102 protein-coding genes, 2 tRNA genes and 6 pseudogenes (2 of these 110 running past the window's edge) are annotated in these 114,131 nt (G+C 57.1%); 46 read left to right on the forward strand and 64 right to left on the reverse strand.

Going from position 1 to position 114,131, the window contains the following annotated elements:
* The 5 genes from arcA to ACZ6J2_RS11880 all read left to right on the forward strand — a co-directional run.
* Window positions 1-315: the 3' portion of an arginine deiminase gene (arcA, locus tag ACZ6J2_RS11860; protein ID WP_023334320.1), read on the forward strand. 906 nt of this gene lie to the left of the window's left edge; only the last 315 of its 1,221 coding nucleotides appear in the window; the start codon falls outside the window, past its left edge; its stop codon occupies window positions 313-315.
* A 10-nt stretch (window positions 316-325) separates the two neighbouring features.
* On the forward strand, window positions 326-1,237 hold the full coding sequence (gene arcC, locus ACZ6J2_RS11865) for a carbamate kinase (RefSeq protein ID WP_471725804.1): 912 nt from the start codon (window positions 326-328) through the stop codon (window positions 1,235-1,237).
* 129 nt (window positions 1,238-1,366) lie between these two features.
* Window positions 1,367-2,371 (forward strand): ornithine carbamoyltransferase, encoded by a 1,005-nt coding sequence (argF, locus tag ACZ6J2_RS11870; RefSeq protein WP_032647051.1) that lies wholly within the window; start codon window positions 1,367-1,369, stop codon window positions 2,369-2,371.
* A gap of 47 nt (window positions 2,372-2,418) precedes the next feature.
* Window positions 2,419-3,822: a YfcC family protein gene (locus tag ACZ6J2_RS11875; RefSeq protein ID WP_033144505.1), complete on the forward strand. Its 1,404-nt coding sequence runs from the start codon at window positions 2,419-2,421 to the stop codon at window positions 3,820-3,822.
* Between the two features lie 80 nt (window positions 3,823-3,902).
* Window positions 3,903-4,382: an arginine repressor gene (locus ACZ6J2_RS11880; RefSeq protein WP_029739272.1), complete on the forward strand. Its 480-nt coding sequence runs from the start codon at window positions 3,903-3,905 to the stop codon at window positions 4,380-4,382.
* A 3-nt stretch (window positions 4,383-4,385) separates the two neighbouring features.
* On the opposite strand, the pseudogene ACZ6J2_RS11885 reads toward ACZ6J2_RS11880, so the two are convergent.
* A pseudogene (locus tag ACZ6J2_RS11885) lies at window positions 4,386-4,503 on the reverse strand (hypothetical protein).
* Between ACZ6J2_RS11885 and ACZ6J2_RS11890 the strand changes: the two are divergent.
* The 4 genes from ACZ6J2_RS11890 to ridA all read left to right on the forward strand — a co-directional run bounded on the left by ACZ6J2_RS11890 (window position 4,483) and on the right by ridA (window position 6,488).
* Complete coding sequence (locus ACZ6J2_RS11890; RefSeq protein WP_022646880.1) at window positions 4,483-4,587, forward strand: pyrBI operon leader peptide; 105 nt, start codon at window positions 4,483-4,485, stop codon at window positions 4,585-4,587. The pseudogene ACZ6J2_RS11885 and the gene ACZ6J2_RS11890 overlap by 21 nt on opposite strands.
* Before the next feature lie 34 nt (window positions 4,588-4,621).
* On the forward strand, window positions 4,622-5,554 hold the full coding sequence (gene pyrB / locus ACZ6J2_RS11895; RefSeq protein WP_023310198.1) for an aspartate carbamoyltransferase: 933 nt from the start codon (window positions 4,622-4,624) through the stop codon (window positions 5,552-5,554).
* A 12-nt stretch (window positions 5,555-5,566) separates the two neighbouring features.
* Window positions 5,567-6,028, forward strand: coding sequence for an aspartate carbamoyltransferase regulatory subunit (pyrI, locus tag ACZ6J2_RS11900; RefSeq protein WP_023310197.1), 462 nt, complete (start codon window positions 5,567-5,569; stop codon window positions 6,026-6,028).
* 73 nt (window positions 6,029-6,101) lie between these two features.
* The gene (gene ridA, locus ACZ6J2_RS11905; RefSeq protein ID WP_008501391.1) at window positions 6,102-6,488 is read left to right on the forward strand and encodes a 2-iminobutanoate/2-iminopropanoate deaminase; all 387 of its coding nucleotides are present in this window, start codon (window positions 6,102-6,104) and stop codon (window positions 6,486-6,488) included.
* A 50-nt stretch (window positions 6,489-6,538) separates the two neighbouring features.
* On the opposite strand, the gene ACZ6J2_RS11910 is transcribed toward ridA, so the two are convergent.
* Window positions 6,539-8,923, reverse strand: coding sequence for a beta-N-acetylhexosaminidase (locus tag ACZ6J2_RS11910; protein ID WP_471725805.1), 2,385 nt, complete (start codon window positions 8,921-8,923; stop codon window positions 6,539-6,541).
* Window positions 8,924-9,123: 200 nt separating this feature from the next.
* Window positions 9,124-11,832: a magnesium-translocating P-type ATPase gene (gene mgtA / locus ACZ6J2_RS11915; protein WP_471725806.1), complete on the reverse strand. Its 2,709-nt coding sequence runs from the start codon at window positions 11,830-11,832 to the stop codon at window positions 9,124-9,126.
* A gap of 388 nt (window positions 11,833-12,220) precedes the next feature.
* On the opposite strand from mgtA, the gene treR reads away from it, so the two are divergent.
* The 5 genes from treR (at window position 12,221) to nrdG (ending at window position 19,531) form a co-directional block, all read left to right on the forward strand.
* Window positions 12,221-13,168, forward strand: a complete 948-nt coding sequence (treR, locus tag ACZ6J2_RS11920) for a trehalose operon repressor TreR (RefSeq protein WP_047174646.1) — start codon at window positions 12,221-12,223, stop codon at window positions 13,166-13,168.
* Window positions 13,169-13,296: 128 nt separating this feature from the next.
* Window positions 13,297-14,715 (forward strand): PTS trehalose transporter subunit IIBC, encoded by a 1,419-nt coding sequence (gene treB / locus ACZ6J2_RS11925; protein WP_471725847.1) that lies wholly within the window; start codon window positions 13,297-13,299, stop codon window positions 14,713-14,715.
* A gap of 51 nt (window positions 14,716-14,766) precedes the next feature.
* The gene (gene treC / locus ACZ6J2_RS11930) at window positions 14,767-16,410 is read left to right on the forward strand and encodes an alpha,alpha-phosphotrehalase (RefSeq protein ID WP_471725807.1); all 1,644 of its coding nucleotides are present in this window, start codon (window positions 14,767-14,769) and stop codon (window positions 16,408-16,410) included.
* A 376-nt stretch (window positions 16,411-16,786) separates the two neighbouring features.
* Complete coding sequence (gene nrdD, locus ACZ6J2_RS11935) at window positions 16,787-18,925, forward strand: anaerobic ribonucleoside-triphosphate reductase (protein ID WP_023310191.1); 2,139 nt, start codon at window positions 16,787-16,789, stop codon at window positions 18,923-18,925.
* Between the two features lie 141 nt (window positions 18,926-19,066).
* Window positions 19,067-19,531, forward strand: coding sequence for an anaerobic ribonucleoside-triphosphate reductase-activating protein (nrdG, locus tag ACZ6J2_RS11940; RefSeq protein WP_471725808.1), 465 nt, complete (start codon window positions 19,067-19,069; stop codon window positions 19,529-19,531).
* Window positions 19,532-19,563: 32 nt separating this feature from the next.
* Here the strand turns inward: nrdG and ACZ6J2_RS11945 are convergent, their stop codons facing one another.
* The 12 genes from ACZ6J2_RS11945 to pmbA form a co-directional block, all read right to left on the reverse strand.
* Window positions 19,564-21,474, reverse strand: a complete 1,911-nt coding sequence (locus ACZ6J2_RS11945) for a BglG family transcription antiterminator (RefSeq protein WP_471725809.1) — start codon at window positions 21,472-21,474, stop codon at window positions 19,564-19,566.
* Window positions 21,475-21,493: 19 nt separating this feature from the next.
* Complete coding sequence (locus tag ACZ6J2_RS11950; RefSeq protein ID WP_471725810.1) at window positions 21,494-22,630, reverse strand: lactonase family protein; 1,137 nt, start codon at window positions 22,628-22,630, stop codon at window positions 21,494-21,496.
* A 114-nt stretch (window positions 22,631-22,744) separates the two neighbouring features.
* Window positions 22,745-23,485, reverse strand: a complete 741-nt coding sequence (gene dagF / locus ACZ6J2_RS11955; protein ID WP_471725811.1) for a 2-dehydro-3-deoxy-phosphogluconate aldolase — start codon at window positions 23,483-23,485, stop codon at window positions 22,745-22,747.
* Window positions 23,482-24,600 carry a DgaE family pyridoxal phosphate-dependent ammonia lyase gene (locus tag ACZ6J2_RS11960; RefSeq protein WP_047059507.1) on the reverse strand — a complete coding sequence of 373 codons (1,119 nt, stop codon included), beginning with the start codon at window positions 24,598-24,600 and terminating at the stop codon, window positions 23,482-23,484. The genes dagF and ACZ6J2_RS11960 overlap by 4 nt, the downstream gene beginning before the upstream one ends.
* Complete coding sequence (locus tag ACZ6J2_RS11965; RefSeq protein WP_033144494.1) at window positions 24,584-25,717, reverse strand: amidohydrolase/deacetylase family metallohydrolase; 1,134 nt, start codon at window positions 25,715-25,717, stop codon at window positions 24,584-24,586. The genes ACZ6J2_RS11960 and ACZ6J2_RS11965 overlap by 17 nt, the downstream gene beginning before the upstream one ends.
* A gap of 42 nt (window positions 25,718-25,759) precedes the next feature.
* Complete coding sequence (locus ACZ6J2_RS11970; RefSeq protein WP_023310183.1) at window positions 25,760-26,401, reverse strand: DUF4310 family protein; 642 nt, start codon at window positions 26,399-26,401, stop codon at window positions 25,760-25,762.
* A gap of 13 nt (window positions 26,402-26,414) precedes the next feature.
* A complete protein-coding gene (locus ACZ6J2_RS11975; protein WP_023310182.1) occupies window positions 26,415-27,191 on the reverse strand; it encodes a DUF4311 domain-containing protein in 777 nt (258 codons plus the stop codon).
* Window positions 27,192-27,213: 22 nt separating this feature from the next.
* Entirely contained in the window at window positions 27,214-27,513 is a 300-nt protein-coding gene (locus ACZ6J2_RS11980) for a DUF4312 family protein (RefSeq protein ID WP_006810338.1), read from the reverse strand.
* A 2-nt stretch (window positions 27,514-27,515) separates the two neighbouring features.
* Complete coding sequence (locus ACZ6J2_RS11985) at window positions 27,516-27,878, reverse strand: SFCGS family glycine-rich protein (protein ID WP_023293430.1); 363 nt, start codon at window positions 27,876-27,878, stop codon at window positions 27,516-27,518.
* Between the two features lie 10 nt (window positions 27,879-27,888).
* Entirely contained in the window at window positions 27,889-28,227 is a 339-nt protein-coding gene (locus tag ACZ6J2_RS11990) for a glycine dehydrogenase (RefSeq protein WP_121424885.1), read from the reverse strand.
* Between the two features lie 315 nt (window positions 28,228-28,542).
* Window positions 28,543-28,929, reverse strand: a complete 387-nt coding sequence (cybC, locus tag ACZ6J2_RS11995; protein ID WP_023334302.1) for a cytochrome b562 — start codon at window positions 28,927-28,929, stop codon at window positions 28,543-28,545.
* A gap of 41 nt (window positions 28,930-28,970) precedes the next feature.
* The gene (pmbA, locus tag ACZ6J2_RS12000) at window positions 28,971-30,323 is read right to left on the reverse strand and encodes a metalloprotease PmbA (protein WP_023310180.1); all 1,353 of its coding nucleotides are present in this window, start codon (window positions 30,321-30,323) and stop codon (window positions 28,971-28,973) included.
* Between the two features lie 95 nt (window positions 30,324-30,418).
* On the opposite strand from pmbA, the gene yjgA reads away from it, so the two are divergent.
* Window positions 30,419-30,970, forward strand: coding sequence for a ribosome biogenesis factor YjgA (gene yjgA / locus ACZ6J2_RS12005; protein WP_029739257.1), 552 nt, complete (start codon window positions 30,419-30,421; stop codon window positions 30,968-30,970).
* Between the two features lie 89 nt (window positions 30,971-31,059).
* On the opposite strand, the gene mpl is transcribed toward yjgA, so the two are convergent.
* The gene (gene mpl / locus ACZ6J2_RS12010; RefSeq protein ID WP_029739256.1) at window positions 31,060-32,439 is read right to left on the reverse strand and encodes a UDP-N-acetylmuramate:L-alanyl-gamma-D-glutamyl-meso-diaminopimelate ligase; all 1,380 of its coding nucleotides are present in this window, start codon (window positions 32,437-32,439) and stop codon (window positions 31,060-31,062) included.
* 197 nt (window positions 32,440-32,636) lie between these two features.
* Here mpl and fbp point away from each other — a divergent pair, with 197 nt between their 5' ends.
* Together fbp and ACZ6J2_RS12020 are read left to right on the forward strand one after the other, a co-directional pair.
* Window positions 32,637-33,635: a class 1 fructose-bisphosphatase gene (gene fbp, locus ACZ6J2_RS12015; RefSeq protein ID WP_023310178.1), complete on the forward strand. Its 999-nt coding sequence runs from the start codon at window positions 32,637-32,639 to the stop codon at window positions 33,633-33,635.
* 150 nt (window positions 33,636-33,785) lie between these two features.
* Window positions 33,786-34,142: a helix-turn-helix domain-containing protein gene (locus tag ACZ6J2_RS12020; RefSeq protein WP_033144492.1), complete on the forward strand. Its 357-nt coding sequence runs from the start codon at window positions 33,786-33,788 to the stop codon at window positions 34,140-34,142.
* Here the strand turns inward: ACZ6J2_RS12020 and ACZ6J2_RS12025 are convergent.
* From ACZ6J2_RS12025 to ytfQ, 5 genes are all read right to left on the reverse strand, one after another.
* On the reverse strand, window positions 34,114-35,685 hold the full coding sequence (locus tag ACZ6J2_RS12025) for a methyl-accepting chemotaxis protein (RefSeq protein ID WP_471725813.1): 1,572 nt from the start codon (window positions 35,683-35,685) through the stop codon (window positions 34,114-34,116). The two genes, ACZ6J2_RS12020 and ACZ6J2_RS12025, sit on opposite strands and share 29 nt — an antisense overlap.
* A 203-nt stretch (window positions 35,686-35,888) precedes the next feature.
* Window positions 35,889-36,890, reverse strand: coding sequence for a galactofuranose ABC transporter, permease protein YjfF (gene yjfF, locus ACZ6J2_RS12030; protein WP_023293434.1), 1,002 nt, complete (start codon window positions 36,888-36,890; stop codon window positions 35,889-35,891).
* A complete protein-coding gene (gene ytfT / locus ACZ6J2_RS12035) occupies window positions 36,877-37,902 on the reverse strand; it encodes a galactofuranose ABC transporter, ATP-binding protein YtfT (protein ID WP_029741734.1) in 1,026 nt (341 codons plus the stop codon). Before ytfT ends, yjfF begins: the two co-directional genes overlap by 14 nt.
* A 10-nt stretch (window positions 37,903-37,912) precedes the next feature.
* Window positions 37,913-39,415, reverse strand: a complete 1,503-nt coding sequence (ytfR, locus tag ACZ6J2_RS12040; protein ID WP_008501421.1) for a galactofuranose ABC transporter, ATP-binding protein YtfR — start codon at window positions 39,413-39,415, stop codon at window positions 37,913-37,915.
* Between the two features lie 130 nt (window positions 39,416-39,545).
* Window positions 39,546-40,502, reverse strand: a complete 957-nt coding sequence (ytfQ, locus tag ACZ6J2_RS12045; RefSeq protein WP_014882271.1) for a galactofuranose ABC transporter substrate-binding protein YtfQ — start codon at window positions 40,500-40,502, stop codon at window positions 39,546-39,548.
* Window positions 40,503-40,811: 309 nt separating this feature from the next.
* Between ytfQ and ppa the strand changes: the two genes are divergently transcribed.
* Window positions 40,812-41,342: an inorganic diphosphatase gene (ppa, locus tag ACZ6J2_RS12050; RefSeq protein ID WP_010427397.1), complete on the forward strand. Its 531-nt coding sequence runs from the start codon at window positions 40,812-40,814 to the stop codon at window positions 41,340-41,342.
* Between the two features lie 466 nt (window positions 41,343-41,808).
* Here the strand turns inward: ppa and ACZ6J2_RS12055 are convergent, their stop codons facing one another.
* The 3 genes from ACZ6J2_RS12055 to tamA are packed head-to-tail and all read right to left on the reverse strand — an operon-like array spanning window position 41,809 to window position 47,662.
* Entirely contained in the window at window positions 41,809-42,153 is a 345-nt protein-coding gene (locus ACZ6J2_RS12055) for a gamma-glutamylcyclotransferase family protein (RefSeq protein WP_014830431.1), read from the reverse strand.
* Between the two features lie 2 nt (window positions 42,154-42,155).
* Window positions 42,156-45,932 carry an autotransporter assembly complex protein TamB gene (gene tamB, locus ACZ6J2_RS12060; protein WP_471725815.1) on the reverse strand — a complete coding sequence of 1,259 codons (3,777 nt, stop codon included), beginning with the start codon at window positions 45,930-45,932 and terminating at the stop codon, window positions 42,156-42,158.
* Window positions 45,929-47,662 (reverse strand): autotransporter assembly complex protein TamA, encoded by a 1,734-nt coding sequence (tamA, locus tag ACZ6J2_RS12065; RefSeq protein WP_214538788.1) that lies wholly within the window; start codon window positions 47,660-47,662, stop codon window positions 45,929-45,931. Before tamA ends, tamB begins: the two co-directional genes overlap by 4 nt.
* Window positions 47,663-47,886: 224 nt before the next feature.
* Here tamA and msrA point away from each other — a divergent pair, with 224 nt between their 5' ends.
* A complete protein-coding gene (gene msrA, locus ACZ6J2_RS12070) occupies window positions 47,887-48,528 on the forward strand; it encodes a peptide-methionine (S)-S-oxide reductase MsrA (RefSeq protein WP_029741954.1) in 642 nt (213 codons plus the stop codon).
* 254 nt (window positions 48,529-48,782) lie between these two features.
* Complete coding sequence (gene paeA, locus ACZ6J2_RS12075; RefSeq protein ID WP_032662457.1) at window positions 48,783-50,120, forward strand: polyamine export protein PaeA; 1,338 nt, start codon at window positions 48,783-48,785, stop codon at window positions 50,118-50,120.
* Between the two features lie 73 nt (window positions 50,121-50,193).
* Here paeA and ACZ6J2_RS12080 read toward each other — a convergent pair whose 3' ends face one another.
* Window positions 50,194-50,400, reverse strand: a complete 207-nt coding sequence (locus ACZ6J2_RS12080; RefSeq protein WP_008501430.1) for a DUF1107 domain-containing protein — start codon at window positions 50,398-50,400, stop codon at window positions 50,194-50,196.
* A gap of 324 nt (window positions 50,401-50,724) precedes the next feature.
* On the opposite strand from ACZ6J2_RS12080, the gene ACZ6J2_RS12085 reads away from it, so the two are divergent.
* Window positions 50,725-51,282, forward strand: a complete 558-nt coding sequence (locus ACZ6J2_RS12085) for a YtfJ family protein (RefSeq protein ID WP_047059492.1) — start codon at window positions 50,725-50,727, stop codon at window positions 51,280-51,282.
* Here the strand turns inward: ACZ6J2_RS12085 and cysQ are convergent.
* Window positions 51,276-52,016: a 3'(2'),5'-bisphosphate nucleotidase CysQ gene (gene cysQ / locus ACZ6J2_RS12090; RefSeq protein WP_023334280.1), complete on the reverse strand. Its 741-nt coding sequence runs from the start codon at window positions 52,014-52,016 to the stop codon at window positions 51,276-51,278. The genes ACZ6J2_RS12085 and cysQ overlap by 7 nt on opposite strands.
* A 190-nt stretch (window positions 52,017-52,206) precedes the next feature.
* Between cysQ and ACZ6J2_RS12095 the strand changes: the two genes are divergently transcribed.
* Entirely contained in the window at window positions 52,207-54,150 is a 1,944-nt protein-coding gene (locus ACZ6J2_RS12095; protein WP_471725816.1) for a bifunctional 2',3'-cyclic-nucleotide 2'-phosphodiesterase/3'-nucleotidase, read from the forward strand.
* Between the two features lie 86 nt (window positions 54,151-54,236).
* Here the strand turns inward: ACZ6J2_RS12095 and ACZ6J2_RS12100 are convergent, their stop codons facing one another.
* Window positions 54,237-54,623, reverse strand: coding sequence for a winged helix-turn-helix transcriptional regulator (locus ACZ6J2_RS12100; protein WP_471725817.1), 387 nt, complete (start codon window positions 54,621-54,623; stop codon window positions 54,237-54,239).
* A gap of 84 nt (window positions 54,624-54,707) precedes the next feature.
* On the opposite strand from ACZ6J2_RS12100, the gene ACZ6J2_RS12105 reads away from it, so the two are divergent.
* Window positions 54,708-55,556: an SDR family oxidoreductase gene (locus ACZ6J2_RS12105; protein ID WP_471725818.1), complete on the forward strand. Its 849-nt coding sequence runs from the start codon at window positions 54,708-54,710 to the stop codon at window positions 55,554-55,556.
* Window positions 55,557-55,641: 85 nt separating this feature from the next.
* On the opposite strand, the gene ACZ6J2_RS12110 is transcribed toward ACZ6J2_RS12105, so the two are convergent.
* Entirely contained in the window at window positions 55,642-57,096 is a 1,455-nt protein-coding gene (locus ACZ6J2_RS12110; protein ID WP_471725819.1) for a beta-ketoacyl synthase, read from the reverse strand.
* 620 nt (window positions 57,097-57,716) lie between these two features.
* Between ACZ6J2_RS12110 and ACZ6J2_RS12115 the strand changes: the two genes are divergently transcribed.
* From ACZ6J2_RS12115 to ACZ6J2_RS12125, 3 genes are all read left to right on the forward strand, one after another.
* Window positions 57,717-58,760, forward strand: coding sequence for a GlxA family transcriptional regulator (locus ACZ6J2_RS12115; protein ID WP_471725820.1), 1,044 nt, complete (start codon window positions 57,717-57,719; stop codon window positions 58,758-58,760).
* 48 nt (window positions 58,761-58,808) lie between these two features.
* Complete coding sequence (locus ACZ6J2_RS12120; RefSeq protein WP_471725821.1) at window positions 58,809-59,633, forward strand: AraC family transcriptional regulator; 825 nt, start codon at window positions 58,809-58,811, stop codon at window positions 59,631-59,633.
* Window positions 59,634-59,708: 75 nt separating this feature from the next.
* Window positions 59,709-60,674: a DMT family transporter gene (locus ACZ6J2_RS12125; protein WP_471725822.1), complete on the forward strand. Its 966-nt coding sequence runs from the start codon at window positions 59,709-59,711 to the stop codon at window positions 60,672-60,674.
* A gap of 31 nt (window positions 60,675-60,705) precedes the next feature.
* Here the strand turns inward: ACZ6J2_RS12125 and ACZ6J2_RS12130 are convergent, their stop codons facing one another.
* Window positions 60,706-62,355 (reverse strand): methyl-accepting chemotaxis protein, encoded by a 1,650-nt coding sequence (locus ACZ6J2_RS12130; protein WP_063440651.1) that lies wholly within the window; start codon window positions 62,353-62,355, stop codon window positions 60,706-60,708.
* 244 nt (window positions 62,356-62,599) lie between these two features.
* Between ACZ6J2_RS12130 and ytfE the strand changes: the two genes are divergently transcribed.
* Window positions 62,600-63,262, forward strand: coding sequence for an iron-sulfur cluster repair protein YtfE (gene ytfE / locus ACZ6J2_RS12135; RefSeq protein WP_033144474.1), 663 nt, complete (start codon window positions 62,600-62,602; stop codon window positions 63,260-63,262).
* A 38-nt stretch (window positions 63,263-63,300) separates the two neighbouring features.
* On the opposite strand, the gene cycA is transcribed toward ytfE, so the two are convergent.
* Together cycA and fklB are read right to left on the reverse strand one after the other, a co-directional pair.
* Window positions 63,301-64,710: a D-serine/D-alanine/glycine transporter gene (gene cycA, locus ACZ6J2_RS12140; protein WP_471725823.1), complete on the reverse strand. Its 1,410-nt coding sequence runs from the start codon at window positions 64,708-64,710 to the stop codon at window positions 63,301-63,303.
* 311 nt (window positions 64,711-65,021) lie between these two features.
* Complete coding sequence (gene fklB / locus ACZ6J2_RS12145; RefSeq protein ID WP_008502892.1) at window positions 65,022-65,642, reverse strand: FKBP-type peptidyl-prolyl cis-trans isomerase; 621 nt, start codon at window positions 65,640-65,642, stop codon at window positions 65,022-65,024.
* A gap of 233 nt (window positions 65,643-65,875) precedes the next feature.
* Here fklB and ACZ6J2_RS12150 point away from each other — a divergent pair, with 233 nt between their 5' ends.
* On the forward strand, window positions 65,876-66,520 hold the full coding sequence (locus ACZ6J2_RS12150) for a LysM-like peptidoglycan-binding domain-containing protein (RefSeq protein WP_471725824.1): 645 nt from the start codon (window positions 65,876-65,878) through the stop codon (window positions 66,518-66,520).
* Window positions 66,521-66,587: 67 nt separating this feature from the next.
* On the opposite strand, the gene rplI is transcribed toward ACZ6J2_RS12150, so the two are convergent.
* The 4 genes from rplI to rpsF are packed head-to-tail and all read right to left on the reverse strand — an operon-like array spanning window position 66,588 to window position 68,027.
* Complete coding sequence (rplI, locus tag ACZ6J2_RS12155; RefSeq protein WP_023310148.1) at window positions 66,588-67,037, reverse strand: 50S ribosomal protein L9; 450 nt, start codon at window positions 67,035-67,037, stop codon at window positions 66,588-66,590.
* Window positions 67,038-67,078: 41 nt separating this feature from the next.
* Entirely contained in the window at window positions 67,079-67,306 is a 228-nt protein-coding gene (rpsR, locus tag ACZ6J2_RS12160) for a 30S ribosomal protein S18 (RefSeq protein ID WP_000135199.1), read from the reverse strand.
* Window positions 67,307-67,310: 4 nt separating this feature from the next.
* Complete coding sequence (priB, locus tag ACZ6J2_RS12165) at window positions 67,311-67,625, reverse strand: primosomal replication protein N (protein WP_008502895.1); 315 nt, start codon at window positions 67,623-67,625, stop codon at window positions 67,311-67,313.
* 6 nt (window positions 67,626-67,631) lie between these two features.
* Window positions 67,632-68,027 (reverse strand): 30S ribosomal protein S6, encoded by a 396-nt coding sequence (gene rpsF / locus ACZ6J2_RS12170; RefSeq protein WP_014068637.1) that lies wholly within the window; start codon window positions 68,025-68,027, stop codon window positions 67,632-67,634.
* Between the two features lie 341 nt (window positions 68,028-68,368).
* On the opposite strand from rpsF, the gene yjfY reads away from it, so the two are divergent.
* Window positions 68,369-68,644, forward strand: coding sequence for a DUF1471 family protein YjfY (gene yjfY, locus ACZ6J2_RS12175; protein ID WP_029740378.1), 276 nt, complete (start codon window positions 68,369-68,371; stop codon window positions 68,642-68,644).
* A gap of 168 nt (window positions 68,645-68,812) precedes the next feature.
* Here yjfY and yjfP read toward each other — a convergent pair whose 3' ends face one another.
* The gene (gene yjfP, locus ACZ6J2_RS12180) at window positions 68,813-69,535 is read right to left on the reverse strand and encodes an esterase (protein ID WP_471725825.1); all 723 of its coding nucleotides are present in this window, start codon (window positions 69,533-69,535) and stop codon (window positions 68,813-68,815) included.
* A gap of 137 nt (window positions 69,536-69,672) precedes the next feature.
* On the opposite strand from yjfP, the gene bsmA reads away from it, so the two are divergent.
* The 3 genes from bsmA (at window position 69,673) to ACZ6J2_RS12195 (ending at window position 72,530) form a co-directional block, all read left to right on the forward strand.
* A complete protein-coding gene (bsmA, locus tag ACZ6J2_RS12185) occupies window positions 69,673-70,002 on the forward strand; it encodes a biofilm peroxide resistance protein BsmA (RefSeq protein ID WP_029740376.1) in 330 nt (109 codons plus the stop codon).
* Between the two features lie 136 nt (window positions 70,003-70,138).
* The gene (gene yjfN, locus ACZ6J2_RS12190) at window positions 70,139-70,426 is read left to right on the forward strand and encodes a DUF1471 family protease activator YjfN (RefSeq protein WP_032665074.1); all 288 of its coding nucleotides are present in this window, start codon (window positions 70,139-70,141) and stop codon (window positions 70,424-70,426) included.
* Between the two features lie 172 nt (window positions 70,427-70,598).
* Window positions 70,599-72,530: a methyl-accepting chemotaxis protein gene (locus ACZ6J2_RS12195; protein WP_471725826.1), complete on the forward strand. Its 1,932-nt coding sequence runs from the start codon at window positions 70,599-70,601 to the stop codon at window positions 72,528-72,530.
* On the opposite strand, the gene ACZ6J2_RS12200 is transcribed toward ACZ6J2_RS12195, so the two are convergent.
* A complete protein-coding gene (locus ACZ6J2_RS12200; protein ID WP_471725827.1) occupies window positions 72,527-74,149 on the reverse strand; it encodes an isovaleryl-CoA dehydrogenase in 1,623 nt (540 codons plus the stop codon). The two genes, ACZ6J2_RS12195 and ACZ6J2_RS12200, sit on opposite strands and share 4 nt — an antisense overlap.
* Before the next feature lie 193 nt (window positions 74,150-74,342).
* Between ACZ6J2_RS12200 and ACZ6J2_RS12205 the strand changes: the two are divergent.
* Window positions 74,343-75,616: pseudogene (locus ACZ6J2_RS12205) on the forward strand (MFS transporter).
* An 83-nt stretch (window positions 75,617-75,699) separates the two neighbouring features.
* Here the strand turns inward: ACZ6J2_RS12205 and rlmB are convergent.
* The 14 genes and pseudogenes from rlmB to nnr all read right to left on the reverse strand — a co-directional run bounded on the left by rlmB (window position 75,700) and on the right by nnr (window position 91,476).
* Window positions 75,700-76,431: a 23S rRNA (guanosine(2251)-2'-O)-methyltransferase RlmB gene (gene rlmB / locus ACZ6J2_RS12210; RefSeq protein WP_058840431.1), complete on the reverse strand. Its 732-nt coding sequence runs from the start codon at window positions 76,429-76,431 to the stop codon at window positions 75,700-75,702.
* A gap of 66 nt (window positions 76,432-76,497) precedes the next feature.
* A complete protein-coding gene (rnr, locus tag ACZ6J2_RS12215; protein WP_471725828.1) occupies window positions 76,498-78,942 on the reverse strand; it encodes a ribonuclease R in 2,445 nt (814 codons plus the stop codon).
* A 38-nt stretch (window positions 78,943-78,980) separates the two neighbouring features.
* A complete protein-coding gene (nsrR, locus tag ACZ6J2_RS12220; protein WP_023334253.1) occupies window positions 78,981-79,406 on the reverse strand; it encodes a nitric oxide-sensing transcriptional repressor NsrR in 426 nt (141 codons plus the stop codon).
* A 192-nt stretch (window positions 79,407-79,598) separates the two neighbouring features.
* A complete protein-coding gene (locus tag ACZ6J2_RS12225; protein WP_024907332.1) occupies window positions 79,599-80,897 on the reverse strand; it encodes an adenylosuccinate synthase in 1,299 nt (432 codons plus the stop codon).
* Window positions 80,898-81,001: 104 nt separating this feature from the next.
* Window positions 81,002-81,199 (reverse strand): DUF2065 domain-containing protein, encoded by a 198-nt coding sequence (locus ACZ6J2_RS12230; RefSeq protein WP_003855996.1) that lies wholly within the window; start codon window positions 81,197-81,199, stop codon window positions 81,002-81,004.
* Window positions 81,200-81,270: 71 nt separating this feature from the next.
* Window positions 81,271-82,275, reverse strand: coding sequence for a protease modulator HflC (gene hflC, locus ACZ6J2_RS12235; protein ID WP_471725829.1), 1,005 nt, complete (start codon window positions 82,273-82,275; stop codon window positions 81,271-81,273).
* A gap of 2 nt (window positions 82,276-82,277) precedes the next feature.
* The gene (gene hflK, locus ACZ6J2_RS12240) at window positions 82,278-83,537 is read right to left on the reverse strand and encodes an FtsH protease activity modulator HflK (RefSeq protein WP_045402256.1); all 1,260 of its coding nucleotides are present in this window, start codon (window positions 83,535-83,537) and stop codon (window positions 82,278-82,280) included.
* 56 nt (window positions 83,538-83,593) lie between these two features.
* Window positions 83,594-84,874, reverse strand: a complete 1,281-nt coding sequence (gene hflX / locus ACZ6J2_RS12245) for a ribosome rescue GTPase HflX (protein WP_023310136.1) — start codon at window positions 84,872-84,874, stop codon at window positions 83,594-83,596.
* A 74-nt stretch (window positions 84,875-84,948) separates the two neighbouring features.
* Window positions 84,949-85,260: an RNA chaperone Hfq gene (gene hfq / locus ACZ6J2_RS12250; RefSeq protein ID WP_023334248.1), complete on the reverse strand. Its 312-nt coding sequence runs from the start codon at window positions 85,258-85,260 to the stop codon at window positions 84,949-84,951.
* Between the two features lie 85 nt (window positions 85,261-85,345).
* Window positions 85,346-86,296 carry a tRNA (adenosine(37)-N6)-dimethylallyltransferase MiaA gene (gene miaA / locus ACZ6J2_RS12255; RefSeq protein ID WP_023310135.1) on the reverse strand — a complete coding sequence of 317 codons (951 nt, stop codon included), beginning with the start codon at window positions 86,294-86,296 and terminating at the stop codon, window positions 85,346-85,348.
* A complete protein-coding gene (mutL, locus tag ACZ6J2_RS12260) occupies window positions 86,289-88,133 on the reverse strand; it encodes a DNA mismatch repair endonuclease MutL (protein ID WP_471725830.1) in 1,845 nt (614 codons plus the stop codon). The genes miaA and mutL overlap by 8 nt, the downstream gene beginning before the upstream one ends.
* A gap of 9 nt (window positions 88,134-88,142) precedes the next feature.
* Window positions 88,143-89,482, reverse strand: a pseudogene (gene amiB, locus ACZ6J2_RS12265) (N-acetylmuramoyl-L-alanine amidase AmiB).
* Window positions 89,483-89,498: 16 nt separating this feature from the next.
* Window positions 89,499-89,960 carry a tRNA (adenosine(37)-N6)-threonylcarbamoyltransferase complex ATPase subunit type 1 TsaE gene (tsaE, locus tag ACZ6J2_RS12270; protein WP_013095283.1) on the reverse strand — a complete coding sequence of 154 codons (462 nt, stop codon included), beginning with the start codon at window positions 89,958-89,960 and terminating at the stop codon, window positions 89,499-89,501.
* Window positions 89,953-91,476 carry a bifunctional ADP-dependent NAD(P)H-hydrate dehydratase/NAD(P)H-hydrate epimerase gene (gene nnr / locus ACZ6J2_RS12275; protein ID WP_471725832.1) on the reverse strand — a complete coding sequence of 508 codons (1,524 nt, stop codon included), beginning with the start codon at window positions 91,474-91,476 and terminating at the stop codon, window positions 89,953-89,955. Before nnr ends, tsaE begins: the two co-directional genes overlap by 8 nt.
* Here nnr and queG point away from each other — a divergent pair.
* Window positions 91,475-92,614, forward strand: coding sequence for a tRNA epoxyqueuosine(34) reductase QueG (gene queG, locus ACZ6J2_RS12280; protein WP_047646475.1), 1,140 nt, complete (start codon window positions 91,475-91,477; stop codon window positions 92,612-92,614). The two genes, nnr and queG, sit on opposite strands and share 2 nt — an antisense overlap.
* Before the next feature lie 270 nt (window positions 92,615-92,884).
* Here the strand turns inward: queG and ACZ6J2_RS12285 are convergent.
* The 3 genes from ACZ6J2_RS12285 to orn all read right to left on the reverse strand — a co-directional run bounded on the left by ACZ6J2_RS12285 (window position 92,885) and on the right by orn (window position 93,814).
* A tRNA-Gly gene (locus ACZ6J2_RS12285) sits at window positions 92,885-92,960 on the reverse strand.
* A 36-nt stretch (window positions 92,961-92,996) separates the two neighbouring features.
* Window positions 92,997-93,072 (reverse strand) — tRNA-Gly (locus tag ACZ6J2_RS12290).
* A gap of 196 nt (window positions 93,073-93,268) precedes the next feature.
* Complete coding sequence (gene orn, locus ACZ6J2_RS12295; protein WP_023310130.1) at window positions 93,269-93,814, reverse strand: oligoribonuclease; 546 nt, start codon at window positions 93,812-93,814, stop codon at window positions 93,269-93,271.
* Window positions 93,815-93,921: 107 nt separating this feature from the next.
* On the opposite strand from orn, the gene rsgA reads away from it, so the two are divergent.
* The 3 genes from rsgA (at window position 93,922) to mscM (ending at window position 99,383) form a co-directional block, all read left to right on the forward strand.
* Window positions 93,922-94,974, forward strand: a complete 1,053-nt coding sequence (gene rsgA / locus ACZ6J2_RS12300) for a small ribosomal subunit biogenesis GTPase RsgA (protein WP_023334242.1) — start codon at window positions 93,922-93,924, stop codon at window positions 94,972-94,974.
* A gap of 97 nt (window positions 94,975-95,071) precedes the next feature.
* Window positions 95,072-96,040 (forward strand): archaetidylserine decarboxylase, encoded by a 969-nt coding sequence (gene asd / locus ACZ6J2_RS12305; RefSeq protein WP_471725833.1) that lies wholly within the window; start codon window positions 95,072-95,074, stop codon window positions 96,038-96,040.
* 19 nt (window positions 96,041-96,059) lie between these two features.
* The gene (gene mscM / locus ACZ6J2_RS12310) at window positions 96,060-99,383 is read left to right on the forward strand and encodes a miniconductance mechanosensitive channel MscM (RefSeq protein WP_039261016.1); all 3,324 of its coding nucleotides are present in this window, start codon (window positions 96,060-96,062) and stop codon (window positions 99,381-99,383) included.
* 43 nt (window positions 99,384-99,426) lie between these two features.
* Here the strand turns inward: mscM and epmA are convergent, their stop codons facing one another.
* On the reverse strand, window positions 99,427-100,404 hold the full coding sequence (gene epmA / locus ACZ6J2_RS12315; protein ID WP_024907345.1) for an elongation factor P--(R)-beta-lysine ligase: 978 nt from the start codon (window positions 100,402-100,404) through the stop codon (window positions 99,427-99,429).
* 310 nt (window positions 100,405-100,714) lie between these two features.
* Here epmA and frdA point away from each other — a divergent pair.
* From frdA to frdD, 4 genes and pseudogenes are all read left to right on the forward strand, one after another.
* Window positions 100,715-102,504: pseudogene (gene frdA, locus ACZ6J2_RS12320) on the forward strand (fumarate reductase (quinol) flavoprotein subunit).
* The gene (locus ACZ6J2_RS12325) at window positions 102,497-103,231 is read left to right on the forward strand and encodes a succinate dehydrogenase/fumarate reductase iron-sulfur subunit (RefSeq protein WP_023310124.1); all 735 of its coding nucleotides are present in this window, start codon (window positions 102,497-102,499) and stop codon (window positions 103,229-103,231) included. The pseudogene frdA and the gene ACZ6J2_RS12325 overlap by 8 nt, the downstream one beginning before the upstream one ends.
* A 10-nt stretch (window positions 103,232-103,241) precedes the next feature.
* Window positions 103,242-103,637: a fumarate reductase subunit FrdC gene (frdC, locus tag ACZ6J2_RS12330; RefSeq protein WP_032662400.1), complete on the forward strand. Its 396-nt coding sequence runs from the start codon at window positions 103,242-103,244 to the stop codon at window positions 103,635-103,637.
* Window positions 103,638-103,647: 10 nt separating this feature from the next.
* A complete protein-coding gene (gene frdD / locus ACZ6J2_RS12335) occupies window positions 103,648-104,007 on the forward strand; it encodes a fumarate reductase subunit FrdD (RefSeq protein WP_032662398.1) in 360 nt (119 codons plus the stop codon).
* Window positions 104,008-104,036: 29 nt separating this feature from the next.
* On the opposite strand, the gene ampR is transcribed toward frdD, so the two are convergent.
* Window positions 104,037-104,912 carry a LysR family transcriptional regulator AmpR gene (gene ampR / locus ACZ6J2_RS12340; RefSeq protein ID WP_471725834.1) on the reverse strand — a complete coding sequence of 292 codons (876 nt, stop codon included), beginning with the start codon at window positions 104,910-104,912 and terminating at the stop codon, window positions 104,037-104,039.
* 132 nt (window positions 104,913-105,044) lie between these two features.
* On the opposite strand from ampR, the gene blaACT reads away from it, so the two are divergent.
* Together blaACT and ACZ6J2_RS12350 are read left to right on the forward strand one after the other, a co-directional pair.
* Window positions 105,045-106,190: an ACT family cephalosporin-hydrolyzing class C beta-lactamase gene (gene blaACT, locus ACZ6J2_RS12345; RefSeq protein ID WP_471725849.1), complete on the forward strand. Its 1,146-nt coding sequence runs from the start codon at window positions 105,045-105,047 to the stop codon at window positions 106,188-106,190.
* Between the two features lie 135 nt (window positions 106,191-106,325).
* Window positions 106,326-106,855 (forward strand): annotated as a pseudogene (locus ACZ6J2_RS12350) (lipocalin family protein).
* On the opposite strand, the gene sugE reads toward ACZ6J2_RS12350, so the two are convergent.
* A complete protein-coding gene (gene sugE, locus ACZ6J2_RS12355; protein ID WP_006178944.1) occupies window positions 106,852-107,169 on the reverse strand; it encodes a quaternary ammonium compound efflux SMR transporter SugE in 318 nt (105 codons plus the stop codon). The pseudogene ACZ6J2_RS12350 and the gene sugE sit on opposite strands and share 4 nt — an antisense overlap.
* A gap of 261 nt (window positions 107,170-107,430) precedes the next feature.
* On the opposite strand from sugE, the gene ACZ6J2_RS12360 reads away from it, so the two are divergent.
* A complete protein-coding gene (locus ACZ6J2_RS12360) occupies window positions 107,431-108,030 on the forward strand; it encodes a helix-turn-helix transcriptional regulator (RefSeq protein WP_126797376.1) in 600 nt (199 codons plus the stop codon).
* A gap of 36 nt (window positions 108,031-108,066) precedes the next feature.
* Here the strand turns inward: ACZ6J2_RS12360 and ecnB are convergent, their stop codons facing one another.
* The 3 genes from ecnB to efp form a co-directional block, all read right to left on the reverse strand.
* Complete coding sequence (ecnB, locus tag ACZ6J2_RS12365) at window positions 108,067-108,213, reverse strand: lipoprotein toxin entericidin B (protein ID WP_003025482.1); 147 nt, start codon at window positions 108,211-108,213, stop codon at window positions 108,067-108,069.
* 108 nt (window positions 108,214-108,321) lie between these two features.
* The gene (locus ACZ6J2_RS12370) at window positions 108,322-108,453 is read right to left on the reverse strand and encodes an entericidin A/B family lipoprotein (protein ID WP_024907352.1); all 132 of its coding nucleotides are present in this window, start codon (window positions 108,451-108,453) and stop codon (window positions 108,322-108,324) included.
* 58 nt (window positions 108,454-108,511) lie between these two features.
* Window positions 108,512-109,078: an elongation factor P gene (gene efp / locus ACZ6J2_RS12375; RefSeq protein ID WP_010427766.1), complete on the reverse strand. Its 567-nt coding sequence runs from the start codon at window positions 109,076-109,078 to the stop codon at window positions 108,512-108,514.
* A 40-nt stretch (window positions 109,079-109,118) separates the two neighbouring features.
* On the opposite strand from efp, the pseudogene epmB reads away from it, so the two are divergent.
* Window positions 109,119-110,146, forward strand: a pseudogene (gene epmB / locus ACZ6J2_RS12380) (EF-P beta-lysylation protein EpmB).
* Between the two features lie 47 nt (window positions 110,147-110,193).
* On the opposite strand, the gene ACZ6J2_RS12385 reads toward epmB, so the two are convergent.
* The 3 genes from ACZ6J2_RS12385 to ACZ6J2_RS12395 all read right to left on the reverse strand — a co-directional run bounded on the left by ACZ6J2_RS12385 (window position 110,194) and on the right by ACZ6J2_RS12395 (window position 112,650).
* Window positions 110,194-110,547: a DUF4156 domain-containing protein gene (locus ACZ6J2_RS12385; RefSeq protein ID WP_023310115.1), complete on the reverse strand. Its 354-nt coding sequence runs from the start codon at window positions 110,545-110,547 to the stop codon at window positions 110,194-110,196.
* Window positions 110,548-110,681: 134 nt separating this feature from the next.
* Window positions 110,682-112,325: a chaperonin GroEL gene (gene groL / locus ACZ6J2_RS12390; protein WP_014882201.1), complete on the reverse strand. Its 1,644-nt coding sequence runs from the start codon at window positions 112,323-112,325 to the stop codon at window positions 110,682-110,684.
* A gap of 31 nt (window positions 112,326-112,356) precedes the next feature.
* Window positions 112,357-112,650, reverse strand: coding sequence for a co-chaperone GroES (locus ACZ6J2_RS12395; protein WP_003855929.1), 294 nt, complete (start codon window positions 112,648-112,650; stop codon window positions 112,357-112,359).
* 178 nt (window positions 112,651-112,828) lie between these two features.
* Here ACZ6J2_RS12395 and yjeH point away from each other — a divergent pair, with 178 nt between their 5' ends.
* Window positions 112,829-114,079 carry an L-methionine/branched-chain amino acid transporter gene (gene yjeH, locus ACZ6J2_RS12400; protein ID WP_471725835.1) on the forward strand — a complete coding sequence of 417 codons (1,251 nt, stop codon included), beginning with the start codon at window positions 112,829-112,831 and terminating at the stop codon, window positions 114,077-114,079.
* A gap of 24 nt (window positions 114,080-114,103) precedes the next feature.
* Here the strand turns inward: yjeH and ACZ6J2_RS12405 are convergent, their stop codons facing one another.
* A protein-coding gene (locus ACZ6J2_RS12405) for an FxsA family protein (RefSeq protein ID WP_023616652.1) crosses the window boundary here: on the reverse strand, window positions 114,104-114,131 show its final stretch. It continues 437 nt past the right edge of the window; the window shows 28 of its 465 coding nt (coding positions 438-465); its start codon lies off the right edge, out of view — the gene reads right to left on this strand; the stop codon is at window positions 114,104-114,106.

The following is a 114,131-nucleotide window of genomic DNA, read 5'->3' on the forward strand; positions in this document are numbered from 1 at the left end:
GGACGCGGCGGCCTGCAGCGCACGCAGGAAACCGACCTGCTGCACGCCATCGAGAAAGCGCTCGGCATTAACCAGGTGCGCCTGATCACCACCGGCGGCGACGCCTTTGAAGCCGAACGCGAGCAGTGGAACGACGCCAACAACGTCCTGACCATCCGCCCCGGCGTGGTGATCGGCTACGAGCGCAACGTCTGGACCAACGAGAAGTACGACAAAGCGGGCATCACCGTGCTGCCCATCCCTGGCGACGAGCTGGGACGCGGCCGCGGCGGCGCGCGCTGCATGAGCTGCCCGCTGGAACGCGACGGAATTTAAAGGAGCCATCATGGAACGAAAACCCACTCTGGTTGTGGCCCTTGGCGGCAACGCGCTGCTCAAGCGCGGCGAGCCGCTGGAAGCGGAGATCCAGCGCCAGAACATCGAGCAGGCCGCCCGCACCATCGCCGGACTGACGGCGCAGTGGCGCGTGGTGCTGGTTCACGGCAACGGGCCGCAGGTCGGGCTGCTGGCGCTGCAGAACAGCGCCTACGACAAAGTCACACCCTACCCGCTGGACGTTCTCGGCGCCGAAAGCCAGGGAATGATCGGCTACATGCTCCAGCAGGCGCTGAAAAACAATCTGCCGCAGCGCGAGGTGAGCGTCCTGCTCACCCAGGTGGAAGTGGACGCCGCCGACCCGGCCTTCAGCAACCCCACCAAATACATCGGCCCGGTGTACAGCGAAGCACAGGCAAAAACGCTGGCCGCAGAAAAAGGCTGGGTGTTTAAGGCCGACGGCAGCTACGTCCGCCGCGTGGTGCCATCACCGCAGCCGAAGCGCATCGTCGAGAGCGACGCCATCACGGCGCTGATCCAGCGCGATCACCTGGTGATCTGCAACGGCGGCGGCGGGGTGCCGGTGGTGGAACAGGCCAACGGCTATCGCGGGATCGAGGCGGTAATCGATAAAGACCTCTCCGCCGCCCTGCTGGCGCGCCAGATCGAAGCCGATGCCCTGCTGATCCTGACCGATGCCGACGCGGTGTACCTCGACTGGGGCAAACCAACCCAGCGTCCGCTGGCGCAGGTGACGCCGGAGCTGCTCAGGGGCATGCAGTTCGACGCCGGATCGATGGGGCCGAAGGTGGCCGCCTGCCGCGAGTTCGTTGAAGCCTGCAACGGCATTGCCGGGATCGGCGCGCTGGCCGACGGCGCGGAGATCCTCGCGGGCGAGAAAGGCACGTTGATTCGTAACTGAGCACACTCTCCCCTCACCCTAACCCTCTCCCCAAAGGGGAGAGGGGACTTGAAACACCCTCTCCCCTTTGGGGAGAGGGCTGGGGTGAGGGGTAAGGTTTTAGACACTAATTTTAAAAAGGATTTACCCATGACCATCAACCTGAAAAACCGCAACTTCCTCAAACTGCTGGACTACACCCCGGCGGAGATCCAGTACCTGATCGACCTCGCCATCGAGCTCAAGGCCGCCAAAAAAGCCGGACGTGAAAAGCAAACCCTGGTCGGGAAAAACATCGCCCTGATTTTTGAAAAAACCTCCACCCGCACCCGCTGCGCCTTTGAAGTGGGTGCGTTCGACCAGGGCGCGCAGGTCACCTATCTCGGCCCAAGCGGCTCGCAGATCGGCCATAAAGAGTCGATGAAGGACACCGCCCGCGTGCTGGGCCGCATGTATGACGGTATCGAATACCGCGGCTACGGCCAGGCCATCGTTGAGGAGCTGGGCGAGTACGCGGGCGTGCCGGTGTGGAACGGCCTGACCGACGAGTTCCACCCAACGCAGATCCTCGCCGACCTGATGACCATGCTGGAGCACGCGCCGGGCAAAACCCTGCCGGAGCTGAGCTTTGCCTATCTCGGCGACGCGCGCAACAACATGGGCAACTCGCTGATGGTCGGCGCGGCCAAGATGGGGATGGATATCCGCCTCGTCGCACCGAAATCCTTCTGGCCGGAAGCCGGGCTGGTTGAGCAGTGCCGCGCCATCGCCAAAGAGACGGGCGCGCGCATCACCCTCACCGACGACGTGGAAGAAGGCGTGCAGGGGACCGATTTCCTCTACACCGACGTGTGGGTCTCCATGGGCGAGCCGAAGGAGGCCTGGGCCGAGCGCGTCAGCCTGATGAAGCCGTATCAGATTAATGCGGACGTGATGAAAGCCACCGGCAACCCGAACGTCAAGTTTATGCACTGCCTGCCGGCGTTCCACAACGAACACACCAAAGTGGGCCGCGAGATCGAGATGGCCTACGGCCTGAAGGGGCTGGAGGTGACGGAAGAGGTCTTCGAATCACCGAACTCCATCGTCTTCGACGAAGCAGAGAACCGCATGCACACCATTAAAGCGGTCATGGTGGCGACACTCGGCGACTAATCACCGCCCGGCGCGCCGCGGGGTGCGCCGGGTTTAAGGAGAACATCATGGGCAAGTTTAAGTTTCCCTCCGCTTACACCATTCTCTTTTTCCTGATTGCCGTTGTGGCGGCGCTGAGCTGGGTCGTCCCCGCCGGTCAGTACCAGATGGCGATGAACGAAACCCTCGGTAAAGAAGTCCCGATTGCCGGAACTTACGCGCACGTGGCGGCGCATCCGCAGGGGCTGGTTTCCGTCCTGATGGCGCCCATCGCCGGGCTGTACGATCCGGTCTCCGGCCAGGCCGGAGCGATCGACGTCGCGCTGTTTATCCTGATCATCGGCGGTTTTCTCGGGATCGTCACCAAAACCGGGGCGATTGACGCCGGGATCGAACGCGTAACCACCCGGCTGCGCGGACGCGAAGAGTGGATGATCCCGATCCTGATGGCGCTGTTTGCCGCAGGCGGCACGATTTACGGCATGGCCGAAGAGTCGCTGCCGTTCTACACCCTGCTGGTACCGGTGATGCTGGCCGCCCGGTTCGATCCGGTTGTCGCCGCGTCCACCGTGCTGCTCGGGGCGGGGATCGGCACGCTCGGCTCTACCATTAACCCATTTGCCACGGTGATCGCCGCCAACGCCGCCGGGATCCCCTTCACCAACGGTATCGCCCTGCGCGTGGCGCTGCTGGTCATCGGCTGGGTCATCTGCGTGGCGTGGGTGATGCGTTACGCCCGTAAGGTGCGCCAGGATCCGTCGCTGTCGATCGTCGCAGACAAACAGGAAGAGAACCGCGCCCATTTCCTCGGCGACAAGGGCGAACAGTCGCTGGAATTCACCCCGGTGCGCAAAATCATCCTGGTGATTTTCGCCCTCGCCTTCGCGGTGATGATCTACGGCGTGGCGGTGCTGGGCTGGTGGATGGCAGAGATCTCAGCGGTGTTTCTCGCCAGCGCGATCATCGTCGGCCTGATTGCCCGCATGAGCGAAGAGGAGCTGACGTCGACGTTTATCAACGGCGCGCGAGATTTGCTGGGCGTCGCGCTGATTATCGGCATCGCGCGCGGTATCGTAGTCATCATGGATAAGGGCATGATTACCCACACCATTTTGCACAGCGCGGAAGGGCTGGTCAGCGGGTTGTCCACGGTAGCGTTTATCAACGTGATGTACTGGCTGGAGGTCGTGCTGTCGTTTCTTGTGCCTTCTTCGTCCGGCCTGGCCGTTCTGACGATGCCGATCATGGCGCCGCTTGCCGATTTCGCTAACGTCAACCGCGACCTGGTGGTGACGGCTTACCAGTCGGCCTCCGGCATCGTTAACCTCGTCACGCCCACTTCTGCCGTCGTGATGGGCGGGCTGGCTATCGCCCGCGTGCCCTACGTGCGTTATTTGAAATGGGTGGCGCCGCTGCTGGGCATTTTAACGGTGGTGATTATGGTGGCGTTAAGTCTGGGTGCCTTGTTGTGATTTGCCGGATGGCGCTGCGCTTATCCGGCCTACGGATCGGTGCGGTGCCACCGGTTATTTCAGGAACTGATATGGGAACTATGATGGATTACGAAGAGTACTCTCCCAAAGAGCAACTACAGCTGACGGTCTGCCAGCGCCTGATCGCAGAAAAGAGCTATCTCTCTCAGGAAGAGATCCGCCGGGATTTGCAGGAGCGTGGTTTTGAGACCATCAGCCAGTCCACCGTTTCACGTCTGCTTAAATTGCTCGGCGTCATAAAAATTCGAAATGCCAAAGGGCTAAAGATTTATTCGCTGAATCCCCAGCTGCGCCCTGCCCCCGACGCCGCGCGTACCGTGTCCGAAATGGTGGTCAGCGTCGAGCACAATAGCGAGTTTATCCTTGTTCATACCGTCGCCGGATATGGCCGCGCGGTGGCGCGTATTCTGGATTATCACCAGCTGCCGGAAATTTTAGGCGTGGTGGCCGGCAGCAGTATCGTCTGGGTCGCTCCCCGGGTCGTGAAGCGCACCGCACTGGTGCATAAGCAAATTAATTATTTACTCAGAACGCATTAATATTCATAAAGAACCGTTTGCATTGAGTAAAGCGTGCATTAAATCGCTTGATCCGAAAAGCGAGCTGCGTATAATGCCCGACAATTTGCCGGGAGGAAGCATGGTCAAGCGTGTACGACATAACGTCTTACCGCGTCTGAAATCAGACGCTGGCCTGCCGTTTTTCTTCCCGTTGCTAAACCTATTCCCAGAGCCCCTCATTTGAGGGGCTTTTTTTTGCCCGGCGTCAGGAGATAAACATGAATCCGCTTTATCAAAAACACATCATTTCCATAAACGACCTCAGCCGCGAAGAGCTGGAACTGGTTCTGGAAACCGCGGCAAAACTGAAGGCCAATCCGCAACCGGAGCTGCTGAAGCACAAGGTGATTGCGAGCTGCTTCTTCGAAGCCTCGACCCGCACCCGCCTCTCCTTTGAAACCTCCATGCACCGCCTGGGCGCGAGCGTGGTGGGCTTCTCGGACAGCAGCAACACGTCGCTGGGTAAAAAAGGCGAAACCCTGGCGGACACCATTTCAGTGATCAGCACCTACGTCGACGCGATTGTGATGCGTCACCCGCAGGAGGGCGCGGCGCGCCTGGCGACCGAATTTTCCGGCGGCATTCCGGTACTGAACGCCGGTGACGGTGCCAACCAGCACCCAACGCAGACCCTGCTGGATCTGTTCACCATTCAGGAGACGCAGGGCAAGCTCGAGAACCTGAATATCGCCATGGTCGGCGACCTGAAATATGGCCGCACCGTCCACTCCCTGACCCAGGCGCTGGCGAAATTTAACGGCAACCGCTTCTTCTTCATCGCCCCGGACGCGCTGGCGATGCCGCAGTACATTCTCGACATGCTGGACGAAAAAGGCATTCAGTGGAGCCTGCACGCCAGCATCGAAGAGGTGATGAGCCACGTGGATATTCTGTACATGACCCGCGTGCAGAAAGAGCGTCTGGATCCGTCCGAATACGCCAACGTGAAGGCGCAGTTCGTGCTGCGCGCCAGCGACCTCGAGGGCGCGCGCGACAACATGAAGGTGCTGCATCCGCTGCCGCGCATCGATGAGATCACCACAGACGTGGATAAGACGCCGCACGCCTGGTACTTCCAGCAGGCCGGAAACGGCATCTTCGCCCGCCAGGCGTTACTGGCACTGGTTCTGAATCGCGAATTGGCACTGTAAGGGGAAACGACCATGACACACGATAACAAACTCCAGGTTGAAGCCATCAAGCGCGGCACCGTGATTGACCACATCCCTGCGCAGGTGGGCTTTAAGCTGCTGACGCTGTTCAAACTGACCGAAACCGACCAGCGCATCACCATCGGCCTGAACCTGCCGTCGGGCGAGATGGGCCGCAAAGACCTGATTAAAATCGAGAACACCTTCCTGACCGACGAGCAGGTCAACCAGCTGTCGCTGTACGCGCCGGACGCCACCGTCAACCGCATCGACGAGTATGAAGTGGTCGGCAAATCCCGCCCGAGCCTGCCGGATCGTATCGAAAGCGTGCTGGTCTGCCCGAACAGCAACTGCATCAGTCATGCTGAGCCGGTTTCTTCGAGCTTTGCAGTGAAAAAACGCGCCGATGACATCGCGCTCAAATGCAAATACTGCGAAAAAGAGTTTTCTCATTATGTGGTGCTGGCCAACTAATTGAGGTTGGTAATGAAATCCCGGCTGTTATAATGGCCGGGAACATTCTTAACGCTGTAATTCTGGAGAAAACATGAGCAAAGTACTCGCGACGGAAAATGCACCAGCGGCTATCGGCCCTTACGTTCAGGGCGTTGATCTGGGTAGCATGATCATCACTTCCGGTCAGATCCCGGTGAACCCAAAAACCGGCGCGGTGCCGGAAGACGTCGCGGCACAGGCGCGTCAGTCGCTGGAAAACGTGCAGGCTATCGTTGAATCTGCCGGTCTGAAAGTGGGCGATATCGTGAAAACCACCGTTTTCGTGAAGGATCTGAACGATTTCGCGACCGTTAACGCCACTTACGAAGCGTTCTTCACAGAGCACAACGCCACCTTCCCGGCGCGCTCCTGCGTGGAAGTGGCCCGTCTGCCAAAAGACGTGAAAATTGAAATCGAAGCGATCGCCGTACGTCGCTAATTCGCTTTGGCGATAAAAAAGGCAGCCCGGGCTGCCTTTTTTGTTGCTTGCTACTGATTCCTCGTCGCCCTGAGCAGCGTCTCCAGCGGATAGACCGCCGCAATCACCACCTCGTCCTGAACCTTCGCCGCGTTATCCAGCTCGCTCTGAATCGAGGCTATCTCTTTATCATCCAGCGTGCCCTGGCGCGCCACCAGATCCGTAAGCCGCAGGCCAATGGAGGCCAGCTTATCCACCTCCTGGATCACCGGCTTCATCGCCTTCAGCTGATAGCTGTTTTCGCTTAACGCAAGCGCATCGCTGGTGTTGCTCTGCCAGCGGTTAAAGACGTGGCGCAGCGCGTCCGCGCTTTCCGCGTCTTCCGCATCGCTCACCAGGCGGTCCGCCCATTTGTTCATCTGGCGCACGGTGGCGCTTTCGGCGTTCAGCGCATCGGCGAAGCGGTTGAGCGGTTCGAACTGATGATAATTTCCCGCCTGGAACTTCAGGTGCTGGCGGGTGTAATACTGCGCGGGCTCTACCGCCTGAGCGAGGATCTGCAGCGGCAGCGTGTCGGCATTACCGGCAAGGCGCGTGAACTGCACCTGCTGCTGGGTATGCTGCTGCAGCCCGACCGACACCGTCGACCAGCTGTCCATCGCCTGCAGGCGGGTGTACATGTTATCGACGTCGTTGACGTCCTGCGCGGACCAAAGGCGCTCCGCCACCGCGAAGGCGCGCGGCCACAGGCGGATATCCAGAACCGGCGCCACCACGTTTTCCGCCCACAGCGCGGCTTCCCCGCCGAGCAGGTTGGCCTGATTCGCCACGTCCGGCACGACGGGCGGAATGCCTTTCGGCACCGCGTCCAGACGCGCGCCGCTGATTGGGTAACGCGTATTCCCCACCAGGAAATAGCCGGTAAGCTTGTCGTTATCAACGGAGACCACCGGGCGCGTCTCGCCCATCCACGTATCGACGGTGAAGGTCACCTGGCTGTCATCGCGCCATTCAATATCCTGCACCGCGCGGCGGGATTTCCCGGCAAAATCAATAAACCCGCGCCAGCCTGCCTCCCCTTTCACCAGCGTGAAGCTCCCCTCCACCGGCTTGCCCTTCAGGCGCGGCATGGAAAAGGCCCAGCTCTGGACGCTGTCGGTGTCAGCAATCACATCCACGCCGTTCAGCCCCTGCGGGACAATTTCGTTGCGGTAGTGATAGGCGGTGGACTGGGGCTGGTCGAGATAGAAACCGGTCGAGAGAATGCCCTTGTAGCCGTTTTGCGCCACCTGCCCCAGCGCGTCCTGCCCCTGCCAGGACTGGATTAGAATGCTTTTCGGCAGGTCGGGATGATAGATCTCATCCCAGCCGACCATCTGCCGGTGGTGCTTCTCAAGGATCGTTTCCAGCCTGCGGTTGAAATACGCCTGCAGCGCGTGGCTGTCCGCCAGCCTGTTGTCGCGCATGAAGTTCTGGATCGCGGCATTCGCTTTCCACTGGCTGTCGTCGACCTCGTCACCGCCGATATGCAGGTACGGATCGGGGAAGATCGCCGCCAGTTCGCTGACCATCGCGTCAGCAAAGGTGTAGGTTGCCTCTTTGGTGGGATCTAACACCGGCTTCAGCACGCCCCAGTGGCGCTCCATGGCGTACGGCCCCGGGGCGCTCATCAGCTCTGGATAGGCTACGGCAATCGCCGAGGCGTGGCCCGGCATGTCGATCTCCGGCACCACGCGAATACCGCGCTCGGCGGCGTAACGCACCACCTCGCGCATCTGCTCTGGCGTGTAGAACAGCCCGTCGCTGGCAAGCTGCGTCAGCTTAGGGTAGCGCTTCGAACTGAAGCGCCAGCCCTGATCGTCGGTTAAGTGCCAGTGCAGGACGTTGAGCTTCGCCGCGGCCATGCCGTCGATCTGGCGCTTGATATCCGGCAGCGGAATAAAGTGGCGCGCCGAGTCGAGCAGCAGCCCGCGCCACGGGAAGCGCGGCGAATCTTCAATAGTGACCCACGGCAGCGAGGTGTTTTCCGCCCCGTTCTGCATCAGCTGGAGCAGGGTTTCCATGGCGCGCAGCGCGCCGAAGCGGGTGTTGGCGGAGATATCGACGCCGCTGGCGTCCACCGTGAGCCTATAGCTTTCATCGCTGTCCGGCAGCGGCTGCGGCTTGACCTTTTTGGCAATCGCGATACGGATGGTCGGCTTTTCAGGCTTGTCGGCCTGCGGCTGCAGCGTCCAGCCGGTTTGCAGGGCCATGCGCTGGCGCAGGCGGTTGACGGCGTCGCCCAGATCGTCCCCGCTGACGCTAATGGATACGTTGTTGCTGAGCACCAGCGCGCCCTGGGTCGTCGGGCGTTCGACCTTGGCAGGCCAGGGCATCAAAGGGAGATCGCCTGCCGGAGCGGCAAAGGCAGAGGCGCCGAGCATCAGCCCGGCGGTTAAGAGACTGTACCGTAACATGAATGTTCCTTATCTGACGGGCCAAATAAAGGCAAAACATTCTGTTAACATGCGCTCAATTTGTCGTCAAGCGAATGCGCCGACGGAGATCACAGGTTGTTGAATTTGGGAGGAAAGCCAGCTGCCGGGTGGCGGCTTCGCCTTACCCGGCCTACGTTGGGATCGTAGGCCCGGTAAGCGCAGCGCCACCGGGCTTGCCGTTACTGCCACCCGTACCGACGCGCATAGATCCCTTTCACCATCTGCGTCAGTACCATATAGCCCGCGAGGATCGCCACCAGCCACGGGAAGTAGCTCAGCGGCAGCGCCTGAAGCTGCAGGTAACCTGCCAGCGGCGAGAACGGCAGCGCGATGCCGAGCGCCATCACAATCCCCGTCATCACAATCAGCGGCCATGCGGCACGGCTCTGGATAAACGGAATGCGGCGGGTGCGGATCATGTGCACAATCAGCGTCTGCGACAGCAGACCTACCACGAACCAGCCGGACTGGAACAGCGTCTGGTGTTCCGGGGTGTTGGCGTGGAATACAAACCACATCAGGCAGAAGGTCAGGATGTCGAAGATGGAGCTGATCGGCCCAAAGAACAGCATAAAGCGCCCGAGATCCGCCGGGTTCCAGCGCTGCGGCTTCTGGATCTGCTCGTCGTCCACGTTATCAAACGGGATCGCCACCTGAGACACGTCGTACATCAGGTTCTGGATCAGCAGATGCAGCGGCAGCATCGGCAGGAACGGCAGAAACGCGCTCGCCACCAGCACGCTGAAGACGTTACCGAAGTTGGAGCTGGCGGTCATCTTGATGTACTTGAGCATATTGGCGAAGGTGCGGCGTCCTTCGATCACGCCTTCCTCCAGCACCATCAGGCTCTTTTCCAGCAGAATGATATCCGCCGCCTCGCGGGCAATATCCACCGCACCGTCGACGGAGATACCGATGTCCGCCGCACGCAGCGCGGGCGCGTCGTTGATGCCGTCGCCCATAAAGCCCACAACGTGCCCTTCACGCTTAAGCAGGGTGACGATGCGCTCTTTGTGCATCGGCGTCAGGCGGGCAAACAGCGTGGTACGCCGGGCAAGCTTCGCCAGCTCGTCGTCGGACAGGTGCTCAATATCGCTCCCCACCACCACGTCGCCCGCGTCCAGCCCCACTTCATGGCACACTTTAGCCGCCACCAGCTCGCTGTCGCCGGTGAGAATTTTGACGGTAATACCGCTCGCCTTAAGCGCTTTCAGCGCCGGCGCGGTGGTCTCTTTCGGCGGATCGAGGAAGGCGATGTAGCCCTCGAGGATCAGATCGGATTCGTCGATACGCTGATAGTCACCCTCGCGCGCGGGCAGGAACTTGCTCGCGACCGCCACCACGCGCAGCCCCTGACGGTTCAGGTTGTCGGTGACGCGCCTGATGCGGCGCAGCATGGTGTCGTCCAGCGGCACGATGTCGCCGTTATAGCGAACCTGCGTCGACACGTTGAGGATCTCCTGCAGCGCCCCTTTGCAGATCAGCTGGTGCACGTCCGTCTGCTCGCTCACCACCACCGACATGCGGCGGCGCTCGAAGTCGAACGGGATCTCATCCACCTTCTGCCAGCGCCCGGAGAGCGTGCGGGCGGATTCCTCATCCACCCCTTCCAGCACCGCGACGTCGAGCAGGTTTTTCAGCCCGGTCTGGTAATGGCTGTTCAGCCACGCGCTGTGCAGGACGCGCTCGCTGGTTTTGCCGGAGATATCGGTGTGGTTCTCCAGCACGATTTTGTCCTGCGTCAGGGTGCCGGTTTTATCGGTGCAGAGGATGTCCATCGCGCCAAAGTTTTGAATGGCGTCGAGGTGTTTAACGATCACTTTCTGTTTAGAGAGCTTCACCGCCCCGCGCGCCAGCGTGGAGGTGACGATCATCGGCAGCATTTCCGGCGTCAGGCCAACGGCCACGGAGAGCGCAAACAGGGCCGCCTCCCACCAGTCGCCTTTGGTGTAGCCGTTGATCAGCAGCACGATCGGCGTCATCACCATCATAAAGCGGATCAGCAGCATGCTGACGCGGCCAATCCCTTTCTGGAAGGCGTTCGGCTCGCTCTCCTGCTCGCTGACGCGCCCGGCAAGCTGACCAAACCAGGTGTCGCCGCCAGTGGCGGTGACAATCGCCTGCGCGGTGCCGCTGACCACCGTGGTGCCCATAAAGCACAAGGTGTCGCATTCAAGCGGGTTCATCTGCTGCGGGTCGCGGCTGCGCGCTACCTTTTCTACGGGCAGGGATTCCCCGGTCAGGGAGGCCTGAGCGACGAACAGATCGCGCGCCTGGATGATGCGTAAATCCGCCGGGATCATGTCCCCCGCGGCCAGCTTCACCAGATCGCCCGGCACCAGCTGGTCGATCGGCAGCTCCACCCAGGCGTTTTCGCCGAGATCGTTAATCACGCGCGAGACGGTCGCGGTGTTGCTGACCATCGCCTTCAGGGCGTCCGCCGCTTTGGTGGAGCGCGCCTCCTGAATAAAGTTCAGCAGCGTGGAGATACCCACCATCAGGGCAATGACGCCTGCGGCAAACAGATCTTCCGTCGCGTAGGAGATGAGGCCGAGCACGGTCAGCAGCAGGTTGAACGGGTTGCGGTAGCAGAGCCACAGGTGCACCCACCACGGAGACGGCTTTTGCGCCGGGATCTGGTTATCGCCGTGCACGGCGCGGATTTTTTCCACTTCGGCCGCGTTTAGCCCTTCCGGGTGTCCGCCGAACGCGCGCCAGACTTCGTTTTCATCCATCGCCGCCACGTTCAGGCAGCGTTCGGTCAGGGACGCGGGGATCGCGGTGCCCGCCATGTTTTTGGCATTGGGCAGCGGGTCGCGTTGAACAAGACGGTGTGGCAGGTGGCGGCTCAGCAGCGCCTGCAGCTGCCGGGTGATATTTTTAAACATAGTCATTCCTCCGCATCCGCCTGGGCGGACGCAGCAATTCCTTCAGGCGTGGCAAAGCCGTACCTGAGAGGCACTCAATTTTTCAAGCAGGAACGTTTAAGACGTTGCTGCCTCACGCCGGTGAGACAGCAAAAGCTGGCTTACCGGAAAGAACGCATTCTCCCGTTCAGGAGAGGTGTGGGATCGGGATCCATGAAGCCTCCGGTAAGCAAAAAAACAGGGTGTCGCCGCGCAGTATAAGGATTTAAGCGTACCCTTTATGACGATTCGGGCGGTATTATACCCCCCTGCAAATAAACCGAACGTAAACCAGACTTTGCCCATAGCGAAATCGCGCTATAGCATTAGGCTCAATTCACTACATCGTCGTTGTTACAGGGAATACAGCATGCAGAACCGCCTTACGATTAAAGACATCGCGCGTTTAAGCGGCGTGGGGAAATCGACCGTCTCACGCGTGCTGAACAACGAAAGCGGCGTCAGCGAACGCACCCGCGAGCGCGTTGAGGCGGTCATGAATCAGCACGGTTTTTCCCCTTCCCGCTCCGCGCGCGCCATGCGCGGGCAGAGTGACAAAGTCGTCGCCATCATTGTCTCGCGTCTGGACTCTCTGTCTGAAAACCTCGCCGTGCAGACCATGCTCCCCGCCTTCTACGAGCAGGGGTATGATCCGATCATGATGGAGAGCCAGTTCTCTGTGCAGCTGGTTGAAGAGCATCTGGGGATGCTCCAGCGGCGCAACATTGATGGCGTGGTGCTTTTCGGTTTTACCGGCATTAAGGACGAGATGCTAAAACCCTGGCAGCCTTCGCTGGTGCTGCTGGCGCGCGATGCCCACGGGTTTGCCTCCGTCTGCTACGACGACGAGGGCGCGATTATCACCCTGATGCAGCGCCTGTTTGACGAGGGCCATCGTCACATCAGCTTCCTCGGCGTCCCGCACGCGGACGTCACCACCGGCAAGCGTCGCCATGAGGCCTATCTGGCCTTTTGCAAAAAGCACAACCTCTCCGCCGTGGCCTCCCTGCCGGGGCTGGGCATGAAGCAGGGCTACGAGCAGGCCGCCAGCGTTCTGACGCCGCAGACCACGGCGCTGGTGTGCGCCACGGATACCCTGGCGCTGGGTGCGAGCAAATATCTGCAGGAGCAGCGTATCGATAACCTGCAGGTGGCGAGCGTCGGCAGCACGCCGCTGATGAAATTCCTGCACCCGGAGATCATCACCGTCGATCCGGGCTACGCCGAGTCCGGCAGACAGGCCGCCGCGCAGCTGATCGAGCAGATAAACGGGCGTTCAGAGCCCCGTCAGATCGTCATTCCCGCTCACCTTTCGTAACCCCTCTAAAACAGATTATTGTGATCTTCGCCCGATTTCGGGAACGTTCCCATTTTCGCCGTCACGCTGAAGGAGTAGGCTTGCGCTCAGGTCATTACACCCCTCACCTTCTGTCATGAGGTTTCATGATGAGTAAAGTCAAACAAGCAGATATCGATCAGTTGATCGTCCTGGTCGGCGGCCGCGAAAACATCGCCACCGTCAGCCATTGCATTACCCGCCTGCGCTTCGTGCTGAACGATCCGGCCAAAGCCAACCCGAAGGCCATTGAAGAACTTTCCATGGTCAAAGGCTGCTTCACCAACGCCGGGCAGTTCCAGGTCGTTATTGGTACCGAAGTGGGCGATTACTATCAGGCTCTGCTGGCGACAACCGGGCACTCCTCCGCCGATAAAGAGCAGGCGAAGAAGGCCGCGCGCCAGAATATGAAGTGGCACGAGCAGCTGATTTCCCACTTCGCGGAGATCTTCTTCCCGCTGCTGCCGGCGCTGATCAGCGGGGGCTTAATTTTAGGCTTCCGTAACGTCATCGGCGATGTGCCGATGAGCGACGGCAAAACCCTGGCACAGATGTACCCGGCGCTGAAAACCGTTTACGATTTTCTGTGGCTGATTGGCGAAGCGATCTTCTTCTATCTGCCGGTCGGGATTTGCTGGTCCGCGGTGCGCAAGATGGGCGGCACGCCGATTCTGGGTATCGTGCTGGGCGTCACGCTGGTCTCTCCACAGTTAATGAACGCTTACTTACTTGGGCAGCAGGTGCCGGAGGTGTGGAACTTCGGCCTGTTTACTATCGCTAAGGTGGGCTACCAGGCGCAGGTGATCCCGGCACTGCTGGCCGGTCTGGCGCTGGGCTTTATTGAAACGCGCCTCAAGCGCATCGTGCCGGATTACCTCTATCTGGTGGTGGTGCCGGTCTGCTCGCTGATTATTGCGGTGTTCCTGGCGCACGCCTTTATCGGTCCGTTTGGCCGCATGATTGGTGACGGCGTGGCCTTCGCGGTCCGTCACCTGATGACCGGCAGCTTCGCGCCGATTGGAGCCGCGCTGTTTGGCTTCCTGTACGCCCCGCTGGTGATCACCGGCGTGCACCAGACCACGCTGGCCATTGATATGCAGATGATCCAGAGCCTCGGCGGCACGCCGGTCTGGCCGATTATCGCCCTGTCTAACATTGCGCAGGCGTCGGCGGTTACTGGCATCATCATCGTCAGCCGCAAGCACAACGAGCGTGAGATCTCCGTTCCGGCGGCCATCTCTGCTTACCTCGGCGTCACCGAACCGGCGATGTACGGTATCAACCTAAAGTACCGCTTCCCGATGCTCTGCGCGATGATCGGTTCCGGTCTGGCTGGCCTGGTGTGTGGTCTGAACGGCGTGATGGCGAACGGGATTGGCGTCGGCGGTCTGCCCGGCATTCTCTCCATCCAGCCGGCTTACTGGCAGGTGTTTGCCCTGGCGATGGCCATCGCGATCATCGTCCCTATGGCGCTCACCACCGTGGTTTACCAGCGCAAGTTCCGTCAGGGCTCGCTGCAGATTGTTTAACTTCTTCTTTCGGGGCGCAGTTGCGCCCCTTCGCATTTGCAGGAACGCATTATGAATACCCTTCCCCACTGGTGGCAGAACGGCGTCATCTATCAGATTTACCCAAAGAGTTTCCAGGATACCACCGGCAGCGGCACCGGCGATCTGCGCGGCGTGACGCAGCGTCTGGACTACCTGAAAACCCTCGGCATCGACGCCATCTGGCTGACGCCGTTTTATATCTCCCCGCAGGTGGATAACGGCTACGACGTGGCGAATTACACCGCCATCGACCCGGCTTACGGCACGCTGGATGATTTCGACGAGCTGGTTGCCCGGGCGCACGAGCGCGGCATTCGCATTGTCCTGGACATGGTGTTTAACCACACCTCCACGCAGCACGCCTGGTTCCGCGAGTCGCTGAACAAAGCGAGCCCGTACCGACAGTTCTACATCTGGCGCGACGGCGCGCCGGAGCAGCTTCCCAACAACTGGCGCTCCAAGTTTGGCGGCAACGCCTGGCGCTGGCACGCCGAGAGCGAGCAGTACTATTTGCACCTGTTCGCCCCGGAGCAGGCGGACCTCAACTGGGAAAACCCTGAAGTGCGCGCCGAGCTAAAAAAGGTGTGCGAGTTCTGGGCCGATCGCGGCGTGGACGGCCTGCGTCTCGACGTGATTAACCTGATTTCAAAAGATCAGGATTTCCCGGACGACACTATTGGCGACGGTCGCCGCTTCTACACCGACGGGCCGCGCGTTCACGAATATCTGCAGGAGATGAGCCGGGACGTCTTCACCCCGCGCAACCTGATGACGGTGGGCGAGATGTCCTCGACCTCGCTGGAGAACTGCCAGCAGTACGCCTCGCTCGACGGACGCGAGCTGTCGATGACCTTTAACTTCCATCACCTGAAGGTGGACTACCCCGGCGGCGAAAAGTGGACGAAGGCGAAGCCGGACTTCGTGGCGCTGAAAACCCTCTTCCGCCACTGGCAGCAGGGGATGCACAACAGGGCCTGGAACGCGCTGTTCTGGTGTAACCACGATCAGCCGCGCATCGTGTCGCGCTTTGGTGACGAAGGAGAATACCGCGTACAGGCCGCGAAGATGCTCGGCATGGTGCTGCACGGCATGCAGGGCACACCGTATATCTACCAGGGCGAAGAGCTGGGGATGACCAACCCGCACTTCAGCCGCATCACCGATTACCGCGACGTGGAGAGCCTGAACATGTTCGCCGAACTGCGCGCCAACGGCCGCGAGCCGGAGGAATTGCTGGCGATTCTGGCGAGTAAGTCCCGCGATAACGGGCGAACCCCAATGCAGTGGGACGCTTCGCACAATGCGGGCTTTACCGAGGGCGAGCCGTGGATTGGGGTCTGCGATAACTACGAGACGGTGAACGCCCGCGCCGCGCTCGACGACCCGGATTCGGTGTTCTACACCTACCAGTCGCTGATCGGCCTGCGTAAAACCCTGCCGGTGCTGACGTGGGGAGATTATGAGGATCTTCTGCCGGAACATCCTTCTCTTTGGTGCTACCGTCGTCAGTGGCAGGGGCAGACGCTGATGGTGGCGGCGAACCTGAACCCTACGCCTCAGGAATGGCAGACAGGCGCTCTCAGCGATAGGTCGCAGGTGGTGATGAGTAACTACCCGGCACCACAAACGACGTCGCTGCGTCCGTTTGAAGCCGTCTGGTGGTTGCAGCAGTAATTCTCTCTACCGGGTGCGGCTCAGCACCCGGCTTACTTTACTGTTTTTGTTGAGTAAATAATCAGATTTTTCTCTCGCGCCTTTACAATCGCTGAAGCGCCCGTCGTTTGTACTCTCGTCTTTTTACTTTGTTCTGCATCAAATAAATCGCAAACATGTTTGATGCAAATCACTATATGTAGCACTTAAAATGCACGCCGACCCAACATCTTGTATTTATCGTCTACTATTCCAACAACAAGACGGCGCTTACGCTGGCCGGAATTGTGGATAACACGAGCTGGGAACGCGGGAAGTCTTTGGCCCGGCGGGGAATACGCCCGGTTATTACTTCTCCACCTCTGTGGATAACCTGTTTTCAAAAAATGGAGTGATCATGACACCGCATGTGATGAAACGTGATGGCTGTAAAGTGCCGTTTAAATCAGAGCGCATCCAGGAAGCCATTCTGCGTGCAGCTAAAGCAGCGGGAGTCGATGACGCAGATTACTGCGCCACCGTCGCAGAAGTCGTTAGCAGCCAGATGAACGAACGCAGCCAGGTCGATATCAACGAGATCCAGACCGCGGTTGAGAACCAGCTGATGGCGGGGCCCTACAAGCAGCTGGCGCGCGCCTACATTGAGTACCGTCACGATCGTGACGTGCAGCGTGAGAAGCGCGGTCGTCTGAACCAGGAGATCCGTGGCCTGGTGGAGCAGACCAACTCCGCCCTGCTCAATGAAAACGCCAACAAAGACAGTAAAGTGATCCCGACCCAGCGCGACCTGCTGGCCGGTATCGTCGCCAAACACTATGCCCGTCAGCATCTGCTGCCGCGCGACGTGGTGTCGGCGCACGAGCGCGGTGAAATTCACTACCACGATCTCGACTATTCGCCGTTCTTCCCGATGTTCAACTGCATGCTGATCGACCTGAAAGGCATGCTGACCCACGGTTTTAAAATGGGTAACGCCGAGATTGAACCGCCTAAATCAATCTCCACGGCCACCGCCGTCACCGCGCAGATAATCGCCCAGGTCGCAAGCCACATTTATGGCGGCACCACGATTAACCGCATTGATGAAGTGCTGGCCCCGTTCGTGACGGCAAGCTTCAACAAGCATCGTAAAACGGCCGAAGAGTGGCAGATCCCGGACGCCGACGGCTACGCGCACTCCCGCACCGAGAAAGAGTGTTACGACGCCTTCCAGTCGCTGGAGTATGAAGTGAACACGCTGCATACCGCCAACGGCCAGACGCCGTTTGTGACCTTCGGGTTTGGTCTGGGCACCAGTTGGGAATCGCGCCTGATCCAGCAGTCTATCCTGCGCAACCGCATTTCCGGCCTCGGTAAAAACCGCAAAACGGCGGTGTTTCCGAAACTGGTGTTCGCCATTCGCGACGGCCTGAACCACAAGTTTGGCGACCCGAACTACGACATCAAACAGCTGGCGCTGGAGTGCGCGAGCAAGCGCATGTACCCGGACATCCTGAACTACGATCAGGTCGTTAAAGTGACCGGCTCGTTTAAAACGCCAATGGGCTGCCGCAGCTTCCTGGGCGTGTACGAAGATGAAAACGGCGAGCAGATCCACGACGGGCGTAACAACCTGGGCGTGATCAGCCTGAACCTGCCGCGCATCGCGCTGGAGGCCAAAGGCAATGAAGCTGAATTCTGGACGCTGCTGGATGAACGCCTGCAGCTGGCGCGTAAGGCGCTGATGACCCGTATTGCTCGCCTTGAAGGGGTCAAAGCCCGCGTCGCGCCGATCCTCTATATGGAAGGGGCCTGCGGCGTGCGCCTGAAGGCGGACGATGACGTGTCCGAGATCTTCAAAAACGGCCGCGCGTCGATTTCGCTGGGCTATATCGGCATTCACGAGACCATCAACGCCCTGGCGGGCGATACGCATATGTACGACAGCGAGGCCCTGCGCGAAAAAGGCATCGCCATCGTTCAGCGCCTGCGCGACGCGGTTGACCAGTGGAAAGAGGAAACCGGCTACGGATTTAGCCTCTACAGCACGCCGAGCGAGAACCTGTGCGACCGCTTCTGCCGTCTGGACACCGCCGAGTTCGGGATTGTGGAAGGCGTGACCGACAAAGGGTATTACACCAACAGCTTCCACCTCGACGTGGAGAAAAAGGTAAACCCGTACGACAAGATCGATTTCGAAGCGGCCTATCCGCCGATCGCCAGCGGCGGCTTCATCTGCTACGGCGAGTACCCGAACATTCAGCACAACCTGAAGGCGCTGGAAGACGTGTGGGATTACAGCTATCAGCATGTGCCGTATTACGGGACCAACACGCCAATCGACGAGTGCTACGAGTGCGGCTTTACCGGTGAGTTCGAGTGTACGAGCAAAGGCTTTACCTGCCCGAAATGCGGCAACCACGATGCGGCTCGCGTCTCCGTGACCCGTCGCGTGTGCGGCTATCTCGGCAGCCCGGACGCGCGTCCGTTTAACGCCGGCAAGCAGGAAGAGGTGAAGCGTCGCGTGAAGCATTTGGGGAATGGGCAGATCGGGTAAGTTCTGCGCAGGGTTCTCCCCCTCACCCTACCCCTCTCCCTAAAGGGAGAGGGAACCGATCGAGCACATTATTATGCCGGCCGCCGGTTTTCTCCCTCTCCCTGTGGGAGAGGGGCGGGGTGAGGGCATCAGGTTAACGCTATGAATTATCATCAATACTACCCCGTCGACATCGTCAACGGCCCCGGCACCCGCTGCACCCTGTTCGTTTCAGGCTGCGTCCACGAATGCCCCGGCTGCTATAACAAAAGCACCTGGCGCTTAAACTCCGGCATGCCGTTTACCGCTGAGATGGAAGACAAGATCGTCAACGACCTGAACGACACGCGCATCAAACGTCAGGGGATTTCCCTCTCCGGCGGCGATCCGCTGCACCCGCAAAACGTGCCGGATATCCTGAAGCTGGTGAAGCGCATTCGGGCAGAGTGTACGGGAAAAGATATCTGGGTCTGGACGGGATACAGGCTGGATGAGCTGAACGCGCAGCAAATGGAAGTCGTGGATCTGATTAACGTCCTGGTCGACGGTAAGTTCGTGCAGGATTTAAAAGACCCGGCGCTGATTTGGCGCGGCAGCAGCAACCAGGTTGTGCATCATCTGCGTTGAACAAAGGCGGATGTTGTCCGTCCGCCCTTACCTCAAAACCGACTCAAACTCTCCATTGCCACCGCCTTAAACCCGGCAAAGTCACTGCAGCCACAGAGCCGCGACATCGCCCGTTCACGCAGGAAGGTGACGAAAATATCGTAAATCGCCATCGCCTCTTCGTATTCACTTTTGCTGATGGCGAGCAGGAAGATGACGTGCGCGGTTTCGTCGCCCCACTGGACGCCATGCGGGGCAAGCACGGTATAGACCACCGTTTTCTGCGCTAAAAGGCCGAGAGAGTGCGGGAGCGCAATACCGTCGCCGAGCATGGTGCTGACGATGGCTTCACGCTCGACGACCGAATCCAGGAACTCCGCGCCGACAAACCCCTCGCCTTCAAGCTGCGCGCACAGTTCGCGAAACAGCGTTTGCTGGTCAACGGGCTTGTCGATAATGCGGAAATGGGCCGCGTCGAAGTACTTATCCAGCATCCACGGGCGGGTGCGGTCCACCAGCACCAGCTTGCCGATCTGCTCTAGCTGATAATCGGTCGGGAACGGGGCGATCATCACCACCGGTTTGGATTTTTCGCTCACGCGGGCGGTGGAAATGACAAAGTCCTCGCCGATGGAATCCGCCAGCTCGTACTCGCGCAGGGTGAGCGTGCGGGCCACCTCAATCTGCGGGTACTTGCGCTGGAGCACCGCCTCGATCATGCGGACCATGGCATTCCCGGCGTCGCATACCAGCAGCACCCGCGGCTGGCGCTGGTAGCCGATGTTGTAGTGGCGCTCCAGCCCGACGCCGATGTGCAGCACCAGGAAGCCGATTTCGTTTTCGCTGATCACATACGGCGTGTATTTTCCCCAGCTCGACACCGCCGCGAGGGTCATATCCCACGCCATCGGGTAGTGCTGCTTGATGTTATCCAGCAGCGGATTGGGGATCATGATTTGATACCGCACGCGGGTGATCATGGTTTTAATGTGCGTGAGCAGGTCAGCGTGCAGCTGCGCGTCGCTGAGCAGATTGTAGTTATAGTGGGTGTTGATATAGCGCAGGATATAGTTGACCAGCGCTTCATCGTCATCCGCGTTAATTGCGCTCGGGGCAATCTCCTGGATCTGCCGCGCCGCAATGTGCACGCACAGCCAGCTCTCCTCTGAAGGTGAAAGCGCTTTGCCCGCCAGCTGCTGGATAGTGACGGCGATATCCTTCGCCGCCTCGCGCACGTTCTCTTCCACGTCTTCGGCATGGAATTCCGGCAGCGGATAGCCCTCGCTGATGCGCCGCACCGACACCGCGCAGTACAGGCGCAGGAACAGCTCGCCTTCGTCGGTCAGACGGATGTGATGACGCGTCAGCGCCTCGTGCAGCACGGGCACCATCTGCTCCGCCACGCCTGCATTCAGCGCCACGTCGGTCACCAGCGGGTTCAGGCTGTCCTGCTGCGCAAGCTCCCAGAGCAGATCGGTCAGGCAGGCGCGGGTCGACATCTCGCTGCCAAACAGCTTCATGCCGTGGCGCGGACGCGTTTCCAGCGTCAGGTTATAGCGGTGGAACCACTCGCGCACTTCGGCCATATCGCTTTGCAACGTGGCGCGACTGACAAACCACTCATCCGCCAGATCCTCGAGCTTAAGAGAAAATGCCGAGGTGAGAAAACGCACCACCAGATAGTGCACGCGCTCCGGCCCGGTCCGGGGAATACGCAGCGCGCGCGGGTGGGATGCCTGCAGCTGCTGGTAGCGCTGGGCATCATCAATTTTGAGCTGATAGCCGTTGCCCCGGCTCAATATAAACTGCGCGCCGTGGCCTGCCAGCAGCGCGTTCAGGGCGGTGATATCGGCACGGACGGTTCGCGTGGAGACCGACAGCCGCTGCGCCAGCTCGTCCTGCGGCAGCGTCTCGTTTTGCAACAGATCGAACAGTTGCGCTAAACGTTGGTTCGGAAATCGCACGGGTTTGTCCTCTTACGGCTTAAGGTGAAATGACCATCTGAGATGGGCTGCCGACCGGGGTATAGTCCGGCTCGAAGCTTAATTTCCCGTCCTGCGCCACGCGGAAACGGGTAATGTTGTCGCTGCGCTGGTTCATGACGTACAGCCAGCGTCCCTGCTTATCGAGCGTCAGGGTGCGCGGGTAGTCGCCGCGCGTCCACACGTCGTCCTGATGCGTCAGCGTGCCCTCTGCTGTTACGGTAAAGTGCCCGATGCTGTTATGCAAACGGTTAGCCACATACAGCTGTTTACCATCGGCGCTTAATGCGAGCCCGGCAGCAAAGCTGGTGCCTTTGTAACCTTCCGGCAGGGCTGAAAGCGTTTTGCCCTCTTTCAGGGTGCCGTTGGCGTTCACGGTATAATGGGTGAGCGTAGACGCCTCTTCGTTAATCAGCCACAGGGCGTCGCCTTTTGGCGTAAAGACAAAGTGGCGCGGCCCGGCGCCTTTTGAGGAGGCGCTGATAAACGGCGGATCGTTCGGCGTCAGCTTCCCTGTTCGATCGTCAAAACGGTACTGGTAGAGGCGATCCAGCCCAAGATCGGTGGAAAACACGTATTTCCCGCTGGGATCGGCGGCGATCATGTGCGCGTGGGGGCCGTTGTGATCGCTGATAGCAAAGCTTCCTTCGACAGCCGCTTCCGGCTTCGCCGCGCCCGGTTCGCCCTGATCCTGACGTTTATCCGTAGCCTCACCCAGGCTGCCGTCTGCGTTGACTGGCAAAACGGCGATCGATCCGCTGACATAGTTAGCCACCAGCAGATGTCGACCGTTAGGCGTCAGCGACAGGTAAACCGGCCCCGCGCCGCCGGAGGCCACCTGATTCAGCTCGCTCAGCTCGCCGTTATCCCCCACCCGCAGCGCCTGCACCACGCCCTGCTCCACTTCGCTTGCCAGGTAGAGCGTTTTGCCATCGCGTGAGACGGCCAGCTGCGCGGCGTTCGGCAGCCTGCTCACCAGCGTTTTATTCGCCAGCGCGCCGCTTTGCGGGTCAACGGTAAAGCGGTACAACCCTTCGCCGTTGGGATTATAGGTGCCCACCCAGGCGTACTGCGGCTGGGCGATAGCGGCGGTGGCGAACATTGAGAGTGAAGCAACAAGCAGGGTACGGGTGTGCATGGTGGCTCCTTCAGGTTTGTGCGGTTTGTTTTCCCTCACCCCGGCCCTCTCCCAAAGGGAGAGGGGGTAAAAGTTCCCTCTCCCTTTGGGAGAGGGTTAGGGTGAGGGCAGATACTACTTCACCAGCTTCTTCGTCATCGCAAGCAGCGTACGCACGTCTTCCGGGCTCGTATCGCCGCTGGCTTTGTCGATAATCGAGCTGTAGATATGTGGGATGATTTTGCTCACGCCCGCGTCGAGGGCGATCTGCAGGATCTCCTCATAGTTTTCGAGATCGATACCTCCGGTCGGCTCCAGCCAGAAGTCGTGACGGGCGCAGGCTTCCGCCACCGCTTTGTACTCGTCACGGCACTTCAGGCCGCCCATCGGGAAGTATTTGATGGAGCTGCCGCCGAAATCCTTCAGCAGGGCAATCGCGGTTTCAACCGGCACAATGCCGTCCGGAGCGTTGCTGCTCAGCGGTCCGGTGGAGATTTTGACCATCCCGACGGTGCCGGTTGGAGAGACCAGACCGTTGACCACCGACTCATTCTGCCCCAGCAGCGCGCGGCTGGTGGCCACGCCGGTAAAGACCTGGTTAACGTGCTGCGGCTGCACCTGACGGGAGATTTCACTCACCATAGCAGACTGGTTCGGATCCCCCGCGCCGAGGCCGACGGAGAGCGCGTTATCAATCAGCGCGGCGTATTCACGCATATCGGCAACGGCGCTCGCCACGTCCGGGTAATTTTTGGAGAGCACGCCCACCAGCACGTGACCTTCCGCCGCCTCGTAAATGGCGCTGGCGTTGGCTTTCGATCCTGCCAGCACGTTCAGGCAGACGCGGTCACGGTAAAAGTTGGGGGTCAGTTTCATGCTTTTTTCTCCTGTCCTAATACTTCGCTAATGCGGCGGTAGACGATGTTCAGCTGGTCAGCGTTCACGCTGCGCACGTCCGCCTCGATAATCCCTTCGTTGGCCTTGTAGCCACGGAAGTAAATGGCGTATTCGCCCTGCTTCAGCTTCGCCACCAGATCGCCCGTGCCGACGCCGGTCGTGGCTTCGTCGAACTTAATCTCGGTACGGGCGATATCGCGACCGGCGCTGTCCCAGACCACGCGCGCGGTCACGCCGTTGAGGGTGTTGAGCGCCTCGATAAACGGCGTCATCTTCGCCACCATCTCGGCCCCGCTCTCTTTGGTCGCCGTCAGGTAGTGTTCGATGGCGCAGGTCAGGCCAAGAATGCCCTCTTTGCCCACCTTCATCGCGCGGCCAATGCCCGCGGTCTGGCGCTTCACCCACTCAACGTACTGGGTTTTGCCGATCACCAGCCCGCTGGTTGGGCCTTCAATCGCCTTCGCGCCGCTGTAGATCACCAGATCGGCACCGGATCGGTAGTACGCGTGCAGATCTTCTTCCGCCGCCGCATCGACGATCAGCGGGAGATCGTGCTTGCGCGCCACCACCGCCGCCTGCTCGACGCTGAGCATGCTTTTCTGCACGCAGTGGTGCGATTTGATGTAGAGGATCGCCGCCGTGCGCGGGGTGATCGCCGCCGCCAGCTGATCGGCGGAGCATTCGTTGGCGTAGCCCGCCTCCACCAGCTTGCCGCCGCCCAGCGCCACCATGGTGCCCACCGGCGCGCCAAAGTTTACGTTGTGGCCTTTCGGCAGGACGATTTCGTTGTTCTCAATCGGGGTCACGTGCAGGTTTTCCAGCAGCCAGTCGCTGTCTTTGACCAGCACCGCCGCCACGGACTGGGCTATGCCCGCCGACGCGCAGGAAACCACCGTCGCGCCTTCCACATCCAGCAGCTTCGCGATGTACTCCCCGGTTTTATTGACCAGATCCTTCATCTCGAAATAGTGATTCATGCCGTCCATCGCCGCCTGCACCACTTCCGGGCGCGGCGTGGAGACGCCCAGCGCCGTCATGCGGCCAGAGGTGTTGATAACCTGCTTTAAATGGTACTTCTCATAAATCGAAGGCATGTTCCGTGCTCCCTTGTTCGGTCATGTAGCCCTTGCCCGCGCGGATCGCGGCAAGCGGCACCAGAATGTGTTCAGCCTGCAGGCTGTCGTTTTCGGCGTCCGTCAGCACCGTCGGCTGGCGTTTAATCGTGAACAGCGTCAGGTCGGCGTCGAGACCCGGCTGGATGCGGCCCTTGCGCGCCAGGCGCAGGCCGTCGGCGGCGTTCGCGGTGACGCAGTCAATCACCTGCGGCAAGGACATGCCGATAGCGAGAAACTTCGACATCACGCTTGCCAGCGAGCCGACCGGACCGTTGATGCGGTTGCGGCAGTAGATATCCGAGCTGATGGTGTGCGGCAGAATACCCATCGCGATGGCGCGTTTCGCCACCTCAAAGCTAAAGCTCGCCGTGCCGTGACCGACGTCCAGACGCACGCCGCGCTTCAGGGCGGAGGTGATGGAGGCGCGCAGCTCGCCGGAGGGCGTCAGAATGCGGTTGGGTTTGCCGTTATAGCAGTGGGTGATGATGTCGCCGGAGCTCAGCAGCTCGGCAATTTCGTCGAGGTTCGGCGGGTTGTTGCCGATGTGCACCATCAGCGGCAGGTCGCCGTTCTCTTTCTGAATGGCTTTAGCGCGCTCCAGCGGCGTAATGCCGTTTTCACCGACCACGCTGCTGCTCATGCGCGCCTTCAGGCCGACGATAAAATCAGGGTGGCGCTTCACCGCCTGCTTCACCGCGTCGGCGTCAATATTCGCCATGTTGGCCAGTTCGTTCTGGGCAATCAGCCCCACGCGGGAGATGTTCAGCAGGGCAAACACCTCGGTGGAGGCCCTGCGGGTGATGTCATAGAAATCGTCCACGTCGTCGGCGCCGGTACTGCCCGCGTCCACCACGGAGGTGACGCCGGTGGCAATGCCCACGCTGTCGGGCTCGTCGTGGTAAATCGGAGAGTTCGGGTAGCAATGAACGTGAGAGTCAATCCAGCCTGCGCTGACGAATACGTCGCCGTTCAGCTCAACCGTTTTATGCGCGGGGGCGTCAATCTCGCCCAGCGCCGCGATCTTCCCGTCCTGAATGGCGATATCGGTCAGGGTATCGTCGGCAAGGCGCGCACGGCGCAGGAGTAAATCAAACATGAGGATCTCCTGATAAGGCGGGCGCCTGAGCGCCCGCGGGTATTAAAGGGCGACCGGGAACAGCCAGCCCAACAGCATTGCACCGAGAATGGCGCCACCGGTGATCGGCTTCTGCCAGATGTAGAACACCAGCGCACCCAGCAGGGAACCGACGCCGATAGGAATGGAGGCGGTCATGGCGCTGAGGATAATCAACGGCCCGAGGAAGCGGCCGGAGGCGTTACCCGCGCCCATCATCACGTCTGCACCGTAGGTGGAGTTGCTCTGGTTGATGGTGAATTTACGCGCCAGGATGATGACGTAGCCAATCGCCAGACCAATCACCAGGCCGGTAATCAGCGCGGCAATGAAGTTGGTCACCGGGAACATGATGCCCGCGCCCAGCAGCAGCGCCGGAACGCCAAGACCGACGCCGGTCTGGATCGCACCGCCGATATCGAGAATCCCCACCAGCGAGCCTTCGATAATACGGGCGAACAGGAAGCTCGCGCCAAATGCCGCCACCGCGCCGTAAACCCCGGTATCGATCCCCGCTTTCAGCATCGCCACGAAGGCCACTTCGTTAAACGCGCCGATGCCGTAGAGGTAGTACATGTGCGTCCCGGCGAAAACGCCGGAGGAGAGCAGGCCAACGAAGATCGGGAACGACCAGTCGGCATACCAAAAACCTTTATTCTGTTCCATTTAGAGGCTCCTGTTATTTACCGCTGAGCGAGTTGTGGATCATGTCGAGCCAGTTCGGCACGGTCAGATGGAAGGATTCGATCATCTTCATGTCGAAGCCGCGGAAGAAGCCGCTCAGCACGAAGAGCAGGACGATCGCCGCCATCATCACTTTAGTAACGTGATTCCAGCCGCTCTCTTCCACGCCTTTACCGATCAGGATCCCCAGCACCAGGCCCGGTACGGCGTTCCCCATAATCAGCTGCGCCGCGCCGCCAAAAATGGTGGCCCAGAAGCCCGATTTTTTACCCGCGTCGATGGCCGCCAGCCAGAAGATCACCGGCATGACGGTGTTGACCAGCAGGTTTGCCGCCGGTACAAGCACCTTCACGGCGGTGACCTGAAGCGCTGCCGGCACGGAGGAGGCGGTCAGGTTCAGGAAGGTGACGACGAGCATGCCAATCACGCCGCAGGCAATCGCCATTTTGCGCGGGTCGTGCAGCGTTTCGCCAACGTTACGGTTTTTGATCATCAGTGCAGCAGCACCCCAGTTCGGGATGATGCGGTGGTCAACGTCCTGTGTGAAGGCACCTGCGGCCACGGAAGAGGCCCAGGCGTTAAAGAAGAAACCTAACCCAAAGGAGAAGTGGGACGCCGGATCCCCTTCACAGGAATTCAGTTCCCCCAACGTACGAAACGCGCCCATACCCTGAGTGGTAGGCGCATGAAACATGCGTGCAGCCCCGGCTCCGACACCGACGCCAACCAGGCCGCCAATGATGAGCGATTTTATTAATATAATTAAGAACATCAGTCTGCCCTTTTATGAATAATCAGCGTTGCGTGACGAAATCCACCTGGTCGAGATTGATAGCGGTCACGTTGACGGTCACATCCAGCTCCACGCTGTAGGTGCGTCTTTCCCGGCGCAGAAAGAAGAACAGAAAGGCTTCTTTACGCACCGCTTCTTGCGCCTGAACGACCTGCACATCCTGTGGCTCAATACGCAGTAAGATATGCGGTGAGGCTTTCATCACCGCGGCCTGAACGTGGTTGAGCGCGTCGGCAAAGGCGCGCGCTTTGGCGTCGCCTTTCCCCTTCACTCTCACCGTGGTTGTGAACTGTTCTTTCATGCTTATGCGCCGTATTTCTTCTGCCACGCCTGTACCAGACGCTCGCCCAGCTCTTCTTTATCCATAAAGCCAAAGCCCAGCACGTTGCAGCCTTCGTTGATGGCGGTCACGCCCTCTTCCACGGAACGCATGCCGTATTTGGCCTTGTAGCCATATTTGGTTTGGGCCGTGATGGCACCCGCGCCGCCGCTGCCGCAGAAGGAGATGCCGAAGGTGGCGTTTTCCGCTTTCATCACGTCGCCGAGCTTCATGTCAGCCGCCATGCCCGGCACGACAACCGCGCGTCCGCCTGCTTTTTCCACACCGGCAGCCACTTTCTGACCTTTGCCCAGGCGATCGCCAATCACGACTGTAATCTGTTCCATGTGTTGCTCCTTAAAGGTTGTCTTTCGCGACTTCAAAGTGAACGGAGAGCAGCCAGGCCTCTTCATCAGGAAGGTTGCCAAACTGCGCGACCACTTCACGGGCAAGTTGCATTGAATCTGGTGAAATTTCGTCAAACAGCTCTGCTTCTACCTCCGGCAGCGGCTCGCCGGTCACGGACCGGTGCGCCATTGCGCGCACGTGGGAGGTGAGCATCTGCTCCTGTACCGCATTGGGGATGATGTTGTTTCGGGCCAGCAGGGCATAAACCTGCTGCAGCATGGTGTTCGCGAGCTGTTCTGTTTGCTCCGCCTGTTCCCCAACGTCGTTCATTACCGCTCCGTTAATCACTGGTCTTACCCCGTTAATGGCTCTGGAATAAAACTAACGTTGGGGGGGAATTGTTTGTAGCGAGTTGTTTTCCACTTCGAAGTGGAAAGGCGAGCCGCAGCAGTGATCTGTGCCACATAAATGCGGTGAATCTGAATTAATCCCGGCATTTGCGTGATGAATATCACGTATTCCAGCGGCAAAACGCGCGCCGGGGAAACGAAACGTTCAGGCGCGGTGACGCTAAAATGTGATGGCGATAGGGTTTACTTATTACCGCGTAAAAAAAACGGGGGCCGCTGGCCCCCGCTGGTTGTTTGTCAGATGCGCGATCGGTTAACGGTATTTCTGATGATACGTGTTACGGGTCGTCACAAACTGCTCGGCCGCCGCCTGGGCTTCCTTCACTTTGCCTTCGTTAGCCAGCTTCAGCGCGCCGTCGATCTGGCCGACCAGCACGTCAAAGCCGTGGCGGTAGTCTTTCATCTCTGCGCTGTCTGCCGCTTTGCTTTCCAGCTTCGGAGGCGTCGCTTTTTGTGCGTCCAGCGCCGCTTCACGCATTTTGGTCAGCGCGTCTTTCATTTCAGCCGCATTGTCGGTTTTCTGCACCACCTTCAGGTTTTGACCGAGGATGCCCATGTCGTCTTCAAGATCGGCAGCAAACGCAGAAGAGCCAAGAACCAGCGTTGAAGCCGCGACGATCGCTAACAGGTGTTTACGCATTGCTCACTTCCTTTTTTATTATTAAAACGCCTTTACGGATATTACTGACCGGCGATTTTCATTTCCGGCAGAAGTACAGAACCACACTGTATATTGCTACGTGTTTCAATATCGTTACCGACCGTAACGATGTTGCGCCACATGTCCTTCAGGTTGCCGGCAATCGTAATTTCGCTCACCGGATACTGGATTTCGCCGTTTTCCACCCAGAAGCCCGCCGCGCCGCGCGAGTAGTCTCCGGTGATGCCGCTTACGCCCTGGCCCATCAGCTCGGTGACCACCAGACCGGTGCCCATCTCTTTCAGCATCTGCTCAAAGTTCAGGCCCTGTCCGGCAATGCGCCAGTTGTGGATGCCGCCAGCGTGTCCGGTGCTTTTCAGCCCCAGCTTGCGCGCGGAGTAGTTGGTCAGCAGCCACTGGGTCAGAATACCGTCTTTGATGATATCGCGACGTTCGGTACGCACGCCTTCGCTGTCGAACGGCGTGGAGGCCAGCCCTTTCAGCAGGTGCGGATGTTCTTCAATGGTGAGCCATTCCGGCAGGATCTGCTTGCCCAGCGAGTCGAGCAGGAAGGTCGATTTACGGTAAACCGAGCCGCCTGCGATAGCGCCCACCAGATGGCCAAACAGACCGGTAGCCACTTCATTCGCAAAAATGACCGGGGCCTTCATGGTGGAGAGTTTACGCGGCGACAGGCGTGACAGCGTGCGTTCGGCACATTCTTTACCCACCCACTCAGGAGACTGCAAATCCCCCAGCGCGCGGCCAATGGTATAGGCGTAGTCACGCTCCATGTCACCGTTCTCTTCGGCGATCACGCAGCTGGAGAGCGAATGGCGGGTGGAGCAGTAGCCCTGCAGCATGCCGTGGCTGTTGCCGAAGACTTTGATGCCGTAATGGCTGTTGAAGCTGCCGCCTTCGGTATTGGTGATGCGCTTATCGGCCTGCAGGGAAGCCTGCTCGGCGCGCGCGGCCAGTTCGATCGCTTCGTCCGGGGTCACTTCCGCCGGGTGGAAAAGATCGAGATCCGGCGCGTCAAACGCCAGCAGGTCTTTATCCGCCACGCCTGCGTAAGGATCCGGGGAGGTATAACGGGCGATATCCAGCGCCGCCTGCACCGTGCGGGCAATGGCATCCGGGCTGAGATCGGTGGATGACGCGCTGCCTTTGCGATTCTGGTGATACACCGTGATCCCAAGCGCGCCATCGCTGTTGAATTCGACGTTCTCCACTTCACCATAGCGGGTACTTACGCTGATGCCGGTGGTTTTGCTGACCGCCACTTCGGCGCCATCTGATTTTTCTGAAGCAAGCATCAGCGCGGTGGAGACGGCTTCTTCAAGAATCTTACGCTGCGCTTCAACTTGTGAGGTTACTTTCATCGCAAATGCCATACTGTAAGAGAGAGTTATCTGAAGTCTAACAGAGAACCGTTTTTCAGTGCGCGTCTTAACTGGTAACATTAGCCTCTTTTTTTAAGGAGCCTGACATGACTAAGCAGCCCGAAGACTGGCTCGACGACGTTCCCGGTGATGACATCGAAGACGAAGATGATGAGATCATCTGGGTCAGTAAAAGTGAAATTAAACGTGACGCCGAAGAGTTAAAACAGCTTGGCGCAGAAATGGTAGAACTGGGTAAAAACGCGCTGGACAAGATCCCGCTCGACCAGGATCTGCGTGATGCCATTGAACTGGCACAGAAAATCAAGAAAGAAGGCCGTCGTCGCCAGCTTCAGCTTATCGGGAAAATGCTGCGTCAGCGCGACGTCGATCCGATCCGCCAGGCGCTGGACAAGCTGAAAAACCGCCACAACCAGCAGGTTGCGTTTTTCCATAAGCTTGAGCAGATCCGCGATCGCCTGATTGAACAGGGTGATGATGCCGTACCGGAAGTGCTGAACCTGTGGCCGGATGCCGACCGCCAGCAGCTGCGTTCCTTGATCCGCAACGCGCAGAAAGAGAAAGAAGGGAATAAGCCGCCGAAGTCTGCGCGCCTGATTTTCCAGTATCTGCGCGAGCTGTCTGAGAACGAAGAGTAATCTGTTCCCCTCACCCCGACCCTCTCCCCGGAGGGGCGAGGGAGGAAAGAATGTAGGCCCGGTAAGCGCAAGCGCCACCGGGCTTTTTTTTACTCTGCGGCTGCCGCTTCCGCTTTCTTCGCCAGACCGTCCAGCAGCTTCTGATGGATCCCCCCAAAACCGCCGTTGCTCATCACCAGAATGTGATCGCCAGGCTGAGCGGCTTTCACCACCATATCCGCGAGCGCATCCACATCCGCGCTCCAGTGTGCAGGCTGAATGCAGGCGTCGGCCACTTCGGCCACCTGCCACGGAATATGCTGCGGCTGCAGCAGGAAGACCTCATCGGCACGTCCTAACGACGGCGCGAGATCATCTTTGCAGATGCCCATCTTCATGGTGTTCGAGCGCGGTTCCAGCACCGCCAGAATGCGGGCTGTCCCGCCGACCTTGCCGCGCAGGGCGGCAAGCGTTGCCAGAATGGCCGTTGGGTGGTGCGCGAAATCGTCATACACCGTCACGCCGTGGGCTTCACCGCGCAGTTCCAGACGGCGACGGGCGTTAATGAACGAGCCCAGCGCATTGGCCGCATCCGCAGGCAAAACGCCCACGTGACGCGCCGCAGCAATAGCCATCAGGCCGTTGTGCATGTTGTGCTCGCCCACCAGGCCCCACTTCACCTCACCCACTTTTTCACCGTCGAGCAGCACTTCCCACTCGGAGGCATCGGCGTTGAGCTTTTTCGCCTGCCAGTGGCCCTGCTCGCCCACCAGCTCCTGCTCGCTCCAGCAGCCCATCGCCATCGTCTGCTTCAGGTTGATGTCGTTCTCAGGCAGGATGATGCGCCCCTGGCCCGGAACAATACGCACCAGGTGGTGGAACTGTTTCTGGATCGCTTTCAGGTCGTCAAAAATATCCGCGTGGTCGAACTCAAGGTTGTTGAGGATCAGCGTGCGCGGGCAGTAATGCACGAACTTAGAACGCTTGTCGAAGAACGCGCAGTCGTATTCGTCGGCTTCGATCACGAAGAACGGGCTGTCACCCAGACGCGCAGAAACGTCGAAATTGCCCGGTACGCCGCCAATCACGAAGCCCGGCTTGTAGCCGCAGGCTTCAAGGATCCAGGTCGCCATGCCCGCGGTCGTGGTTTTGCCATGGGTACCGGCAACGGCAACCACCCAGCGGTCGCGCAGGACGAAGTCATGCAGCCACTGCGGGCCGGACATGAACGGAATATTGCGTTCCAGAACCGCCTCGACGCACGGATTGCCGCGGGTCATGGCGTTGCCGATGATCACCAGATCCGGCTCGGGATCCAGCTGGCTGGCATCGTAGCCCTGAATTAACGAGATGCCCTGTTTCTCCAGAAGTGTGCTCATTGGCGGATACACATTGGCGTCCGAACCTGTCACTTCATGGCCCAGCGAGCGCGCCAGCATTGCCAGTCCGCCCATGAAAGTGCCACAAATCCCCAATATATGAATGCGCATACGTCACTATCCTTCTTCAATGTGGCGCACATTTTACTCACATGTTAGCGGCTGTGAAACGCATTTCAGGTAAATCCGTATGTTGCTGGCGCGATTCACCTCTGCGCTAATATTTGAATGTTTGTTAAGATTGTTGGGCTTTAGTCGTTTTAGTGAACATACAATCGCTCTACTCACAAAGATGCAGGGAAAGTGTTATGAAAACGTTAGGTGAATTTATTGTCGAAAAGCAGCACGAGTTCTCTCATGCTACCGGTGAACTCACTGCTTTGCTGTCGGCAATAAAGCTGGGCGCTAAGATCATCCACCGCGATATCAACAAGGCCGGTCTGGTCGATATCCTGGGTGCCAGCGGTGCCGAGAACGTTCAGGGCGAGGTTCAACAGAAGCTCGATCTGTTCGCAAATGAAAAACTGAAAGCTGCACTGCGCGCGCGCGACATCGTTGCGGGTATCGCCTCTGAAGAAGAAGATGAAATTGTTGTTTTCGAAGGGTGTGAACACGCTAAATACGTTGTTCTGATGGATCCGCTCGACGGCTCCTCAAACATCGACGTTAACGTTTCTGTCGGTACCATTTTCTCCATCTACCGCCGCGTCACGCCTGTTGGCACGCCGGTGACCGAAGAAGATTTCCTGCAGCCGGGCATTAACCAGGTTGCTGCCGGTTACGTCGTTTATGGCTCCTCCACCATGCTGGTGTACACCACCGGCTGCGGGGTTCACGCCTTTACGTACGATCCTTCACTGGGCGTTTTCTGCCTGAGCCAGGAACGCATGCGCTTCCCGGAGAAGGGCAACACTTACTCCATCAACGAAGGCAACTACATCCGCTTCCCGAACGGCGTGAAGAAGTACATTAAATTCTGCCAGGAAGAAGATAAAGCGACCCAGCGCCCGTACACGTCCCGCTATATTGGCTCTCTGGTCGCGGATTTCCACCGTAACCTGCTGAAAGGCGGTATCTACCTCTACCCAAGCACCGCCAGCCACCCGGACGGGAAGCTGCGCCTGCTGTACGAGTGCAACCCGATGGCGTTCCTCGCCGAACAGGCGGGCGGCAAGGCGAGCGACGGTAAAGAGCGTATTCTGGATATCGTGCCGGAAAGCCTTCACCAGCGCCGTTCATTCTTCGTCGGCAACAACCACATGGTTGAAGACGTTGAACGTTTTATCCGTGAGTATCCGGACGCGTAATGCCTCTCTACAGGGGAGCCGTTCTGGCTCCCCTGTTCATTTATATATTTTACCGTATAAGTGTTTATAAAAAACATGCTTTAATATTCACCACTGCTCCTGCATTATTTCCATAACAGTTTGACAGATATTTCGTGGAGCAGAATCGCAATGAATAATTATTCCCGTGCTAATACCGGCATTGATTTAAATCTTATCCCTGTATTTATTGAAATCGTCCGCTGCGGCAGCATGGCTAAAGCCTCTTTGCGTCTGGAGATGTCACGTCCGGCGGTGAGTCTGGCCCTAAAGCGTTTTAATCAACTCTTTGATGAACCGTTATTTTTCCGCAAAGGTTTATATCTTGAACCGACGGAAAAAGCGTTAGCTTTAACCAGTTCGCTGGAAATATTAATGGGTGAAATTCACGATAATATTGCGGCAGTTAATTCCGGAAAAAATAAAACCCCGGCACAGAACGTACCGGGGCTGGGTAATATTATGCAGCGGTCTGAGTCGTCACTTTGAATGATGACATGGCTTCCATCAGCTGACGCGACTGCTCCTCAAGAGAGCGGGTCGCGGCGGAGGATTGCTGCACCAGCGCGGCATTCTGCTGCGCGGTTTCGTCCATCTGATTCACCGCAATATTCACCTGCTCAATACCGCGGCTCTGCTCCTGAGACGCGGTCGCAATCTCACGCATCAGTTTGGTCATGCGCAGCACTTCTGTTGCGATCTCGTCCATCGTCTCGCCAGCCTGCTGGGCCAGCTCGCTGCCCTCGTTAACGTGGGTCTGCGAATCACTGATAAGCGTTCGGATCTCTTTCGCCGCGTCGGCGCTGCGGCTGGCAAGGTTTCGCACTTCGCCCGCGACGACGGCAAACCCGCGCCCCTGCTCGCCCGCGCGCGCCGCTTCCACGGAGGCGTTAAGCGCCAGGATATTGGTCTGGAAGGCAATACCGTCGATCACGCTCAGGATGTCGGCGATACGCGCCGAGCTGCCCGAGATATCGCGCATTTTTTCAATTACGTAGCAGACCATTTCGCTGCCGTGATCGGCCGTGTCGGACACCGACTTCGCCAGCTGGTGCGCCTGTTCGGCGTTATCGGCGTTGAGCTTCACCGTCGCGGTGATCTGTTCCATGCTGGCCGCCGTCTGCTCCAGCGACGTGGCGGTGGATTCCGTACGCTCGGCAAGATCGCGGTTTCCCAGCGTCAGCTCGCGGCTTCCGGTGTCAATTTGCGAGCTGGCGTCGCGTACCCGCATAACCGAGTTCATCAGCGACTGTCGCATCTCCTCTATCACCGCGTTGAGGCGGTTAAACTCCTGGCTCGCGGGCGCGGCAAGCGTATGGGTTAAATCCCCCGCCGCCACGTTCTCCAGCTGAGCAATGGAGGCCGAGAGCGGCTGGAGCAGCATATGGCGCAGCACCAGCCACGCGAGCACGATAATGCCCGCCGTCAGCAGCGCTGCGACGATAATCAGGATCAGCACGCGGGTTTTACTCGACTGTACGGCGCTCACTTCCGCCTGACCACGCGCTTCGCTCCATTTCTGAAACGCCTGCATATCGTTATCAAACTGTTTTGCCACCGGGATCAGCGTCTTCTCCAGCAGATCGTAATACCCGTCCGCGCTCTGGTCGTTCAGGGTTTTCAACATCGGGTTGATCCCCTGCTGGTTATACGTCGCCAGGCTGGCTGACACTTTGTCGAGCAGCTGTTGCCCCTGCTCGTCAGCCACGCCGCCGTCGATCACGCCTTTCAGCGTTTTCTGGGCCAGGGCAACTTCCTGATTGATGTTTTTTACCGCTTTGGCCGCATCGTCCAGCATGCCGATTTCCATCATGCGGACGGCCTGGCCCGCCTCATTGCGCGCGCGCAGGATCAGCGTGTAGCCTGAATTAAGCTGCACCATCTGCTCACCCTGAAGGTGATTAATACGCTGCAGTGAAGAAGAACTCTGTGTGAGGGCATAAATGCCGATGCCGCTGACAATCAGCAGCAGCAGGGTCATAACGGCCAGTAAAGAGAGCAAGCCGGTACGAATCGATAGCGTTTTAAGCATGATATTATTTCCGGTAGCGAGATATTTCTGGGCATAAAAGAAGAGTATCGGCCGCTACCGGTAAATGTTTATACACGTCATCCTTCAAGCTGCGTCTGCTCACCCCAGTCACTTACCTTAGTAAGCTCCTGGGGATTCTCAGACTTGCCGCCTTGATGCAGCTTGAATGATTTAGTGTATAGACTTTAAGCAAATTCAGCGTGTTATCGCTCTGTTACCGATGTGTTTACGCGGGTAACAGGCGAGCTTTGGCGGTTCTCCCAGAGCACCGTCAGGCCACGCTGCAGGGCAATAAAAATAAACAGCAGAATGCCGATGGCGATCTTCGTCCACCACGAGCTGAGCGTGCCGTCAAAGTTGATATAGGTTTGTATCAGCCCCTGGATAGCCACGCCGAACAGCGTTCCCAGCACCGTGCCCACCCCGCCGCTGAGCAGCGTGCCGCCGATAACCACAGAAGCAATCGCATCCAGCTCAACGCCCACGCCTGCAAGGGCATAGCCCGCCTGGGTATACACCGAGAAGACGATACCCGCCAGCGTCGCCAGGCCGGTCGAGAGCATATAGATGCGTATGGTGGTGCTGCGGGTGGAGATCCCCATCAGGTTTGCCGACGTGGCGTTACCGCCGATGGCGTAAACCTGATTGCCAAACCGGGTACGATGGGCGAGGAAGATGCCAATCACCACCACGCCCAGCATCAGCAGCCCCATCGCGCTCAGGCGGCCGCCGCCGGGAATTTTCCACGCCAGGCTGGAGAGCGTGTCGTACACCGGATGGTTAATCGGAATCGACTCTTCCGACACCAGGTAGCTCACCCCGCGCAGGAAGAACATTCCCGCGAGGGTAATGATAAACGCCGGGATTTTTAACGCGTCGATCAGCAGCCCCATAAAGGCGCCAAACGCGCAGCCCATCGCCAGCACCAGCGGAAACGCCACCAGCGGAGAGATCCCCCAGAAGCCTATCGCCTTCGCGAGGAACACGCCCGTAAACGCGATCACCGACCCGACGGAGAGATCGATCCCGCCGGAGAGGATCACAAAGGTCATGCCGACGGCGATAATGCCTAAAAAGGCGTTATCGGTCAGGATATTGCAGATCACGCGCGTCGAGGCAAAACCGGGGAACTGCGTCAGACAGTAGAGATACCCCAGCACAAACACGCCCAGCGTGATCATCAACGGTAAATTACGTTTTATCATGGCCACGGATCCCCTTAATGATGCTGACAAAGCGCGGCGACTGGACGATCAGCACGCAGAGCACGACCACCGCTTTCACCACCTGGTTGAGTTCCGGCTGGAATCCCGAAAGCAGGATCCCGGTGTTCATGCCCTGAATGATCAGCGCGCCAATCACCGAGAGCAACAGGTTAAAGCGCCCGCCCATCAGCGATCCACCGCCGATCACTACCGCGAGGATCGCGTCCAGCTCCAGCCAGAGCCCCGCGTTGTTGGCATCGGCCCCGCGAATGTCCGCCGCGACGATGACCCCGGCGATGGCGGCGCAGACGCCGCTCAGCACGTAGGTCAGCATCACCATCAGCCGGGTGTTGACCCCGGCGTTGCGCGCGGCGCGGATGTTGATCCCGACGGCTTCAATGAACATGCCCAGCGCCGTTTTGCGGGTGAAAAGCCAGAAGACAATGAGCGTGACCAGGGCAACGATCACCGGTGTCGGGAAGAACAGAAGGTTGCCGCTCCCGATCCACGCCAGGCTCGGCGAGTTAAAGGTGACAATCTGCCCGGAGGTAATCAGCTGCGCCACGCCGCGCCCGGCCACCATTAAGATAAGGGTGGCGACAAAGGGCTGAATTTTCAGCACCGCCACCAGAATGCCGTTCCATAATCCGGCCAGCACGCCGGTGCCTAAGGCCGCCAGCAGTACCACCGGCAGGCTGTGTCCGGACACGGTCATGGAGGCTGCCGTGGCCCCGGCGATGGCCATCACCGCGCCGACGGAGAGGTCAATTCCGCCGGTGGCGATGACCAGCGTCATCCCGATGGCCAGCAGCGCCACCGGCGCGGCACGGTTTAGAATGTCTATTGGGCTGCCAAACAGGCGGCCATCCTGCACGATAATCTGGAAGAAATGCGGCGCGACCAGGCTATCAACCAGCAGAACCACCAGCAGCGCTGCGATTTGCGGCGTGCCGGTTGGCCAGCTGAAGCGGCGCTTTGACTCACCGGTTTGCGAAAGCGAACGGGGCATCACGATTTACTCCTTATGCCGCGATGGCATTCATGATCGCCGGAACGGACAGCTTATCCAGCGGGATCTCTGCCACCTGTTTGCGATCGCGCATGATGATGACGCGATCGGCATATCCCACCAGCTCCTCCAGCTCGGACGAAATAACCAGCAGCGCCAGACCGTCCGCGCACAGGGTTTCGATAAGCCGGATAATTTCGGCGTGCGCACCCACGTCAATGCCGCGGGTTGGTTCGTCGAGGATCAGGAACTGGGGTTTGGTCAGCAGCCAGCGAGAGAGCAGCACCTTCTGCTGGTTACCGCCGGAGAGGAACTCGATGGGCTGTTCCGCGCTCGGCGTGCGGATGCCGAGCTGGCGAATAAAGCGCTCGGCAATGGCGTTTTGCTCTTTACGGGGGATCGGGCGCAGCCAGCCGCGCTGGGCCTGCAGCGCCAGAATGATATTTTCCCGCACCGAGGCCGCGGCAATAATGCCGTCCGTTTTCCGATCTTCCGGGCAGAAGCCCACTCCGAGGCAGGAGGCCTGATGCGGCGATCGTAAGGTTTGCGGTTTGCCCTTGATCAGCGCGCTGCCGCTGTCCGCCGGCTTGATCCCGAAGATCACCTCGGCGGTTTCGGTTCGTCCGGATCCTAACAGGCCCGCCAGCCCGACAATTTCGCCCGGGCGGACTTCCAGATTAAACGGCGATATCACGCCTTTCTTGCCGTAATCGCTGAACGCGGCGACCGGTTTTTCGCTCAGCAGCGTGCGCCCGGCGCGCTGAAGGGCGTTGGTTTCCAGCTCGCGGCCCAGCATCATTTTCACCAGCTCGATCTGCGGCAGCTCGCGGGTTTCGCGGCAGCCGACAAAGCTGCCGTTGCGCAGCACCGTGATGCGATCGCTTACCTCATACACCTGATCGAGGAAGTGGGTAACGAAGATCAGGCTGACGCCCTGATCGCGCAGCTGGCGCATCAGGGTAAAGAGCATCTCTACTTCCTGGGTGTCTAGACTGGCGGTGGGTTCGTCGAGGATCAGCACCTTTGCCGAGAGGTCTATCGCGCGACAAATGGCGACAATCTGCTGCATCGCCACGGAAAAGCGGTTCAGCGGCTCGCGGACGTCGAGGGAGAAGCCGTACGATTCCATCAGCTTTGTCGCCCGCGCCTCCATCTCTTTTCGGCGCAGCAGGCCAAAACGTCGCGGCTCACGTCCAATAAACAGGTTATCCGCCACCGACATATTCGGCAGCAGGTTCACTTCCTGGTACACCGTCCCGATCCCCAGCTGTTGGGCATGGGCGGTATTTTTCGGCGAAATGGCGTTGCCTTCCAGCCAGATGGTGCCGCGATCGGCATGATAAACGCCGGTGAGGGATTTAATCAGCGTCGATTTTCCCGCGCCGTTCTCGCCCAGCAGCGCCATAATCTCACCGCGCCGCAGGCTGAAATCAACGTTATCCAGCGCCTTTACGCCGGGGAAGAATTTGCTTAAGCCCTCTGTGCGGAGGATTTCCTGGTGTTGTTCAGTGGTCATGGTTTCCCCCTCACCCTGACCCTCTCCCCGGAGGGGAGAGGGGACTATTCGTGCCAGTCTATAAATTTCTGCCCAAACTGCCCTTTTCCCTCTCCCCTCCGGGAGAGGGCTGGGGTGAGGGGCGAAGGCATCAGTAGCCCATATTTTTCTTCTTCTCTAACTCTTCTTTCGCCGTGTCAGGCAGGTATAGCGTGGACTTGGTGACCGTCACCTTCTCAGGCATCGTGCCGTCTTTCTTGAATTTCTCCAGCGCGTCGAATGCCGGACCCGCCATGTTTGGCGTCAGCTCCACGCTGGCGTTGGCTTCGCCGTCGATCATTGCTTTGTAGATGTCCGGCACGCCGTCGATAGAGCCGGTGAGGATATCTTTGCCCGGCTTCAGGCCCGCTTCTTTAATCGCCTGAATCGCACCGATCACCATGTCATCGTTGTGGGCGTAAACCATGCAGATGTTCTTGCCGTTGTTTTCAGCCTTGATGAAGCTCTCCATGACCTCTTTACCTTTACTGCGCGTAAAGTCGCCGGACTGAGAGCGGATAATCTTGATGTTTGGCGCTTTAGCGATGGCCTCAGCAAAGCCTTTTTTACGGTCGATGGCCACGCTCGCGCCGACGGTGCCCTGCAGCTCAACGACGTTACACGGCTTACCGTCGACCTGTTTCACCAGCCAGTCGCCAATCAATTGCCCTTCAAGCACGTTGTTGGCGGTCACGGTGGTCATATAGAGGGATTTGTCTTTGACGTCGATGGAACGGTCGAGCAGGAAGACCGGGATCTCAGCGTCTTTCGCTTCCTTCAGGACGGGTTCCCAACCGGTCGCCACGACGGGTGCAATAAAGATGGCATCCACGCCCTGGGCGATAAAGGAGCGCACGGCTTTGATCTGATTCTCTTGTTTTTGCTGACCATCGGCGATTTTCAGGGTAATGCCGCGTTTCTGAGCCTCGCTTTTCGCAACGTTGGTTTCTGCCGCTCGCCAGCCAGATTCAGAGCCGACCTGCGAAAAACCTACGGTTAAGGGAGCGGCCATCGCCATAGACGACATGGCTGCCGAAACTGCTGTGACAAGAAGTAAGCGCTTCCACATATGAGCGTCCTCGTAGGGGTGTTTATTGTTGGTTAAAAGATGTTCTGCGAAATGACTATAGCCCATGAAATATGTAACGAATTGCGTTACATCACACTTCAGAAAAGTGAATAAAACGTTAATCACAAGTTTGTAATCGCTTTCATTTCACCATGAAAAATGCGGCTGAGTTTATGGATTTTTCTGTCATGGAAAGGGTCTGAAAAGTGGAGAAAGCGGGGAGAGAAAGCGAAAACAGGCGGAGACATTCAGCGCGAGTTGGCTATAATACCTGCCACTTGTTTACCATCCATTTTAAAGGACACCGACATGAGCTTACTCAACGTCCCAGCGGGTAAAGAACTGCCAGAAGACATCTACGTAGTTATCGAAATCCCGGCTAACGCAGATCCGATCAAATACGAAGTGGACAAAGAGAGCGGCGCCCTGTTCGTAGACCGTTTCATGTCTACCGCGATGTTCTATCCGTGCAACTACGGTTACATCAACCACACCCTGTCTCTGGACGGTGACCCGGTTGACGTGCTGGTCCCAACGCCATACCCACTGGAGCCAGGCTCCGTCATTCGCTGCCGTCCAGTTGGCGTGCTGAAAATGACCGACGAATCCGGTGAAGATGCGAAGCTGGTTGCGGTACCGCACACCAAACTGAGCAAAGAATACGATCACATCAAAGATGTGAACGACCTGCCAGAGCTGCTGAAAGCGCAGATCACTCACTTCTTCGAGCACTACAAAGACCTCGAAAAAGGCAAGTGGGTTAAAGTTGACGGCTGGGACAACGCAGAAGCGGCGAAAGCAGAAATCATCGCCTCTTTCGAACGCGCTGCTAAGAAGTAATTCTTACTGCTGTTAATGAAGGCCCCGCGAGTCGGGGCTTTTTTATGCCTTTAAAAAACACATGAACTCCTGACCGTCGCGATCGTGAGCGTTATACATGCTAAGTTTCTTTCTTCAAAGCATAAAGATGGGCTACATAAAGGCGTTTGACTGTTACGGTAAAGACAGTAAATGGCAGTATCTCTGCATCATGACATTCCAGCTTGCCTGGTTTTTGTTTTACTTATGGATCCCTTATCGAAGCGATTATGTGATTCTGCTGTTTTTACTGTGTTTCCTGCCCGTCATTTCAAGCAATACGCGGTGCATAAACTACTATGGCCATTCACGCGCCTTGTGTTTTTTATGGCTTATTGCCCCGTACATCATGCTGTTCGTTCCTCTGTTTTTAACCCGACGCCGGGATAAAGAAGAGAGTTGAAGGAATAAAAAAAACAACGCCACCTCACGGTGGCGTTGTTTTTTTTCAGTACTGGTCTCTGTCTAACCAGTTACCGCTTACAATCCGCGTTAACCCTTCGACCGGACGCTGGTAGACGTACATCCACGCACTTCCGTACGGCGTCTGGATCAACTGGCGTGCGTATTCACCGCCCCTGGTGCGCAAGGCATCAAGTTCGGCAAGCGTCGCGTTATCAATACGATAGACTTCACCCTGTACTGTTCCTTCGCCCGGAACCGCGCCTGGATAGTGGCCCAGGCTGTACAACTGGTAGTTCTCGATATTGTAATTCCCCAGCAGCAGGGCATTGGTCATCCAGTGACTGTTGCCTTGCTTGGTTCGTAAACTGCCGTAGACAAATATTCGCATTGCTAAAACTCAAACTGATAGAGCAGATCAAGTGCCTGGTCTACGCCGGACACTGCTTCCAGATATAGCTTGGGCATCAGGCGATAGCGTAACGTGAGAGTTGCCAGTGAGTCAAAGATCCCCACACCATATTTTACCTGCAGACCCGGCAGTACATAGCCGCTGACCACCACCTGCGAGGAGTCACCCACGCCCTGGGTGTCCAGCGCCAGATTGCTTACGCCGAACGTCTCGCCGATTTTACCCACAACCTGCCCACTTTGTGCAACCCCCAGACCCACTAACATCGAGGTCATCGCCGCACTGTCGCTTTGTCCGCTGTTCAGACCTTGTCCACGCAGCAGATAAGAGAGAGCTTCCTGCTGGGACATCGCCGGGTCAGAGAAGATCTCCGCCTTCGGTTCGTCGGCGGAACCGGTGACGCGAACGCCAGCAATGACGTCGTCTTCCGTCGCTTCCGGGTTACGAATCGCTTCGATGTTCAACAGGGGCTGATCCGGTGGACCGGAGAACAGCAGCTCGCCTTTGCGCACAATCAGATCCTGACCATAGGCGTGGAAACGCCCTTCAGGAATAGTGATCTGCCCGTTCAGGCCAAGCCCTTGTTTATCCTGCGCCACTTTCAGGTCGCCCGTGAGCCTCGCCTTCAGCCCAAACGCATTCAACCGCACGTTATTCCCCACGTGCACGATAAGGTTACTATTAATCGGTATGCCAGTGCTCTTCTGTTCGATAGGTTTCAGATTTTCATTGAGCATAACTTCATCACTTGAGACGCCGACCGCGCTTTCCGGCACGTCGTGAACCACGATGCGCGCCCACGGCACGTCGACGCGCCCGTCAAGCGTGAAGAGGCTTGGCGTGGCTTCAAAGACCACATCAGGCGAGACGTCCAGGCGCACCATCGGCGGTACGGTGATGCGTACCCGGCTCCCCTTCGCCGCGATGCGGGCGCGCCAGTTATCGATCTGGCTCCAGTCCGCGTCGCCGCTCAGGTTGATTTGCCCCTGCTGCGTCAATACCGAGCCGCTCAGCGTCGAGCTCATGCCGTTGAAGTTCATCGCGATCTGGCTGGGCTGCATGTCAAACGGCATGAAGTTACCGTCGATATCCACGCCGCTGAGCCGCAGCTGGCCGAACAGCTGCGGGCTTTGCACGTTACCGGCCAGGCGCAGGTTAGCATTCAGCATGCCCTCCGCTTTTTCCCCGCGCGCGAAAATCGGGTTCACCATCGCCAGGTTGAAGTTACGGATGTTGACGTTGCCGCCCAGATTACGCCGTCCCTGCGGATCGGTAATCTGGACCTGCCCGTCCAGCTGACCGTTGTTGGTCAGGCGGATCGTCCACCCCAGCTGTGCGCGATTGTTATGCAGATCGGCACTCAGGTTCAGGGTATCGAACGCCACCGGCAGCGGCGCGTCGTTGACCTCCTGCGTCACCTTCACGTTACGCCCGGACAGCGTGACGCTGCCCTGCGGCAGCCCCTCTTTGGTGGTGTCCCAGGCGACATCGGCTTTCCCGCTGAAGACGCCGCTGGCCTGGGTCGTGTCCGGCATAAACGGCTTCAGCATCGCCAGATCGAAGCGGTTGAGGTTGATCTGCGCGCGCCCTTCCGCACCCGCATCGATGGTCTGCGGCACGCACAGCTCCGCATTCGGGTTGGTCCAGCAGTGGGGCCCAATGCTGATCTTCTGCTCGGCGTTGCGGTAGTCGAGGGCAATGGCGCGCGAGAGCGCCAGCGGCCCGACCGGCGTATTGAAGCGCGTGTTATCCAGCGTCCCTTTCCAGCGTTCTTCTTTGCGGTCGAAGCTGCCGGTAAGGTGAAGCTGGCCGGAGACCGGCTCGCCCTGCACGCGCAGCTCGAGGTCGTGCTGCTTCTCGTTCCCTTTGGCGTCCAGGGTGACCAGGTTAATGTTCACGTCCGGCTGAGAAATGCGCTCCACGCGCAGGTTCAGGCTACCGCCGATCTGATCGGTGGATTTCACATCCCCTTCCACGCGGACGCGGGCAACGCTCAGCTCCTGCCAGCGCAGGTTATTGGCGGTAATGTCCGCCAGCAGCTGCGGTGCCTCCACCGTACCGCGCACTTTCACGAGGCCTTTCGCCGTGCCGCCCAGACCCGGCAGGGCGTTATCCAGATTCGGCGCGTCGATGGTGGCGTCCAGATTGAGATCTTTCACCCCCAGCTCGCCTTTGATATCCGCCGTGTTGCGGCCCAGCGCCACGTGCAGCCCCGGGATAACCCACTGCAGATAGCTGTTGCCTTTCACCGAGCCTTCAACGTTAACCTTGTTCTGCTTCACGTTCCCGGTGAGCTTGATTTCCGGCACGTCCATCTGCCACGTACCGCCGTACAGGCTGCCGCGGGTTTTAATCAGGCCATCCAGCTTCGACGGCCAGTCCGGCACCTCTTTGGCGGTGTTAATACCCGTCAGCTTCAGCTCGCCGCGCCAGCTGATCGCCTGCTGCCAGTCGAGCAGCGCGGTCAGCTCGGTTTTGCCTTCCAGCGCCGCGACGGTCAGCTTGTCGAGGTTGACCTGCTGTTCGTTGCCCTTCGCATCCAGCGTGATGTTCGCGGGCGGTACGCCCTGCCCCTTCACGGCGGTGCGGAACGAGAGCGTGTAGTCGGTCATCTTGCCGCTCAGCTTCAGCTTAAGGTCATCGGCCTGGAACTGTTTTTCGCCGGTGAACGGCCAGTAAAGCTGCTTGCTGACGACCTCAAGATTGAGCGGCAGCCCGGCTTCCGCCAGCTGCGTTTGCGCGCGCAGGACCATGTCCACCGGGCCGGAGAGATTGACCCCGACATCCAGCTTATCGCGCAGCGCCCCGCCCACTTTGACCTTCACCTTTTCGCCTTTCAGCGGATCGATGTTGAGGGCACTGTTAAGCGTGATGTCCACCGGCCAGTTATCGCGCAGCAGGGCATTCCCTGACGCATTCACCGAGCCCTGGTTGGTGTCGATATCCAGCGCGTCGAGCTTCATGTTGCCGTCAATGCTGCTGACTTTCAGCAGCATGGTGTAGACCGTCAGATCGGTATCGCCGGTCAGGCGCAGCTGCTCGCCTTTGAACTCCTCGATGTTGAGATTCAGCGGCAGATGAACGTCGGTCATTTCCGGCAGGACAGGCTTCGAGAAGAGATCTTTCAGCGTTTCACCCAGCGGCTTTTCTTCCGGCTGCGGGTTCTGGATCTTCGGCTCGACGATCTCTTCCTGCGCCACGTCGGCCACCTTCGGCAGCGCGATCAGCAAGCCCTGCAGGGACGTCGGCGTCAGGGTCAGGTTTTTCTCCTGCCAGCGCAGGCCGGAGGTGAAATCCATCACGGACACGGTAGTGTCGTCGATTTTGATATTGACGTTATCGAGCGCGACCCGGTAGAGCGCGATCGGGTACGGCGTGGAGAGATTCAGCGGGCCGCTGTCCTCTTCCTCGACCGGCGCAGACTTTGGCATTTTTTTCGAATCTATCGCCACGTTGACGTCTTTAAGCGACAGATCGTTGACGCAGAGTTTGCTGTCACGCAGGCAGCCCAGCTTGACCGCCAGATGGAACTCCCCGGCGTTCACCGCCACGCCCGGCTGCTCGTAGCGGATGTTCTTCAGACGCAGATCGCGCCAGCCGCCCGTTACCTGGCCAATCTCCAGCCCCGGCACCCAGCGGTTCGCAGCGTTAAACAGCAGATGCAGCCCGGTCGTCGTTCCCACCAGAAACGCCACCGTACCGAGCAGCAGCACGATAAAAATCAGCACCCCGAGGCTTATTTTCTTCCATAAACTCATAATTCAGGCCCCAGACCGATGTAAAACTGTAATCCGTGTTCTTCTTTGTCGCCGACAGGCACGGCGAAGTCGAGCTTGATGGGACCGACGGGTGACTGCCAGCGTACGCCCACACCCGCGCCGGTTTTGAAGTCGCTGCGGCGGATATCGTTCACCGCCTCACCACCGTCAACAAACATGGCGCCCCACCACTTTCCGCTGACGTTGTACTGATACTCCAGCGATCCGGTCGCCAGTTTTGACGCACCGGTCAGCTGGCCCTTTTCGTTCTCAGGTGAGATCGATTTGTACTTATACCCACGAATGCTGCGGTCGCCCCCGGCGAAGAAGCGCAGATCCGGCGGCACGCGCTCGAAGTCTCCCGTTTCAATCCAGCCGAGATTGCCGCGCATCACAAAGCGGTGTTTGTCGTACAGCGTGCGGATCCAGACGTTTTGTGCCTGAATCACCGAGAAGTCCACGTCGGAGCCCCAGGCGGAGTTGGAATAATCGATGGAGTAGCGCTGTGAGTCGCCCCAGGTCGGCATCAGGCCCCCGCGCGAGCGGGTACGGCTGATCATCACGCCAGGATAAAGCAGCATGGTGGTATTGGTGACGTTGGCCTGGGTAAAGTGGTCCAGGCTCCAGCGCAGGTTAATGGCGCGCTGCCAGCCGCTGGAGAGATCCCAGAAGCGTGAGACCGCAAGGGTCGTAGAGTCCTGCTTGGTGTCGTTCAAGTCGGTGCGCTTAAAACCGCCCTGCACAAGGTAATATTGCTCAAGCGGGTTTTTCAGCAGCGGCATTTTGTAGCTGAAATCCAGCTGCTGCTCGGGCGCAGAGAGGCTCAGGCTGGTGGTCAGGCTGTGACCGTACGAGTTCATCCACGGTTTTTTCCACGAGGTTCTCACGCGTGGTCCAACATCCGTCGAGTAGCCAACACCGGTCTCAATGGTGTTCTCGGTGCGCGGCGAGACAACGCCATGCAGCGGCAACACCTTCGTTTTGCGAGACTTATCAAATTCCGGTGCGACAACCACGGAGTTAAACCAGCCGGTAGCGGAAAGACGACGGTTCAGTTCCGCCAGGTCCCTCGACTGGTAGTAATCCCCTTTTTTGAACGGCACGAGGTTTTGCAGATACTCTTCACGAATTTGCGAACCTTCAAACGTCACATCGCCAAAACGGTAGCGTTCTCCGCTGTCGTAGTCGATATCCCAGAAGGCCTGACGCCGATCCAGCGCAATCCCCAGCTGGCTTTTATTGAACTGGCTGTCGAAGTAGCCCTTACGCAGGGAAACGTTCGTCAGCTCTTTTTTGAAATGGTCGTAGTCACCGTGGTTAAGCACGGTACCGATTTTCGGCCGCGTGCTGAGCAGGTCCAGATAATCCCGGTCGGTACGCGCCCCGCCGCGCAGGATGACGTTCGTACCACCAATCAGTACCGGCTCGCCCGGCGAAACGCGGGCAATAAGGACCTGGCGCCCCTTCTTTGGCGGCGGACGGAGGTCAAAATCAATGGTGGGTTCGTAATACCCCAGCGCTTTCAGCCCTTCACGGATCGCATCATCCACGCGCGCGCGAAAACGCCGGTCCGGCGTCACCTCATCACTCTGGATGGTCGACAACTGCGCACGCACGTTTTTTTGTAGCGCCCCGGATAGCCCCTCAACCTGCAAACGGACATTCGCCGCGCTGGCAATCCCGCTTGTCAGCAACACACTGACTAAACATAACTGGCGGATTTTTGTCACGTTTTCTCCTGAATATCCCTGTTTCCACCCTGGAAGCAAATGAAGTGCCGCTCCGCGGCAAAATACGGCCTGTTGGCCAAAAACCCAAATCACGGGTTGAAAACGGGTGTAACACCCAAATATTTCTTATGATTAAATCTAGACTCATTCAGCGCATTTATTGTGTTCAATTAAACGCTTCGTGACAACCTTAACCGAAACATCGCACCCCGGGAGGCCCCATCGTGAGTTTATTCGACAAAAAGCATCTGGTTTCACAAACTGATGCATTACCGGGACGCAACACCCCTATGCCTGTGGCGACCTTACACGCCGTCAATAACCATTCCATGACCAACGTGCCGGAGGGAATGGAAATCGCCCTGTTCGCCATGGGCTGTTTCTGGGGCGTTGAGCGCCTCTTCTGGCAGCTGCCCGGCGTTTACAGCACGGCGGCTGGCTACACGGGCGGCTACACGCCGAATCCGACCTATCGAGAAGTCTGCTCCGGCGAAACCGGGCATGCGGAAGCGGTACGGGTGGTCTATGACCCTGCGGTAATCAGCTACGAACAGCTGCTGCAGGTCTTCTGGGAGAACCACGACCCGGCGCAGGGCATGCGTCAGGGCAACGACCACGGCACACAGTACCGTTCGGCCATTTATCCGCTCACGCCCGAACAGGATGCCGCCGCGCGCGCCAGCCTTGAGCGTTTCCAGCAGGCCATGCGTGAAGCGGGCGATACGCGCGAGGTGACGACGGAAATCACCACCGCGAAACCGTTCTACTATGCCGAGGACGATCACCAGCAGTATCTGCATAAAAACCCGTACGGCTACTGCGGTATCGGGGGCATTGGCGTCTGCCTGCCGCCACAGCTGGCCTGATTATCGACCCAGCGCCACGCGAGCCGCGTGGCGCTCAAAGAAGCGACAGCGTTGTCTCATAGCTTAACATCCATCCACCAGTCGCCCCCGCCGGCCATCTTCGCCAAATTGTGACCTCTGGCAGATTTACATCTCTTTACGCTATACTACCCGCTGAAATAATCGGCTCAACGCTACGAGCTGATTTTCAATGTGTTTTCACACAAATGGTATCAACTCCCCTTCTGAGGATCTGGCGAAAAGCCGGATAAACTATGTTAAACAGTATTTTAGTAATACTTTGTCTGATTGCCGTCAGCGCGTTTTTCTCGATATCTGAGATCTCGCTGGCCGCGTCCCGTAAAATCAAACTGAAGCTGCTTGCCGATGAAGGCAACATCAATGCCACCCGCATCCTGAAAATGCAGGAAAACCCCGGGATGTTCTTCACCGTGGTGCAGATTGGCCTCAACGCGGTCGCCATTCTCGGCGGTATCGTGGGTGATGCGGCGTTTTCCCCGGCGTTTTATAGTCTGTTTGTTAAGTACATGTCCGTTGAACTGGCCGAACAGCTCAGCTTTATCCTCTCCTTCTCGCTGGTAACCGGCCTGTTCATCCTCTTTGCAGACCTGACCCCGAAACGCATCGGTATGATTGCGCCAGAAGCTGTGGCTTTGCGTATCATCAACCCGATGCGCTTCTGTCTGTACGTGTTTCGTCCGCTGGTGTGGTTCTTCAACGGCCTGGCGAACGTGATTTTCCGCATCTTTAAGCTGCCTATGGTGCGTAAAGACGACATCACCTCTGACGACATCTATGCGGTGGTTGAAGCCGGCGCGCTGGCCGGGGTGCTGCGCAAGCAAGAGCACGAGCTGATTGAGAACGTATTCGAACTGGAATCCCGTACCGTACCGTCTTCCATGACGGGCCGTGAAAACATTATCTGGTTCGATTTACATGAAGATGAGCAGAGCCTGAAGAACAAAGTGGCGCAGCATCCGCACTCCAAGTTCCTGGTCTGTAATGAAGATATCGACCACATTATCGGTTACGTCGACTCCAAAGACCTGCTGAACCGCGTGCTGGCAAACCAGAGCCTGGCGCTCAACAGCGGCGTGCAGATCCGCAACACCCTGATTGTGCCGGACACCCTGACGCTCTCAGAAGCGCTGGAAAGTTTCAAAACCGCCGGGGAAGACTTCGCGGTTATCATGAACGAATACGCGCTGGTGGTGGGTATTATCACCCTGAACGACGTGATGACCACGCTGATGGGCGACCTGGTTGGCCAGGGGCTGGAAGAGCAGATTGTTCAGCGTGACGATAATTCATGGCTGATTGATGGCGGCACACCGATTGAAGACGTGATGCGCGTGCTGGATATCGACGAGTTCCCGCAGTCCGGTAACTACGAGACCATCGGCGGCTTTATGATGTTTATGCTGCGTAAGATCCCGAAACGTACCGACTCGGTGAAGTTCTCCGGCTACAAGTTTGAAGTAGTGGATATTGATAACTACCGCATCGACCAGCTGCTGGTGACGCGCATCGACAACAAACCGACCGTACTGGTACCGAAGCTGCCGGACGCGGAAGAGAAGGTGTCGGCGTAAAGCACCAGCCGCTACAAACATCAACGGCTCCCATTGGGAGCCGTTTTTTTTTAACTACTGCATAGCACGTTGGTTAAGCCATCTCAGTCTGCAGACGCATAACCTGACGGTTGACTTCGGACATCACAGACAGGTGCTGTTTGTCCTTCACTTTTGGGACAAGGATCTTGCCCTTATCAAACTCAAAAGCGCCAACATCCTTGATGTACAACCGTCCACGGAACAGGATCTTCACGTACTTCGCCACCTGAAGCGGGTTGTAGCGTTGGAAAATTTTCATTCTTGTATCTCCTGCGAATCATACGCTCTTGCGGTGCCACAATCGGCCCGACTGTCCTGAGCGCAAATTTTAATGCCCAATGACTATAGACCAGAACTACGGTGTTACCCAGTGTGCATAAGTTTATTTACCGTTTGATTACAATTATTCAGAATAATCTTTGCAAAGCGTGACCGGGCGCAGTATAAGCCGTCGTTTTTTCATGGATATGTGCGTTCGCCCGCAAACTGGCATTGGGATTGCGGGAAAACCCCATTGATCGCACTTATGATTAAAAGCGCAAGACCAAGTGGTCGGATCACCTGCAAACAATAAGGAAACGCTATGACCCTACGTAATATCCTTGCAGCAGCCTGCCTGCTGCTGCCCCTATGGGCTTCCGCTCACAACATTGAAAAAGGACAACGTGTACCGCCAGTCGGCATTGCTGACCGGGGAGAATTGATTCTCGACAATGATAAGTTTAGCTACAAAGCCTGGAATAGCGCGCAGCTCGCGGGCAAAGTGAGAGTTGTACAACATATTGCCGGTCGTACATCCGCAAAAGAGAAAAATGCTACCCTGGTGGAAGCGATCAAGGCCGCAAAGTTCCCTCACGACCGCTACCAGACGACCACCATTGTTAACACCGACGACGCCATTCCGGGCTCCGGGATGTTTGTGCGCTCAAGCCTTGAGAGCAATAAAAAGCTCTACCCGTGGTCGCAGTTTATCGTCGACAGCAACGGCGTAACCCGTAAGGCCTGGCAGCTGGAGGAAGAGAGCTCCGCGATTATCGTGCTGGATAAAGAGGGCCGCGTACAATGGGCGAAAGACGGCGCGTTAACCCAGGAAGAGGTGCAGCAGGTTGTCGACCTGCTGCATAAGCTGCTGGCTCAGTAGATAGAGACGCGGAAGCCGGGGTTGAGGAAGGATTCGCGCGGGGTATAGTCCAGCGGCTTGCCCTGCCAGTCGTGAACATGCGCCCCGGCGGCCGCGGCAACGGCATGACCTGCCGCGGTATCCCAGACGTTGGTTGGCCCAAAGCGAGGGTAGAGCTGCGCATGGCCTTCCGCCACCAGGCAGAATTTCAGCGATGAGCCAATCGAGGTGGTCTGGTGTTCACCCAGCTGCTGCAGGTACTCCTGCAGCTCGCTGTCGCCGTGCGATCGGCTAATGACCACCAACGGTGGACGCGCATCGCGCACCTGGATCTGCTTGCGCACGCCGCACTCTTCCTTCCACGCCTTCCCTTCTGCGGCGCTGTACATCACCTTCATTACCGGCGCGTAGACCACGCCCAGCACCGCTTTGCCCTTCTCAATAAGGGCGATATTGACGGTGAATTCACCGTTGCGCTTGATGAACTCTTTTGTCCCGTCCAGCGGATCGACCAGCCAGTAGCGCTGCCAGTGCTGGCGCTCGTCCCAGCTTTGCGGCGCTTCTTCTGACAGAACGGGGATGTCCGGCGTTAAGGCCTGTAATCCTTTCAGGATCACCTTATGCGCCGCGATATCCGCCGCCGTGACCGGAGAGTCGTCGGCTTTGCTGACCACCTCCATAGGTTTACTGCCGTCATACACCTGCATGATGGCATCTCCCGCATCCCGTGCGAGCTGACAAATTTTATCTAGCATTTTCCACCTCTTTGTTAACGCAGTGAGGTTAACTCTTTGTTTTAGTTATATCGTAATGTGAACAATTCCGCTATCTGTGAAGCAATTCCGGTTTCAGGTTACTTTTTTCTGTCAGGATTCACATTTCTGTAAGCAACAAGCTATAGATACATACTCTTTTGTGCTCTGCATCGAAAAAAGGACTCCTCTGATGATTAAGTTTAGTGCAACGCTTCTGGCGACGCTGATTGCAGCAAGCGTACAGGCGGCGACGGTAGATCTGCGTATTCTGGAAACGACCGATCTGCACAGCAACATGATGGACTTCGATTACTACAAAGATACCCCGACGGAAAAATTCGGCCTGGTACGCACGGCAAGCCTGATCGATGCGGCGCGTGGCGAAGTGAAAAACAGCGTGCTGGTCGACAATGGCGATCTCATCCAGGGCAGTCCGCTCGGGGATTACATGGCGACCAGGGGGCTGAAAAAAGGCGAGATCCATCCTGTTTATAAAGCGATGAATACCCTGGACTATACCGTCGGCAACCTCGGCAACCACGAATTCAACTACGGTCTAAAATACCTGCATGACGCCCTTGCCGGTGCGAAATTCCCGTACGTTAACGCCAATATCATCGACGTTAAGACGCAAAAGCCGCTCTTTACCCCTTACCTGATTAAAGAGACCAACGTCGTCGACCAGGACGGTAAAAAACAGACGCTGAAAATCGGCTATATCGGCTTTGTGCCGCCGCAGATCATGACGTGGGATAAAGCCAACCTCGACGGTAAAGTGACCGTTAACGACATCACCGAAACCGCGCGGAAATACGTGCCGGAAATGCGCGAAAAAGGCGCCGATCTGGTGGTCGTTGTCGCCCACTCGGGTCTCTCCGCCGATCCGTATCAGGCCATGGCAGAAAACTCCGTTTACTATTTGAGTGAAGTCCCGGGCGTCGACGCGATCCTGTTCGGCCACGCCCACGCGGTCTTCCCGGGCAAAGATTTCGCCAGCATCAAAGGGGCGGACATTGAGAAAGGGACGCTCAACGGCGTGCCGTCGGTGATGCCGGGCATGTGGGGCGACCATCTTGGCGTGGTGGATCTGGTGCTGAATAACGACGGCGGCAGCTGGAAGGTGACGCAGTCAAAAGCCGAAGCGCGCCCGATTTACGACGCTGCGGCTAAAAAATCTCTGGCGGCGGAAGATAAAAAACTGGTCGACGTGCTGAAGCACGATCACGACGCCACGCGCGAATTCGTCAGCAAGCCGATCGGCAAATCCGCCGACAACATGTACAGCTTCCTGGCGCTGGTGCAGGACGACCCGACCGTTCAGGTCGTCAACATGGCGCAGAAAGCCTATGCGGAACACTATGTGCAGGGCGATCCGGATCTGGCAAAACTGCCGGTCCTGTCAGCGGCTGCGCCATTCAAGGTAGGCGGGCGTAAGAACGACCCGGCAAGCTATGTTGAAGTCGAAAAAGGCCAGCTGACCTTCCGTAACGCCGCCGATCTCTACCTCTACCCGAACACGCTGGTGGTGGTAAAAGCGACGGGCCAGGAGGTGAAAGAGTGGCTGGAGTGCTCTGCCGGACAGTTTAACCAGATTGACCCGCACAGCAGTAAGCCGCAGTCGCTGATTAACTGGGACGGCTTCCGTACCTATAACTTCGACGTGATCGACGGCGTGAACTACCAGATTGACGTCACCCAGCCGGCGAAATATGACGGCGAGTGTCAGGCGCTTAACCCGCAGGCGGAGCGCATCAAAAACCTGACCTTCAACGGCAAGGCGATCGACCCGAATGCCACCTTCCTGGTGGTGACCAATAACTACCGCGCCTACGGCGGTAAGTTTGCCGGTACGGGAGATAGCCACATCGCCTTTGCCTCGCCGGACGAGAACCGCTCGGTGCTGGCGGCGTGGATCAGCGCGGAGTCGAAGAAGGCGGGCGAAATTCATCCGGCGGTGGACAACAACTGGCGTCTCGCGCCGATCCACAGCGATACGAAACTGGATATCCGCATAGAAACGTCGCCGTCCGATAAGGCAGCCGCGTTTATCAAGGATAAAGCCCAGTATCCGATGAAGCAGGTCGCAACGGATGATATCGGGTTCGCGATTTATCAGGTGGATTTGAGTAAGTAAAAACAAAACGGCAACATACGTTGCCGTTTTTCGTGTTCGTTCCCTCTCCCTGTGGGAGAGGGCATCAGGCCGCACATATCCGGCTTTTACGCCGCGCGATCGTCCCGATTCGCCATCACCTTCGGCGTATTCACCTCAATCCAGTCCGCCAGCGCAGCGACTTTCTCGCTGACCTCAATCCCCATCGCCGTCAGGCTATACTCTACGTGCGGCGGCACCACCGGATACGACACGCGATCGACAAACCCGTCCTGCTCCAGCGCCTGGAGTGACTGGGACAGCATCTTTTCACTCACCCCGCCCATTTTACGACGCAGATCGCTAAAGCGATGCGTTCCCTGGCGCAGGGCCAGCAGAATCAGGACACCCCAGCGGCTGGTCACGTGTTTGAGCACCTCGCGTGAAGGGCACTGTTCCGCGAAAAGATTGCCATCGCGCATTTGTTCGCTGAGCGTCGGTATCGTTGTTTTCATACTTACCTTTTTGTACGTACTTACTAAAAGTTAGTAATGGTGCTAGTGTGCCACAACACCAGACAAACACGAAGGAGATTCATCATGATCGCGATTACCGGCGCTACCGGCCAGCTTGGCCATCTCGTTATCGAACAACTGCTGAAAACCGTACCGGCCAGCCAGATTGTGGCCATCGTACGTAACCCGGCGAAAGCGCAGGCCTTAAGCCAGCAGGGAATTGTGGTTCGTCAGGCGGACTACACGGATGAAGCCGCATTCACCGCCGCGCTGAGCGGCGTGGATAAGCTGCTGCTGATCTCTTCCAGCGAAGTCGGCCAGCGCGCGACCCAGCACCAGAACGTGATTAACGCCGCCAAAACGGCAGGCGTGAAATTTATCGCCTACACCAGCCTGCTGCATGCGGATACATCGCCGCTGGGTCTGCACGTTGAACACGTTGCCACTGAAAAAGCGCTGGCGGCGTCCGGCATCCCTTATACCCTGCTGCGCAATGGCTGGTATACCGAAAACTACCTGGCGAGCGCGCCGCCTGCGCTGGAACACGGCGTGTTTATTGGTGCGGCAGGCGAAGGCAAAATTGCCTCTGCCACCCGTGCAGACTATGCCGCGGCGGCAGCCAAAGTGATTGCTGAAGAGGGCCACGCGGGCAAGATCTACGAACTGGCGGGCGACCACGGCTGGACGCTGAGCGAACTGGCGGCTGAACTCAGCAAACAGAGCGGGAAGCCGGTAACCTACCAGAATCTCAGTGAAGCGGATTTTGCCGCCGCGCTGAAAAGCGTCGGTCTGCCTGCCGGACTGGCAGATATGCTGGCGGACTCCGATGTGGGTGCGTCCAAAGGGGGACTCTTTGACGATAGCCATACGCTGAGCAAACTGATCGGGCGCGCAACGACGCCGCTGGCGCAGAGTATTAAAGCCATTCTTTAACGGTGTCACCGTTCTTTCCTGCGGCCGGGTGATTTCCCTTACCCGGCCCGCTCATATTTATTAATAATAAAAACAGATATAACGATTAAAAGTCCGGGTATTCTTTATCCGTCGCGTACGTTATCGGTTTTTCAAATCCGGGAATGGTGATGCCATTCATATCAATCTTAATATCTTCCTCATTTATCCCCTGCTGGCCGAAAAAATAAATGACATTGAGTTCACCCTGCGACGCCGCCTCGTCGTAGGCGTTAGCCTGACGTCGCACCTGGCGATTACGCTGCTGATAATCCGCAAACACCGCGTCCCCATAGCGTTTGTGCAACCATTGATGGGTAAGCTTCGGCGAGTAAACCACCCCCGTGGCATTATTACCGCCAAAGCCTTTTGAATTAATAAAGGCGATTTGTCCCTGGTCTTCCTCTAATTTGCAGTCCTGAAGAGGAATGGTTAAGCGCGCGTTGTTCACCTGCGGCGCGATGTCGGACAAGCTTTTAATTCCCGGCAAAATACCATAGCGGAAGACGCCGAGGCAGCTGATTAGCTGGTCGCCGCTGGCGGGACCCAGGGAGTGGCCGAGATACGATTTCACCGCCGTCACCGGCCAGTCGCGAATCGAAAAGGCTTGCGCAACGCGGTCAAAAATATCCGCCTCTGAGACGCAATTCTTCGGCGTGCTTGAGCCGTGCGCCTGAATAAACGATCCCTTCTGCACCGTCTCCATCCCGGCCATCGATACCGCAGAGGCGACGGCTTTCGCCATGGTGATGTAGTTCCCCGGCCCCGGCGACGCAATAGAACGTTTAAAGCCGTCAGCGTTGATGAAGACATTCCCCACCGAACCGTGGATCTCTGCGCCAAGCTGCAGCGCCAGCTCGTCGTCCATTAACACGACATACTGGCTGGATTCCGCGATAACAAAACCGCAGCTGTGGCCAAACGGGCGGCTGCTGTTGCGCCAGTCGGCCGTTTCCGTTTCATCAATGTGCTTAAGCTTGCTCTCCGTTGCCAGGGCGCCCATGGCATCGAATCCTTCAATCACTTCTGAGGTCACCGGCGCTTCGGCGCTACCAACAACGGCTACGCGAATGCGCCCCGCTTTGATATCTTCGACTGCCGCATTCAGGTTATACAGAAACGTGGCGCATGCCCCCAGCGTGGCGCTGGTATGACCGACGCTACCCAGCACATACGCATTGAGGAAATCGGCGCACATGCTGTTCAGGCCCAGCGGGCACTGTTTGGCGCTGACGCGATGGCCTTTCAGGCGCGACTGCAGCATCCCGCCAAAGCCATAATCGTCGAGCTGCCCCATGATATTGCCCGAATAGACGCCGAGCTGATCCGGCGTGATTTTGGCCTGTATCTCTCGCCACGGGATCCCCAGGGCGTTGATGGCGTCTGACGCCCCGACAATCGCCATCTGTAACGCCCGCGGATGGAACTGCGAATTGTAATGGTCGCCCGGACGGAATCCCTGCGGCAACAGCCCTGCAGCCTGAACCTCCGTGCGCAGCAACGCCTCAATTTTGCAATCCATCTCTCCCTGAACGGTAATACGGACACGCCGATCCGCTAATTCTTCAACATGCCATCCCGCCGGTAAGGGTTGAGGTAATTGCCTGGCAGATATATTAAAACTGAATCCCTCTTCGCCTGAAACCATATTCAATTTTGCATGGCTGGCAATAGCATCGACATCAAAATAGTCGCGCGTAATTTTTCTGATAAGGGTTCCCTCAAGCACCTCGTCTTTTATCCTCGCGGCGGCCTGAGCAGGTGTGAATCTTTTACCGGAAATGTCGCAATACCCACCTTCATCATATTTAAGCACGCCCATCAGAATGGCTAACGATAATAACGTCTCCTGCCTTTCCTCTTCCGATAATGACTCAATAATCATTCGACGAAATGCATGATGTGAAGAACTACGACCAGCTGGACCATAGCCGCCAAAAGCCGTTATTACGGGTAATTTCACCATAATTTATTCTCTCGTGGTCGTGGATTTATTTTATTAAGCAAGTGCGATAATTTCAGATATTAGTTTACAAATTGCCAACAAAAGCTAATATGAAAATCCAGCCAAAACGCTGACTTTTTTGGCCAGGACAACGATGAGCCACCAAAAATAATAGTCAAAACAGGTATTAATCAAAAATGACAAATACACAAATAGGATTTGTGTTATGTGAACGCATGCTAAGTTCCGGTCTCAGTCTTCCGATTGAAATGTGGAAAGCGGCAGCCAGTAGCTATTTAGCTGAGCAAAAAACAACATCCCACGCAGGCACGCACAAACCGGAGAAGTCACCCTTCAGGCTCTGTCGCCCGGAGAATATTCTGAAGGTGAATACCATTGGCATAAACAGCGAGCCCATCCTGACGCACAGCGGCTTTAGCATTACCGCCGATACCACCCTTGCCGCAGACAGGCACTATGACGTTATCTATCTTCCTGCCCTGTGGCGCAATCCTCGCGCGGTGGTCAGACAAGAGCCTGAACTTCTGGAATGGCTGACCGAGCAGGCCGCGCGAGGAACCCGCATCGCCGCCGTCGGAACGGGCTGCTGTTTTCTGGCAGAGTCGGGATTGCTCAACGGAAAGCCCGCCACCACCCACTGGCACTACTTCAAACAATTCTCGCGTGACTACCCCAGCGTAAAATTACAGACAAAGCATTTTCTCACTCAGGCCGATAATATTTTCTGCGCTGCAAGCGTTAAGGCCCTGTCAGATCTGACGATCCATTTTATAGAAACGATATACGGGAAACGTGTAGCCACACATACTCAACGGACATTTTTCCATGAAATTCGTAGCCAGTTTGAACGTCAGTGTTACAGTGAAGAAAACAAGCCCCATCCGGATGAAGATATTATTCAAATTCAAATCTGGATAAAAGCCAACTGCGCCTCGGATATATCCATGCAGAATCTTGCAGATATGGCTGGCATGAGTTTGCGCAACTTTAATCGCCGCTTTAAAAATGCCACCGACATGTCCCCACTGCAGTATTTATTAACCGCCAGAATTGAATCCGCCATGACAATGCTGCAATCCACCAATCTGTGTATTCAGGAGATTGCGAATGCGGTTGGATATCAGGATATTGCGCACTTTAATCGCCAGTTTAAGCATAAAACAACGGTTTCACCGGGGGATTACCGTAAGACCGTCCGGGCAAAGATGTTTAGTGCATAAACTGCGGTCATCTCTGATAATGAAAAGATGACCACGAGGAGGCTCAACGTGCAAGGCGTACCTGAACAGTTTAATGATGAAAGAGACAGCGCGCGCTTTCGCCATCTGGCGCAGCTGCCGGGACTGGAGCTTTATCACGCGCATATTTCTGACTACGCCTTTGAGCCTCACACCCATGAAGCCTTCGGGATCGGCACGATTGAAACCGGTGCCGAACGTTTTCGCTATCGCGGTACCCAGCATCTCGCGGCGGAAAAATCCGTCGTTACCATGAACCCGGACGAGATCCATACCGGCGAATCCGCCACCGAAGGCGGCTGGCGCTACCGGATGGTCTATATCGAACCCGATCTTCTGGAAGAGGTGACCGGCCTCCGGCACTGGTGGTTTAGCGATGTCACGCGTCATGACCCGCTGCGCTCGCAGCAAATCGGCAGGCTGATTTACGGATTGTGGCATACGGACGATCCGCTTGCGCAAAAAGGATTACTGCTGGATCTGATTGCGACCTTCCAGCCGCTGGCCCATCACGCGCCGGTGATTCAGGAAGGCGCGCACCGCTTCGAACGCGTGCGCGAGTACCTGCACGACAACTACATGCACTCCCTGACGCTGGACGAGCTGGCCAGCGTCGTTTCGCTCAGCCCGTACCACTTCCAGCGCCAGTTCAAAGCCCATTTTCACGTTACGCCGCACCAGATGCTGATGGCCATTCGCCTCTGGCGCGCCAAAGCGTTCCTCACCCACGGCATGCCCGCCGCCGAAGTGGCAGCCGCGACCGGGCTGACCGACCAGTCCCATTTAACCCGCGCGTTTACCCGCCGCTATGGCATTACGCCCGTGCGCTACCAGAAGCAGGTCACCCGGCGCTAATGCGCAACCTCATACAATACGCGCGCATTTTCCCCTCCTACACTGCCTACAGCGTAAATACCTGTGGATGGAAAAATGATTAGTGGAGTGTTGTATGCCCTGCTGGCCGGGATGATGTGGGGGCTTATTTTTGTCGGCCCGCTGATCGTGCCCGAGTATCCGGCAATACTGCAGTCGACCGGACGCTATCTGGCGCTCGGGCTGATTGCCCTGCCCCTGGCGTGGCTGGGACGCGCGCGCTTGCGTCAGCTCAGCCGTCAGGACTGGGGCACCGCGCTGGCGCTGACCATGATGGGCAATCTTATCTACTACGTTTGCCTTGCGAGTGCCATTCAGCGTACCGGTGCGCCGGTATCTACCATGATTATCGGCACGCTGCCGGTCGTCATCCCCGTCTTTGCTAACCTGCTCTACAGCCACCGCGATGGCAAACTGGCGTGGTCAAAAATGATACCGGCGCTGGTATGCACCGCCGTGGGGCTGGTATGCGTCAATATTGCCGAGCTGCGTCACGGGCAGACGGATGTTGACCTGTGGCGTTACGGCTCTGGCATTGTGCTGGCGTTCATTTCCGTGGCGTGCTGGGCATGGTATGCCCTGCACAACGCGCGCTGGCTGCGGGAGAACCCGGACAAGCACCCGATGATGTGGGCGACGGCGCAGGCGCTGGTCACGCTGCCCGTCTCGCTGGTGGGCTATGCCGGGGCGTGCATCTGGTTAGGCCATCAACAGCCAGACTTCGCCCAGCCCTTCGGGCCAAGACCCTGGGTGTTTATTGGCCTGATGGTTGCGATTGCGGTGCTGTGCTCATGGGTGGGCGCGCTGTGCTGGAACATTGCCAGCCAGAAGCTGCCGACGGTGATTTTAGGGCCGCTGATTGTCTTCGAAACCCTGGCCGGACTGCTTTATACCTTCCTGATGCGCCAGAGCGTGCCGCCGCTATTCACGGCCTGCGGCATCGCGCTGCTGGTGGTGGGAGTGGTGATGGCGGTAAGAGCGAAGCCGGAAAAACCGAGGGTCGTTCCGGCTTCGGAGATGTGAGCATTGCCCAGCAGCGCTGCTGGGCAAGTCCTTAAAACGTTTCCCAGTTCCCTTCAGACGCCGCCGCTACGGGCTGCGCTTTAGGTACATAGGTTTTCACCGGCGCCGCTTTGACCGCCTGGTTGCGGGTGATTTTGAACACCGCCACCGCTTCGTTCAGGCGGGCAGCCTGATCTTCCAGCGCCGCCGCCGCGGCCGCAGATTCCTCTACCAGCGAGGCGTTCTGCTGGGTCACGCGGTCCATCTCGGCTACCGCCTGGCCCACCTGGTCGATACCGCGGCTCTGCTCGTCAGAGGCCGAGGCAATTTCACCCATGATGTCCGTCACGCGGGTGACCGCATTGACGATCTCTGCCATCGTCTCCCCGGCTTCGTTAACCAGCTGGGAGCCCGCGTTCACGCGCTCGCCGGAATCATCGATAAGCGCTTTGATCTCTTTCGCCGCCTGGGCGCTGCGCTGGGCGAGAGTACGCACTTCTCCTGCCACCACCGCAAAACCACGGCCCTGCTCGCCTGCACGCGCCGCTTCCACCGCAGCGTTCAGCGCCAGGATGTTAGTCTGGAAGGCAATACCGTCGATTACGTTAGTAATTTGCGCGATTTTACTGGAGCTGGTGGCGATTTCGTCCATCGTACGCACCACGCCTTCAACCACGTTACCGCCCTTCTTCGCCGTAGAGGAGGCGTCCAGCGCCAGACGGGAAGCCTGACGCGCGTTATCGGCGTTCTGCTTCACGGTTGCCGTCAGCTGCTCCATGCTGGCTGCCGTCTCTTCCAGAGACGCGGCCTGCTGCTCGGTACGGGAAGAGAGGTCATTACTGCCCGCAGAGATTTCGCCTGCACCGGTGTAAATCGTATCTGCGCCTTCACGCACCACGCCCACGGTGTTCGCCAGCGAGGTCTGCATCTCCTGAACGTTACGCGCCAGGATAGCCATTTCGTTCTTACCTTCAGCCTGAATCGGCTGGGTTAAATCCCCTGCCGCAATGGCGCGAATATGGTTAATCACCTCTTCCAGAGGCAGCAGCAGCACGCGGCGCATGGCTACCCAGCTGGAAATAATCACCACAATCACCAGCAGCATGACCGCAGAGAGGATCCACAGGATGCGCTTGTAGTCGCTTTCATTGTCCTGGATGCCTTTATCGGTAAGCGTTGCCTGCGCTTCGCGCCACTCGCGGTAAACCGCCTGCATCGCGGTCTGCTTTTGCTCCGCGTTCTGCTTGAACATGTCTTCCAGATTGCCCTGGCTCAGCAGAACGTTCATTTGCGTCAGCGTTGCAGAGTAAATGCGGTACTGCTCTTCGAGCCGGTTAGCCAGGTTCTCGTCCAGGCCCGGCGTATTTGGCAGGGCATAGTATTTATCGTAATGGACCTGCGCATCGGCGAGCAGATTTTTCGCCGTGTTGACCAGCTCATTAAGCTGCCCACCGTTAATCTGAGAGGCCATGCTGCTTTGCAGACGCAGCATCCCGCGGTTCAGCGTCACGCGCGCCTGGTTCAGGCTGATCCACGCATCGGTAAACTCCGCCACGTTCTTGCTGGAGAGCTGCGACACGGTGAAATTGTCTTTATCGTTATTCAGCGCGTTGATAAAGATACCCGCGGAAATCACTTGCATGATGCCGAGCACAAGCAGCACCGAAATCAGAAGGGTAATGACTTTTATACGTTTAAACATGCGTTGCCTTTGTTATATGCAGGTTTGTCTGACGTGGATATATCGGCAGGCGCGGCGGGTTGTTTACTGTTTCTACACCTTTAAAAAGTTTCTAAACCACTTTCCTAAGTCCATTCAGAGAGTTAAATGGGGTATTTTTTTGTGATCTGCATCTCACTTTTCCCCTTCCCTCTAAAGGGTTATAGCGCTGGCTTAAAGATGCATTTAATATACATCTTATATTATTGATGACGAGGTAACTGCTATGGCCTTTCGCGACCAACCCCTTGGCGAGCTGGCGCTCTCCATTCCTCGCGCTTCTGCGCTGTTTCGTAAATACGATATGGATTACTGCTGCGGCGGTAAGCAAACCCTGGCGCGTGCGGCCTCACGCAAGGAACTGGACGTTGAGGTGATTGAAGCAGAGCTGGCGCAGCTGGCCGGGCAGCCCGTCGACAAAGACTGGCGAACCGCCCCGCTCGCTGAAATCATCGACCATATCATCGTGCGATACCATGACCGTCACCGTGAACAGCTGCCGGAACTGATCCTGCAGGCGACCAAAGTTGAGCGCGTTCATGCCGACAAACCTTCCGTACCGCGCGGTCTGGCGAAATACCTGACCCTGCTGCATGAAGAGCTTTCCAGCCACATGATGAAAGAAGAGCAGATCCTCTTCCCGATGATTAAACAGGGAATGGGAAGCCAGGCTATGGGGCCTATCAGCGTGATGGAAAGCGAGCACGATGATGCGGGTGAGCTGCTGGAAGTGATCAAACACACCACCCACAACGTCACGCCGCCGCCAGAAGCGTGCACAACGTGGAAAGCGATGTACAACGGCATTAACGAGATGATTGACGACCTGATGGAACACATCAGTCTTGAGAACAACGTTCTGTTCCCGCGGGCATTAGCTGGGGAATAGAAAAACTAAAAACGGCAACCGAAGTTGCCGTTTTGCTTTTACCTTACGCCTGCCATACGTTTCTTACCGATAAACACCCAGCCCAGCCCCAGTGCGATAAACCACAGCGGCGTGACGATGAGTGCCTGACGGGTATCATCTTCCAGCGTCAGCAGAACCAGCACAAAGACGAAGAACGCCATGCACACCCAGCACATCAGCTTGCCCAGCGGCATCTTGTAGATCGATTTTTCATGCAGGTGCGGGCGTTGCTTGCGGTACACCAGGTATGAACAGAGGATAATGGTCCAGACGAACATAAACAGGATCGCAGAGACCGTGGTGATCATGGTGAACGCGCCAATCACGCTTGGGTTCACGTAGAGCATCACCACGCCGCCCAGCAGGCACATGCAGGAGAAGGTCAACCCTTTTGCCGGTACCGCGCGCTTGGACAGCTTGGCGAACGCGCTCGGCGCCACGCCTTCCTGCGCCAGACCAAACAGCATACGGCTGGTGGAGAACACGCCGCTGTTCGCGGAAGACGCCGCAGAGGTCAACACCACGAAGTTAATCAGGCTCGCGGCAGCAGGCAGGCCTACCAGCACGAACAGCTCAACGAACGGGCTCTTGGTTGGCACCACGGAGCTCCACGGCGTCACGGACATAATGACGATCAGCGCGAAGACGTAGAACATGATGATACGCAGCGGAATAGAGTTAATCGCACGCGGGAGAGACTTCTCGGGATCTTTGGTCTCCGCTGCCGTCGTGCCCACCAGCTCAATGCCCACGAACGCAAATACCGCGATCTGGAAGCCGGCAAAGAAGCCGCTAATGCCTTTCGGGAACCAGCCGCCGTCATTCCACAGATGGGTAAACGACGCCTGAATGCCCGTTGGCGACTGGAAGTGGGTGAGCACCATCACCAGACCCACGACGATAAGCCCGACAATCGCCACGATTTTGATCATCGCGAACCAGAACTCCATCTCACCGAACATTTTAACGGTGGCGAGGTTGAGGCTCAGCAGCAGAACAATGACCGCCAGCGAGGCGACCCAGTCCGACAGCCCCGGGAACCAGAACTGCGCGTAGGCGGTAATCGCCACGACGTCCGCCATACCGGTGACGACCCAGCAGAACCAGTAGGTCCAGCCGGTGAAATAGCCCGCCCACGGCCCGAGCAGGTCAGAAGCGAAGTCGCTAAAGGATTTGTATTCGAGGTTCGAGAGCAGCAATTCACCCATTGCACGCATCACGAAGAAGAGCATAAAACCGATGATCATATAAACGAAGATGATCGACGGTCCGGCGAGACTGATGGTTTTGCCTGACCCCATAAACAGCCCGGTACCGATGGCACCCCCAATCGCAATGAGCTGAATATGACGGTTTGTGAGATTGCGCCGTAGCGACTGTTCAGACGACGCCTCTTCGTCGGCGACGACTTTGACCTGATCTACCATGTGATATTTTCCTGTTTATGCCTGTCTGTGTTGTTAAGGCTCTTCTGGCCTTTAAATACGTCAAAAGATGACGTTCCCTTGTAAGGGCTAATCGATATTAGGTAAGAATCGGCGGGATGAATACTATGATTTAGATATTATGTTAATAATATGTTGAAAGTGAGTGTCATATCACTCATACAGCGCGAAACAGCTCACAAAAATACACGCAACAGTTTCGTTTGCAAGATAAAATGTTGATAGCACCGTAACTATAGGTTTTTACACTATTTTCCTCTCCCCAACCGGGAAGAGGAAATAAGAAAAGTCGATTACAGAATTTCCAGCAGCTCGACTTCAAAGACCAGGGTGCTGAATGGCGGAATGGACGCGCCAGCGCCGCGCTCGCCGTAGGCCAGGTTATGCGGGATAGTCAGTTCCCATTTGGAACCGACCGGCATCAGGGTCAGAGCTTCGATCCAGCCTGCGATCACGCCGTTGACCGGGAATTCAGCCGGTTCGCCGCGCGCCACGGAGCTGTCGAACACGGTACCGTCGATCAGTTTACCGGTGTAATGCACGCGAACGTGGTCGGTACGCGCCGGGATTGCGCCGTCGCCCTGATTGATCACGCGGAACTGCAGACCGGATTCAGTGCTGTTCACGCCTTCACGCTCGCGGTTCTCTTCCAGATATTTCACACCTTCGGCAGCCATCTCTTCGAAGCGCGCGCGACGCACGGCGTCAGCACGTTCGTGGATTTCACGCAGCGCACGGTGCACAACGTCTACCGGAACGGCAGGCTGTTTGCCTTCCAGCGCGTCAGCGATACCCGCCACCAGCGCTTCAGGTAACAGACCTTCCAGGCCGGATTCGCTCAGCTGCTGTCCTACCTGCAAGCCGATACCGTAACTTGCCTGCGCTTCGATAGTGTCAAAAGTCGGGGTGGTCATGGGTTTTCCTTCCATCACATTTAAAGTAGCGGGCAGCATATCAGCCATGCCCTTATGGGTAAAACTTTGTCTGAAGTTAAGGTGACAAACCGCGACGAAACAGAAACAATAGAGATAACCAGGATTAATCCCGAACTGATGTCACGGATGTCGGGTTTACTACGCCGTTCAGGCAGTTAGCAAACTATACTTCGGAGCACAGGATAAAAAATACGCGGAGCAGGAGGAGTGCCATGCCCGGGCGATTTGAACTGAAACCTACCCTGGCGAAAATCTGGCAGGCGCCGGACAATTTTCGCATCATGGACCCGCTGCCTCCTCTGCATCGCAGAGGGATCATCATTGGCGCGCTGATGGTGATCGTGGGCTTCCTGCTTCCTTCCGGGGGCGATGATGTCGATACCGCACCCGTCACCCGCAATGCTCAGCTGGATATTCAGTCGCAGACGCGGCCACAGCCTGACGCACAGCCGATGCAGACGCAGCTTGTGACCCCGTCTAACGATCCGGGTCAGGTCGCGCCGGTTGAGCCAGAACCCATTCAGGATGAACAGCCGCAGGATCAAGCCGCCGCCCCGTCTCAGCCTCAGACGCAACAGCCTACCGGCATTGAGCAACAGTGGCGTTCCTATCGCGTAGAGCCGGGCAAAACGCTGGCACAGCTGTTCCGCGACCACAACCTGCCGCCAACCGACGTGTATGCCATGGCGAAGGTGGAAGGTGCGGGTAAGCCGCTCAGTAGCCTGCAGAATGGTCAGATGGTACAGATTCGCCAGAATGCCAGCGGGGTGGTGACAGGGTTAACGATTGATACAGGAAGTGGGCAACAGGTACTGTTTACCCGCCAGCCAGACGGCAGTTTCATCAGGGCGCGTTAAGACCCGGATCTGTAAAAAGCAAAACGCCGGCACAAGGCCGGCGTTTCAACGTGAGCTGAGTAAAAAATTACTCAGCTACAACGTTAACAACCAGTTTAGCGAACACTTCGCTGTGAACCTGGAAGTCAACTTCGTGCTCACCAGTGGTACGCAGAACGCCGTTCGGCAGACGAACTTCGCTCTTAGCCACTTTAACGCCTGCTGCAGAAACTGCATCAGCGATATCGCGGGTACCGATGGAACCGAACAGTTTACCTTCGTCGCCTGATTTAGACGCGATGGTAACGGTGCCCAGTGCGTTGATTGCTTCAGCGCGAGCGTTAGCAGCCGCCAGAACGTCAGCCAGTTTGGCTTCCAGTTCAGCGCGACGTGCTTCGAAAAACTCTACGTTTTTCTTGGTAGCTGGAACAGCTTTACCCTGTGGAACCAGGAAGTTACGTGCGTAACCCGCTTTAACGTTAACCTGATCACCCAGGCTGCCCAGGTTTGCTACTTTATCAAGCAGAATAACTTGCATTACCTTATCCTCTTAAAGTCGTATTAATGGACCGTGCCCGATTACTGATGACGATCAGTGTACGGCAGCAGGGACAGGTAGCGAGCGCGTTTGATAGCGCGAGCCAGCTGACGCTGGTATTTTGCACGAGTACCGGTGATACGGCTTGGGACAATCTTACCGCTTTCGGTGATGTAGTTTTTCAGCGTTGCGATATCTTTATAGTCGATCTCTTGAACGCCTTCCGCGGTGAAACGGCAGAACTTGCGACGACGGAAATAACGTGCCATATGGCTAGTCTCCAGAATCTATCAAATCAATCTGCTCGGCATGCAGAACCATTTTGCTCAGGCCGTTCTTTGCCTTGTGGCAAGAGATGAACCCCTGAACGATTACTGCGCTACCGACCGTTAAACTGTGAGTAATGGCCTGGTTTTCGTGTCCGCTAATAATAACGGGCATTTGGCACCACGCCTGCCGGTGAAACCCGGCTTCCTCTTGCACAGAACGATGCTCAAGCACGAACTGGCAATGCGGAATTCCTGATGGACTGACCTTTCGAAGGGGAGCCCTGCATACGATGCCGGACAACGCCAGACGGTTGGTCATCAGAAATTACTCTTCAGAATCCCCAGCATCAGAATCATCTGCGGTTTCGTTTGCGAAATCATCGCGACGCTCACGGCGCTCGTCTTTCGCTTTAACCATCGGAGATGCTTCGGTAACTGCGTTTTTGGTACGCATAACCATGCTGCGGATAACGGCATCGTTGAAGCGGAAGGTAGTTTCCAGCTCATCGATCACTTCCTGCGGCGCTTCAACGTTCATCAGAACGTAGTGTGCTTTGTGCAGTTTGTTGATCGGGTAAGCCAGCTGACGGCGGCCCCAGTCTTCCAGACGGTGGATCGTACCTTCTGCACCAGTGATGGCAGCAGAGTAACGCTCGATCATACCCGGAACCTGTTCGCTCTGGTCAGGATGGACCATAAAAACGATTTCGTAATGACGCATCGAATTGCTCCTTACGGATTATTCAGCCTCCTGTCTGGGTCAGCCGAGGCCCGGGGAGGCAAGGAACGTGTTAAAGGTCGGCTGAAAAATTGACGCGTCATAATACTTGCGCGCCCCTGGAAACTCAAGCTGATTGCACAAATAATTCGCACAAAGCGCGAAGCGGGTCTAAGTGGGTGATTTAAAATTGGCCACACCCGGAAGCGTTGTTTTTTTGAACAACTGCATCAGAAATGGTCACGCATCCCCGCCGGATGAGTGATTACACTTTAATCAGAGATCGCCTGAATTAAAGAAGGAGCATCCCCCCTCTCGCAGCACGTAGTCGTGGAGCGCATATCATGAAAAAAATCGCATTAGCCATAATGGCGGCGCTTTTGCTCAGTGCAAACGCGATGGCAGCCATCAAGATAGACAGCCGACAGGCCAGAAACATGGATGATGTGCAAAGCTTGGGCGTAATTTACATCAATCATAATTTCGCCACGGAAAGTGAAGCAGATCAGGCATTAAACGCAGAAACCGATGCGCAGGGCGCAACCTATTACCACGTGATGTTAACCCGTGAGCCCGGCAGCAACGGCAACATGCACGCCAGTGCAGATATTTACCGATAACGCTTTAACGCTAGCACCAGGAAAGCCAATAACGAGAACATAGCCATAGATGACGTTGCCCCCTGCCCGGGGGCTTTTTTTTGTGAATGGCTCCGGAATACTCCCGGTAAAAGAGCCCCCTGAGATCATCCACAAGCGGGAAGATATGGACATCAAAGTCCTGCGCGTTTAAAGGTGCTGGCGGAAAAACGCCACCGTAGCGTCGAGCGCCGTTGGCGTAATACGGTGGCGGACGCCCGGTTCCCACAGACAGGTCAGATTACCGTCCAGCCCTTCATTCATTAACGCCTGCTGCAGACGGAAGGTTCCCTCAGGCGGGACCACATCATCCGCGTCACCGTGCCACAGCAGCAGCGGGCGATCGGCCACGCGCGGCAATGCCCGGGTCACTTCCCACTCTGCCAGCGTCGCGGTTATTTCCGTTAAATCCTGAGGGGGAAAGAGGGTCTTCGCCAGCGAAGTAAAGTAGCCCGAGCCCATCAGACAGGCGACAGACTTCACTTCAGGATGATGCGTCATAATCCCCAGCGCCGTCATACCGCCCATCGATGCCCCGGCTACCGCCAGACGATTGTCGGCCACCAGCCCTGCCTCATAAAGCGCATCGCGCAGCCCGGAAAACTCGGTCAGACTCCCGTGCAGAATCTGCCAGAACTGCCCCAGCCGCGCCTGTTCATTACCCGTAAAGCGTGCGCCGTGGTCGGGTGCATCTGGCATCACCACGCGAAAACCCGCCTGCGCCAGCGCTACCGCAAAATAACTGTAAACCAGCTTCGATGAGGTAAACCCGTGATAAAAAACCACAACAGGCAGCGGTTTATCACGTTTACCCGCCGGCATCGCGTGTAAAATTTCATGGTCGCCGAGGTGGCGTATTTCAATTTCAATCATTGTCGACCCTGTGCGAATCTATGATTCATAATGTTGAGAACTGGGTTACGCTTTCGCGTCATTTTCATTCGAAATATACGTCCCAGATAACACTTCGGGAACATTCCCCCAAAACTAAATTCACAGACAACTACACTATGGCTATCAGGAAACGAGATATGGTTATGCGCAGGTTTGCTGCTTTATTGCTGGTGTTTCTGCTGAGTGGCTGTAGCGCGCTGCAGGGAACACCGCAACCCGCTCCACCGGTCGCCGATCATCCACAGGAGATTCGTCGTAATCAGACGGAAGGATTACAACGAATGGGCACCATCTCCGCGCTGGTTCGCGGTTCTCCGGATGACGCAGAATCGGCAATAAAAGCGCAGGCCGTCGCCGCCAAAGCAGATTATTACGTCATCATTATGATCGACGAAACCATCATAACGGGACAGTGGTACTCACAGGCCATTTTGTACCGTAAATAATGGTTTTCCTTTGAACGAGATTTACACTGCTTTGCGTCCATAGACATTTTCCTGTCCACAATAAACTCCACGCCCGCATCAATGGAAGGGAGTTTATTAGCGAAGGATTGCCCGGCGGATACCGGATATATGTGAAATGGAGCTGACAATGAAACGAACTCTTGCTTTGACCTCACTGTTGCTCTCAGCAGGCCTGCTGAGCACCACCGCGCAGTCAGCAGAATTCGCCAGTGCTGATTGTGTAACTGGCCTGAATGAAATTGGCCAGATCTCCGTGAATAATATCTCGGGGAGCCCGCAAGACGTTGAACGTGTCGTGGCATTAAAGGCCGATGAGCAGGGTGCTTCATGGTATCGCATCATCCAGATGCAGGAAGATAACCATATCGATCGCTGGCGGGTACAGGCCATTCTCTACGTGTAATATCCTTCCTGATAAAAGCCACTTATTTTTAGTGGCTTTTCGTTTTTGCAAATTTTTTATCTTATATAAAACCAATAAAGAACAATTAAATAACATTTTGTTACATTAAAACAGTAAACGTAATCTCCGCTCTGCCGTTGAAGAACCATAACTTTTCAATGATGAGCAATTTATGATCAACTTTTTCCGCCGTGCGGGCCTGGGATCGAAACTCTCGCTGCTGACTGGCGTCAGTGTCGCCACGCTGTTTCTGCTATTCACTTTTCTGCTCAGCCAAAAAGCCAGCCAGCAGCTTGAAGCCCTTGCGGTCGAAGATCTGCATAATCAGTCCACCGGCATGGTCGACATGGTGCAGATGTTTAATACCAGCCTGAGTGAAGAGGTTGAGAGCTATACACGTCTGTTTACCACCTTTTTACCGCAGCCTCTGAACATTGATAATTCCCAACCCCAGACGATTAACGGACTTAGCGTTCCGCTTCTGAAAGGCGGAGACACCGGGCTGCATGAAAATAACACCCTTTCGGACGAGTTCCTGAACCGTACGGGCGCCATTTCGACGCTGTTTGTACGCAGCGGTAACGACTTTGTTCGCGTAGCCACTTCCCTGCGCAAAGAGAATGGCGATCGGGCAATGGGTACCGTTCTGGATAACGCCAGCCCGGCCTTTGCTGCCGTCAACAAAGGTGAAGTCTACCGCGGCCTGGCGCTGCTGTTCGGCAAACGCTACATCACCCAGTACCAGCCCGTTAAAAACGTCGAAGGGCAGGTCATTGCGATCGTCTTTGTCGGGGTGGACATCACCCACTCCTGGAACGTCATGCGCGAGAAAATCCTCAACCGCCGCCTGGGCGAGAGCGGTCACTTCTTCGTGCTGGATCGCAGCAACGGCAAAACGCGCGGGCAATACCTGTTCCATGCCGGCGAAGAGGGAAAACTGCCGAAGTGGGACGGCGCGACGCTGCAACAGCTTCTGAGTGACAAACCCGGCACGCTGGAGCGTACAAGCGACGACGGTCGCACGCTGAAAATGGCTTATACCCCGCTGCCGGGCTGGAACTGGACTATCGTGGGCGAAGTGGATAAATCGGTGCTGCTCTCAAGCGTTACCGCCATGCGCGATCGCTTCCTGCTGGCCGGCGTGGTCTTATCCATCCTTTTTGCTGGCCTGTTCGTGGTCATTATTCGCCGCGTACTGACCCGACCGCTGCGCAACGTGATCCATCTTGCCCGGCAATATGCCGCAGGGGATCTCCGTTCCAGCCTGCCCGTGACGCGTCAGGACGAAGTCGGCCAGCTGATCGATGCTATCAACGGCATCGGCGGCGGCCTGCAAAAAATTGTCCTGCAGGTTCGTGAGGCAGCAGGCGAGATCCATTTGGGCACCAACGCGCTGGCCGCCGACACTGGCGAGATTTCAGAGCAGATCAACAAGCAGGCCAGCAGCGTGGAGGAGACGTCCGCCAGCATGGAGCAGCTGGCCGCCACCGTGCAGCAAAATGCCGCCAACATGGAGCAAACGCAGCAGCTGGTGGGTGAAACCTCGTTCGCGGTCCATCAGGGCGGTGAGACGGTCACCCACGCGGTGTCGACCATGGACGACATTCGCGAAGCGTCAAAACGCATCGAAGACATCACGCGCGTGATCGAATCCATCGCTTTCCAGACCAACATTCTGGCGCTGAATGCGGCAGTGGAAGCGGCCCGCGCAGGCGAGCACGGAAAAGGGTTTGCGGTAGTCGCGCAGGAAGTTCGCGCGCTGGCGGGACGCAGCGCTAACGCGGTGAAGGAGATTGAACAGCTGATTGGCGATACGCTCAGAAAAGTGAGTGAGGGTCATGCGCTGTCTGAACGGACGCGCCTGGCGATGGATGACATCATCATTCATATCGATAACATCAGCCAGCTGGTCACCGAGATTAACCATGCCTCACGCGAGCAGTCCGCCGGGATCGGCCAGGTGAACCTCGCCATGACCCATATTGGCGAAGCGTCGCATATCAATGCCGACCGCATCTCACGCAGCGAGCAAACCGCTCAAACGCTGCGCGAGAAGGGTTCACACCTGACTCAGCTGGTGAGCCTGTTCCAGCTAAAAGGCTAACCGACTCTGCCCGTCGCACGCAGCAGCAGGTCGCTTTGCACCTGCTCGCTCATCAGCGTGCCGCCACGGGTGTCAAGCATCATGCGGCACCACGCCTGCGCCACCGGGGGCGATGCGTGCCGTAGTATCTGGCTTCCGGTACCCAGCAAGAAAAGCTGCTGCGCGATCTCCCGCGCCTGCGCCTCCTGCGGTTTACGCAGTTTTTGCTGAAGCTGTCGCCAGCTGCGATCGAAGTGTCTGTCCTGCCCTTTCACCTGCGCAAACTCGTCGGCAAGCAGGTCGTGAATACCCGGCTGCTTCGCCAGCACGCGCAGCACGTCCAGACACATGATATTACCTGACCCTTCCCAGATGCTGTTCACCGGCATCTCGCGGTACAGGCGGGGCAGTTCGCTCTCTTCGCAATATCCGATCCCGCCCAGCACCTCCATCGCCTCAGCGACAAACGGGATGCCCGCTTTACAGACGCTAAATTTCGCCGCCGGGGTAAACAGCCGCGCCCAGGCGGCCTCTTGCGGATCTGCGCGTTTATCCCACGCGCGGGCCAGGCGGAACAGCAGCGCCGTGTGCCCCTCCAGCACCAGCGCCATCCGGCTTAGCACTTCGCGCATTAGCGGCTGATCGATGAGATTTTTGCCGAAGGTTTGACGCTGATGGGCATGGTACAGCGCCACCGAGAGCGCCCGACGCATCAGTCCGTGGCTACCCAGCGCGCAGTCAAAGCGCGTCAGACCGCCCATTTTGAGGATCTGCCGTACCCCTTCGCCCTCTTCCCCCAGCAGCCAGCCGGAGGCATCGAGGAACTCCACCTCGCTGCTGGCGTTGGAGCGGTTCCCGAGCTTGTCCTTGAGGCGCTCCAGCCGGACGGCGTTGCGCTGTCCGTCAGGCAAAAAGCGCGGCACAAAAAAGCAGGATAGCCCGCCCTTCGCCTGGGCCAGCACCAGATGCGCATCGCTTTGCGGGACGGAGAAAAACCATTTATGCCCCACCAGCCTGTAGCTGCCGTCACTGCATTTTTCCGCTTTGGTGGTGTTGCTAAGCACGTCCGAGCCGCCCTGCTTTTCCGTCATCCCCATGCCAATCAGCAGGCCGCGCTTTTGCGCGCCAGGGGCAAGGTGCGGATCGTAGCGATCGCTGAGCAGCGGCGTCAGCCAGTCGTGAAATAGTTTGGGGAGCGCCTGCTGCAGCAGCGGCGTGGCGGCGAACGTCATGGTGACCGGGCAAAGCGTGCCCGCCTCCACCTGAGCATGAAGCACAAAGCGTGCGGCCCGAGCGACAAACGCCCCTTTACGCGCCTCCTCTTCCCACGCCAGGTTATGCACGCGGTTGGCGCAAAGCCCCTGCATCAGCAAGTGCCATGCCGGATGAAAACGCACGTCGTCCAGCCGCTCCCCGGTGGCGTCATAGCGTAGTAACTCCGGAGGATTAACGTTTGCCAGCCGGCCCAGCTCCAGCGACTCCGCGGTGCCTAACTGCTGTCCGATGCTGGCGAGCAGCTCAATATCCCACTCGGCCCCTTCACGCGCGACCGCATCGCGCAGGGCGCAGTCCGAGAGGAAAAGGTTGCTGTTGGAAAGCGGTGCAGGTTGATTGAAAACGGTATGGGTCTGCCAGTGCATGCTGTCTCCCTCCTTCAGTGGCAATGACGATAAGTATGGACAGACCGCGCGCACGCTGCATGGGAGGGGAGTCACACGTTCACGATCCCGCTGATATCATTCGTGAAATAGCTCACAGAACATAAGAATAAACTATTTCATGACTCCGCTTTTGTTGAATAATTTATTCTTACAACCTTAAGTGAGGATCGTTATGCAACCGGACGCGCACAAGCGTGCATTAATTGCAGGCTCCATTGGTAACTTTATCGAGTGGTATGAGTTTGCGGTCTACGGTTTTCTGGCGACCGTCATTGCGAAAAACTTCTTCCAGCTTGAAGGAGAGGCGGGGCTGACCAGCCTGATCCTCACCTACGCCTCGTTTGCCATCGCCTTCTTCTTCCGCCCGCTGGGTGCGGTGGTGTTTGGCCGCATCGGCGACCGGATTGGCCGTAAACCGACGCTAATCATCGTGCTGGTGCTGATGACGCTCGCTACCGCCGCTATCGGCATTGTGCCGGTCTACGCCAGCATCGGCATTGCCGCGCCGCTCATTATTACGCTGCTGCGCATACTGCAGGGGCTGTTCGCGGGCGGCGAGTACGGCGGTGCGGTCTCGCTGATGACGGAGTTCGCCCCGCGCGGCAAGCGTGGGCTCTATGGCGCGTGGCAGTCCTTTACGGTGGCGCTGGGGCTGCTGGCAGGCGCAGGCATCGTGGCGCTGCTCTCCGCCCTTCTCACGCCAGAGGCATTGCACGACTGGGGCTGGCGCATTCCGTTCTTCCTGGCGCTGCCTATGGGCGTTGTGGCGCTGTGGCTTCGCGTCAGTATGGAAGAGACACCGAGCTTTGTGCAGCAGCAGGATAAACCGGCTGTCGCTCAGGCGGATACTGCCGCCACGCTCCGGGCCATCGGGATGGGGATTGGGCGCGTCATGGTCTGGTCTGCGGCGGGATATACCTACCTGGTGATTATGCCGACCTATCTGCAGTCGGCGCTGCACACCGGGTTTAACCAGGCGCTCTTGATAGCGGTGATTTCGAATATTGGGTTTGCGCTGACCATCATTCCGTCGGGGATCCTGAGCGACCGGATCGGGCGCCGCACGGTGATGATTCTCGCCACCGCGCTGCTGCTGATCCTCGCCCTGCCGCTGCTGAAAATCCTGCAGGCGGAGTCCAGCACGCTAGCGGTGAAGGCTGTTGTGGTGCTGATTGCGGGCGGTCTGGTGGGCATGCTGGCGGGTCCGGGCCGGCGATGCTGTCTGAGATGTTCCCGACGCGCGTGCGCTATACGGGGCTGGGGCTGGCCTACTCGTTGTCGAACGCGATCTTCTCGGGATGCGCGGGGTTAATCATTACCGGGCTGATTAAGCAGACGGGCAACCTGGATATTCCGGCGTATTACGTGATGGTAACGGCGGTAGTGAGTATTTTCGCGCTGATGACGCTGAGGAAGGACGACCATTTGCGGTCGCTAGAGGAGTGAGGTTGTTTTGCCGGGTGGCGGCTTCGCCTTACCCGGCCTACAAAACCCGTAGGCCCGGTAAGCGAAGCGCCACCGGGCGAAAATCAGCTACGCTGACGCACCGCTTCAAACAGGCAGATGCCCGTCGCAACGGAAACGTTCAGGGACGACACGCTGCCCGCCATCGGGATACTAATCAGCTCGTCGCAGTGCTCGCGGGTCAGACGACGCATGCCTTCGCCTTCCGCACCCATCACCAGCGCCAGACGGCCGGTCATTTTGCTCTGGTACAGAGTATGATCCGCTTCACCGGCGGTACCGACGATCCAGATATTCTCTTCCTGCAGCAGACGCATGGTGCGCGCCAGGTTAGTCACGCGGATCAGCGGAACGTTTTCCGCCGCGCCGCAGGCCACCTTCTTCGCCGTCGCGTTCAGCTGCGCGGAGCGATCTTTCGGCACGATCACCGCATGCACGCCCGCCGCATCGGCGCTGCGCAGGCACGCGCCGAGGTTGTGCGGATCGGTAACGCCGTCGAGGATCAGGAAGAACGGGTTATCCAGCTCGGCAATCAGATCCGGCAGATCGTTTTCCTGATACTGACGACCCGGCTTCACGCGGGCAATGATCCCCTGGTGGACCGCGCCTTCGCTTTTCTCATCCAGGAACTGGCGATTCGCCAGCTGGATCACCACGCCCTGTGCTTCCAGCGCGTGGATCAGCGGCATCAGACGCTTATCTTCACGCCCTTTCAGAATAAACACTTCCTGAAAACGCTCCGGTGCGCGCTCGAGAAGGGCCTGCACCGCGTGGATGCCGTAAATCATTTCACTCATTGATGGTTCTCGTAATAAGTATTTCCCCTCCCCCCGCTGGGGAGAGGGTCAGGTTGAGGGGAGAATTTACTCCGCCTGCTTTTTCTTGGCCGCGCGCTTCGCTTTGGTGGCGGCAGCGATTTTCTGCGTTTTCGCGGAAGGTTTTTTCGCTGAACGGGCTTCTTTCTTCGCCGCCTTCGGCTTCTGTTTCTTCTCGCCGCGGAACGCGCTGTCCGGCTCGAAGTTTACCTTCTTGCCCGCCTGACGACGTTTACCGCCGCCCGGTTTACCGTTACCGGTTTTTTTCGCCCTTTCACGCTCGGTTTTACCGACGTTACGCGGCGCGCGCTCGCTGGAGATCAGGCTGAAGTCGATCTTACGGTCGTCCATATTCACGGCTTCGACCTTCACTTCCACACGGTCGCCCAGACGGTAGGTCTGGCCGCCAGATTCGCCAATCAGGCGCTGGCCGACCTGGTCGAAGCGGTAGTAGTCGTTATCCAGGCTGGAGACGTGCACCAGACCGTCGATGAACAGCTCGTCCAGACGAACGAAGAAACCAAAGCCGGTCACGCTGGCAATCACGCCTTTGAAGACGTTACCGACCTGATCGAGCATAAAGTCACACTTCAGCCAGTCCGCCACGTCGCGTGTTGCTTCATCGGCACGACGTTCGGCCATGGAGCAGTGCTGACCCAGCTGCAGCATCTCTTCCATCGAATAGTGGTAGCCACCGGTTTCGGTGGTGTTCCCTTTATGGCCCTGCTCCTGCGCCAGCAGATACTTGATCGCACGGTGCAGAGAGAGGTCAGGATAACGACGGATCGGCGACGTAAAGTGGGCGTAAGACTGCAGCGCCAGGCCGAAGTGCCCGCGGTTTTCCGGATCGTAAATCGCCTGCTTCATAGAGCGCAACAGCATCGTCTGCAGCATTTCTGCGTCAGGACGGTCGCCAATGGACTCCAGCAGCTCGGCGTAATCGCGCGGCTCTGGCTTGTTGCCTCCGGGCAGTTCCAGACCCAGTTCAGCCAGCACGGAGCGGAACGACGTAATGGCTTCCGTGGTCGGCTTATCGTGAATACGGAACAGCGCTGGCTCTTTGGCTTTCTCAACGAAACGTGCCGCCGAGATGTTCGCCAGGATCATACACTCTTCGATCAGCTTGTGCGCGTCGTTACGCTGGGTCTGCTCAATACGCTCAATGCGGCGTTCGGCGTTGAAGATGAATTTCGCTTCTTCGCTCTCAAACGAGATCCCGCCGCGCTCTTCGCGCGCCTGTTCCAGCGTTTTGTAGAGGTTATGCAGCTCTTCGATATGTTTGACCAGCGGCGCGTACTGCTCGCGCAGATCCTGGTCGCCCTGCAGCATATGCCAGACCTTGGTATAGGTCAGACGCGCGTGCGAGCTCATCACCGCTTCGTAGAACTTGTAGCCGGTTAAGCGCCCTTTGGTGGAGATGGTCATCTCGCAAACCATACAGAGACGGTCAACCTGCGGGTTCAGGGAACACAGGCCGTTAGACAGCACTTCCGGCAGCATCGGCACGACCTGGGACGGGAAGTAGACCGAGGTACCGCGGCTGCGGGCTTCGTTATCCAGCGGGGTGTGCGGACGGACGTAATAGCTTACGTCAGCGATAGCAACCCACAGACGCCAGCCACCGCCGCGTTTTTTCTCACAGTATACGGCGTCATCGAAGTCGCGGGCGTCTTCGCCATCAATAGTGACCAGCGGCAGGGAGCGCAGATCCACGCGGCCCACTTTGGATTCTTCCGGCACTTCTTCGCGCAGGCTTTCGATCTGCTCTTCAACCGCTTTCGGCCAGATGTACGGAATTTCATGGGTACGCAATGCCATATCAACGGCCATCGTGGTGCCCATGTTGTCGCCAAGCACTTCGACGATTTTACCTACCGCTTTGGTGCGACGGGTTGGGCGCTGGGTGAGTTCAACCACCACCACAAAGCCCATGCGGGCGCCCATCACCTCTTCAGGTGGGATCAGAATGTCGAAGCTCAGACGGCTGTCGTCCGGCACCACGAAGCCTACGCCCGCGTCGGTAAAGTAGCGGCCGACGATCTGGCTGGTTTTTGGCACCAGAACGCGTACCACGCGCGCTTCGCGGCGGCCTTTACGGTCAGCGCCCAGCGGCTGCGCCAGGATCTGGTCGCCGTGGATGCACATTTTCATCTGTTCAGATGAGAGGTACAGATCGTCTTTACGGCCTTCCACGCGCAGGAAGCCGAAGCCATCGCGGTGACCAATGACGGTCCCTTTCAGCAGATCGAGGCGTTCTGGCAGCGCGTAGCACTGGCGGCGGGTAAAGACCAGCTGCCCGTCACGCTCCATCGCGCGCAGGCGGCGGCGAAGGGCTTCAATTTGCTCTTCACCTTCAATGTTTAATTCAACGGCAAGTTCTTCACGATTGGCGGGTTTTTCGCGTTTTGTTAAGTGTTCAATGATGAACTCGCGGCTGGGAATAGGATTCGCGTATTTTTCGGCTTCGCGTTCCTGGAAAGGATCATGTGACATGTCGGTTCCTCCGTTGTCAGCTCCGGTGGAAATTTTCTTCATTCCACCAGCAATAATTTATAAAGCGGTTGATTCTCTTCAACCAAATCGGCCAGCGTGTAGTTATCCAGTTCCATGAGAAAACTTTGCACGGCCTTTGAAAGCGCCTTTTTCAGGCGGCAAGCGGGCGTGATGTGGCAGAACTCGCTGCTGCAGTTCACCAGAGAAAGCGGCTCCAGTTCACGTACCACATCGCCAACACGAATACTCTGTGCCGGTTTACCGAGACGGATCCCACCATTCTTCCCGCGGACGGCAGCAACGTATCCGGCACGACTAAGTTGATTGATTATTTTGACCATATGATTACGGGATACGCCGTAGACCTCTGTCACTTCAGAGATACTGGTCATCTTCCCCTCGGGTAACGACGCCATGTAAATCAGCGCACGTAAGCCGTAATCGGTGAAACTTGTTAACTGCACATCAACCTCAGGAAAAAGGGAAAACGCGGTCAAACCGCAGAGATATTCATTAATGATGATAAACCAGCCAGATAGTTAGCGGCTAATTTATTTGACAGACGGGGCGAAAAAGCGGAGATCCAGGAGCGGTCGCCGGATGGCGCTACGCTTATCCGGCCTACGGGTCTCCCCGCAGGCCAGCAGTCACGAAGATTATGCGTCGAACGGGTCGCGCAGGATCATCGTTTCAGTACGATCCGGGCCGGTAGAAATAATATCGATCGGCACTTCGGTCAGTTCTTCAATACGCTTGATGTAATCCAGCGCCGCCTGCGGCAGGCCGCTACGCTCTTTCACACCGAAAGTGGTCTCAGACCAGCCCGGCATAGTTTCGTAGATTGGCTCAATGCCTTCCCAGTCGTCAGCAGCCAGCGGAGTGGTGGTCACTTCGCGGCCATCTGGCATACGGTAGCCTACGCAGATTTTCACTTCTTTCAGGCCGTCCAGTACGTCCAGCTTGGTCAGGCAGAAGCCAGACAGGGAGTTGATCTGCACTGCGCGACGCACTGCAACCGCATCCAGCCAGCCGGTACGACGACGACGACCGGTGGTCGCGCCAAACTCGTTACCCTGCTTGCACAGGAACTCGCCGGTTTCATCAAACAGCTCGGTCGGGAATGGACCCGCACCCACGCGAGTGGAGTACGCTTTGATGATGCCCAGTACGTAATCCACATAGCGTGGACCCAGGCCAGAGCCGGTCGCCACGCCACCTGCTGTGGTGTTAGAGGACGTTACGTACGGATAGGTACCGTGGTCGATGTCCAGCAGCGTACCCTGCGCACCTTCGAACATGACGAAATCGCCACGCTTGCGCGCCTGGTCCAGCAGATCGGACACATCAACAACCATACCGGTCAGAATGTCAGCGATCGCCATGACGTCATCCAGCACTTTCTGGTAGTCAACAGCGTCAGCTTTGTAGAAGTTCACCAGCTGGAAGTTGTGATATTCCATCACTTCTTTCAGTTTTTCAGCGAAGGTTGCTTTGTCGAAGAGGTCGCCCACGCGCAGACCGCGACGTGCAACTTTATCTTCGTAAGCCGGACCGATACCACGACCGGTGGTGCCGATCGCTTTCGCGCCGCGCGCTTTCTCACGCGCTACGTCCAGCGCCACGTGATAATCCAGGATCAGCGGGCAGGCTTCGGAGAGCAGCAGACGCTCACGAACAGGGATACCACGGTCTTCCAGACCTTTCATCTCTTTCATCAGCGCAGCAGGAGACAGCACAACGCCGTTACCGATGATGCTGGTGACGTTATCACGAAGAATGCCTGATGGAATAAGATGGAGGACGGTTTTTTCACCGTTGATTACGAGAGTATGGCCTGCGTTGTGACCGCCCTGGTAGCGTACAACATATTTAGCCCGTTCAGTCAGAAGATCAACAATCTTCCCTTTACCTTCGTCACCCCATTGGGTGCCCAGTACGACGACGTTGTTACCCATTTTTTTCAAAATCACCGTTTGCTTAAAAATGGATTCTACCATCGCTTTTTCAGATATACAGCACTTTTTGACCTCAAAATACGCCGATTGCGTCTACTTTTTGATCAGCCAATCGTTTTCCTCAACATGTAGTAGATCACGATGCCCGCAACCACAAGACCGCCGCCAAAACGACGCAAAATATTATCCGGCAGCTGACTCATCGTGGCGATCATTCGGCGCCAGGCACGCGGATAAAGCATCGGTCCAAGACCTTCCAGCACAAGGACCAAAGCCAGTGCGAGCCAGATCGTTGAATTCATTTTTATTCCTTATAAAAGAAAACCACCGCTCCGTTGGGAGCGGTGGTTTGAATACTCAAACGGGCCTGAGTTTATCGCGTTGCGTTAGTCGGCGTCTTCATATAACGGAAGAAATCGCTGTCCGGGCTGAGCACCATCACATCCTGGTTGCTCTGGAAGCTATTCTCGTAAGCGCGCAGGCTACGGATAAAGGCGTAGAAGTCAGGATCCTGGCTGAAGGCATCCGCGAACAGCTTCGCCGCTTCGGCATCGCCTTCACCGCGCAGGATACGGCCCTGGCGCTCAGATTCCGCCAGCGTCTTGGTGACTTCGTAGTCCGCTGCAGCACGCAGCTTCTCAGCCTCTTCCTGGCCCTGTGAACGGTGACGACGGGCTACCGCTTCACGCTCGGCGCGCATACGGTTGTAAATCGCCTCGGACACTTCAACTGGCAGGTTGATCTGCTTGATACGCACGTCAACCACTTCGATACCCAGCGCAGCCATACTGTTCGGGTTGATCACCGGCACTTTACCGTTGGTCTCCGCCTGAACGCGTTCAGCCGCTTTGGCAATCGCATCATCTGCTGCCGGCGTTGAAACTTCATCTTCAGTGCCCGCTGTACCGGAGTTTAGCGCATCGCGTACTTCCAGGGTCAGACGACCACGGGAGTCGGTCACGATGTCTTTCACATCCAGACGACCAATCTCGGAACGCAGGCGGTCAGAGAACTTACGTTTCAGCAGCACTTCTGCCTGAGAAACGTCACCGCCGCCCGTTGCCAGGAAGTAACGGCTGAAATCGCTGATGCGCCATTTGATATAGGAATCAACGATCAGGTCTTTCTTCTCTTTGGTCACGAAACGGTCGGCCTGGTTATCCATGGTCTGGATACGCGCATCAAGCGTTTTCACGGACTGAATAAACGGCACCTTGAAGTGCAGACCCGGCTCGTAAATCACCGGGCGTTTGTCGCCATCACGCACGACGCTGCTGAACTGGAACTTAATCCCACGCTCGCCTTCTTTCACCACAAAGATCGAGGTATAAAGCGCGACCAGTACGATGACGACGATCGCAATAACTGACTTACGCATCCTTATTCCCCCTGACGCTGGTAGTCGTTACGCTGCGCGTTAGCACGGCGTTGGTCCATAATGTCACCATCGTTCGAAGAAGGCGTTGTGTTCGTGCTGGCGCTGCCTGTTGAGGCTGGCGGCAGACGCAGCAGGTTATTCGCTCCGCTGGTGTCGCCTTTCGCTGCTGGCGCAGAACCGCCTTTCAGCATCTGATCCAGCGGCAGAACCATCAGGTTTCCGCCTTTATTGTCGTTAACCAACACTTTGCGGGTGTGGCTCAGCACTTTTTCCATGGTCTCGATATAGAGACGCTCACGGGTAATTTCCGGTGCCGCTTTATATTCTGGCAGGATCTTCGCGAAGCGGGCCACTTCACCCTGAGCTTCCAGGATGGTCTGCGTCTTATACGCGCGCGCTTCTTCCAGAATACGCTGCGCCTGACCGTTAGCGCGTGGCTGAACTTCGTTGGTGTACGCTTCTGCTTCACGGATGTACTGCTGTTCGTTTTCACGGGCAGCAATCGCATCGTCAAATGCGGCTTTCACCTCTTCCGGCGGACGCGCAGCCTGGAAGTTGACGTCCAGAAGGGTAATACCCATGTTGTACGGACGAATGGTCTCTTCCAGCTCGCGCTGGGTATCGCTACGAATAACGGTACGACCTTCGGTCAGGATACGGTCCATGGTGTATTTACCGATCACACCGCGCAGGGCGCTGTCGGTCGCCTGACGCAGGCTGTCATCGGCGCTGGTCACGCTAAACAGATAACGCTCAGGATCGGTCACGCGGTACTGCACGTTCATCTCAACGCGCACCACGTTTTCGTCAGAGGTCAGCATCACGCCAGAGGCGGCCAGTTCACGGACGGATTCCACGTTTACCGCGGTCACGTCATCAATGAAGGTCGGCTTCCAGTTCAGACCCGGCTCAACCAGATGGCTGAACTTACCGAAACGGGTGACTACGCCGCGTTCTGCTTCTTTAATGGTGTAGAACCCGCTGGCTGCCCAGATGATGACTACCGCAGCGGCCACGATGCCCACTACGCGGCCACCCATTGGCGGGCGCGAGCTCTGAGTGGAATTGCCACCCGAGCCAGAACCTTTTCCTCCGCCAAGGCCACCGAGCTTCTTGCTCAGTTTGCGGAAGATATCATCCAGATCCGGCGGCCCCTGCTCGCGACCACCTTTGTTGCCATTTCCCTCAGAGTTGCCGCCAGGTTTGCTGCTTCCCCACGGGTCGCGGTCTTGTCCGTTATTACCGGGCTGATTCCACGCCATGTATATGCTCCATATTTGTTATGCAAGGGCGAATTATTCAGGCATCCCCTTTCTGATCAGACGATATAGTCGACCAGCGCAGGTTCTTGTTTACAGAGGCGACGCCAGTCAACGATCGGCATACGCACCTGCATCCCCACGCTGCCGTCATCCTCCATCCACTCTTTTTCTATCGCCTGAAGCTGATAAAACCGGCTGCGCAGCCTGCCTTCCTGTGGCGGCAGTCGCAGCGTGTGCTGAGCTACCTCACCGGAAAGACGTTCTGTCAAAGCCTGGAAAAGCAGTGGCACACCAATACCGGTCTGGGCAGAAAGCCAGACCCGAATCGGTTTGTTTTCTTCATCTCTGTCGATACGCGGTTCGAAATCGTCCAGCATATCGATCTTATTCATGACCAACAGCGTTGGGATCTCGTGGGCGTCGATCTCTTCGAGCACCACGTTCACCGCGTCGATGTTCTCCTGCACGCGCACGTCTGCCGCATCAATCACGTGCAGCAGCAGGGTCGCCTGTCGCGTCTCCTGCAGGGTGGCTTTAAACGCCGCCACCAGGTCATGCGGCAGGTGGCGGATAAAGCCTACGGTATCCGCCAGCACCGTTTCACCAACGTCTGCAACGTCAATACGGCGCAACGTAGGGTCCAGGGTCGCAAACAGCTGGTCTGCGGCATACACCTGGGCCTCGGTTATCTGGTTAAACAGGGTGGATTTACCGGCGTTGGTATAGCCCACCAGCGACACCGTCGGGATGTCGGCTTTGGTTCGCGCCCGACGCCCCTGTTCACGCTGTTTCTCTACACGTTCCAGACGTGAAAGGATCTGGGTAATTCGGCCACGCAGCAAACGACGGTCGGTTTCGAGCTGGGTTTCACCCGGGCCGCGCAAACCAATCCCGCCTTTTTGTCTTTCAAGGTGTGTCCAGCCACGCACCAGACGCGTTGCCAGATGACGCAGCTGCGCCAGCTCAACCTGCAGTTTCCCTTCGTGGGTACGTGCACGCTGAGCAAAAATATCTAAAATCAAACCCGTACGATCGATAACACGGCATTCGCAAAGGGCTTCCAGGTTGCGCTCCTGGGCTGGAGACAGCGCATGATCAAACAACACGACTGACGCGCCGGTTGCTTTTACGGCATCCGCAATTTCGACTGCTTTACCTTCACCAACAAAATACTTTGGGTGCGGCGCTTTACGGCTACCGGTAATCACCTGCATTGCTTCGACACCGGCGGAAGAGACCAGAGATTCAAACTCCTGGAGGTCTTCCATATCTTTGTCTTGCGAAAAATAGATGTGTACCAGCACCGCCTGCTCACCGGCGTCATAACGGTCAAACAAGCGTAAACCTCTCTAAAAAGATCAGCGGGGAACGCAGGATCCCTGGCTCCCCGTGTGGATAACAGTGCGAAACCTTATTCGGTCTCGTCGCTGTCCTGCGCCGGCGTTGAAGAACCCTGCGCGCTGCTGCCATGATGGTAGTTACTACCAGTGCCGCCGCCAGCGTTATTGCTGTGATGAGATACCGGACGGGACGGAACAACAGTAGAAATAGCGTGCTTGTAGACCATCTGACTGACCGTGTTTTTCAACAGAATCACAAACTGATCGAAAGACTCAATCTGACCTTGCAGCTTAATACCATTCACCAAATAAATAGAAACTGGAACACGTTCCCGACGCAATGCGTTCAGGAACGGATCTTGTAAAGATTGCCCCTTAGCCATTCTATCTTTTCCTTATATGCTTGTTTTGTACTTAGAACCTTGCGATTCTGAAAAATTGCGCACGATACGTCTCAATTGTACACATTCAGTGAGCGATATCACCAACAACCTCAATCACTTCGTTTAACGCCTGTTGCGGTTTTTCACTGTCTAACCAGTGAACACCCTCCCAACCGCGCAACCAGGTGATCTGGCGCTTCGCTAACTGTCTCGTGGCGCAAACACCTCTATAAACCATTTCATCGTATGAAATTTCACCTTCAAGATACGACCACATCTGGCGGTATCCCACACAACGAATGGAAGGCATGTCCGTATGCAAATCTCCACGGGCAAATAGCGCCCGCACTTCTGCTTCAAAATCTGAAGCTAACATCTGATGAAAACGCTGCTCAATTCGCTGATGGAGCAGTTCACGGCTCGCCGGGGCGATGGCGAACTGATGCACCTGATACGGCAGAGCGTCTCCTGACGTTTGCGTCAGTTCCGTTAAAGTTTTACCCGAAATGAAAAAAACTTCCAGTGCCCGGGAAAGCCTTTGCGGATCATTTGGATGGATCCGTGCTGCAGCAACCGGGTCAATCTCCGCCAGTTGCTGATGCAAAACGTCCCAACCCTGCTCTGCCGCCTGCTGCTCAATTTTCGCTCTTATTTCCGGATCCGCGGATGGCAGAGGTGACAACCCCTCCAGCAACGCCTTGAAATAGAGCATGGTTCCGCCAACCAACAGCGGTATACGTCCCGCCGCCGTTATCTCGGCCATCTCGGCTAAGGCATCCCTGCGGAAATCCGCTGCGGAGTACGCCTGAGCCGGGTCGAGAATATCCAGCAAACGGTGCGGTGCCGCACGCAACTCTTCTGCGTCAGGCTTCGCCGTGCCGATGTCCATCCCTCGGTAGATGAGGGCGGAGTCGACGCTAATCAACTCTACAGGCAAAACTTTACGCAACTCAATGGCTAGCGCCGTTTTGCCGGAGGCCGTTGGGCCCATTAAAAAAATTGCCTTAGGCAGGCTCGCCTTACTTGCGTCAATCATGTTTCAGGGCATTCATCGCCGTTTGTAAATCAACAGGTTGTAATAACCCACCCGGCGGCGTTTTCACCAGATGCGGACAGAGGCGTTCCACCTCCGCCAGCACGCTAATGGCCTGCGCCATACTCCACGGCGCGTGTTCGCTTGCCAGATGGCGGGCGATCCACTGCGCGGTGTTGGCGGCATCAAACGACGTTTGCTGCGCCAGGTAGCCTATCAGTTCAGGAATCAAGTTTTGTAAATTTTGTTGGCGTAAGGGTAAAGGCACTGCACGAATTGTCACATGTTGTGGTTCGAGCACAGTTTCAATACCCATTTGCGCCAGCTGCGGCTCTGCGCGCTGCAATACCCTCGTTTCATCAGGGGATATTTTCAGGCGAACCGGAATCAACAGCGGCTGCGCGCAGGCTGCATTTTCGCCTGGCGTAAGCTGCACCTGCTTGAGCCAGCGTTCGGCGACCGGCAGGGCCAGAAGCATCAGTTTGCCGTCACGTTCAAGCAGCGCCATATCGGGCGCGATAATCGTCAGCACCCGGCCAAAACTCTGGCTATGCCCGTCCAGAGAAGGCTGAGCGGGCGGAATGTGCTCTTTACGCTCCACGGCTGGCGTTTCCAGCAGCTTGCGGTACAACGCTCCCTGCTGCTTCTGATAGCCCGGCTGGGCATTCGGGTAGTTCGCGCCCGTTGGCCGCGGTGCGCTCCCGGTCGGGGAGAAACGCGGGGCCTCCAGTTCACGCGCGACGGCAGGTTCAGCAAAATGATTGCGGCCCGCCGCCACACGGTTTTCCGGCAGAGGACGCGGCGCAGGAGTGTCGTTTTCCAGCGGCAGCGTTGGCTCTGCCTGCTGCTGCAACACGGCGGCCACGCCCTGATAAATGAAGTCGTGAACCAGACGCGACTGGTGGAAACGCACCTCATGCTTGGCAGGATGAACGTTTACATCCACCTGATGGGGGTCGATTTCCAGATAAAGGACGAAAGCTGGCTGCTGATCGGCCCCGAGTTTGTCTTCGCAGGCCTGGCGAATCGCGTGATTGATGAGACGATCGCGCATCATGCGCCCGTTCACGTAGCAATACTGAATTTCAGAGAACGCAGCACTGCTCGCGTTTGGATCGGCAACCCAGCCGCGTAAAGCCAGATCGCCGTGCTGCCACTCAATGGCCAGAGCCTGTTCCAGAAACGGCGTCCCGCAGATAGCGCCCAGGCGACGCTCTTTCTGTCCACCTTCCGCCACCGCGCGGTACTGGCGCATCACCTTACCGTTATGGCTGAGGTTGATGGCGACATCGAATCGGGCGAGCGCAATACGGCGAATGATCTCGTCGATATGGCCGAACTCGGTCTTCTCGGTACGCATAAACTTGCGTCGGGCGGGGGTGTTGTAGAACAGATCCAGGACTTCCAGCGTCGTGCCGACAGGGTGCGCCGCGGGTTTGACCGTCACATCCATATCGCGCCCTTCAGCGTAAGCCTGCCAGGCTTCCTGCTGTTCAGCGGTACGGGAAGTCAGCGTTAAGCGCGAAACGGAGCTGATACTGGCCAGCGCTTCGCCGCGAAAACCGAGGCTAATAATCGCTTCCAGATCGTCCAGAGAAGCGATTTTACTGGTGGCGTGACGAGCCAGCGCCAGCGCCAGCTCCTCTTTTTTAATGCCGCAGCCGTTGTCGCGAATGCGGATAAGCTTCGCGCCACCGCGTTCGATATCAATATCGATGCGGGTTGCGCCCGCATCGAGGCTGTTTTCCACTAGTTCCTTCACCACCGACGCAGGGCGTTCCACCACCTCACCGGCGGCGATTTGGTTCGCGAGCTGCGGCGGTAGAACCTGAATCGGCATGAATGCTCCTTAGTTGGTCGCGGTCATCTCACCCGGCAGCGCTGCGCTGGCCGTCTGTGCTGAGCCGCTCTGCGGCGCAGACTGCAGAGGATGCGCCTCAAAATATTTACGTAAACCGTTATAAATCGCTTCGGCAATTTGCTGCTGGTAACTGTCGCTTCCCAACAGACGCTCTTCACCGTTGTTACTGATAAAGCCCGTCTCCACAAGGATGGACGGGATATCTGGCGAGCGCAGAACGCCGAGGCTGGCATGTTCCGGACGGCGCTTATGCAGCACGCCAACGCTTTGCAGCTGGTTCAATACGTTAGTGGCGACATCATACCCGACGCGCTGCGAATGACCGAACTGTAAATCCAGCACCGCCTGGCTGAGGTACGGATCGGACTGGCTGTTCGCCAGCACGTCGCCCGCGCCGCCTAACAGTTCAGACTGCTTCTCGTGCTCTTCCAGCCAGTTGGCCATTTCGCTGTTAGCGCGACGGTTCGACAGCACCCAAACCGAGGCGCCGGTCGCGCTACGATTCGGTGCGGCGTCCGCATGAATAGAGACCAGGAAGTTTGCGTTTTGCTTACGCGCCACGTCCGAGCGCCCCATTACGGAGATAAAGTAATCCCCGTCGCGGGTCAATACGCCTTTAAACATCGGGTCGTCATTGAGCAGCGAACGCAGTTTACGCGCGATAGCGATAGTGACGTTTTTCTCTCGCGTGCCGCCGGGGCCAATCGCCCCCGGGTCTTCCCCGCCGTGGCCCGCATCAATGGCGATAATCACTTTGTCACCGCTGACGTCGCGCGTCGCGCGCTGGCCGCAGGACGCGTCACCGTATTGCTGCTGGTTGCCGCAGTAATGCGATCGTTCTGCGATTTAAACGGATTACGCGCAGGTTCAGAAGGACGCGGCGTATACACCGGTTCTTCCACGCGCTTCGCTACGACCGGCGGCGGTGGAGGCGGTGGCGGCGCGTCGGCATTGATGGTAAACACCACCGTATAGTTCGCCCCGTTTTGCTGCTTCACCGCCTTCGTTTTGCCCTTTTCGGTCAGATCGACCACCAGGCGTAACGACTGGCTATCCTGCGGCGTTCCCGAACGGATACTTTTTACCAGGTTGTTGCCGCTGAACCGCAGCGGTAGCCCCTGGATCACGCCTGTTTGTTTGATATCCAGCGCCACGCTGTGGCTGTCTGGCTGTGAGAACGCATATTCAGGGTCGCCCATAAAGCTGAACGTGATCCGGGCCTGGCTTTCGCCGTTTGATACCTGAATATCTGAGAGGTTTGCCGCCCCGGCCTGCGCGCACAGCAGCACGGTGGCAGCCAACAACCAACCTTTAACGCGATTTATCATCCCGTCATCCCTACGCTTAACCGGCCAGTCGCGCCAGTAAGGAACTGCCTGATGAGGAAACAGCACTGATGCGCGCCTCACGCCCTTGTGCCTGGTAATCTAAGTGAATTTCGACATCCGGGTCAGGCAGCACACCCGCACCTTGTTGCGGCCACTCCACCAGGCAAATGGCGTCGTTGGCAAAATAATCACGGATCCCCATAAATTCCAGCTCCTCAGGATCCGCAAGGCGGTATAAATCGAAGTGGTACACCATGAGATTTTCAAGGGTGTACGGTTCTACAAGCGTGTAGGTTGGGCTTTTCACATTCCCGTTATGCCCTAACGCCTGCAAAAAACCCCGGCTGAAGGTGGTTTTACCCGCACCTAAATCACCATACAGATAAATGACGGTTGCCCCCTGACAGGCCTGCGCCACGCGCTTGCCGAGTTCTAAAGTGGCTTGTTCATCAGGTAAAGGAATCGCTCGATTAGTCATTTTCTACGTCAATCACATCCGGGTTAACAACACGCCGCAGCGTGCAAAAAAGATCGGTGGCCAGCATGCCGCGTGTACCGTAACGCGCGGCCAGTTTATCTGCCGCGACACCGTGGGCTACGCAGCCCGCGCAGGCTGCATCATAAAGGGGAAGTTTCTGTCCAAGCAATGCGCCAATGATGCCGGAAAGCACATCGCCCATGCCGCCGCTTGCCATGCCCGCATTTCCGGCATCAATAATGCCCTGCGTCTCGTCACTGGCGACAACGGTTCCAGCCCCTTTCAAAACAGCAACACCTCCGTAACGTTTTACCAGACGCTGAGCAGAAAGTAAGCGATCGCTTTCAATTTCTGCCACGCTGCAGTTAAGCAGGCGCGCGGCTTCGCCGGGGTGTGGCGTCAGAATGCGATTGTGACGCTTATCGGGGTTTATTGCCAGAAGGTTAAGCGCGTCGGCATCCCACAGCATCGGTTTACGAAAATTCTCGACCTTTTGCAGGGCCTGTTTACCCCATGCCTGCTGCCCGAGCCCGGGGCCGATCGCCACCACGTCCGCCCATTCCAGACTTTCTTCAAGCGCCTGAGGCGTAAGCTCATGGACCATCAGCTCCGGTCGGGCCGTAACGATCGGCGCTATATTCTCAATGCGAGTGAGTACTCGCACTAATCCGGCACCGCTGCGCAGAGCCGCTTCGCCGGTCATGCGAATCGCACCTGCCGTACCATGATCGCCGCCAATAATCACCAGCCTGCCGTGATCGCCCTTATGGGACGTTGGTCGGCGCGGCGGGAGCCACACTGCAAGCTGCGACGCATCAAAACGCGCCAGGTGCGTTTCCTGCCCGGACAGCCAGCTCTCCAGCCCCAGCGCATGGTGGTGCAAAACGCCAACGACGTCTCGTGCTTTACCGGTCAGTAGCCCCGGCTTGAGGGCGATGAAGGTCACCGTATGTGCAGCCTCAATGACCGCTCCCGGCGTCGCGCCGGTTTGTGCAATCAGGCCAGAGGGAATATCCAGGGCAACTACCGGCGCGGAATGTCTGTTAGCATGTTCAATAAGGGCGGCAATGTTGTCGCGAGGCGCACTGCGTAGCCCGGTACCCAACAGACCGTCAACAATCAGATCCACCTCTTCCGGCCAGACGATATCAGGCGCATGAATCACACCGCCTGCGTTAAGCCACGCCTCCCGCGCCGCATCGGCCTCTTCCGGCAGAGGTTTATCGCTCTCCAGGGCCAGCAACGTCACGCGGATACCTGCCGCAACCGCCAAACGGGCGACAACGTAGCCGTCGCCGCCGTTATTGCCGTGACCGCACAGAATCAGCCAGTGGGCGGCCTGCGGGTACGCGCTGCGGGCAACGTTAAACGCCGCCTCACCCGCACGCAGCATCAGTTCATAAAGGGTAATCCCGAGGCTGTCTGCGGCCTCTTTTTCGGCGCGCCGGAGGTCATCCGCATGCCAGATGGAATGTGGTATACTTGCGGGGTTTTTCTTCACCGTATGGTCCGTCATGTCACAGCCCCTCGATCTCAATGAATTAGCGCAAAAAATAAAACAGTGGGGTGCTGAGCTTGGCTTCCAGAAGGTGGGCATTACCGATACCGACCTCTCCGCCAGCGAGCCAAAACTGCAGGCCTGGCTGGACAAACAATACCACGGCGAAATGGAATGGATGGCGCGTCATGGCATGATGCGCGCCCGCCCTCACGAGCTTTTGCCGGGCACATTACGCGTCATCAGCGTGCGCATGAACTATCTCCCCGCCAACGCGGCCTTTGCGCGCACGCTAAAAAATCCCTCTCTGGGTTACGTCAGCCGGTACGCCCTGGGACGTGATTACCATAAGCTCTTGCGTAACCGTTTAAAAAAACTCGGGGAAACTATTCAGCAGCACTGTGTTTCGCTGAATTTTAGACCCTTTGTCGATTCTGCGCCTATTCTTGAGCGCCCGATCGCCGAAAAAGCCGGGCTTGGCTGGACAGGTAAGCACTCACTTATCCTCAGCCGCGACGCCGGTTCGTTCTTCTTCCTGGGTGAACTGCTGATTGATTTACCGCTGCCGGTAGACGGCCCGGTAGAGGAAGGCTGCGGCCGCTGCGTGGCCTGCATGACCATTTGTCCGACGGGTGCCATCGTCGAGCCTTACACCGTTGATGCGCGCCGCTGCATCTCCTACCTCACTATTGAACTGGAAGGAGCCATTCCAGAGGAATTTCGACCGCTTATTGGCAACCGCATCTACGGCTGCGACGACTGCCAGCTGATCTGCCCGTGGAACCGCTATTCGCAGCTCACGGACGAAGAGGATTTCAGCCCGCGTAAGGCGCTGCATGCGCCGCAGCTCGTTGAGCTATTCGCCTGGACCGAAGCCTGGTTCCTGAAAGTGACGGAAGGTTCGGCCATTCGCCGTATCGGTCATCTGCGCTGGCTGCGTAATGTTGCCGTCGCGCTGGGTAATGCCCCGTGGGATGAAGCCAATATTCGGGCGCTTGAAAGCCGTAGAGGTGAGCACCCACTTCTTGATGAGCACATAGAATGGGCGATTGCGCAGCAAATAGAGAAGCGTAATGCCTGCACGATCGAGGTGCAGCTACCGAAGAAACAGCGTCTGGTGCGGGTGATTGAAAAAGGGCTTCCGAGGGATGCCTGAACTATTCACAGCCTGTGAATAAAATTACAAACTCAAGCGCCATCTGGGCTGGGGAAAAGGTCAAGTGATCTCAATAACATTTTGAAATGAAAATTTATCTACTAAATACAGTGAGTTGCAAAGATATTATTCACCCTGCTAAGTTTTAACCCTGTTACGGTTAAGCGTAGTTTCTGTGGATAACTCTGTTCACAAGAGTATTTCAGAGGCAATAGAAAACGTCCCCAACGACTCTTTTCGCTGTGGATATTTTAGAGATTAAGAAGAATTTGGAGCGGGAAACGAGACTCGAACTCGCGACCCCGACCTTGGCAAGGTCGTGCTCTACCAACTGAGCTATTCCCGCTTGGGTGGTCCGTGCTTTAGAAGCACTTTCAAATTTTGGAGCGGGAAACGAGACTCGAACTCGCGACCCCGACCTTGGCAAGGTCGTGCTCTACCAACTGAGCTATTCCCGCAAATCTGCACTGCTTTTGTTGCTGTCGTAACGTGTAATTCTCTGTCGTTACGGGAGGCGCATTATACGAGAAATCCTTTTAGCTGCAACCCCCCTTAAAGCGATTTTTTCGAAATTAAGTTCAAATGCTTAATTAATCGGCAAGCTGAACAATTTAACGACAAAAACCCGGCCACGCAAGGCGCCGGATCGCAAAATCACAGCTTAATAAAGTTTTCGCGGTAGTAGGAAAGCTCCGCCACAGACTCACGGATATCGTCCATCGCCTGGTGAGTCCCCTGCTTTTTAAAGCCGTCGAGGATTTCAGGCTTCCAGCGACGCGCCAGCTCTTTCAGGGTGCTGACATCCAGATAGCGGTAGTGGAAATATGACTCCAGCTCCGGCATGTACTTAAACAAGAAACGGCGATCCTGGCCGATGCTATTCCCACAGATAGGCGATTTGCCTGCCGGAACCCACTGTTTCAGGAACTCAAGCGTCGCCAGCTCCGCCTCGCGATCGCCGAACGTGCTCGCCTTCACGCGCTCCACCAGGCCACTGCCGGTGTGGGTGCGCACGTTCCATTCATCCATCAAAGCCAGCTGGTCGTCGGACTGATGCACCGCGATCGTTGGCCCTTCAGCCAGGATATTCAGGTTAGCGTCCGTCACCAGCGTTGCAATTTCAATGATGCGATCGCGCTCGGGATCCAGCCCGGTCATTTCGAGATCGATCCAAATCAGGTTGTTTTCATCCGCGCTCATGTTATTTTCCACCCTTCTCGCATAACCGGCAGTAGCAGGTTAACTAGTATTAATTAGAGTGTATCATAGAGGTTTTGCCCCTTACGGGCGACCAGGAGCCAGCGCGATTGAGTAAAAATAAACTCTCCAAAGGGCAGCAGCGCCGCGTAAACGCCAACCACCAGCGCCGTCTTAAAACCACTTCGGAGAAGCCGGATTATGACGACAACCTGTTTGGTGAAGCGACAGAAGGCGTAGTCATCAGCCGTTTCGGTATGCATGCCGATGTCGAATCCGCCGACGGGGATATCCACCGTTGTAATATCCGTCGCACCATCCGTTCACTGGTTACCGGCGATCGCGTGGTCTGGCGACCGGGTAAAGAGGCGGCGGAAGGCGTTACGGTAAAAGGTATCGTTGAAGCGGTTCATGAGCGCACGTCCGTGTTAACCCGTCCCGATTTCTACGATGGGGTCAAACCCATTGCTGCCAACATTAACCAGATTGTTATCGTATCGGCGATTTTGCCCGAACTTTCGCTCAACATTATCGACCGATACCTCGTCGCCTGCGAAACGCTGCAGGTTGAACCGATTATCGTGTTGAACAAAATCGATCTGCTGGATGACGACGGCATGGCCTTCGTGAATGAGCAGATGGATATCTACCGCAAGATTGGTTACCGCGTGCTGATGGTCTCCAGCCACACCAAAGATGGCCTTAAACCGCTGGAAGAGGCGCTGACTGACCGCATCAGCATCTTTGCGGGCCAGTCCGGCGTAGGTAAATCGAGCCTGCTGAACAACCTGCTTGGCCTCCAGCAAGAGATCCTGACCAACGATGTGTCCAACGTCTCTGGACTGGGCCAGCACACCACCACCGCCTCGCGTCTGTATCATTTCCCGCACGGCGGCGACGTGATCGACTCCCCGGGGGTGCGTGAGTTCGGTTTATGGCACCTTGAGCCGGAACAAATCTTTAACGGATTTGTCGAATTCCATGATTATTTAGGCGCTTGTAAATACCGCGACTGTAAACACGATAACGACCCTGGCTGCGCTATCCGTGAAGCGGTTGAGAAAGGCGAGATCGCGGAAACCCGCTTCGAGAATTACCACCGTATTCTTGAGAGCATGGAAGACGTAAAAACGCGTAAAAACTTTTCTGATTCTGATAACTGACAACTAAGCTAAGCATCGCTAAAATCGTCCCCTTTTTTCAGGTTCCGGCGGCTTGACGCCGGATCAGGAACGACAAAACAATGGCCTGGAGGCTACCTTGTTAAACGCATTTAAACTTTCGCTTCAATACATTCTGCCAAAACTGTGGCTCACTCGCCTGGCGGGCTGGGGCGCAAGCAAACGCGCGGGCTGGCTGACCAAACTGGTCATCGACCTTTTCGTAGAATATTACAAGGTCGACATGAAAGAGGCGCAGAAGCCGGATACCGCCAGCTACCGCACCTTCAACGAGTTCTTCGTACGCCCGCTGCGTGACGAAGTGCGCCCGCTGAACACCGACCCTAACGTCCTGGTGATGCCGGCAGACGGCGTGATCAGCCAGTTGGGTAGCATCGAAGACGACAAAATCCTGCAGGCGAAGGGCCATAACTACAGTCTGGAAGCGCTGCTGGCGGGTAACTACCTGATGGCGGATCTGTTCCGCAACGGTACGTTTGCCACCACCTATCTGTCACCGCGCGACTACCATCGCGTGCATATGCCGTGTAACGGTATCCTGCGTGAAATGATTTACGTCCCGGGCGACCTGTTCTCCGTAAACCACCTGACCGCGCAGAACGTGCCGAACCTGTTTGCCCGTAACGAGCGCGTCATCTGTCTGTTCGATACTGAATTTGGCCCTATGGCACAGATTCTGGTCGGTGCGACCATCGTAGGCAGCATCGAAACCGTCTGGGCCGGCACCATCACCCCACCGCGCGAAGGCGTGATCAAACGCTGGACCTGGCCTGCCGGTGAAGCGGAAGGCTCTGTGGCCCTGCTGAAAGGTCAGGAGATGGGTCGCTTCAAGCTGGGCTCCACCGTAATCAACCTGTTTGCGCCGGGCAAAGTGAAGCTGGCTGAACAGCTCGAAAGCCTGTCGGTTACCAAGCTGGGCCAGCCGCTGGCGGTCTCTACCGAAACCTTCGTGACGCCGGATGCAGAACCTGCTCCGCTGCCGCAGGAAGAGATCAACGCCGAGCACGACGCCAGCCCGCTGGTTGACGACAAAAAAGACGAAGGCTAACAACAGAAGGATCGCTGACGTGCGCCCGATTATCGTTCTACTGATGGCCTGGTGCCTCAGCATGGGGGCGTACGCAGCGACAGCCCCTGACGCCAAACAGATAACCCAGGAACTGGAGCAGGCAAAAGCGGCCAAACCCGCTCAGCCAGAGACCGTCGAGTCGCTCCAGGCTGCCCTGAACGCGCTTGAGGAGCGGAAAGGCTCTCTTGAGCGCGCTCAGCAGTATCAGCAGGTTATCGACAACTTCCCCAAACTCTCGCAGACGCTGCGCGCGCAGCTCAATAATCTGCGTGACGAACCGCGCGACGTGCCCGCAGGCATGACCTCCGACGCCCTGAACCAGGAGATCCTGCAGGTCAGCAGCCAGCTTCTGGAAAAGAGCCGCCTTGCCCAGCAGGAGCAGGAGCGAGCGCGTGAAATCGCCGACTCCCTCAGCCAGCTTCCGCAACAGCAAACCGACGCCCGCCGCCAGCTTAATGAAGTTGAGCGTCGCGTGGGTACGCAAAGTGGCAATACGCCACAGGCTCAGGCCCAAAATCTGGGCCTGCAGGCAGAATCGGCTCGCCTGAAGGCCCTTGTCGATGAGCTGGAGCTGGCGCAGCTTTCCGCCAATAACCGCCAGGAGCTGTCGCGGATGCGCTCTGAACTCGCTCAGAAGCAGAGCGAGCAGCTGGATGCGTATCTCCAGGCCCTGCGCAATCAGCTCAACAGCCAGCGCCAGCGTGAAGCGGAGCGCGCGCTGGAAAGCACCGAACTGCTGGCGGAAAACAGCGAAAACCTGCCTGCCGGTATCAACGAACAATTCAGGGTCAACCGCGAGCTTTCTGCCGCGCTGAATCAGCAGGCGCAGCGTATGGATCTGGTTGCCTCGCAGCAGCGTCAGGCGACCAATCAAACCCTGCAGGTTCGCCAGGCGCTCAACACCCTGCGCGAGCAGTCCCAGTGGCTCGGGTCATCAAACCTTCTCGGCGAAGCGTTACGCGCCCAGGTCGCGCGCCTGCCAGAAATGCCGAAGCCGCAGCAGCTGGATACCGAGATGGCCCAGCTGCGCGTTCAGCGCCTGCACTTTGAAGATCTTCTCAATAAGCAGCCGCAAATCCGCCAGATCCGTCAGGCTGACGGCCAGCCCCTGACCAGCGAGCAAAACCGTATTCTGGAAGCCCAGCTGCGTACCCAGCGTGAGCTGCTGAACTCTTTGCTCCAGGGCGGGGATACGCTGATTCTGGAGCTGACCAAGCTAAAAGTCTCCAATAGCCAGCTGGAAGATGCGCTGAAAGAGGTGAACGAGGCTACGCACCGTTATCTCTTCTGGACGTCCGACGTGCGTCCGATGACCTTCTCGTGGCCGATTGAGATTGTCCAGGACCTGCGCCGCCTGATTTCGCTGGACACCGTCAGCCAGCTGGGACAGGCCAGCGTGATGATGTTTACCAGCAAAGAAACCATTTTCCCGCTGCTCGGGGCGTTGATTCTGGTGGGCTTCAGCATTTACTCGCGCAGACATTTCACCCGCTTCCTGGAGCGTTCCAGCTCCCGGGTCGGGAAAGTCACCCAGGATCACTTCTGGCTGACGTTGCGCACCGTATTCTGGTCGATTCTTGTCGCCTCTCCGCTGCCGGTGCTGTGGATGACGCTGGGGTATGGCCTGCGGGAAGCCTGGCCTTATCCGCTCGCGGTCGCGATTGGCGATGGCGTCACCGCCACGGTGCCGCTGCTGTGGGTGGTCATGATTTGCGCCACCTTCGCGCGCCCCAATGGCCTGTTTATCACCCACTTTGGCTGGCCGCGTAATCGCGTTGCGCGCGCCATGCGTTACTACCTGATGAGCATCGGGCTGATTGTGCCGCTGATTATGGCGCTGATCATGTTCGATAATCTCAACGACCGGGAATTCTCAGGCTCGCTGGGCCGCCTCTGCTTTATGCTGATATGCGGGGCGCTGGCCATCGTCACGCTCAGCCTGAAACGCGCGGGTATTCCGCTCTATCTCGATAAATCCGGCAGCGGCGAAAACATGTTCAACCGGCTGCTCTGGAACCTGCTGCTTAGCGCGCCGCTGTTTGCGATGCTGGCAGCCGCGGTAGGCTATCTGGCAACCGCGCAGGCGCTGCTGGCGCGACTGGAAACCTCGGTGGCCATCTGGTTCCTGCTGCTGGTGGTGTACCACGTGATCCGCCGCTGGATGCTGATCCAGCGCCGCCGTCTGGCCTTCGATCGTGCCAAGCATCGCCGGGCGGAGATCCTCGCCCAGCGCGCGCGTGGTGAAGAAGAGCCAAACCACGTCAACAGTACGGAAGGCACAACGGAAGCGGACGAAGTCGAACTAGATCTGGATGCCATCAGTACCCAGTCCCTGCGCCTGGTTCGCTCCATCCTGATGCTGATTGCCCTCCTGTCGGTGATCTTCCTGTGGTCAGAGATCCACTCCGCATTCGGCTTCCTGGAGAACATCTCGCTCTGGGACGTGACGTCTACGGTGCAGGGCGTTGAAAGCCTGGAGCCGATTACCTTAGGGGCGGTGCTGATTGCCATTCTGGTGCTGATCATCACCACGCAGCTGGTGCGCAACTTCCCGGCGCTTCTGGAGCTTGCGCTGCTGCAGCATCTGGATTTAACGCCGGGTACAGGCTATGCGATTACGACCATTACCAAATATCTGATCATGCTGTTTGGCGGGCTGGTTGGCTTCTCAATGATCGGTATTGAGTGGTCGAAGCTGCAGTGGCTGGTGGCGGCCCTTGGTGTAGGGTTAGGTTTTGGTTTACAGGAGATCTTCGCCAACTTCATCTCTGGCCTGATCATTCTGTTCGAAAAACCGATCCGTATTGGCGATACCGTAACGATCCGCGATTTGACCGGCAGCATCACGAAGATCAACACCCGCGCGACGACGATCAGCGACTGGGATCGCAAAGAGATCATCGTGCCAAACAAGGCGTTTATCACCGAGCAGTTCATCAACTGGTCGCTGTCAGACTCCGTTACCCGCGTGGTGCTGACGGTACCGGCGCCGTCGGACGCCAACAGCGAAGAGGTCACCCAGATCCTCTACACTGCCGCTGAGCGCTGTTCGCTGGTAATCGACAACCCGGCGCCGGAAGTATTCCTTGTGGATTTACAGCAGGGGATCCAGATTTTCGAGCTGCGTATCTACGCCGCCGAAATGGGACACCGTATGCCGCTGCGCCATGAGATCCACCAGCTGATTCTGGCGGGCTTCCGCGAGCACGGTATTGATATGCCGTTCCCACCGTTCCAGATGCGTCTCGAAAGCCTGGACGGGCGTAAGACGGGAAGAACGCTGACGTCAGCGGCGCGTACGCGCCCGGCGGGAAGTTTGTAAGATAAGCGGTGCAACCCTCTCCCGCGGAGAGGGTAAACTGCCGTCAGGCGCGATCTACGGTAAACGCAATCACATCGCCAAGCTGCTCTGCGCCCAGGGCCAGCATCACCAGACGGTCAACACCCAGCGCCACGCCGGAGCAATCCGGCAGACCTGCTTTTAATGCTTCAAGCAGATTAACATCAATAGGCTGCTGCGGCAGACCTCGCGCGGCGCGCTTGCGGTTATCCTGCTCGAAGCGCTGCTGCTGCTCGCGGGCATCCGTCAGTTCGTGGAAGCCGTTCGCCAGCTCGATGCCTTTGTAATAGACCTCAAAACGCTCTGCGACACGATGATCTTCGGTACTGATCTGCGCCAGCGACGCCTGGCTTGCCGGGAAGTGATAGACAAAGGTCGGACGGTCTTTGCCAATCTGCGGTTCTACACCGAAGGTAAACAGCAGCTGCAGCAGCGTGTCGCGATCCTCTTCGGTATCCGCCACGTTGCTGAGATCCAGTTTTGCCGCCACTTCGCGCAGCTGGGTTTTGTCCGCCGACAGCGGATCGATTTCCAGATGGCGCTGGAAAGCCTGCTGATAGGAGAGCGTTTCGGCTTCCGAGCAGTCCAGCACCTGCTGGAGCAGATCGTCCACCTCATTCATCAGACGGTACATATCATAATGCGGGCGGTACCACTCCAGCATGGTGAATTCCGGGTTGTGATGACGCCCCATCTCTTCATTACGGAAGCTGCGGCACAGCTGATACACCGGACCACATCCCGCCGCCAGCAGGCGTTTCATATGGTATTCCGGGCTGGTCATCAGATACAAATTCATGCCCTGAGAGTGGCCGGGGCCAACAAAACGGGTTTCAAACGGCACCAGATGAATATCCGTTACCGTTGCCTGACTCATGCACGGCGTTTCCACCTCCAGGACTCCGCGGTCGGCAAAGAAACGGCGGATCTCCGCCATAATTGCAGCGCGTTTTAACAGATTAGGGATGGATGCGCTCGGCTGCCAGGTGGCCGTTTCGCTCATGAGTTGTTCTCCGATTTCAGACAAGGGCACGAAGTCTACTCGTTAGCAGGGGCAGAGACAAATTTTGCGCAGTAAAAAAGCGCATTTCATTTAGGTGAACTTTTTCGTGACGTATTTCATCAATCTTCATGATAAATCGCCGTACAGAACAGCAAAAAAATCGAACACGTCAAATTTCCCTGACATCTACACGGTTATACTGTTTTACCCATAAAGGAGCAGTGGAAACGCTTTCGCAATCGTCCTTTTGGACGGGTGAACTACCTTTAGTTTGTCGCGTTGCGAAATAACAAAAATCTGGAGGAATGTCGTGCAAACTTTTCAAGCCGATCTTGCCGTAATAGGCGCTGGCGGGGCTGGATTACGTGCTGCGATTGCTGCAGCACAAGCTAATCCCAACGCTAAAATCGCATTGATTTCAAAAGTCTATCCAATGCGTAGTCACACAGTGGCAGCAGAAGGAGGATCCGCCGCCGTTGCGCAGGATCATGACAGCTTTGAATACCATTTCCACGACACGGTTGCAGGGGGCGACTGGCTTTGCGAACAGGATGTCGTTGACTACTTTGTGCATCATTGTCCAACGGAAATGACCCAGCTTGAGCAGTGGGGATGTCCGTGGAGCCGCCGTCCGGACGGCAGCGTCAACGTTCGCCGCTTTGGCGGAATGAAGATTGAACGCACCTGGTTCGCCGCCGATAAAACCGGCTTCCACATGCTGCACACCCTGTTCCAGACCTCCCTCCAGTTCCCACAAATTCAGCGCTTCGATGAACATTTCGTCCTCGACATTCTGGTTGATGACGGACAGGCGCGTGGCCTGGTGGCGATGAACATGATGGAAGGCACGCTTGTCCAGATCCGCGCCAACGCGGTAGTGATGGCGACGGGCGGTGCGGGTCGCGTTTATCGTTATAACACCAACGGCGGCATCGTCACCGGTGACGGCATGGGCATGGCGCTCGGTCACGGCGTACCGCTGCGCGATATGGAGTTCGTGCAGTATCACCCAACCGGTCTGCCGGGATCCGGCATTCTGATGACGGAAGGCTGCCGCGGTGAAGGCGGTATTCTGGTCAATAAAAACGGCTACCGCTATCTGCAGGATTACGGCATGGGCCCGGAAACCCCGCTCGGCGAGCCGAAGAACAAATACATGGAACTCGGCCCGCGCGACAAAGTCTCTCAGGCCTTCTGGCACGAGTGGCGCAAAGGCAACACCATCTCCACGCCGCGCGCGATGTGGTCTATCTCGACCTGCGTCACCTTGGTGAGAAGAAACTGCTGGAACGTCTGCCGTTCATCTGCGAGCTGGCGAAAGCTTACGTCGGCGTCGACCCGGTGAAAGAGCCGATTCCGGTGCGTCCAACCGCGCACTACACCATGGGCGGGATCGAAACCGACCAGCAGTGCGAAACCCGTATTAAAGGCCTGTTCGCCGTCGGCGAGTGTTCCTCCGTGGGTCTGCACGGCGCCAACCGTCTGGGGTCTAACTCGCTGGCAGAGCTGGTCGTCTTTGGCCGCATGGCGGGCGAGCGCGCGATGGAGCGGGCGGCTACCGCAGGCGAAGCCAACGGTGCCGCGCTGGATGCGCAGGTCACAGACGTTGAAAAACGCCTGAAAGATCTGGTGAACCAGGAGGGTAACGAGAACTGGTCGAAGATCCGCGACGAGATGGGCCTGTCGATGGAAGAAGGCTGCGGTATTTACCGTACGCCAGAGCTGATGCAAAAAACCGTCGACAAGCTGGCGGAACTGCAGGAGCGCTTCAAGCGCGTACGCATCACCGATACCTCCAGCGTATTCAACACCGACCTGCTCTACACCATCGAGCTGGGCCACGGTCTGAACGTCGCGGAATGTATGGCGCACTCTGCGCTGGCGCGTAAAGAGTCGCGTGGGGCCCACCAGCGTCTGGACGAAGGCTGTACCGAACGTGACGACGTCAATTTCCTGAAACACACTCTCGCCTGGCGCGATGCAGATGGCACCACACGTCTGGACTACAGCGACGTGAAAATCACCACGCTGCCGCCGGCTAAACGCGTGTACGGTGCAGAAGCAGAAGCCGCCGAGAAGAAGGAGAAGGCGAATGGCTGAGATGCAAAAAATGAAGGTTGAAGTGGTGCGCTACAATCCGGAAGTGGACGCCGCACCGCACAGCGCTTTCTATGAAGTCCCTTATGACGAGCAAACCTCCCTGCTGGATGCGCTCGGCTATATCAAAGATAACCTGGCGCCAGACCTGAGCTACCGCTGGTCCTGCCGCATGGCAATCTGCGGCTCCTGCGGCATGATGGTCAACAAGGTGCCGAAGCTGGCCTGCAAGACCTTCCTGCGCGAGTACACCAAAGGCATTAAGGTCGAAGCGCTGGGCAACTTCCCGATTGAACGCGATCTGGTGGTCGATATGACCCACTTTATCGAAAGCCTGGAAGCCATTAAGCCGTACATCATCGGTAATCCGCGCACGCCGGATCAGGGGCCAAATACCCAGACGCCGGCTCAGATGGCGAAATACCATCAGTTCTCCGGCTGCATCAACTGCGGCCTGTGCTACGCAGCCTGTCCACAGTTTGGCCTGAACAAGGAGTTCATCGGCCCGGCCGCCATTACCCTGGCGCACCGCTATAACGAAGACAGCCGCGACCACGGTAAAAAAGAACGTATGGCGCAGCTTAACAGCCAGAACGGCGTCTGGAGCTGTACCTTTGTGGGTTACTGCTCCGAAGTGTGTCCGAAGCACGTCGACCCGGCCGCCGCAATTCAGCAGGGTAAAGTGGAAAGCTCGAAAGACTTTCTTATCGCAACCCTGAAACCACGCTAAGGAGTGCATGATGACGACTAAACGCAAAGCCTATGTGCGGCCTGTGCCGTCCACCTGGTGGAAAAACCTGCCGTTTTATCGCTTCTACATGCTGCGTGAAGGCACGGCGGTACCGGCGGTCTGGTTCAGCCTTGAGCTGATGTACGGCGTTTTTGCCCTCAAGCATGGCCCGGAAGCCTGGGCCAGCTTTGTCGGTTTCCTGCAAAACCCGATCATTGTTGTTCTGAACCTGATCGTGCTCGCGGCCGCGCTGCTTCATACCAAAACCTGGTTTGAGCTGGCGCCAAAAGCGGCGAACATCATCATAAAAGACGAGAAAATGGGGCCAGAGCCGGTGATTAAAGGGCTCTGGGCAGTGACGATTCTGGTCACTGTGGTCATTCTGTTTGTCGCACTGTTCTGGTAAGGAGACACCTGTGATCAATCCAAATCCAAAACGTTCTGACGAGCCGGTCTTCTGGGGCCTGTTTGGCGCAGGCGGCATGTGGAGTGCCATCATCGCCCCCGTCATCATTCTGCTGGTCGGCATTATGCTGCCGCTGGGGCTGTTCCCGGGCGATGCGCTGAGCTACGAGCGCGTACTGGCGTTCGCGAGCAGCTTTATCGGCCGCGTGTTCATCTTCCTGATGATCGTCCTGCCGCTGTGGTGTGGTCTGCACCGTATTCACCACGCGATGCATGATCTGAAAATCCATGTACCGAGCGGGAAATGGGTGTTCTACGGTCTGGCGACCATCCTGACCGTGGTGACGCTGATTGCCGTGGTCACCCTCTGACGCTTCAGGCCCGCCATCCGGCGGGCCTTTTATTTCTGCATCTTCCCCACCAGCCACTGGGCAAACTCGCGCATTGCGGGCGTTTCTGTCCGTGACTGTAGCCTTGTGAGCCAGTAGCTGCCGAGGTCAATCTCCGTTGCAAACGGCTGCACGATGCGCTCACTGCTGAGTAAATGAGTAAACATGTCGACAGGCGCAATGGCAATCCCTGCGCCTGCCTGCGCGGCTTCCAGCATGGTCACGGACGAATCAAACACCATCACCCGGTGCGTCGGTGAGGGAGGATGCTCACCCGCTGCCTGCATCCACGCCGCCCATTCGTCGCGCCGGTAGGAGCGCAGCAGGGTAAACTTCAGGAGATCTGCCGGGCTTTTGAGAACTGAGGCTATGTCAGGCGTACAGAGCGGAGACAGCGGCGCAGGGCAAAGGAATTCAGCATCGGTTCCATGCCACGCGCCGCCACCGTAGCGAATGGCGTAATCAAGCCCTTCAGCCGCCGGATCGACGCGATTGTTATGTGTGGAAAGCTGAAGATCAATATGCGGATAGCAGCGGCGAAAGTCCGCGAGCAGCGAGAATAAAACTCCCGTGGCAAAAGTCCCTACCACACCTATTTTGAGCTTCTCCTGAGCGCGCTGGCTGGCAAAACGATCCAGCATTCCGGCGATGCGATCGAACGAGTCATTCAGCACCGGCAGCAAATTCTCGCCTTCGGTGGTCAACATCAGCCCTCGCGAAACGCGAACAAACAGCTGGCAATTAAGATGCTGCTCCAGCGCCTTTACGTGCTGGCTAATCGCGGAATGGGTGACGTTCAGCTCGATAGCGGCATGAGTAAAACTGAGGTGCCTGGCGGCTGCTTCAAACGCCCGCAGGGAATTAAGAGGGAGATAGCTGCGCGTCATGGTCTCGTCCGTTAGAAAAATTAACAGCTAATGCTAAATTTAACCGTTTGTCAGCCATAGTCAAATCCAACAGACTACGGCGGTCTGACGGGCCCGGACACTCCCTTGAACTGCTATTACGGAAGATAAATGATGATGACTAAATCCCTTTGCTGCGCCCTGCTGCTCAGCACATCTTGCTCGGTATTGGCTGCACCGATGTCAGAGAAACAGCTGGCTGAGATGGTGGAACGTACCGTTACGCCGCTGATGAAAGCGCAGGCCATTCCGGGTATGGCGGTGGCGGTGATTTATCAGGGTCAGCCGCACTACTTTACCTTCGGTAAAGCCGATGTCGCGGCGAATAAACCTGTCACTCCACAAACCTTATTCGAGCTGGGCTCTATAAGTAAAACCTTCACCGGCGTACTGGGCGGCGATGCCATTGCTCGCGGTGAAATATCGCTGGGCGATCCGGTGACAAAATACTGGCCTGAGCTGACAGGCAAGCAGTGGCAGGGGATCCGCATGCTGGATCTGGCAACCTATACCGCAGGAGGTTTGCCGTTACAGGTACCGGATGAGGTCACGGATAACGCCTCTCTGCTGCGCTTTTATCAAAACTGGCAGCCGCAGTGGAAGCCGGGCACCACGCGTCTTTACGCCAATGCCAGCATCGGTCTTTTTGGCGCACTGGCGGTTAAGCCTTCCGGCATGAGCTATGAGCAGGCCATAACGACGCGGGTCTTTAAGCCGCTCAAGCTGGACCATACCTGGATTAACGTTCCGAAAGCGGAAGGGTCGCATTACGCCTGGGGATACCGCGACGGTAAAGCGGTACACGTTTCGCCAGGCATGCTGGACGCTGAAGCCTATGGCGTAAAAACCAACGTGCAGGATATGGCAAACTGGGTGATGGTCAACATGAAGCCGGACTCGCTTCAGGATAGTTCACTCAAGAAAGGCATTACCCTGGCGCAGTCTCGCTACTGGCGCGTGGGTGCCATGTATCAGGGGTTAGGCTGGGAAATGCTTAACTGGCCGGTCGATGCCAAAACCGTGGTTGAAGGTAGCGACAATAAGGTGGCGCTGGCACCGTTGCCTGCGAGAGAAGTGAATCCACCGGCGCCCCCGGTCAATGAGTCCTGGGTCCATAAAACAGGCTCTACCGGCGGGTTTGGCAGCTACGTGGCATTTATTCCCGAAAAGCAGCTCGGCATTGTGATGCTGGCGAATAAAAGCTATCCGAACCCGGCACGCGTTGAGGCGGCATACCGTATCCTCGTCGCGCTGCAGTAAAACATTGCCGGGTGGCGCTAACGCTTACCCGGCCTACAAAATCCTCGGGGTGGCCACCCGGCGAAACACACCGCACAAAAACCACATTTTCCTTGCCGTCATCTACACTTAACAAAAAACAGTAAGGAAACTCCTATGCGCATTCTACCTGTTATCGCCGCGGTGACAGCCGCGTTTTTAGTGGTTACCTGCAGTTCCCCTACCCCACCTCCAGGCGTTACCGTCGTCACGCCTTTCGATGCACAACGCTTCCTTGGAACATGGTATGAAATCGCGCGCCTCGACCACCGGTTTGAGCAGGGCCTGGAGAAGGTCACTGCGAATTACAGCCCGATGGATGATGGCGGTATTCAGGTGATCAACCGGGGCTATAATCCCGATCGGAGATGTGGCAGCAGTCGATTGGGAAAGCGTACTTCACGGGCGACCCGCGACGGGCCGCGCTCAAAGTCTCTTTCTTCGGCCCGTTTTATGGCGGCTATAACGTGATAGCGCTCGACAGAGAGTACCGTCACGCGCTGGTCTGCGGGCCGGATCGCGACTATCTGTGGATACTTTCCCGCACGCCAACTATTTCGTCAGAAATGAAACAGCAGATGCTGGACGTCGCGACCCGGCAAGGGTTTGATGTATCAAAACTTATCTGGGTAAAACAACCCCATTAATGGGTGCTGAGCTTGAGCCCAATGATCCCGGCCACAATCAAGGCGAGGCTGGCGATACGCGCCAGACTCGCTGACTCTCCCAGCAGCAGAATGCCGGTGATGGCGGCCCCCACCGCTCCAATGCCCGTCCAGACGGCGTAAGCCGTTCCCACAGGCAGCGAGCGCATCGCCCAGGATAACAGGACAATACTCACGATCATCGCGGTGACGGTTATGACGCTGGGCGTCAGGCGGGTAAATCCGTGGGTGTACTTGAGACCAATTGCCCATACCACTTCGAGCAGGCCAGCAATAAAAAGAATGATCCAGGACATTTCAGGCTCCTTAACTTAATACAAGTTGGGGCCGTCCCCGGTGAAAGAAACGCTTACGGGTCGTCCCGTAAGGCAGAGATTACGCCCCATATTGTGGTTAGCGTGCTATTTTTTTTCAATCATTTTTTGCTGAATACGTTAAGGCAAGAAATAGCCGCAGTATGGCGCGTAGTTCCGGCATTTAGCACTCATCCGACTTCTCTATGATGATGTGCTTTCTGATGGCAGGAAGCCAAACCACTAGCCGACTGCGAATAAAATATGTTCAAAATTCTTTTGATTGACCGTTGTCACTTCACCCGCACGGGGTTTGAAGCATGGCTCAATCATTCCGGTTTGTTCCCGGGACACTACGTTGTGACCGGGTTAAATAATCTGTTCCTTGCCAGGGAGCACATTCTGCAATGGAAACCCACGCTGGTTATCGCCGATCTTTACGGCTTCAGGCAGGATATTCATCATTTTCAGCAGCTCTCGTCGTTGCTGAGCGCCAGTGAACGATTACCGTTTATTTTGCTGCAATCGGGAGAGGACCGCGGCATGACCGACTGGCTCGAACAATTCCCGGTGTGGTCGTCGTTGTTGAAAAACGCCAGTCTCGAAGAAGTGGCAACGACGATCAACAACGCATTAATCTCACGCGCCAGCGCTGACAGGCCAACCGCAGCGGCCCCCTTGCTGACCCGACAGGAAGAGAAAGTGCTGACATTGTGGATGGACGGTGCGAGCAATCAAAAAATTGCCGCTCACCTGAGTATCAACGGAAAAACGGTGTATACCTATAAACGCAATATCCGCATGAAATTGCATATGGATACGCGTTTTTCTCCGTTCTTATCCCTGCAGGAATCAGAAAGCTGACGGTACGAAACCCGCTGGTCTCGTACCGTATGTTAATTACTGCTGAGCTTTGGTTGCCGCACCAGAGATTGCGCTACCACCTTCAGAAATATCCTGACCGACGCCACGCGTGGTATTACAGGCAGTTAACACTGAAGAAAGTACCAGGACTGAAAAGATCGCTGCAATTGTTTTCTTAACCATAATATCTTCCTTTTATAGCCAAAGTTGTTTTGTGTATAGCAACTTAAGAATAGACAAGATCCCGCCGGTTGACGGAAAAGGAAGCATTTTTAGGAAAAATAGACGAACTTAGCTGGCGGCGTGAGAAATGATATGACCGAGATCCTGTATATCTTGTCCCATTCCACGGGTGGTGTTACAGCCAGAAAGCAATGCACTGGAAAGCGCTAACAGAAGCAGAATTTTAACGGTTCGTTTCATCATCCCTGCCTGCAAAAATCAGGCGCAGCGGGCGCTGCGCCTTCAATCATGACGTAAATTACTTCACGCGGGATACGTATTCGCCGGAGCGGGTATCCACTTTGATCACTTCGCCAGTCTGTACGAACAGTGGAACTTTAACCACTGCGCCGGTAGACAGTTTGGCTGGTTTACCGCCGGTACCTGCGGTATCACCTTTCAGACCTGGATCGGTTTCAACGATTTCCAGTTCTACGAAGTTTGGTGGGGTCACCGCGATAGGCTGGCCGTTCCACAGGGTCACGATGCACTCAGCCTGATCCAGCAGCCATTTAGCGCTATCACCTACCGCTTTCTCATCAGCAGACAGCTGTTCGAAAGTGGAGTTGTTCATGAAATGATAGAACTCACCGTCGTTGTACAGATAGGTCAGGTTCATATCAACAACATCAGCGCCTTCAGCGGAGTCAGTAGACTTGAAGGTTTTCTCAACACGGGTACCGGTCAGCAGACGGCGCAGCTTAACGCGTGCGAATGCCTGGCCTTTACCTGGTTTAACGAATTCGCTGGCTTCAACCGCGTACGGTTCGCCGTCCATCATGATTTTAAGACCAGCACGAAAATCGTTGCTATAGTACGTTGCCATAAGGCCCTCTAAATTTGTTAACTGGTAGCTAAGCCACAAAATGGCGCATATTGTAACCCTAAACACCCCGTCCAGAGAAGATTGGTTATCGCAACTTGCCGATGTAATCACCAGTCCTGATGAATTGCTGCGTCTTTTAGACCTCGATCAGCACCCAGAGTTGCTTGCAGGCCGCGAGGCAAAGCGCCTTTTCGCCCTGCGCGTTCCCCGTTCGTTTGTGGCGCGGATGGAGAAAGGCAACCCCGACGATCCGCTATTAAAACAAACACTTACTTCGCAGGATGAGTTTGTCACCGCGCCGGGATACAGCACCGATCCGCTGGAAGAGCAGAACAGCGTGGTGCCGGGTTTACTGCATAAGTATCTCAACCGCGCCCTGCTGCTGGTAAAAGGCGGTTGCGCGGTAAATTGTCGTTATTGCTTCCGTCGGCACTTCCCGTATGCCGAAAACCAGGGCAATAAACGCAACTGGCAGGTCGCGCTGGACTATATCGCCGTCCATCCGGAGCTGGATGAGATTATTTTTCCGGCGGTGACCCGCTGATGGCAAAAGATCATGAGCTGGACTGGCTGTTGACTCAGCTTGAAGCCATCCCGCACGTTAAGCGCCTGCGTATTCACAGCCGTTTACCGATTGTCATTCCGGCACGTGTCACTGACGGCCTGGTGTCACGCCTGGAGCGGTCAAGATTGCAGGTGCTGCTGGTGAACCATATTAACCACGCGAATGAAATTGACGATGACTTTCGCGCGGCGATGGCGCGTCTGCGTAAAGCGGGCGTGACGCTGCTGAACCAGAGCGTGCTGCTGCGCGGCGTCAATGACAGCGCCCGCGTGCTGGCCGACCTGAGCAATGCCCTGTTTGATGCGGGCGTGATGCCCTATTACCTGCACGTGCTGGATCGCGTTCAGGGCGCGGCGCATTTCATGGTGACGGATGAAGAAGCCCGGCAGATTATGCGCGAACTGTTAACGCTGGTTTCAGGCTATATGGTGCCGAAGCTGGCACGCGAGATTGGCGGAGAGCCGAGCAAGACGCCGCTGGATCTGCAGTTGCGGCAGTGCTAGTTTCCCCGCACCCTAACCCTCTCCCACAGGGAGAGGGAAAAAGGCAATCAGTTCGGGCACTTGTAGACCTGGCCGTTCATCTGGCTGGCGGTCGGCACGAAGCTGGACAGCATACTCTGCGTTGGGCTGCTCACGCCGTAAATCACGTTACCGCCCATTGCCGCAGCCTGGTTACGCAGGGCATTCGCCGCACCGCGCATCGAGCCGCCTTCTTCGCCATGCTGACCTGACATCCAGTTACTTTGCTCACCGGTTGCCGTGCCTAACAGCTGGCATTCACTGCCAGGCTTATCTTCCACAAAGCGAACGCCCTGGCCCGCTGCCGACAGCTCATTGCTGGAGCTACAACCCGCCAGCAGCAATGCTGCCCCTACAATCCCTGCACAGACTTTTACGCGCATGTTATTCCTCGTTTTCAATAAGCTGGACAGTAGTTGTCCGTGTGTAAATCTTATACCTAAAAGATGACCAAAAGAAAAACCCCCGAGCATTTCTGCCCGGGGGTTTTTCACATTCTACGACGTAGAGCGCACGATTACATCATGCCGCCCATACCGCCCATGCCGCCCATGCCAGCAGCACCTAAGTCTGGTGCATCGCCTTTAGGCATATCGGTGACCATGCACTCGGTGGTGATCATCAGGCCAGCGACAGATGCCGCGTACTGCAGAGCAGAACGGGTCACTTTCGTTGGATCCAGGATACCGAAGTCGATCATGTTGCCGTATTCTTCAGTTGCTGCGTTGTAACCGTAGTTACCTTCGCCCGCTTTCACGTTGTTCGCAACCACTGATGGCTCTTCACCGGCGTTAGAAACGATCTGACGCAGAGGAGCTTCCATTGCGCGCAGCGCAACTTTGATACCCACGTTCTGATCTTCGTTCTGTGCGGTCAGGCCTGCCAGTTTAGCGGCAACACGCACCAGCGCAACACCACCACCAGCAACCACGCCTTCTTCTACCGCAGCACGGGTCGCGTGCAGGGCATCGTCAACGCGTGCTTTTTTCTCTTTCATTTCAACTTCGGTCGCTGCACCAACTTTGATTACCGCAACGCCGCCAGCCAGTTTCGCTACGCGCTCCTGCAGTTTTTCACGGTCGTAATCGGAAGTCGCTTCTTCGATCTGCTTACGGATCTGACCCACGCGGCCCTGAATAGCAGCTTCTTCACCCACGCCATCGATGATGGTGGTGGTGTCTTTGTTGATCACAACGCGTTTCGCCTGGCCCAGATCTTCCAGGGTCGCTTTTTCCAGCTCCATACCGATCTCTTCAGAGATTACGGTACCGCCGGTCAGGGTAGCGATATCCTGCAGCATCGCTTTACGGCGATCGCCGAAGCCAGGTGCTTTAACCGCAGCCACTTTCACGATGCCGCGCATGGTGTTAACCACCAGGGTCGCCAGCGCTTCGCCTTCAACGTCTTCAGCGATGATAACCAGAGGCTTGCCTGCTTTCGCAACGGCTTCCAGTACTGGCAGCATTTCGCGGATGTTGGAGATTTTCTTGTCAGCCAGCAGGATGAACGGGCTTTCCAGCTCAACAGCGCCAGTCTCTGGCTTGTTGATGAAGTATGGGGACAGGTAACCGCGGTCGAACTGCATACCTTCAACCACGTCCAGTTCGTCTTCCAGACCGGTACCGTCTTCAACGGTGATCACGCCTTCTTTACCGACTTTGTCCATCGCTTCAGCGATCAGTTTACCTACGGTTTCGTCGGAGTTAGCGGAGATAGTACCAACCTGAGCAATGGCTTTAGAGTCAGAGCACGGTACGGACAGCGCTTTCAGCTCTTCAACAGCGGAGGCGACAGCTTTGTCGATACCACGTTTCAGATCCATTGGGTTCATGCCCGCAGCAACGGCTTTCAGACCTTCGGTGATGATTGCCTGCGCCAGTACGGTCGCGGTGGTGGTACCGTCACCTGCAGCGTCGTTCGCTTTAGAGGCAACTTCTTTCACCATCTGCGCGCCCATGTTTTCGAACTTGTCTTCCAGCTCAATTTCACGTGCTACAGAAACACCATCTTTAGTGATGGTTGGCGCGCCGAAGGATTTATCCAGCACTACGTTGCGGCCTTTCGGGCCCAGAGTCACTTTAACTGCATCTGCCAGTACGTTTACGCCGCGGAGCATTTTTACACGAGCGTCGTTACCGAATTTTACGTCTTTAGCTGCCATGTTCTTATTTCCTCAAATTCTCGTGCGTAAATTACGCTTCAACAATTGCCAGAATGTCGCTCTCGGACATGATCAACACTTCTTCATTGTCGATCTTCTCGGATTTCACGCCGTAGCCATCGTTGAAAATTACGATGTCACCAACTTTAACGTCCAGTGGCTGCACAGTTCCGTTTTCCAGGATGCGGCCCTTACCGACAGCGATGATTTCGCCACGCGTTGATTTGGCTGCTGCAGAACCGGTCAGAACGATGCCGCCAGCAGACTTGGTTTCAACTTCTTTACGTTTGACGATCACACGATCATGTAACGGACGAATACTCATTGATAGCTCTCCTTTGAGAAAGTCATTATCAGTTATGGATGACGCCGGCCGCATGCGGTTTTCCGACTAGTGCCCTGAGAGATGGGGATAGCTTTTTCCCCCTTCAAGGGGGAGTCGAAAAAAAAATTTGCGAAAGTGTTACCATCGCCTCTCTTTTGGTACTGGCAGGGCGATGTGAATGAGTGGACTCAAGCAGGAGCTGGGGCTGGCGCAGGGCGTCGGACTGCTCTCAACCTCCTTGTTAGGTACGGGCGTGTTTGCCGTACCCGCACTGGCGGCGCTGGTGGCTGGAAATAACAGCCTGTGGGCGTGGCCAGCGCTGATTGTATTGGTTTTCCCGATAGCCATTGTGTTTGCCATCCTGGGGCGGCATTTCCCCAGCGCGGGCGGCGTGGCGCACTTTGTCGGACTGGCCTTTGGCCCGCGGCTGCAGCGTGTTACCGGCTGGCTGTTTCTCTCCGTCATTCCGGTTGGCCTTCCTGCGGCGTTGCATATTGCGACCGGCTTTGGTCAGGCGCTGTTTGGCTGGCATAACGAGCAGTTATTGCTGGCCGAGCTGGGTACGCTGGCGATCGTCTGGTGGGTGGGCTCTCGCGGCGCCAGCTCCAGCGCCAACCTGCAGACGCTGGTTGCGGTGCTGATTGTCGCGCTCGTTGTCGCAATCTGGTGGGCGGGCGATATCACAATAAAGGAAATTCCCTTCCCGGCGCTGACCGACGTCGACCATTCCCAGCTTTTCGCCGCGCTCTCCGTCATGTTCTGGTGTTTTGTTGGTCTGGAAGCCTTTGCCCATCTGGCCTCTGAATTTAAGCAGCCTGAACGTGATTTCCCCCGCGCGCTGATGATAGGCCTGCTGCTGGCTGGCACGGTCTATTGGGCGTGTACCGTGCTGGTCTTACACTTCCACGCGTTCGGAGCGGATCTCGCCGCCGCAGCATCGCTGCCGGGTATCGTGGTGGAACTGTTCGGCGTGAAGGCGCTATGGATCGCCTGTGTCATCGGCTATCTCGCCTGTTTTGCCAGCCTCAATATTTATATCCAGAGCTTTGCCCGGCTGGTGTGGTCGCAGGCGCTCGACAAACCAGAGAATCGCCTCGCGCGCCTGTCTAAACGCCAGCTTCCGCTGAATGCCCTGAATGCCGTACTGGGCTGCTGCGTGGTGAGCACGCTGTGTATTTACGCATTGAAGATCAATCTGGACGCGCTGATCGTTTACGCCAACGGCATTTTCATCATGATCTACCTGCTGTGCATGCTGGCGGGATGTCGTTTGCTGAAAGGCCGCTATAAAGCTCTGGCGGTCGTCGGGGGTTTGCTTTGCCTGCTGTTGCTGGCGATGGTGGGATGGAAGAGTCTGTACGCGATTATCATGCTGGCAGGGCTATGGGTGTTTTTGCCGAAGCGCGGTGCGCTCCCGGAGGCCCGGTAGGCGAAGCGCCACCGGGCAACAAAATCACCGATCGTCTTTATGGTCTAAACGG

The sequence above is a fragment of the Enterobacter sp. E14S genome, assembly GCF_055666685.1.

Excerpts from the sequence above, each read along its gene's own strand:
- sugE (WP_006178944.1), bottom strand. The coding sequence starts at position 107,169 with ATGTCCTGGATCATTCTTTTTATTGCTGGCCTGCTCGAAGTGGTATGG.
- ACZ6J2_RS11985 (WP_023293430.1), bottom strand. The coding sequence starts at position 27,878 with ATGGAACAGATTACAGTCGTGATTGGCGATCGCCTGGGCAAAGGTCAG.
- ACZ6J2_RS12385 (WP_023310115.1), bottom strand. The coding sequence starts at position 110,547 with ATGCGCGTAAAAGTCTGTGCAGGGATTGTAGGGGCAGCATTGCTGCTG.
- ampR (WP_471725834.1), bottom strand. The coding sequence starts at position 104,912 with ATGACGCGCAGCTATCTCCCTCTTAATTCCCTGCGGGCGTTTGAAGCA.
- ACZ6J2_RS12080 (WP_008501430.1), bottom strand. The coding sequence starts at position 50,400 with ATGAAAATTTTCCAACGCTACAACCCGCTTCAGGTGGCGAAGTACGTG.
- ACZ6J2_RS12370 (WP_024907352.1), bottom strand. The coding sequence starts at position 108,453 with ATGAAACGAACCGTTAAAATTCTGCTTCTGTTAGCGCTTTCCAGTGCA.
- yjfN (WP_032665074.1), top strand. The coding sequence starts at position 70,139 with ATGGAGCTGACAATGAAACGAACTCTTGCTTTGACCTCACTGTTGCTC.
- ACZ6J2_RS12225 (WP_024907332.1), bottom strand. The coding sequence starts at position 80,897 with ATGGGTAACAACGTCGTCGTACTGGGCACCCAATGGGGTGACGAAGGT.
- mutL (WP_471725830.1), bottom strand. The coding sequence starts at position 88,133 with ATGCCGATTCAGGTTCTACCGCCGCAGCTCGCGAACCAAATCGCCGCC.
- treB (WP_471725847.1), top strand. The coding sequence starts at position 13,297 with ATGAGTAAAGTCAAACAAGCAGATATCGATCAGTTGATCGTCCTGGTC.
- ecnB (WP_003025482.1), bottom strand. The coding sequence starts at position 108,213 with ATGGTTAAGAAAACAATTGCAGCGATCTTTTCAGTCCTGGTACTTTCT.
- ACZ6J2_RS11965 (WP_033144494.1), bottom strand. The coding sequence starts at position 25,717 with ATGTTTGATTTACTCCTGCGCCGTGCGCGCCTTGCCGACGATACCCTG.
- yjgA (WP_029739257.1), top strand. The coding sequence starts at position 30,419 with ATGACTAAGCAGCCCGAAGACTGGCTCGACGACGTTCCCGGTGATGAC.
- ACZ6J2_RS12100 (WP_471725817.1), bottom strand. The coding sequence starts at position 54,623 with ATGAAAACAACGATACCGACGCTCAGCGAACAAATGCGCGATGGCAAT.
- ACZ6J2_RS12105 (WP_471725818.1), top strand. The coding sequence starts at position 54,708 with ATGATCGCGATTACCGGCGCTACCGGCCAGCTTGGCCATCTCGTTATC.
- arcC (WP_471725804.1), top strand. The coding sequence starts at position 326 with ATGGAACGAAAACCCACTCTGGTTGTGGCCCTTGGCGGCAACGCGCTG.
- ridA (WP_008501391.1), top strand. The coding sequence starts at position 6,102 with ATGAGCAAAGTACTCGCGACGGAAAATGCACCAGCGGCTATCGGCCCT.
- fbp (WP_023310178.1), top strand. The coding sequence starts at position 32,637 with ATGAAAACGTTAGGTGAATTTATTGTCGAAAAGCAGCACGAGTTCTCT.
- ytfR (WP_008501421.1), bottom strand. The coding sequence starts at position 39,415 with ATGACCACTGAACAACACCAGGAAATCCTCCGCACAGAGGGCTTAAGC.
- ytfQ (WP_014882271.1), bottom strand. The coding sequence starts at position 40,502 with ATGTGGAAGCGCTTACTTCTTGTCACAGCAGTTTCGGCAGCCATGTCG.
- tamB (WP_471725815.1), bottom strand. The coding sequence starts at position 45,932 with ATGAGTTTATGGAAGAAAATAAGCCTCGGGGTGCTGATTTTTATCGTG.
- pmbA (WP_023310180.1), bottom strand. The coding sequence starts at position 30,323 with ATGGCATTTGCGATGAAAGTAACCTCACAAGTTGAAGCGCAGCGTAAG.
- ACZ6J2_RS12200 (WP_471725827.1), bottom strand. The coding sequence starts at position 74,149 with ATGCACTGGCAGACCCATACCGTTTTCAATCAACCTGCACCGCTTTCC.
- mpl (WP_029739256.1), bottom strand. The coding sequence starts at position 32,439 with ATGCGCATTCATATATTGGGGATTTGTGGCACTTTCATGGGCGGACTG.
- efp (WP_010427766.1), bottom strand. The coding sequence starts at position 109,078 with ATGGCAACGTACTATAGCAACGATTTTCGTGCTGGTCTTAAAATCATG.
- cycA (WP_471725823.1), bottom strand. The coding sequence starts at position 64,710 with ATGGTAGATCAGGTCAAAGTCGTCGCCGACGAAGAGGCGTCGTCTGAA.
- ACZ6J2_RS12395 (WP_003855929.1), bottom strand. The coding sequence starts at position 112,650 with ATGAGTATTCGTCCGTTACATGATCGTGTGATCGTCAAACGTAAAGAA.
- treR (WP_047174646.1), top strand. The coding sequence starts at position 12,221 with ATGCAGAACCGCCTTACGATTAAAGACATCGCGCGTTTAAGCGGCGTG.
- rpsR (WP_000135199.1), bottom strand. The coding sequence starts at position 67,306 with ATGGCACGTTATTTCCGTCGTCGCAAGTTCTGCCGTTTCACCGCGGAA.
- yjfP (WP_471725825.1), bottom strand. The coding sequence starts at position 69,535 with ATGATTGAAATTGAAATACGCCACCTCGGCGACCATGAAATTTTACAC.
- ACZ6J2_RS12025 (WP_471725813.1), bottom strand. The coding sequence starts at position 35,685 with ATGCTTAAAACGCTATCGATTCGTACCGGCTTGCTCTCTTTACTGGCC.
- nrdD (WP_023310191.1), top strand. The coding sequence starts at position 16,787 with ATGACACCGCATGTGATGAAACGTGATGGCTGTAAAGTGCCGTTTAAA.
- miaA (WP_023310135.1), bottom strand. The coding sequence starts at position 86,296 with ATGATTGACGCAAGTAAGGCGAGCCTGCCTAAGGCAATTTTTTTAATG.
- orn (WP_023310130.1), bottom strand. The coding sequence starts at position 93,814 with ATGAGCGCGGATGAAAACAACCTGATTTGGATCGATCTCGAAATGACC.
- mgtA (WP_471725806.1), bottom strand. The coding sequence starts at position 11,832 with ATGTTTAAAAATATCACCCGGCAGCTGCAGGCGCTGCTGAGCCGCCAC.
- queG (WP_047646475.1), top strand. The coding sequence starts at position 91,475 with ATGTCACAGCCCCTCGATCTCAATGAATTAGCGCAAAAAATAAAACAG.
- hflC (WP_471725829.1), bottom strand. The coding sequence starts at position 82,275 with ATGCGTAAGTCAGTTATTGCGATCGTCGTCATCGTACTGGTCGCGCTT.
- ACZ6J2_RS12230 (WP_003855996.1), bottom strand. The coding sequence starts at position 81,199 with ATGAATTCAACGATCTGGCTCGCACTGGCTTTGGTCCTTGTGCTGGAA.
- nnr (WP_471725832.1), bottom strand. The coding sequence starts at position 91,476 with ATGACGGACCATACGGTGAAGAAAAACCCCGCAAGTATACCACATTCC.
- treC (WP_471725807.1), top strand. The coding sequence starts at position 14,767 with ATGAATACCCTTCCCCACTGGTGGCAGAACGGCGTCATCTATCAGATT.
- ACZ6J2_RS12085 (WP_047059492.1), top strand. The coding sequence starts at position 50,725 with ATGACCCTACGTAATATCCTTGCAGCAGCCTGCCTGCTGCTGCCCCTA.
- ACZ6J2_RS12095 (WP_471725816.1), top strand. The coding sequence starts at position 52,207 with ATGATTAAGTTTAGTGCAACGCTTCTGGCGACGCTGATTGCAGCAAGC.
- rlmB (WP_058840431.1), bottom strand. The coding sequence starts at position 76,431 with ATGAGTGAAATGATTTACGGCATCCACGCGGTGCAGGCCCTTCTCGAG.
- rnr (WP_471725828.1), bottom strand. The coding sequence starts at position 78,942 with ATGTCACATGATCCTTTCCAGGAACGCGAAGCCGAAAAATACGCGAAT.
- fklB (WP_008502892.1), bottom strand. The coding sequence starts at position 65,642 with ATGACCACCCCGACTTTTGACACTATCGAAGCGCAGGCAAGTTACGGT.
- argF (WP_032647051.1), top strand. The coding sequence starts at position 1,367 with ATGACCATCAACCTGAAAAACCGCAACTTCCTCAAACTGCTGGACTAC.
- yjfF (WP_023293434.1), bottom strand. The coding sequence starts at position 36,890 with ATGATAAAACGTAATTTACCGTTGATGATCACGCTGGGCGTGTTTGTG.
- ACZ6J2_RS12110 (WP_471725819.1), bottom strand. The coding sequence starts at position 57,096 with ATGGATTGCAAAATTGAGGCGTTGCTGCGCACGGAGGTTCAGGCTGCA.
- cybC (WP_023334302.1), bottom strand. The coding sequence starts at position 28,929 with ATGCGTAAACACCTGTTAGCGATCGTCGCGGCTTCAACGCTGGTTCTT.
- nrdG (WP_471725808.1), top strand. The coding sequence starts at position 19,067 with ATGAATTATCATCAATACTACCCCGTCGACATCGTCAACGGCCCCGGC.
- hflK (WP_045402256.1), bottom strand. The coding sequence starts at position 83,537 with ATGGCGTGGAATCAGCCCGGTAATAACGGACAAGACCGCGACCCGTGG.
- frdC (WP_032662400.1), top strand. The coding sequence starts at position 103,242 with ATGACGACTAAACGCAAAGCCTATGTGCGGCCTGTGCCGTCCACCTGG.
- ACZ6J2_RS12115 (WP_471725820.1), top strand. The coding sequence starts at position 57,717 with ATGACAAATACACAAATAGGATTTGTGTTATGTGAACGCATGCTAAGT.
- ACZ6J2_RS12020 (WP_033144492.1), top strand. The coding sequence starts at position 33,786 with ATGAATAATTATTCCCGTGCTAATACCGGCATTGATTTAAATCTTATC.
- hfq (WP_023334248.1), bottom strand. The coding sequence starts at position 85,260 with ATGGCTAAGGGGCAATCTTTACAAGATCCGTTCCTGAACGCATTGCGT.
- priB (WP_008502895.1), bottom strand. The coding sequence starts at position 67,625 with ATGACCAACCGTCTGGCGTTGTCCGGCATCGTATGCAGGGCTCCCCTT.
- ppa (WP_010427397.1), top strand. The coding sequence starts at position 40,812 with ATGAGCTTACTCAACGTCCCAGCGGGTAAAGAACTGCCAGAAGACATC.
- ACZ6J2_RS11890 (WP_022646880.1), top strand. The coding sequence starts at position 4,483 with ATGGTCAAGCGTGTACGACATAACGTCTTACCGCGTCTGAAATCAGAC.
- ACZ6J2_RS12130 (WP_063440651.1), bottom strand. The coding sequence starts at position 62,355 with ATGTTTAAACGTATAAAAGTCATTACCCTTCTGATTTCGGTGCTGCTT.
- paeA (WP_032662457.1), top strand. The coding sequence starts at position 48,783 with ATGTTAAACAGTATTTTAGTAATACTTTGTCTGATTGCCGTCAGCGCG.
- rplI (WP_023310148.1), bottom strand. The coding sequence starts at position 67,037 with ATGCAAGTTATTCTGCTTGATAAAGTAGCAAACCTGGGCAGCCTGGGT.
- ACZ6J2_RS11950 (WP_471725810.1), bottom strand. The coding sequence starts at position 22,630 with ATGCACACCCGTACCCTGCTTGTTGCTTCACTCTCAATGTTCGCCACC.
- ACZ6J2_RS12150 (WP_471725824.1), top strand. The coding sequence starts at position 65,876 with ATGCCCGGGCGATTTGAACTGAAACCTACCCTGGCGAAAATCTGGCAG.
- ACZ6J2_RS11960 (WP_047059507.1), bottom strand. The coding sequence starts at position 24,600 with ATGCCTTCGATTTATGAGAAGTACCATTTAAAGCAGGTTATCAACACC.
- groL (WP_014882201.1), bottom strand. The coding sequence starts at position 112,325 with ATGGCAGCTAAAGACGTAAAATTCGGTAACGACGCTCGTGTAAAAATG.
- yjfY (WP_029740378.1), top strand. The coding sequence starts at position 68,369 with ATGAAAAAAATCGCATTAGCCATAATGGCGGCGCTTTTGCTCAGTGCA.
- ACZ6J2_RS11975 (WP_023310182.1), bottom strand. The coding sequence starts at position 27,191 with ATGTTCTTAATTATATTAATAAAATCGCTCATCATTGGCGGCCTGGTT.
- cysQ (WP_023334280.1), bottom strand. The coding sequence starts at position 52,016 with ATGCTAGATAAAATTTGTCAGCTCGCACGGGATGCGGGAGATGCCATC.
- ACZ6J2_RS12360 (WP_126797376.1), top strand. The coding sequence starts at position 107,431 with ATGTTCAAAATTCTTTTGATTGACCGTTGTCACTTCACCCGCACGGGG.
- ACZ6J2_RS11980 (WP_006810338.1), bottom strand. The coding sequence starts at position 27,513 with ATGAAAGAACAGTTCACAACCACGGTGAGAGTGAAGGGGAAAGGCGAC.
- ACZ6J2_RS12125 (WP_471725822.1), top strand. The coding sequence starts at position 59,709 with ATGATTAGTGGAGTGTTGTATGCCCTGCTGGCCGGGATGATGTGGGGG.
- yjeH (WP_471725835.1), top strand. The coding sequence starts at position 112,829 with ATGAGTGGACTCAAGCAGGAGCTGGGGCTGGCGCAGGGCGTCGGACTG.
- pyrI (WP_023310197.1), top strand. The coding sequence starts at position 5,567 with ATGACACACGATAACAAACTCCAGGTTGAAGCCATCAAGCGCGGCACC.
- tsaE (WP_013095283.1), bottom strand. The coding sequence starts at position 89,960 with ATGACTAATCGAGCGATTCCTTTACCTGATGAACAAGCCACTTTAGAA.
- bsmA (WP_029740376.1), top strand. The coding sequence starts at position 69,673 with ATGGCTATCAGGAAACGAGATATGGTTATGCGCAGGTTTGCTGCTTTA.
- pyrB (WP_023310198.1), top strand. The coding sequence starts at position 4,622 with ATGAATCCGCTTTATCAAAAACACATCATTTCCATAAACGACCTCAGC.
- rpsF (WP_014068637.1), bottom strand. The coding sequence starts at position 68,027 with ATGCGTCATTACGAAATCGTTTTTATGGTCCATCCTGACCAGAGCGAA.
- ACZ6J2_RS11875 (WP_033144505.1), top strand. The coding sequence starts at position 2,419 with ATGGGCAAGTTTAAGTTTCCCTCCGCTTACACCATTCTCTTTTTCCTG.
- blaACT (WP_471725849.1), top strand. The coding sequence starts at position 105,045 with ATGATGACTAAATCCCTTTGCTGCGCCCTGCTGCTCAGCACATCTTGC.
- epmA (WP_024907345.1), bottom strand. The coding sequence starts at position 100,404 with ATGAGCGAAACGGCCACCTGGCAGCCGAGCGCATCCATCCCTAATCTG.
- ACZ6J2_RS11910 (WP_471725805.1), bottom strand. The coding sequence starts at position 8,923 with ATGTTACGGTACAGTCTCTTAACCGCCGGGCTGATGCTCGGCGCCTCT.
- ACZ6J2_RS12325 (WP_023310124.1), top strand. The coding sequence starts at position 102,497 with ATGGCTGAGATGCAAAAAATGAAGGTTGAAGTGGTGCGCTACAATCCG.
- ACZ6J2_RS11970 (WP_023310183.1), bottom strand. The coding sequence starts at position 26,401 with ATGGAACAGAATAAAGGTTTTTGGTATGCCGACTGGTCGTTCCCGATC.
- ACZ6J2_RS12195 (WP_471725826.1), top strand. The coding sequence starts at position 70,599 with ATGATCAACTTTTTCCGCCGTGCGGGCCTGGGATCGAAACTCTCGCTG.
- ACZ6J2_RS11880 (WP_029739272.1), top strand. The coding sequence starts at position 3,903 with ATGATGGATTACGAAGAGTACTCTCCCAAAGAGCAACTACAGCTGACG.
- dagF (WP_471725811.1), bottom strand. The coding sequence starts at position 23,485 with ATGAAACTGACCCCCAACTTTTACCGTGACCGCGTCTGCCTGAACGTG.
- ACZ6J2_RS12055 (WP_014830431.1), bottom strand. The coding sequence starts at position 42,153 with ATGCGAATATTTGTCTACGGCAGTTTACGAACCAAGCAAGGCAACAGT.
- ytfE (WP_033144474.1), top strand. The coding sequence starts at position 62,600 with ATGGCCTTTCGCGACCAACCCCTTGGCGAGCTGGCGCTCTCCATTCCT.